At 61.7% G+C, this 84890-nt stretch carries 89 protein-coding genes and 1 riboswitch (1 of these 90 cut by a window edge); of the genes, 52 read left to right on the forward strand and 37 right to left on the reverse strand.

Annotation, left to right across the window (positions count from 1 at the left end):
- From HJB89_RS12635 to HJB89_RS12650, 4 genes are all read right to left on the reverse strand, one after another.
- On the reverse strand, positions 1 to 3 hold the beginning of the coding sequence (locus HJB89_RS12635) for an NAD(P)/FAD-dependent oxidoreductase (protein WP_221149960.1). It extends 1203 nt beyond the left edge of the window; only the first 3 of its 1206 coding nucleotides appear in the window; its start codon is at positions 1 to 3; its stop codon lies beyond the left edge, outside the window.
- Positions 4 to 154: 151 nt separating this feature from the next.
- Positions 155 to 466, reverse strand: a complete 312-nt coding sequence (locus HJB89_RS12640) for a MocE family 2Fe-2S type ferredoxin (protein WP_207580955.1) — start codon at positions 464 to 466, stop codon at positions 155 to 157.
- A complete protein-coding gene (locus HJB89_RS12645) occupies positions 463 to 1497 on the reverse strand; it encodes a sterol desaturase family protein (protein WP_207580954.1) in 1035 nt (344 codons plus the stop codon). Before HJB89_RS12645 ends, HJB89_RS12640 begins: the two co-directional genes overlap by 4 nt.
- 111 nt (positions 1498 to 1608) lie before the next feature.
- On the reverse strand, positions 1609 to 2610 hold the full coding sequence (locus HJB89_RS12650; protein ID WP_207580953.1) for a LacI family DNA-binding transcriptional regulator: 1002 nt from the start codon (positions 2608 to 2610) through the stop codon (positions 1609 to 1611).
- A gap of 223 nt (positions 2611 to 2833) precedes the next feature.
- On the opposite strand from HJB89_RS12650, the gene HJB89_RS12655 reads away from it, so the two are divergent.
- From HJB89_RS12655 to HJB89_RS12665, 3 genes are all read left to right on the forward strand, one after another.
- Positions 2834 to 3526 (forward strand): type 1 glutamine amidotransferase domain-containing protein, encoded by a 693-nt coding sequence (locus HJB89_RS12655; protein WP_207580952.1) that lies wholly within the window; start codon positions 2834 to 2836, stop codon positions 3524 to 3526.
- 50 nt (positions 3527 to 3576) lie between these two features.
- Positions 3577 to 3990 carry a GFA family protein gene (locus HJB89_RS12660; protein WP_221116752.1) on the forward strand — a complete coding sequence of 138 codons (414 nt, stop codon included), beginning with the start codon at positions 3577 to 3579 and terminating at the stop codon, positions 3988 to 3990.
- A gap of 116 nt (positions 3991 to 4106) precedes the next feature.
- The gene (locus tag HJB89_RS12665) at positions 4107 to 4550 is read left to right on the forward strand and encodes an SRPBCC family protein (protein WP_207580951.1); all 444 of its coding nucleotides are present in this window, start codon (positions 4107 to 4109) and stop codon (positions 4548 to 4550) included.
- A 99-nt stretch (positions 4551 to 4649) separates the two neighbouring features.
- Here the strand turns inward: HJB89_RS12665 and HJB89_RS12670 are convergent, their stop codons facing one another.
- The gene (locus tag HJB89_RS12670; RefSeq protein WP_221133142.1) at positions 4650 to 5540 is read right to left on the reverse strand and encodes an SDR family oxidoreductase; all 891 of its coding nucleotides are present in this window, start codon (positions 5538 to 5540) and stop codon (positions 4650 to 4652) included.
- Between the two features lie 91 nt (positions 5541 to 5631).
- On the opposite strand from HJB89_RS12670, the gene HJB89_RS12675 reads away from it, so the two are divergent.
- Both HJB89_RS12675 and HJB89_RS12680 read left to right on the forward strand, forming a co-directional pair.
- Positions 5632 to 6456: a helix-turn-helix transcriptional regulator gene (locus tag HJB89_RS12675; protein ID WP_207584335.1), complete on the forward strand. Its 825-nt coding sequence runs from the start codon at positions 5632 to 5634 to the stop codon at positions 6454 to 6456.
- Positions 6457 to 6706: 250 nt separating this feature from the next.
- On the forward strand, positions 6707 to 8233 hold the full coding sequence (locus HJB89_RS12680) for an Ig-like domain-containing protein (protein WP_221149961.1): 1527 nt from the start codon (positions 6707 to 6709) through the stop codon (positions 8231 to 8233).
- 75 nt (positions 8234 to 8308) lie between these two features.
- Here the strand turns inward: HJB89_RS12680 and ftsZ are convergent, their stop codons facing one another.
- From ftsZ to HJB89_RS12695, 3 genes are all read right to left on the reverse strand, one after another.
- Positions 8309 to 9331: a cell division protein FtsZ gene (gene ftsZ / locus HJB89_RS12685; RefSeq protein ID WP_207580948.1), complete on the reverse strand. Its 1023-nt coding sequence runs from the start codon at positions 9329 to 9331 to the stop codon at positions 8309 to 8311.
- Positions 9332 to 9548: 217 nt separating this feature from the next.
- The gene (locus HJB89_RS12690; RefSeq protein WP_221149962.1) at positions 9549 to 10916 is read right to left on the reverse strand and encodes a sensor histidine kinase; all 1368 of its coding nucleotides are present in this window, start codon (positions 10914 to 10916) and stop codon (positions 9549 to 9551) included.
- Positions 10913 to 11581, reverse strand: a complete 669-nt coding sequence (locus HJB89_RS12695; RefSeq protein WP_221149963.1) for a response regulator transcription factor — start codon at positions 11579 to 11581, stop codon at positions 10913 to 10915. The genes HJB89_RS12690 and HJB89_RS12695 overlap by 4 nt, the downstream gene beginning before the upstream one ends.
- A gap of 148 nt (positions 11582 to 11729) precedes the next feature.
- Between HJB89_RS12695 and HJB89_RS12700 the strand changes: the two genes are divergently transcribed.
- From HJB89_RS12700 to ilvB, 3 genes are all read left to right on the forward strand, one after another.
- The gene (locus HJB89_RS12700) at positions 11730 to 12218 is read left to right on the forward strand and encodes a hypothetical protein (protein WP_207580945.1); all 489 of its coding nucleotides are present in this window, start codon (positions 11730 to 11732) and stop codon (positions 12216 to 12218) included.
- Positions 12219 to 12290: 72 nt separating this feature from the next.
- Positions 12291 to 12713, forward strand: coding sequence for a hypothetical protein (locus HJB89_RS12705; protein WP_221149964.1), 423 nt, complete (start codon positions 12291 to 12293; stop codon positions 12711 to 12713).
- A 342-nt stretch (positions 12714 to 13055) separates the two neighbouring features.
- Positions 13056 to 14768, forward strand: a complete 1713-nt coding sequence (ilvB, locus tag HJB89_RS12710; RefSeq protein WP_259672043.1) for a biosynthetic-type acetolactate synthase large subunit — start codon at positions 13056 to 13058, stop codon at positions 14766 to 14768.
- A gap of 212 nt (positions 14769 to 14980) precedes the next feature.
- Here ilvB and HJB89_RS12715 read toward each other — a convergent pair whose 3' ends face one another.
- Positions 14981 to 15511: a 2'-5' RNA ligase family protein gene (locus HJB89_RS12715; protein WP_221149965.1), complete on the reverse strand. Its 531-nt coding sequence runs from the start codon at positions 15509 to 15511 to the stop codon at positions 14981 to 14983.
- Positions 15512 to 15711: 200 nt separating this feature from the next.
- Here HJB89_RS12715 and HJB89_RS12720 point away from each other — a divergent pair, with 200 nt between their 5' ends.
- The 6 genes from HJB89_RS12720 (at position 15712) to HJB89_RS12745 (ending at position 22167) form a co-directional block, all read left to right on the forward strand.
- Entirely contained in the window at positions 15712 to 16185 is a 474-nt protein-coding gene (locus HJB89_RS12720) for a cupin domain-containing protein (protein WP_207580941.1), read from the forward strand.
- Positions 16186 to 16720: 535 nt separating this feature from the next.
- Positions 16721 to 18001 (forward strand): bifunctional sulfur transferase/dioxygenase Blh, encoded by a 1281-nt coding sequence (gene blh, locus HJB89_RS12725; protein ID WP_221149966.1) that lies wholly within the window; start codon positions 16721 to 16723, stop codon positions 17999 to 18001.
- A 256-nt stretch (positions 18002 to 18257) separates the two neighbouring features.
- Positions 18258 to 18514, forward strand: a riboswitch (cobalamin riboswitch).
- Between the two features lie 173 nt (positions 18515 to 18687).
- Positions 18688 to 19704 (forward strand): ABC transporter substrate-binding protein, encoded by a 1017-nt coding sequence (locus tag HJB89_RS12730; RefSeq protein ID WP_221149968.1) that lies wholly within the window; start codon positions 18688 to 18690, stop codon positions 19702 to 19704.
- 5 nt (positions 19705 to 19709) lie between these two features.
- The gene (locus HJB89_RS12735; RefSeq protein ID WP_221149970.1) at positions 19710 to 20741 is read left to right on the forward strand and encodes an iron ABC transporter permease; all 1032 of its coding nucleotides are present in this window, start codon (positions 19710 to 19712) and stop codon (positions 20739 to 20741) included.
- Positions 20738 to 21502 (forward strand): ABC transporter ATP-binding protein, encoded by a 765-nt coding sequence (locus HJB89_RS12740; protein ID WP_221149971.1) that lies wholly within the window; start codon positions 20738 to 20740, stop codon positions 21500 to 21502. Before HJB89_RS12735 ends, HJB89_RS12740 begins: the two co-directional genes overlap by 4 nt.
- Positions 21503 to 21603: 101 nt before the next feature.
- Complete coding sequence (locus tag HJB89_RS12745) at positions 21604 to 22167, forward strand: hypothetical protein (protein WP_221149972.1); 564 nt, start codon at positions 21604 to 21606, stop codon at positions 22165 to 22167.
- Positions 22168 to 22234: 67 nt separating this feature from the next.
- Here HJB89_RS12745 and HJB89_RS12750 read toward each other — a convergent pair whose 3' ends face one another.
- The gene (locus HJB89_RS12750; RefSeq protein WP_221149973.1) at positions 22235 to 22726 is read right to left on the reverse strand and encodes an HIT family protein; all 492 of its coding nucleotides are present in this window, start codon (positions 22724 to 22726) and stop codon (positions 22235 to 22237) included.
- A 277-nt stretch (positions 22727 to 23003) separates the two neighbouring features.
- Here HJB89_RS12750 and HJB89_RS12755 point away from each other — a divergent pair, with 277 nt between their 5' ends.
- The 8 genes from HJB89_RS12755 to HJB89_RS12790 all read left to right on the forward strand — a co-directional run bounded on the left by HJB89_RS12755 (position 23004) and on the right by HJB89_RS12790 (position 29828).
- The gene (locus HJB89_RS12755; RefSeq protein ID WP_221149974.1) at positions 23004 to 23927 is read left to right on the forward strand and encodes an MYG1 family protein; all 924 of its coding nucleotides are present in this window, start codon (positions 23004 to 23006) and stop codon (positions 23925 to 23927) included.
- A gap of 200 nt (positions 23928 to 24127) precedes the next feature.
- A complete protein-coding gene (locus HJB89_RS12760; protein ID WP_221133138.1) occupies positions 24128 to 24517 on the forward strand; it encodes a cytochrome c family protein in 390 nt (129 codons plus the stop codon).
- Positions 24518 to 24662: 145 nt separating this feature from the next.
- Positions 24663 to 25481, forward strand: coding sequence for a cytochrome c oxidase subunit II (locus HJB89_RS12765; RefSeq protein WP_221149975.1), 819 nt, complete (start codon positions 24663 to 24665; stop codon positions 25479 to 25481).
- A 65-nt stretch (positions 25482 to 25546) separates the two neighbouring features.
- Positions 25547 to 27316: a cytochrome c oxidase subunit I gene (ctaD, locus tag HJB89_RS12770; RefSeq protein WP_221149976.1), complete on the forward strand. Its 1770-nt coding sequence runs from the start codon at positions 25547 to 25549 to the stop codon at positions 27314 to 27316.
- Positions 27313 to 28026, forward strand: a complete 714-nt coding sequence (locus tag HJB89_RS12775; RefSeq protein WP_221149978.1) for a cytochrome c oxidase subunit 3 — start codon at positions 27313 to 27315, stop codon at positions 28024 to 28026. Before ctaD ends, HJB89_RS12775 begins: the two co-directional genes overlap by 4 nt.
- 58 nt (positions 28027 to 28084) lie before the next feature.
- Positions 28085 to 28804 carry a heme-copper oxidase subunit III family protein gene (locus HJB89_RS12780; RefSeq protein ID WP_207580930.1) on the forward strand — a complete coding sequence of 240 codons (720 nt, stop codon included), beginning with the start codon at positions 28085 to 28087 and terminating at the stop codon, positions 28802 to 28804.
- A 7-nt stretch (positions 28805 to 28811) separates the two neighbouring features.
- Entirely contained in the window at positions 28812 to 29189 is a 378-nt protein-coding gene (locus HJB89_RS12785; RefSeq protein WP_207580929.1) for a cytochrome C oxidase subunit IV family protein, read from the forward strand.
- Between the two features lie 9 nt (positions 29190 to 29198).
- Complete coding sequence (locus HJB89_RS12790; RefSeq protein ID WP_311044372.1) at positions 29199 to 29828, forward strand: dienelactone hydrolase family protein; 630 nt, start codon at positions 29199 to 29201, stop codon at positions 29826 to 29828.
- Between the two features lie 131 nt (positions 29829 to 29959).
- Here HJB89_RS12790 and HJB89_RS12795 read toward each other — a convergent pair whose 3' ends face one another.
- Positions 29960 to 30877, reverse strand: coding sequence for a LysR family transcriptional regulator (locus tag HJB89_RS12795; protein WP_207580927.1), 918 nt, complete (start codon positions 30875 to 30877; stop codon positions 29960 to 29962).
- 98 nt (positions 30878 to 30975) lie between these two features.
- On the opposite strand from HJB89_RS12795, the gene HJB89_RS12800 reads away from it, so the two are divergent.
- The 8 genes from HJB89_RS12800 (at position 30976) to HJB89_RS12835 (ending at position 41534) form a co-directional block, all read left to right on the forward strand.
- Complete coding sequence (locus HJB89_RS12800; RefSeq protein ID WP_221133149.1) at positions 30976 to 31767, forward strand: SDR family NAD(P)-dependent oxidoreductase; 792 nt, start codon at positions 30976 to 30978, stop codon at positions 31765 to 31767.
- Positions 31768 to 31945: 178 nt separating this feature from the next.
- The gene (locus HJB89_RS12805) at positions 31946 to 32989 is read left to right on the forward strand and encodes an AraC family transcriptional regulator (protein WP_221116765.1); all 1044 of its coding nucleotides are present in this window, start codon (positions 31946 to 31948) and stop codon (positions 32987 to 32989) included.
- A 176-nt stretch (positions 32990 to 33165) separates the two neighbouring features.
- On the forward strand, positions 33166 to 34410 hold the full coding sequence (locus HJB89_RS12810; RefSeq protein ID WP_207580925.1) for an efflux RND transporter periplasmic adaptor subunit: 1245 nt from the start codon (positions 33166 to 33168) through the stop codon (positions 34408 to 34410).
- Positions 34411 to 34644: 234 nt separating this feature from the next.
- Positions 34645 to 35343: an ABC transporter ATP-binding protein gene (locus HJB89_RS12815; protein WP_221149982.1), complete on the forward strand. Its 699-nt coding sequence runs from the start codon at positions 34645 to 34647 to the stop codon at positions 35341 to 35343.
- Positions 35340 to 36479 carry an FtsX-like permease family protein gene (locus tag HJB89_RS12820; RefSeq protein WP_221116766.1) on the forward strand — a complete coding sequence of 380 codons (1140 nt, stop codon included), beginning with the start codon at positions 35340 to 35342 and terminating at the stop codon, positions 36477 to 36479. Before HJB89_RS12815 ends, HJB89_RS12820 begins: the two co-directional genes overlap by 4 nt.
- A 4-nt stretch (positions 36480 to 36483) precedes the next feature.
- A complete protein-coding gene (locus HJB89_RS12825) occupies positions 36484 to 37692 on the forward strand; it encodes an ABC transporter permease (RefSeq protein WP_221116767.1) in 1209 nt (402 codons plus the stop codon).
- A gap of 309 nt (positions 37693 to 38001) precedes the next feature.
- A complete protein-coding gene (locus HJB89_RS12830) occupies positions 38002 to 39489 on the forward strand; it encodes a right-handed parallel beta-helix repeat-containing protein (RefSeq protein WP_207580921.1) in 1488 nt (495 codons plus the stop codon).
- A 554-nt stretch (positions 39490 to 40043) separates the two neighbouring features.
- Positions 40044 to 41534, forward strand: coding sequence for a right-handed parallel beta-helix repeat-containing protein (locus tag HJB89_RS12835; protein ID WP_207580920.1), 1491 nt, complete (start codon positions 40044 to 40046; stop codon positions 41532 to 41534).
- 21 nt (positions 41535 to 41555) lie between these two features.
- Here the strand turns inward: HJB89_RS12835 and HJB89_RS12840 are convergent, their stop codons facing one another.
- Entirely contained in the window at positions 41556 to 41837 is a 282-nt protein-coding gene (locus HJB89_RS12840) for a nodulation protein (RefSeq protein ID WP_221150015.1), read from the reverse strand.
- Positions 41838 to 42028: 191 nt separating this feature from the next.
- Positions 42029 to 42805: a protocatechuate 3,4-dioxygenase gene (locus HJB89_RS12845; protein WP_207580919.1), complete on the reverse strand. Its 777-nt coding sequence runs from the start codon at positions 42803 to 42805 to the stop codon at positions 42029 to 42031.
- A gap of 75 nt (positions 42806 to 42880) precedes the next feature.
- Between HJB89_RS12845 and HJB89_RS12850 the strand changes: the two genes are divergently transcribed.
- Positions 42881 to 43117: a hypothetical protein gene (locus HJB89_RS12850; protein ID WP_207580918.1), complete on the forward strand. Its 237-nt coding sequence runs from the start codon at positions 42881 to 42883 to the stop codon at positions 43115 to 43117.
- A gap of 15 nt (positions 43118 to 43132) precedes the next feature.
- Complete coding sequence (locus HJB89_RS12855) at positions 43133 to 44713, forward strand: Na+/H+ antiporter (protein WP_221149984.1); 1581 nt, start codon at positions 43133 to 43135, stop codon at positions 44711 to 44713.
- A gap of 68 nt (positions 44714 to 44781) precedes the next feature.
- Here the strand turns inward: HJB89_RS12855 and HJB89_RS12860 are convergent, their stop codons facing one another.
- On the reverse strand, positions 44782 to 46683 hold the full coding sequence (locus HJB89_RS12860) for a potassium transporter Kup (protein ID WP_221116770.1): 1902 nt from the start codon (positions 46681 to 46683) through the stop codon (positions 44782 to 44784).
- A 638-nt stretch (positions 46684 to 47321) separates the two neighbouring features.
- Between HJB89_RS12860 and HJB89_RS12865 the strand changes: the two genes are divergently transcribed.
- On the forward strand, positions 47322 to 47744 hold the full coding sequence (locus tag HJB89_RS12865; RefSeq protein WP_207580916.1) for a TIGR02594 family protein: 423 nt from the start codon (positions 47322 to 47324) through the stop codon (positions 47742 to 47744).
- 174 nt (positions 47745 to 47918) lie between these two features.
- On the opposite strand, the gene HJB89_RS12870 is transcribed toward HJB89_RS12865, so the two are convergent.
- Positions 47919 to 49334: an aspartate aminotransferase family protein gene (locus tag HJB89_RS12870; protein ID WP_207580915.1), complete on the reverse strand. Its 1416-nt coding sequence runs from the start codon at positions 49332 to 49334 to the stop codon at positions 47919 to 47921.
- Between the two features lie 1228 nt (positions 49335 to 50562).
- On the opposite strand from HJB89_RS12870, the gene HJB89_RS12875 reads away from it, so the two are divergent.
- Positions 50563 to 51075: a GNAT family N-acetyltransferase gene (locus HJB89_RS12875; protein WP_221141426.1), complete on the forward strand. Its 513-nt coding sequence runs from the start codon at positions 50563 to 50565 to the stop codon at positions 51073 to 51075.
- A gap of 196 nt (positions 51076 to 51271) precedes the next feature.
- Entirely contained in the window at positions 51272 to 52204 is a 933-nt protein-coding gene (locus HJB89_RS12880) for an ornithine cyclodeaminase family protein (RefSeq protein ID WP_221149986.1), read from the forward strand.
- A gap of 202 nt (positions 52205 to 52406) precedes the next feature.
- On the opposite strand, the gene dapB is transcribed toward HJB89_RS12880, so the two are convergent.
- Both dapB and HJB89_RS12890 read right to left on the reverse strand, forming a co-directional pair.
- Positions 52407 to 53177 (reverse strand): 4-hydroxy-tetrahydrodipicolinate reductase, encoded by a 771-nt coding sequence (gene dapB, locus HJB89_RS12885; protein ID WP_207580912.1) that lies wholly within the window; start codon positions 53175 to 53177, stop codon positions 52407 to 52409.
- Between the two features lie 129 nt (positions 53178 to 53306).
- Positions 53307 to 53522 (reverse strand): hypothetical protein, encoded by a 216-nt coding sequence (locus tag HJB89_RS12890; RefSeq protein ID WP_207580911.1) that lies wholly within the window; start codon positions 53520 to 53522, stop codon positions 53307 to 53309.
- A gap of 196 nt (positions 53523 to 53718) precedes the next feature.
- Between HJB89_RS12890 and HJB89_RS12895 the strand changes: the two genes are divergently transcribed.
- Complete coding sequence (locus HJB89_RS12895) at positions 53719 to 54147, forward strand: VOC family protein (protein ID WP_207580910.1); 429 nt, start codon at positions 53719 to 53721, stop codon at positions 54145 to 54147.
- A gap of 180 nt (positions 54148 to 54327) precedes the next feature.
- Positions 54328 to 55332, forward strand: coding sequence for a carbon-nitrogen hydrolase family protein (locus tag HJB89_RS12900; RefSeq protein WP_207580909.1), 1005 nt, complete (start codon positions 54328 to 54330; stop codon positions 55330 to 55332).
- A gap of 169 nt (positions 55333 to 55501) precedes the next feature.
- On the opposite strand, the gene HJB89_RS12905 is transcribed toward HJB89_RS12900, so the two are convergent.
- Positions 55502 to 56104, reverse strand: coding sequence for a histidine phosphatase family protein (locus HJB89_RS12905; protein WP_207580908.1), 603 nt, complete (start codon positions 56102 to 56104; stop codon positions 55502 to 55504).
- Between the two features lie 265 nt (positions 56105 to 56369).
- On the opposite strand from HJB89_RS12905, the gene HJB89_RS12910 reads away from it, so the two are divergent.
- A complete protein-coding gene (locus HJB89_RS12910) occupies positions 56370 to 56843 on the forward strand; it encodes a VOC family protein (RefSeq protein WP_207580907.1) in 474 nt (157 codons plus the stop codon).
- Positions 56844 to 56928: 85 nt separating this feature from the next.
- On the opposite strand, the gene HJB89_RS12915 is transcribed toward HJB89_RS12910, so the two are convergent.
- The gene (locus HJB89_RS12915) at positions 56929 to 57330 is read right to left on the reverse strand and encodes a GFA family protein (RefSeq protein WP_207580906.1); all 402 of its coding nucleotides are present in this window, start codon (positions 57328 to 57330) and stop codon (positions 56929 to 56931) included.
- A 237-nt stretch (positions 57331 to 57567) separates the two neighbouring features.
- Here HJB89_RS12915 and HJB89_RS12920 point away from each other — a divergent pair, with 237 nt between their 5' ends.
- The 3 genes from HJB89_RS12920 to HJB89_RS12930 all read left to right on the forward strand — a co-directional run bounded on the left by HJB89_RS12920 (position 57568) and on the right by HJB89_RS12930 (position 60993).
- The gene (locus tag HJB89_RS12920) at positions 57568 to 59451 is read left to right on the forward strand and encodes an ABC transporter ATP-binding protein (protein WP_207580905.1); all 1884 of its coding nucleotides are present in this window, start codon (positions 57568 to 57570) and stop codon (positions 59449 to 59451) included.
- Between the two features lie 101 nt (positions 59452 to 59552).
- Positions 59553 to 60149, forward strand: a complete 597-nt coding sequence (locus HJB89_RS12925) for a demethoxyubiquinone hydroxylase family protein (RefSeq protein WP_221141439.1) — start codon at positions 59553 to 59555, stop codon at positions 60147 to 60149.
- A 28-nt stretch (positions 60150 to 60177) separates the two neighbouring features.
- Complete coding sequence (locus HJB89_RS12930) at positions 60178 to 60993, forward strand: alpha/beta hydrolase (protein ID WP_207580903.1); 816 nt, start codon at positions 60178 to 60180, stop codon at positions 60991 to 60993.
- 38 nt (positions 60994 to 61031) lie between these two features.
- Here HJB89_RS12930 and HJB89_RS12935 read toward each other — a convergent pair whose 3' ends face one another.
- From HJB89_RS12935 to HJB89_RS12945, 3 genes are all read right to left on the reverse strand, one after another.
- Positions 61032 to 61808 (reverse strand): phosphodiester glycosidase family protein, encoded by a 777-nt coding sequence (locus HJB89_RS12935; RefSeq protein WP_207580902.1) that lies wholly within the window; start codon positions 61806 to 61808, stop codon positions 61032 to 61034.
- A gap of 22 nt (positions 61809 to 61830) precedes the next feature.
- Positions 61831 to 62745, reverse strand: coding sequence for a 4-hydroxybenzoate octaprenyltransferase (gene ubiA, locus HJB89_RS12940; RefSeq protein WP_207580901.1), 915 nt, complete (start codon positions 62743 to 62745; stop codon positions 61831 to 61833).
- A gap of 335 nt (positions 62746 to 63080) precedes the next feature.
- Positions 63081 to 63911: an SAM-dependent methyltransferase gene (locus HJB89_RS12945; RefSeq protein ID WP_221149989.1), complete on the reverse strand. Its 831-nt coding sequence runs from the start codon at positions 63909 to 63911 to the stop codon at positions 63081 to 63083.
- A 111-nt stretch (positions 63912 to 64022) separates the two neighbouring features.
- Between HJB89_RS12945 and HJB89_RS12950 the strand changes: the two genes are divergently transcribed.
- Both HJB89_RS12950 and HJB89_RS12955 read left to right on the forward strand, forming a co-directional pair.
- Positions 64023 to 64613, forward strand: coding sequence for a TetR/AcrR family transcriptional regulator (locus HJB89_RS12950; RefSeq protein WP_207580899.1), 591 nt, complete (start codon positions 64023 to 64025; stop codon positions 64611 to 64613).
- Positions 64614 to 64983: 370 nt separating this feature from the next.
- The gene (locus HJB89_RS12955; RefSeq protein WP_246762671.1) at positions 64984 to 65487 is read left to right on the forward strand and encodes an Lrp/AsnC family transcriptional regulator; all 504 of its coding nucleotides are present in this window, start codon (positions 64984 to 64986) and stop codon (positions 65485 to 65487) included.
- 148 nt (positions 65488 to 65635) lie between these two features.
- Here HJB89_RS12955 and HJB89_RS12960 read toward each other — a convergent pair whose 3' ends face one another.
- The 3 genes from HJB89_RS12960 to HJB89_RS12970 form a co-directional block, all read right to left on the reverse strand.
- A complete protein-coding gene (locus tag HJB89_RS12960) occupies positions 65636 to 66001 on the reverse strand; it encodes a hypothetical protein (protein ID WP_207580898.1) in 366 nt (121 codons plus the stop codon).
- 28 nt (positions 66002 to 66029) lie between these two features.
- The gene (locus HJB89_RS12965; protein ID WP_221149991.1) at positions 66030 to 66644 is read right to left on the reverse strand and encodes an AAA family ATPase; all 615 of its coding nucleotides are present in this window, start codon (positions 66642 to 66644) and stop codon (positions 66030 to 66032) included.
- A 77-nt stretch (positions 66645 to 66721) separates the two neighbouring features.
- Positions 66722 to 67534: a hypothetical protein gene (locus HJB89_RS12970; protein ID WP_221116783.1), complete on the reverse strand. Its 813-nt coding sequence runs from the start codon at positions 67532 to 67534 to the stop codon at positions 66722 to 66724.
- 141 nt (positions 67535 to 67675) lie between these two features.
- Here HJB89_RS12970 and HJB89_RS12975 point away from each other — a divergent pair, with 141 nt between their 5' ends.
- A complete protein-coding gene (locus HJB89_RS12975) occupies positions 67676 to 68551 on the forward strand; it encodes a helix-turn-helix domain-containing GNAT family N-acetyltransferase (RefSeq protein ID WP_207580895.1) in 876 nt (291 codons plus the stop codon).
- A gap of 26 nt (positions 68552 to 68577) precedes the next feature.
- Here HJB89_RS12975 and HJB89_RS12980 read toward each other — a convergent pair whose 3' ends face one another.
- Both HJB89_RS12980 and HJB89_RS12985 read right to left on the reverse strand, forming a co-directional pair.
- On the reverse strand, positions 68578 to 68781 hold the full coding sequence (locus HJB89_RS12980; RefSeq protein ID WP_207580894.1) for a hypothetical protein: 204 nt from the start codon (positions 68779 to 68781) through the stop codon (positions 68578 to 68580).
- A gap of 301 nt (positions 68782 to 69082) precedes the next feature.
- Complete coding sequence (locus HJB89_RS12985; RefSeq protein WP_207580893.1) at positions 69083 to 69541, reverse strand: Lrp/AsnC family transcriptional regulator; 459 nt, start codon at positions 69539 to 69541, stop codon at positions 69083 to 69085.
- Positions 69542 to 69729: 188 nt separating this feature from the next.
- On the opposite strand from HJB89_RS12985, the gene HJB89_RS12990 reads away from it, so the two are divergent.
- Both HJB89_RS12990 and HJB89_RS12995 read left to right on the forward strand, forming a co-directional pair.
- Entirely contained in the window at positions 69730 to 70425 is a 696-nt protein-coding gene (locus HJB89_RS12990; RefSeq protein WP_221149992.1) for an AzlC family ABC transporter permease, read from the forward strand.
- Complete coding sequence (locus tag HJB89_RS12995; RefSeq protein ID WP_207580891.1) at positions 70418 to 70717, forward strand: AzlD family protein; 300 nt, start codon at positions 70418 to 70420, stop codon at positions 70715 to 70717. Before HJB89_RS12990 ends, HJB89_RS12995 begins: the two co-directional genes overlap by 8 nt.
- 29 nt (positions 70718 to 70746) lie before the next feature.
- Here HJB89_RS12995 and HJB89_RS13000 read toward each other — a convergent pair whose 3' ends face one another.
- Entirely contained in the window at positions 70747 to 71388 is a 642-nt protein-coding gene (locus tag HJB89_RS13000) for a dihydrofolate reductase family protein (RefSeq protein ID WP_207580890.1), read from the reverse strand.
- Between the two features lie 90 nt (positions 71389 to 71478).
- Between HJB89_RS13000 and HJB89_RS13005 the strand changes: the two genes are divergently transcribed.
- Entirely contained in the window at positions 71479 to 72000 is a 522-nt protein-coding gene (locus HJB89_RS13005; RefSeq protein WP_221132837.1) for a helix-turn-helix domain-containing protein, read from the forward strand.
- Positions 72001 to 72012: 12 nt separating this feature from the next.
- Here HJB89_RS13005 and HJB89_RS13010 read toward each other — a convergent pair whose 3' ends face one another.
- The 3 genes from HJB89_RS13010 to HJB89_RS13020 form a co-directional block, all read right to left on the reverse strand.
- The gene (locus HJB89_RS13010) at positions 72013 to 72816 is read right to left on the reverse strand and encodes an ABC transporter permease (RefSeq protein WP_221116787.1); all 804 of its coding nucleotides are present in this window, start codon (positions 72814 to 72816) and stop codon (positions 72013 to 72015) included.
- Between the two features lie 2 nt (positions 72817 to 72818).
- Positions 72819 to 73619, reverse strand: coding sequence for an ABC-2 family transporter protein (locus HJB89_RS13015; RefSeq protein WP_221116788.1), 801 nt, complete (start codon positions 73617 to 73619; stop codon positions 72819 to 72821).
- Positions 73620 to 73756: 137 nt separating this feature from the next.
- Positions 73757 to 74755 carry an ATP-binding cassette domain-containing protein gene (locus HJB89_RS13020; RefSeq protein WP_221149994.1) on the reverse strand — a complete coding sequence of 333 codons (999 nt, stop codon included), beginning with the start codon at positions 74753 to 74755 and terminating at the stop codon, positions 73757 to 73759.
- A 203-nt stretch (positions 74756 to 74958) separates the two neighbouring features.
- On the opposite strand from HJB89_RS13020, the gene HJB89_RS13025 reads away from it, so the two are divergent.
- Entirely contained in the window at positions 74959 to 75492 is a 534-nt protein-coding gene (locus HJB89_RS13025; protein WP_207580885.1) for an NADPH-dependent FMN reductase, read from the forward strand.
- Between the two features lie 20 nt (positions 75493 to 75512).
- On the opposite strand, the gene HJB89_RS13030 is transcribed toward HJB89_RS13025, so the two are convergent.
- Positions 75513 to 75659 carry a hypothetical protein gene (locus HJB89_RS13030; protein ID WP_207580884.1) on the reverse strand — a complete coding sequence of 49 codons (147 nt, stop codon included), beginning with the start codon at positions 75657 to 75659 and terminating at the stop codon, positions 75513 to 75515.
- A gap of 139 nt (positions 75660 to 75798) precedes the next feature.
- On the opposite strand from HJB89_RS13030, the gene HJB89_RS13035 reads away from it, so the two are divergent.
- The 3 genes from HJB89_RS13035 to HJB89_RS13045 all read left to right on the forward strand — a co-directional run bounded on the left by HJB89_RS13035 (position 75799) and on the right by HJB89_RS13045 (position 78907).
- The gene (locus tag HJB89_RS13035; protein WP_207580883.1) at positions 75799 to 76470 is read left to right on the forward strand and encodes a response regulator transcription factor; all 672 of its coding nucleotides are present in this window, start codon (positions 75799 to 75801) and stop codon (positions 76468 to 76470) included.
- Entirely contained in the window at positions 76470 to 77822 is a 1353-nt protein-coding gene (locus HJB89_RS13040; protein ID WP_221149996.1) for a HAMP domain-containing sensor histidine kinase, read from the forward strand. The genes HJB89_RS13035 and HJB89_RS13040 overlap by 1 nt, the downstream gene beginning before the upstream one ends.
- A 185-nt stretch (positions 77823 to 78007) precedes the next feature.
- A complete protein-coding gene (locus HJB89_RS13045) occupies positions 78008 to 78907 on the forward strand; it encodes a DUF3313 domain-containing protein (RefSeq protein WP_207580881.1) in 900 nt (299 codons plus the stop codon).
- Positions 78908 to 79002: 95 nt separating this feature from the next.
- On the opposite strand, the gene HJB89_RS13050 is transcribed toward HJB89_RS13045, so the two are convergent.
- From HJB89_RS13050 to HJB89_RS13060, 3 genes are all read right to left on the reverse strand, one after another.
- Entirely contained in the window at positions 79003 to 79476 is a 474-nt protein-coding gene (locus tag HJB89_RS13050; protein WP_221149997.1) for a BA14K family protein, read from the reverse strand.
- A gap of 210 nt (positions 79477 to 79686) precedes the next feature.
- On the reverse strand, positions 79687 to 79902 hold the full coding sequence (locus tag HJB89_RS13055) for a hypothetical protein (RefSeq protein ID WP_207584331.1): 216 nt from the start codon (positions 79900 to 79902) through the stop codon (positions 79687 to 79689).
- Between the two features lie 553 nt (positions 79903 to 80455).
- Entirely contained in the window at positions 80456 to 81292 is an 837-nt protein-coding gene (locus HJB89_RS13060) for an alpha/beta fold hydrolase (RefSeq protein ID WP_207580879.1), read from the reverse strand.
- Between the two features lie 498 nt (positions 81293 to 81790).
- On the opposite strand from HJB89_RS13060, the gene HJB89_RS13065 reads away from it, so the two are divergent.
- Positions 81791 to 82801: a S1C family serine protease gene (locus tag HJB89_RS13065; protein WP_221149999.1), complete on the forward strand. Its 1011-nt coding sequence runs from the start codon at positions 81791 to 81793 to the stop codon at positions 82799 to 82801.
- Here HJB89_RS13065 and dusA read toward each other — a convergent pair.
- Both dusA and HJB89_RS13075 read right to left on the reverse strand, forming a co-directional pair.
- Positions 82769 to 83770, reverse strand: a complete 1002-nt coding sequence (gene dusA, locus HJB89_RS13070; protein ID WP_207580877.1) for a tRNA dihydrouridine(20/20a) synthase DusA — start codon at positions 83768 to 83770, stop codon at positions 82769 to 82771. The genes HJB89_RS13065 and dusA overlap by 33 nt on opposite strands.
- A gap of 183 nt (positions 83771 to 83953) precedes the next feature.
- A complete protein-coding gene (locus HJB89_RS13075; protein ID WP_003540801.1) occupies positions 83954 to 84166 on the reverse strand; it encodes a cold-shock protein in 213 nt (70 codons plus the stop codon).
- Between the last annotated feature and the right edge of the window lie 724 nt (positions 84167 to 84890).

An 84890-nucleotide genomic window follows, 5' to 3' on the forward strand; every position in this document is an offset into this window, starting at 1 on the left:
CATGTTTTCTCCATAGAAAGAGCGGCTGCGCTCGTGAGGAGACGCCGGCCGCACAGGATTAGCCGCATCAGATTTTGATTCATGCGACACGCTTTAGGCCTTGGTTTCATGCATGTCTTTATCCCGGAACCACTGCGCACTTCCGGGCGACATGCTAGCCGAGGGCGACACGAACCTCTCCGTCGATCACCTCTGCCGGATAGGTTTTCAGGTTCTCGCAGGCCGGAAGCCTGATGGCCTCGCCGGTGCGATAGTCGAAGGCGCCGGAATGTTTTGGACATTCCACCTCGAAATCCATGACCAATCCTTCGGCGAGATGGATCGCCTCGTGGGTGCAGAGGCCGGCGGTGCAGTAGACGCTGTCATCCGGACCACGGTAGATCGCGTAGGTGCGCCCGCCATGGTCGAAGCGGATGGCCCCTTCCTGTTCGATCTCGTCGAGCTTGCCAGCTGAAACCCAGTTCATTCGGCGGCTCCCCCGACTTCCAGGCGGGCCTTGCGGGCTGCGAGTTTTTCCTTGCGCCTGCGGTAGCGTTCCTGCATCTGCGCCTCGCCTTCGGGCGAACCGTCGTGCCAGGTGCCGAACCACTTATCGAGCGGGATCAGCGCGTCGCCGTAGTTCACCTCGAAATATTTGTGATGGAGGTAATGCGCATAGGCGTGGCTATCGACCAGCCTCTCCTTGCCGATCTCGACCTTGTCGAAGCCGACATGGCCGGGAATGGCCCCGAAGCCCGCATAATGCAGCTGGTAGAGCATGATGATCGGGTTGGAGGGCAGGAACAGATGGTAGAACGCCGTTCCGAAATAGAGCAGGTGCTCGATCGGATGCATCGACAGCGACGACCAGGGCGAAGGGTTCACCGAATTGTGGTGGACCGAGTGCACCCATTTGTAGAGGAAGGGCGTGTGGATCAGCCGGTGTATGCAGAAAAAGTGGAACTCGTGAATGATCGGCACCACGAGCGCCACGAGTGCCAGCGTCCATGGATTTTCCGCAAAACTCAGCCACGGCGCATAGCCATTGGCGTAGGCCCAGAGCATGCCGACCTCGACGGCGGTCCAGATAGTCACGCCTGACAGGAAGGTGCGCAGAATATTGTCGAGGTTCTGGCGTTCGAACCAGAAGGCGTTGTTCCTGTGGTCGGCCGGGAACTTGCCATTGTACTTGAAGCGGTTTTCCTGCCGCTTCAACACGTAGAGATGCAGTTCGAAGGCACCGTAGAACAGGAAGACCGCGATGGCGTTCACCGCATAGAGCCAGGCGGTCCAGCCGAGGCTCAGCGATTTCATCGTGTCGACCGGGGGAATGATCCAGGCCCAGTAGGCGAGCGCAGAAACCGCAAAAATCAGGTTCCAGGGAAGGAAATAATGCGGCAGCCATTTCAGGACCACCATCAGCCGCGGCGGAAAGACGAAAAGCGGCGCGTTCTCCACATGCTGGTCCGGCGCCCAGTCGCCGCGCTTGTTGCGCTTGCCGAATTTCAGATCATCCATTGGCATCTCCTTAGGGCACGCCGGATGTTTCCGCGTCGCCCACATATCTGTGCTGACTGGAAAATAGCAGGGGCGCTGGTGAATGCCGAAGCCTTCCTTGATCTGATTAGATCAAAGCCCTTCCTTGGTGATGGTGATGAAACGGATCGGTGCCTGGTCCGGTTTGATATCGGTCAAGCCTATCCTATTCAGAACGAGATCGAGCGCGCGCCGCGCCTGCGCCTCCGGCGCCTGATCCAGCACCACATCCATGATGCCGTCCTGCAGCGCCGCTCGGGTGTAATCGGTCAATTCGTGCCCGACGAAGAACACGTCGCGGCCGCGCGGATGCCGGCGAAGCACTTCGATCAGGGCGGCGTTGGCGCCGCCGGCATTGTACAGTCCGGCAAGGCCGGGATACGTTTCCAGCGCCGACCACAGGAGATCGGCGCTGAGACGCTCCTCATCGCCGCCAAATCCCAGCCATTCGAAGCTGGAGGCGCCGGGATAATCACGAAAGTAATTGGAAAAGCCGCGGATCCGATCGCGATGCACTTGATAGATGGGGTGGCAGATTGCAACGACAGGTCCGGCCCGCGGAGCCATTCGGCTGATATAGAGTGCGGCCGTCCGGCCGGCAGCGTTATTGTCGATGCCGATGAATTCTCCGACGTGCTCGGACGCGCGGGTGACGACCTGGACGATCGGCAGGCCCTGCGCATTTACCTTTTCCACCGCAGCACCGATCACCGGGCTGCTCGGCACGGCAAGGATCAGCCCGGCCCGTGAAAGGTCGGTGGACAGGATGCGTCGCGCAATTCCCTCGGCGTTCATCTCGTCGGTGAAGCTGCGATGCACGACGACCAAAGGGTCGAGGGTGGCGGCAATTCTCTCGAAAGCAAGGGAAAGGCGCCGGTAGAAGCTGGTCTCCGGACGAACCATCAGCACTTCGATCCTAAGCAGGCCGCGATGGGTCTCGGGAAGCTTGCGCGGGTAATCCAGGCGACGTGCGGCGGATATGACCTTCTCGACAAGTTCGGGACGAACACCCCCACGCCCGTTCAGCACCCGCTCGACCGTTGCGGTTCCCACGCCGGCATGGCGGGCGATGTCCCGATAATTCGGCTTGCTCACATTCCAGGTCCCTTGCGCGCCCTCGTTGATCTCTGCGCGTCAGATCTTCTCTTCTTACATCTTCGCTTCAATTCTCACAGATGGTATTTGGAGGCTCTGACTTGTGTCGCAGGGGCGACCGATCTATGATTTCTCCAGTTCAACATGAGATTGCAGGCCGTATTTCACCGTAAACCGGACGCGGAAGGTTTTGTCCTCCGGCCGGACCGAAGGAGTTGGGCAAATGAAAATTCTCATGGTTCTCACATCGCATGATCAACTGGGAAACACCGGCAGGAAAACGGGCTTCTGGCTCGAGGAACTCGCTGCCCCATACTTCGTTTTCCGTGACGCCGGGGCCGAGATCACACTCGCTTCGCCGAAAGGGGGCCAGCCTCCGCTCGATCCGAAGAGCAACGAGCCGGCGTTTCAGACGGAAGATACGCGGCGATTTGAACGAGACCCGGCCGCGACGGCTGCGCTCGCCAACACTTTGATGCTGTCTGACATCGACCAGGCGGATTATGACACCGTGTTTTTCCCCGGCGGCCACGGCCCGCTCTGGGACCTGACGAACGACCGCAATGCGCACTCGCTGATCGAGGAGACGCTTGCAGCGGGAAAGCCGCTGGCGCTCGTCTGCCATGCGCCGGGGATATTGACCAATGTCAAGGCGCCGGACGGCGGACCGATCGCGAAGGGGCGGATAGTTACCGGCTTCACCAATTCCGAGGAGGCGGCCGTGCACCTCGTCGAGATCGTGCCTTATCTGCTCGAAGACGTGCTGAAAGAGCAGGGGGCGAAGTTTTCGGCGATGGAGGACTGGGCCGTGCATGTCGTCCAGGACGGGCTGCTGATTACCGGACAGAACCCAGCCTCGTCGAAACAGGCGGCCCGCCTTCTGCTCGATGCGCTCGGTAAGCACGCGGCAGCCTGACGCCCGCAGGCGGCCTTGAGCATTTCAACACCAGACGAAAGGTGCCTGGCATGAGCCGGAAATATACGGGGAAATGCGCCTGCGGCGCGGTGCAGTTCGCCTTCGATACCGATCCGACTTTCGTCGCCGACTGCCATTGCCTGGATTGCAAGAAGGCCTCGGGCGGCGAAGCCGCCACCTTTTTTGCCGTGCCGCAGGACGATTTCACCCTGACCGCCGGCAGCCCGAAGGCGTTTCACTATATCGCCGATTCCGGCAAGGGTCTCGATCGCAATTTCTGCCCGGATTGCGGCGCGAGGTTGTTCAGTAGCAATCTAGAGAGTTTCCCCGGCCTCGTCTTCGTCACCCTCGGCAGCCTGGATCGGCCCGAGCTGATACAGCCGGGGGTCGAGATGTTTACCAAACGGCGGCTTGCCTGGGCAACACCGCTCCACCTGCCACAGTTCGAAGGCATGCCGGGCTGAAGGGAGATTCGACTTCTATCGATCTTTCTTGAAGAAAAGATCAATCCCGTGTCGGATCGGCCAGATCTTATCCGTCCTTAGCTCGTCCATTCCGTCCATCTAAAAGGATCACGAACATGCCGAACACTATACGCCTGCATCGCGTTCTGGCGACCACCCCGGAGAAGATTTATCGCGCATTCATCGAAGCGGACGCGCTTGCCAAGTGGCTTCCGCCGAACGGCTTCCTCTGCACCGTACATCATCTGGAGCCGAGCGTCGGCGGCACGTTCAGAATGTCTTTCCGCAACTTCACGACCGGCAACAGCCATGCTTTCGGCGGCGAATTCCGCGAGCTCGTCCCAGGCCAACGCGTTCGCTACACCGACAAGTTCGACGACCCCAACCTGCCAGGCGAAATGGAGGTCACCGTGACGCTGAAGAAGGTGTCGGTTGGTACCGAGGTGGATATTACCCAGGCAGGCGTGCCCGACGTCATCCCGCCTGAGGCTTGCTATCTCGGCTGGCAGGAGTCGCTGAAAAACCTCGCGAGGGTGGTTGAACCCGATATCCAGGAATAGCTTGGTTCAGGCAGCCTGTCGGGAGCGGATCGCACAGGCTGGCGCCGACACACAAGAGCGCCTCACTCTGAGGCGCTCCGTTCGACGCCGCGGCGGACCTTACCCGCCGAAATAGGCCGGATGGTCGATATCGGCGATAAGGCCGGGCTGGGTCGGGTGCCAGTCCAGCAGCGCGCGGGTATGTTCGCTGGACGTGGGCACGTCGAAGCCGGCGAACATCACAAACCAGCCGAAATGTTCTGCCGCCTCTTCCCGCGACAGCGAGACGGCGGGCACGTCGAGCCGCCGGCTGATGACCTCGGCGATCTGCCTGAATGGCACACCCTCCTCAGCAACGGCCAGGAAGGGTCCGCCCACGGCGCCGCGCTCCAGCGCCAGGCGATAGAGGCGGGCGGCATCGAGCCTGTGCACCGCCGGCCAGCGGTTCTGGCCTTCGCCGATATAGGCCGAAACACCCGTTCGCCGGGCGAAATCGATCAGGATCGGCACGAAGCCGTGGTCGCCATGGCCGTGCACCGAAGGCGGAAGCCGGACGGTCGAGGCGCGCACGCCGCGCGCGACAAGCGATACCGCGGTGATTTCGGAGGCGCGGGGATAGGTCTCGGTGGTCGGCATGGGCGGGTCCTTTTCGGTGCCGACGCGGCCGGGCGCATGGCCGAGGCCTGCGGTGACCAGCAGCGGGCGGCTGGAGCCCTGGAGGGCTTCGCCGAGCGCCTCGATGGCGCGCCGGTCGAGGGCGCAGTTTGCGGCGAATTTCGAGAAATCATGGTTGAAGCCGGTGTGGATCACGCCGTCGGCCTCGGCCGCGCCGCGCTTCAGGCTTTCCAGATCCTCGAGCGTGCCGCGATGGACCTCGGCGCCCGCGGCCGACAATTCCTCAGCCCCCTTTTCTGAGCGGGTGAGGCCAAGCACCTGATGGCCGCCAGCGATCAATTCGCTGACGACGGCCGAGCCGACCCAGCCTGTGGCTCCGGTGACGAATACGCGCATGTCGATATCTCCGTTTTCGATGGAGACAGATATCGGGCAAGGCCCTATCATGGTAAAGTAGTGATCTTATCATGGTATAATGGCTAACAGCATGAGCGAATTCGTCACCTTCGAAAACCGGCTGGGCGCCTATCTCAAGGGCCGCCGCGCCAAGCTCGACCCCGCAGCCCTCGGCTTTGCCGGCGAACGCCGCCGCACGCCGGGCCTGCGCCGCGAGGAGGTGGCAAACCGAGCCAATATCAGCCCCACCTGGTACACCTGGCTGGAGCAAGGGCGCGGCGGGGCGCCGTCCGCCGATGTGCTCGACCGGATCTCGCGGGCGCTGATGCTGACCGATGTCGAGCGCGAGCATCTGTTCCTCATCGGCCTCGGCCGACCGCCCGAGGTGCGTTACCGCAGGCAAGCGGGCGTCACGCCCAGGCTGCAGGGCGTGCTCGATGCGCTGGACCCGAGCCCGGCGCTGATCCGCAACGCCATCTGGGACGTGATCGCCTGGAACCGGGCGGCAACCGTGCTGCTCACTGATTACGGCGCGCTGCCGCCCGAGGAGCGCAACGTGCTGCGCTTCATCTTCCTCGATCCACGCGTGCGCGCCGCCCAGTACGACTGGGAAAGCGTCGCCCGCTTCGTCGTCGCCGCCTTCCGCGTGGACGCGGCCCGCGCGGGTGCAGCGGCCGAGGTCGAGCCGCTGGTCGACGAACTCTGCCGCAAGAGCCCGGAATTCCTGGCGATGTGGCGCGACAATGACGTGCGCACCCATGGCGAGGGCGCCAAACACATCAAGCACCCGGTGCTTGGGCTGCTCTCTTTCGAGTATTCGGCCTTCCAGGTGGACGGGCGGCCGGATCTCAGCATGGTGGTTTATAACCCGGCGACGGCAGCGGATGCGGAGAAGATTAGGGCGGTGGTGGGGTGAGGATTCTAGTCGGGGTCTAAGTGCGGAACTGATACGACGCGCACCCGCCTCGTCCTTCGAGGCTCCAGCCTTCGGCTTCCACGCTTCAGGATGAGGCGCTCTTGAGCGTTGGCGCTCGGCAACCTCTTGCGGCATGACAAAATTGCAAAAAGCTAAAATGCCACTTTTACTAGAAAATAATTTGACCTTCCCCTGCAATGGCTGTTTCCTCCCAATCGACCAAGGCGAATGGATCTTGAAGGAGATATCCATGACAGTGTTTGCAAAACCCGTGGCGGTCGATGACTCGCACACCGTCTACGAGAGCGACGTTATTTCAGGCAATCTGCTGGACAACGATATATCAGCGGCCAACGGCAATATGTTTCTCAACTTCTTCGACGGCGAGAGGGTTCTCGCCAAGAAGGATGGGCAGGTCACCGATATCGGGGGCGAGCACGGGACGTTCCACGTCAAGGCTGACGGCTCATACACCTATACGCTAAACGAGGCCGCCAAAGCGGGCTTCCTTAACGGAATGACGCTGAGAGAGACGATCGGCTACAAGATTTCCGACGGCGCCGGCAATACGGATGTCGGACATTTCACGCTAGACATTCACGGGGTGACCAGTGCGCCGGTCGCGGTCGACGATGCCTTTACCTTCCGCGAAAGCGGCGCGATGGCGGGCAACGTGCTTGCCAACGACATTGCCGGGGAGGCGGGTCATATCTTTCTGCGCTCAGTCGAGGGCATCAGCGTAAGCGCCACGCGGAGCACCGACGTCGCCGGTGAATTCGGCACCTTCCATTTTTCGGCGGACGGAGGCTTCACCTACGATCTCGATCCCGCCGTGAAGGCGGGTCTCAACGATGGCGAGCATGTCACGGAGACGCTTCAATATTACAAGGTCTCCGACGGCGCCGGTCACGCGGATGCCGGCGTGATCTCGCTGACCGTCGACGGCGTGACGGACGGCAAGTCGTTGAACACCAATCATGTTGAGTCCCAGGCGGAGGTGGTGCGCCCCTTCCTGGACCATTACGAACTCCAGGGGGTCGCGGTCGATCCGCAAACGGGCAAGTTTTACGTCAGCTCCGGCCATGGTTTCCCGGATGATTCCATGGTGAGCATTTACGACAACGCCTCGGCCTTTGAAGCAGACAATGCCAGCGGCGCCATCTCTCTTGGCGAATATGACCTTGGCGAATATGACATCGGCGGAACCTATTTTTCGGTCCGCGGCGGCGAGATCATCGGAAGAACCAACGAGGTCAAAGGCGAAGGCCCTTTCCCCGATCAGACCTATCTCGCAAAGTGGGACGCCGCAGACGGATCGCTCGATCAGCAGGGCGACCCGATTCCCGGCCTTATCGGCGAGAATGGGGCGGGTACGTTCGACTGGGGTGGATTCACGGCCGTCAATACGTTGCAGGATTCGACCGGCATCTATGTCGTCGGCCGCATCGATGATGCGACCTGGCAGGTCTCCAAAATCGATCCCGACACGCTGAACCCGATCGAATCCAAGACTTTCGCCGCCGGCGGGCTGGGATACGGCTTTGCCGTCGACGGCACGTTCTTCTTCGGCGATTCCTTCGGAAGCGAGCATATCGGCACGGCATTCGATTTCGAAACCGGGGTCAAGACAACAATCGATGTCAACATCGCCATATCGGGAGATGACTCCACCACCAACGTGGTCTATGACGCGGCGGCGGACTCTATCTACATCACCAACACTGAGACCGACGAAATCTCCGTGGTGCACAACATCTCGGACATATTGTTTGTCTGACGGCCTTAACCGCGTGACGTCGCCCCGTCCGTTCGTTGTACTGGGCGACGTTTAGCCATGATATCAGCGGCGGCGCTATTGCAGCGTGCGCGTCTGGATCTGCTCTACGACTGGTTGAGAAGCGGAGGCGGGCATGGCACTGCCTTCCAGGCCGGTTGCCACGACCGAGACGCGGAACCTGCCGTCAAGGCTGCGGTCGAAGATGGCGCCGACGACGATGTCTGCGTCTTCCTGCACCTCGTCGCGAATGCGGCTTGCCGCTTCGTCGACTTCGAACAGTGTCATATCCGAACCACCGGAGATCGAGATCAGCACGCCCCTGGCGCCCTTCATCGAGATATCGTCGAGAAGCGGGTTGGCAATTGCCGCTTCCGCCGCCTTCATCGCGCGGCTTTCACCGGAGGCTTCGCCAGTGCCCATCATGGCGCGGCCCATGCCGCGCATGACCGATTTCACATCGGCGAAATCAAGGTTGATCAGGCCTTCCTTGACGATGAGATCGGTGATGCAGCCAACGCCGGCATAGAGCACGCGGTCGGCCGTCATGAAGGCATCGGCAAAAGTGGTTTTCGCATCGGCGATGCGGAAGAGGTTCTGGTTGGGGATGACGATGACCGTATCGGCTGCCTGGCGAAGCGCCTCGATGCCGATCTCCGCCATTCGCATGCGGCGGTTGCCTTCGAAGGTAAAGGGTTTGGTGACGACGCCGACTGTCAGGATGCCGGCTGCACGTGCGGCGCGGGCGATGACGGGTGCCGCGCCCGTGCCCGTTCCGCCGCCCATGCCGGCGGTGACGAAACACATGTGCGACCCGGCCAGGTGATCCATGATCTCATCGATCGATTCCTCAGCCGCCGCATGGCCGACCTCCGGCAGGGAACCGGCGCCGAGACCCTCGGTCACATTGGCGCCGAGCTGGATGCGGCGCGTCGCCTTGGAGGTGGCGAGGACCTGCGCGTCGGTATTTGCGGCGACGAATTCGACGCCTGCCAGGTTTTCCGCGATCATATTGTTGATCGCATTACCACCACCACCACCGACGCCGATCACAGTAATGTGCGGCCGCAGTCCCGAAATGCCGCCCTTGGCGTCCGTCATCGCGCTCTCCTTTGATGCTTCGTTCACGCCACGCCCTCGTCGCGGATAGCGAATCGTCGCTTAGGATAGCCGTCCAACAAGGCAGAGGCGAGGCGAAAGACGTCTCGTGGACAGCGGCGGCGATCGGTAAAGGGGCGGGTCGCGGCTTTGAGGGCGGGAGCATCATGTCGAGAACGGACAGTTATGCTTCTGAGGCGCTCAATTTTCCACCTCGACCTTACCCCGCCACTCCCACCGCCACCGGCAAACACAATACGCACACCAACCCCACCGCCCCAGCCTCGAGCGCCAGCGACCCGCCATAAAGCCCCGCCAACTCGTTCACGATGCTCAGCCCAAAACCATTGCCAGGGACGCGTTCGTCCTCCCGCACGCCCGGCAGCAGCACGGCGGCGAGGCGGTCGGCGGGGATGCCCGGGCCGTCGTCCTCGATGGTGATGCGGGCGATCGGGCCGTCGCGCCGGGCGCGGATGGTGACGCGCGAGGAAGCCCATTTGAAAGCGTTATCGATCAGGTTTCCGAGCATTTCCTCGACATCGCTTTCGTCGCAGGCGACCCGCAGGCCCGGGGGAATGTCGCTGTCGAAGGCAATCCTGCGCTCGGCATGGATCTGGCCGATCGCCCGGTAGAGATCGGCGAGCGATGCCGCCATGTCGGTGCTGGCAACATTATTCGACGAGGCCATCACCCGGCGGGCGGCGGCGAGGTGGTGCTTGATCCGGTTGTCGATCCGGGCGGCCAGACTACGCAATGCGCCTTTGGGGTCGTTTTTATCGTCGAGCGCCAGCAGCAGGCTCGCCACCGGGGTCTTGAGGCCATGGGCGAGGTTTGCGAACTGCATGCGCGTTGCCGCGAGCCTCTCCTCATTGGCCGCCAGAAGCGCATTGGTTTTCAGCGACAGCGGCGCAAGCTCGGCGCTCGCTTCCTCCGGCAGGCGGGCGCGTTCTCCCCGGTTGATGGCATCGATATTGGTCGCCATGGATGTCAGCGGCCGCAAGCCAAAGCGGATTTGCCAAAGGGTGCCCGTCATCAGCACCAACCCGAGCAGCAGCATGCAGGGAACCAGCCAGAAGAGAGCGCGAAGCGCCGGGCCGACGAGGGCGATCATCGGCGCCGTCGCGGTGATGGTCAGCGTCATGCCGTCGATGCTGCGCACGGCTTGGCGAAGGTAGAGCGGCCCTCTTCCGCGATCGTCGCCCCCGCCTGATGTCGGCATGCCCGTCAGCACATGGCGCAGGTCTTGCCGTGGCGGCGGCGCGTCTATCGTGCCGTTCATCAGGGCGCGGGAGGTCAGGCGCTGCTCTCCGGCGTCGATCTGCCAGTACCAGCCGGAGGAGGGACGATCGAAGGGCGGTGCATCGAGCGGCGCGGAGAGAGCAATCCTTCCCGCCGCGTCGCGCGTCACGGCGCCGGCAAGGGCGCCGATCTGGGTGTCGAGACGCTGATCGACCTGCTCGCGCACCACAGTCTTCAGCGCCAGCCAGAGCACGATCGCCGCCACAACGAGCGCCAGCGTCACGAAGATGCCCGAGAACATCAGCAGCCGGCCGGCGATCGATCTCGGCTTGAACAACGGAGCCTTCATGGCGCCGCTGCCGCCGTCAGCATATAGCCTCGGCCGCGCACCGTCTCGATGCGGTCGCCCCCGAGCTTCTTGCGCAGCCGGGCGATGATGACTTCAATGGAATTGGAGTCGACCTCGGCATCGCCGTCATAGACGCGCTCGGTCAGCTCCCGCCGGTCAACGATCATCTCCTTGCGCAGCATCAGGCAGGAGAGCACCCGCCATTCCAGCGCCGTCAACTTCAGCGGCAGGCCATCGAGCTCGAAGGTGCCGAGCTGGGCATCGAAGACCAGCGCGCCGCAGGTCAGCCGCGCGGCGGCGTGGCCGGCCGCACGGCGCACCAGGGCGCGCAGGCGCAACACCAGTTCTTCCACCTTGAAGGGTTTGGCGAGGAAATCGTCGGCGCCGGCCTTGAAGCTTGCGACCTTATCCGGCCAGCCGTCGCGCGCCGTCAGTACCAGAACCGGCAGGTTGCGGCTGCCCTCGCGCCAGCCCTTCAGCACGCTGACGCCATCGATCTTCGGCAAGCCGAGATCAAGCACAGCGACATCGAAGAGTTCGGTCAGCCCCGCATGGAGAGCGTCCTCGCCGTTGCGCGATATGTCGACGACGAAGTTTTCCGATCGCAGCACGGCAGCGATCCGGCCGCTCAGGTCTTCGTCATCTTCGACGAGCAGTACGCGCATGGGGCAGGGCTTTCATCGGGGCCGGGCATCTTTGGGGACGGACCAAAACTATCGGGCCGAGCTTAACTCAATCTGAACGGAGAGGTTCAGGCGGGCGACGGGGTGGAGCGGCTAGAGTGCGACCACGACTGACGCAAGGAGCAGATATATGCCGAATGAAGACCAGGACAACGTGCATACCGAGGGCGCAGCGACGCCCGTCCCGCCAGGACAGCGCCGGCGACGGCTGGCGATCCCCGTCATTGCTGCCGCCGTGGCGCTTGTCATCGGTGCTGTCGGGGGTGCGGGCGCGGTGAAAATGATGCGTCCTATGCCAGAGATGGCGCCGCTGGCGCCGGTGGCGATTTCGGCCATGCCGGCATCGAGCCTCGTCACGATCAAGGGCAAGGTCGCCGAGATCTACGGCAACAAGTTCGTGCTGCAGGACGATAGCGGCAAGGCGCTTGTTGAAACAGGCCGAGCCGGCGAGGGTGGCGCGCTCGTTACCCGAGACGAGGCCGTCACCGTGCAGGGGCGCTTCGACGATGGCTTCGTGCATGCGAGCTATCTCGTTCGCCAGGACGGACGAACCGAAGCGCTGCGCCCGCCGAAAGGTCCGCCGCATCGACCATTTGAGGATTTCGATCACAGGCCTTGACGGGCCGTGAACCAAAGCCGCGTTGCGGTGTTTACAAACGTGCTTCTCAATTCCCGCAAAGGAACAATTCCCATGCAAAGACTTCTCCTATCAGGCCTTGCTCTTGCCGCACTGGCCGGCACCGCCTTCGCCCAACAACCGCCCGCCCCGCCACCCGCCGGAGCTCCGCCCGTGGCGGCCGACCCGGCCTCACCACCACCACCACCGCCACCGCCTGCTTCCGGTGATAACGAGCCGATGACGGGTGGGCCGGATGCGCGGCCGGGCGATCGCCCCGATGACCGGTGGCATGGTTCGAGAGGCGACATGGGTTTTCGCGACGACAGGGGTTTCCGTGGTCATCGCCCGCCACCGCCGCCGCCGTCCAAGGCCGCGCATTTCCGGATCGAGGATGGCGACACCCGGATCGATCTGAAATGCGCCGAGGACGAACCGATGAAGGCCTGCGCCGACCTGCTGCTCCAGGTGATGGACCGCCTGCAGGGCCAGAACTGATCTTGAACATCCCGGCATAGCCAGGATGCCGGACGATGAACCGCCCGCCTTCTCGCGCGGGCGGTTTCGTCTCCTTCGGAAGCATTGACGACGAGCCGATTTGCCTTTAGCTGTGACGCTATGAAAATCGCATTGGTTCTGGCAGTGGTGATCGGGCGCATGGGCAGGATGGTGTAACCATCCAGCGAAAGCACCCATGCGCGGTAAGCAGGCTCCTGACGGGGCCTTTTTTTATGCCCTGAATTTGGGCGCGGGCCTCGTCGGACTTTCCACACATCATCACACTGATCAAGGAACGGAACCATGAGATCCCGTCATTCCATCGACACCCCGCGCGCGCAGATGACCGGCGCGGAAATCGTTCTCCAGGCGCTGAGAGACAATGGCGTCGAGCATATATTCGGCTATCCGGGTGCTGCGGTGCTGCCGATCTACGACGAGCTTTTCCAGCAGGAAGACATCAGACACATTCTGGTTCGCCATGAACAGGGAGCCGGCCATGCCGCCGAGGGATATGCCCGCTCGACGGGCAAGGTCGGCGTCATGCTGGTGACCTCAGGCCCCGGCGTCACCAACGCGATCACGCCCCTTCAGGATGCCTTGATGGATTCCGTGCCGCTCGTTTGCCTGTCCGGCCAGGTGCCGACGTCGCTGATCGGGTCCGATGCCTTTCAGGAATGCGATACCGTCGGCATTACCCGCGCCTGCACGAAACACAATCGGCTGGTCGGCGACGTCAATGATCTGGCGGCGGCCATCCACGAAGCCTTTCGCATCGCCGGATCGGGCCGGCCCGGCCCCGTTCTGGTCGACATGCCGAAGGATGTGCTGTTTGCGAGCGGAAATTATACACCGCCTGAGGCAGTCGCCCCGAGGACGAGCTATCAGCCGGACCGCCTAAGCGACATCAGGGAGATCGAGGCTGCGGCCGCTCTGATGGCGACGGCACGTAAGCCGATTATCTGCGCGGGCGGCGGTGTCATCAATTCCGGTCTTGAAGCGTCAAAACTGCTGAGTGAACTGGTCGATCTCACCGGCTTTCCCGTCACGTCGACGCTGATGGGGCTCGGCGCCTATCCGGCTTCCAGCCCGAACTGGCTGAAGATGGCCGGGCTTCACGGCTCCTACGAGGCCAACATGGCAATACATGACTGCGACCTCATGCTCTGCATCGGGGCGCGCTTCGATGGCGGGCTTGCCGCCAGCGTCGATGGTTTCTCACCGAATTCCCGGAAGATCCAGATCGATATCGATACTTCCTCGCTCAACAAGACTGTGCGCGCCGATATCGCCATCCGGGGCGATGCCGCGGGTGTGCTGGCCGAGCTCGTTCGCCTGTGGCGGGCGCTGCCGCAGGCGCCGGACCGGGCGCGGCTGACCGAGTGGTGGAGCGCGATTGCCGACTGGCGGGCGCGCCGATCGTTTTCCTATGCGAAGCGCGAGGACGTCATCATGCCGCAATATGCCATCGAGCGGCTTTATGAACTGACGAAGCATCGGGATACCTACATCACGACGGAGGTCGGCCGGCATCAGATATGGGCGGCGCAATCTTACGACTTCGAGCGACCGAACCGCTGGGTGACGTCAGGCGGCCTGGGGACGATGGGATACGGGCTGCCCGCCGCCCTCGGCGTGCAGATCGCCAATCCCAACAGCCTTGTCATCGACATCGCCGGCGATGCCTCCGTGCAGGTGACGATGAAGGAAATGTCGGCCGCCGTGCAGCACAACGCGCCGATCAAGATCTTCATTCTCAATGGCGGCGATCAGGGAACGCAGCGGCAGCACGGAAACCCGGATTTCGTGAAGCTTGCCGAAGCCTATGGCGGACATGGCATTCGCTGCGAGAGGCTGGCCGAACTCGACGATGCAATCCTGGAGATGATCGAGGTGGACATGCCTGTTCTGTTCGACTGCCGCGTCGCCGACAGTGCCCACTGGCATGGCACACCGTCAACCTACCCCAGCGGCACACCGATCAGCCCTCATCCTGAGGTGCGCAGGCCAAAGGCCGGAGCCTCGAAGGACGAGGGCGGGTGGCTCGGCGCTTAAGTCCACATCCACCGCCAGATGAACCGCCACTGGCCACCCTCGTCCTTCGAGGCCCCTACGGGGCTCCTCAGGATGAGGGTGGAGAGAGGGCGCGGCTTGTGTCACCGGAAGGTCCTGCGGTGTGCCAACGGCCAGACTCCGCCCGGCATTCATCCTCTGCATCGACCACTGAAAGCTGTCGTATCAAGCAGGTCGCCTTGCGCCGCCGGCCGTCATCGCTGCGTCAATGCGATCTCGCTCATTAGCTCCACAGGCGGAAATCGGACACAGTCTGCGGCATCGAAATTCACCGCGAACTGCATCCGGTTTTCGTTCGCCCAGTTGATCGCGATCTCTGATTTTGCCTTCGGCACTTTTGCGGCGACGGTGCAGTGAGGTACCCAGTTGCCGGGCCTATAGTGCTCGTGACAGCATGCGGGATCGATCTCTTGGTGCAGTGCCGCGTGCAACTGGAAAAGCGCGTCGTCCGCAATCGGACGCGCCCATAAGACGATGAACTCGTTCTCGAAATAACTGGCACCCGAAAAGTTCACGGTCACGGTCGAACGCGTGCGGAAAACACGCTCGAACGCCTCGGCCAACCGATCGGAAGCAAGCTCTTGATAGACGGCGAGGGTGAGGTGGCGAGGATAGTTCAAAGCCCGCATCGAAGCGATCTCTTCGAATACAGCGGCTTCCTCCCAGAGTTTGAAAACCGGCGACGCGGTCTCGTTCAGACATTTGAGGCTGACCCCGTAAGACATGCGCGAGCGTTATCAGTCTGTCCCGGCTGAACCATAGCTTTACATCGTTGCCGATGTCGAGCAGCCGCCGGCATTGCAGGATATCGGGCGGCTTTGTCTGTTTTTCCGCCGCGGGGATTCGACTATCATGGGATGCTTGAACGAGGCGCAGCAGGGGTGACGACGCGGCCGTTGGCAAAAGCTTGCCGAGGGAGGTAGAAATGTCGAGTTTCAGGAGCGCCGTGGTTTCTTTGCCCGGTAAGGAGCGGTTGGCGAGAACGCCCTTCGGCGCGAGGATCGTCATCCATGCCACGGCCAAGGAGACCGGCGGCGCGTTCGGGATGTGGGAAACCTTCACCCCGCCGGGTCATGGTCCGGCCCCGCACACGCATACGCGGGAGACGGAAGTCTTTCGAGTCATCCATGGGCTCTACCAATTTCAATGCGGCGACGAGGAGTTCGATGCGCCTGCGGGAAGCGTCGTCGTTCTGCCGCCGCATGTACAGCACAGCTGGCGAAACATAAGCGACGAACCCGGTCAGATGTTCGGCATGGTGACGCCGGGCGGATGTGAGCAATTGTTCATCGATATCGACGCCTTCGGTGCTGATACGCCCGCGAAAATCGCGGTGATCGAAGCGCGATTGGGGATCATCAACGACATGACGCTGGCGCTCGGATTGAAGAGCCCATGATGGCGCTGATCGACCATCGCGGCCTTGCGTAAGATTGACAACGGAGCTTATGGGGGCGGCGTCCTCCAACGCTGCTCATCCTTGAGGTGCGGAGCCCGCAGGGCGGAGCCTCGAAGGACACGCGGCGGCACTGCTCCGCATCAATATTGCCGCCACGCCGAGCGCCCGCCTCGTCCTTCGAGGCTCCTTCGGGGCACCTCAGGATGAGGCTCTCTTGGGGGGCGCCGGGGCTGGCGGCAAAGGGCAGGATGCGGAAGCTTTGCCGACCAGGTGAATGCCATCGACTCGATGTCTGACGCCCACTCTCGCTCTATTCCCGCGCCATCGCCCGCCAGGCGACCGGCGGGATGGCGAAGGCGCGGGAGAAGGCGCGGTTGAAGGCGGCTTCGATGGCGTAGCCGGCATCATTCAGGTTTGCGGACTGGCCGCAGGCGCGGGGAACGCCAGGCGGCTATTCTTGCGCTCGGCAATATACTTGTGAGATTGTATCGATATACATGCGATACTGCATGATGCACGTAGCATGGGGGCTTCGATGACATCCGTGAGGGTCAATGAGCTGATATCGGTGACGGGACAGCCCGATGCCGCGGGCTTTGCCGCTTTTGCGGCAAACGGCTTTGCCGGCGTCATCAATGCCCGGCCGGATGGCGAGGAGCCGGGGCAGCCCGGCAATGCCGCGGAAAAGGCTGCTGCTGCTGCCGCGGGGCTCGCCTACAGCTTCGTGCCGGTGAAAGGGGCCGAGATCACCGAGGCCGATATCCGCGCTTTCCAGATGGCGATGACGCAGGCGAAGGGGCCGGTCGTCGCTCATTGCAAGAGCGGCACACGGGCGCTGACGCTCTATGTGCTGGGAGAGGTGCTCGACGGGCGGATGCAGCCCGGAGAGGTCGAGGTCTTCGGCCAAAGACTCGGCTTCGATCTTGCCGGCGCACGCCGCTGGCTGGAAAAGCGGGCTGGGCAGGCGGCCGGTGTGAAGGCCTTCTTCGAGCCCCGCAGCTGCAGCGTGCAATATGTCGTTTCAGATCCGGTGACAAAACGCTGTGCCATCATCGACCCGGTGCTCGATTTCGACGAGATGTCGGGCGCGACGGGAACGGCGAATGCCGACGCCATCCTCGCTCATATTGACAGCGAGGGGCTGACGGTCGCGTGGATCCTCGACACGCATCCGCATGCCGATCATTTCTCCGCCGCGCATTACCTCAAGAGAAAGACCGGCGCGCCGACGGCGATCGGCGCCCATGTCACCGACGTCCAGGTGCTCTGGAAGGAGATCTACAACTTGCCGGCACTCGAAACCGACGGCTCGCAGTGGGACCGGCTGTTTGCCGATGGCGACACCTTCGAGATCGGTGGGCTTGAAGCCCGTGTGATGTTTTCGCCCGGCCATACGCTTGCTTCGGTGACCTATCTGATCGGCGACGCCGCCTTCGTGCACGACACCGTATTTACGCCGGATTCCGGCACGGCGCGCACGGATTTCCCCGGCGGCAGCGCCAGCGCCCTCTGGCACTCGATCCAGGTCATCCTGTCGCTGCCCGATGAGACCCGGCTCTTTTCCGGCCACGACTATCAGCCCGGCGGACGCCACGCGCGCTGGGAAAGCAGGGTGGCCGCCCAGAAAAACGGTAACCCGCATATATCAGGCATCGACGAGGCCGGCTTTGTGGCGCTGCGCCAGGCGCGCGACCGCACGCTGCCGAAGCCGAAACTGATGTTGCACGCGCTACAGGTGAATATTCGGGGAGGCAGATTGCCGGAGCCGGAGGGAAATGGGCGGCGGTATCTGAAGATACCGCTGGATGCGTTGTAGCAAGAAGTAGCGTTGCGGCGTGCTCCGAGGTTTCGCCCTCTCGGGCTGCGCACATCAGCATCAGGGACGTTGGCGGATGCCGCGCTCACGACAGCGGGAACGGGAGAAAGCGGCGCCAACGCTCAAGAGAGCCTCATACTGAGGAGGCGAGGATGCAGATATTACACCGGCCAACAAGGCCCCTACGTTCCGTCTCTATTTTTCACCCGCACGAACCCAATCCTCCGCAATAGGCATTGACGTCTTGCGGGCAGGCGACGTAACTGGGGGCGACGGTTCCCTGAAGATGACTCCAAGGGGATTAATAGGGAACACGGTAAGGACGACCCAGTAGGAACCGAGACCGTGGCTGCCCCCGCAACTGTATGCGGATTGTCGATCATCTCAGGTGTGGCCAGCGACTGGCCATCTCTGAAGGGCTTATAGCCCTGCCACTGCGAGATATCGCGGGAAGGCGGATGAACCGACGGATATCCGCAAGCCAGGAGACCTGCCGTCAATCACGATCCAATCAACCGGGCGGGGATGCCCGGACAAGGAACAGACATGATTGACCTTCTGAACCTTCGCCGAATTTCGGCATGCATCCGTCTCGATTGGGCCTCCTGCGGTTAGCGCACGTATCACCGTGCCTTCGGCCGCGCGTGCGGCATAACCATGCTTTTTCCCTTCAATCGAGGTTTTTCATGCGCCAGATTCTCGCCACCATGACATTTGCCTTCGGGCTGATCGGCCTTGCGGCACCGAGCCTTGCCGCCACCCAATATCCTTTGACCATCACCAATTGCGGTGAGCAGGTGACGTTCCAGAAGGCGCCGTCGAAGATCGTTTCGATTGGCCAGGGCATGACTGAAATTCTTTTCTCGCTCGACCTTGCCGAGAAGATTGCTGGTACGGCCGTCTGGGTCGGTCCCGTCCTGCCGCAATATGCCGAGGCTAACAGCAAGATAAAGCGTCTCGCCGACAATGATCCGAGCTTCGAATCCGTCGTTGGGCAGGAGCCGGATCTGGTGGCGGCCGAGTTCGCATGGCATGTCGGCGCGCAGGGCTCCGTCGGCAAGCGGGAGCAGTTCCAGGATCTCGGGATCAATACCTATCTCGCGCCGGCCGATTGCGTCGCCAAGGTCAACGCCGATGGCGGCGACGGTGTGCGCAAGGAGCTGTTCACGATGGAGCTGGTCTACCGTGAGATCGCCGAGCTCTCGGAGATCTTCGACGTGAAGGAGCGCGGCGATGGGCTGATTTCCAAGTTGAAGAAGCGCGAGGCGGATGCCGTCGCGTCGATATCAGGCGCATCGGGCAAGAACCTGCCCATCGTCTTCTGGTTCTCCAGCAAGCAAGTCAATGGCGATGCTTTCATCGCTGGCAAGAACAGCGCGCCTGCCTATATCCTGAAGGCGATCGGCGCCAGGAATGTCGTGACAACCGAAGAGGAATGGCCGCTGGTCGGCTGGGAAACCATTTCTCAGGCGAACCCGGCGGTTATCGTGTTGGCGACCATGGACCGGCGCCGCTACGCCGCCGACGATCCGAAGGTCAAGATCGATTTTCTCGAGAACGACCCGGTGACCAAGGAGCTTGACGCGGTCAAGAACGAGCACTTCGTGATGATGGACGCGCAATCGATGAACCCGACGATCCGTACGATCGACGGCATCGAGACCTTGGCGAACGGCATCAAGTCCTTCGGTCTCTCGCAGTGAAGGCAATGTCGGGCAGACAACACGGATGGTGGGCGCTTGGCGCGCTCACCATTTCTGCCTTTCTGCTTCTCGGGCTGATGATCAATCTCGCTGTTTCGATCGGGGAGATCGCGATCCCGCTAGCGACCACGGCGGAGGCGGTGTCGAACCGGCTGTTCGGCACGGATTTCGAGCTCAGCCGCATCCACCAGGGCATCGTCTGGGATTATCGGCTGAGCCGGGCGCTGGTTGCGGCCAGCGCCGGCGCGTCGCTCTCGCTCTGTGGCGCCGTGCTGCAGGCGCTGCTGCGCAATCCGCTGGCCGAACCCTACGTGCTCGGCATCTCCGCCGGCGCCTCGACGGGAGCGGTCTGCGTGATGATCCTCGGCTTCGGCTACGGTGTTTTCGGCCTGTCGAGCGGCGCCTTCATCGGCGCGGTCATCGCGTTTCTGCTGGTCGGCTTCCTTGCGACGGGTGCGGGGGGAACCGGCGAGCGCATCATCCTTTGCGGCGTCGCCGGCTCGCAGCTCTTCAATGCGCTGACCTCCTACATCGTGACGACATCGGCGAATGCCGAGCAGGCGCGCGGCATCCTGTTCTGGCTTCTGGGGTCGCTCAGCGGCGTGCGCTGGCCGGATGTCTATCTCTCGGTGCCGATCGCGCTTGCCGGCTTCGTCATCTGCATGGCCCATGTCAGGGCGCTCGACGCCTTCGCCTTCGGCACGGACGCGGCGGCCTCGCTCGGCATTGCCGTGCGCCGCGTCCAGATCCTGCTGTTCGGCCTGACGGCGGCGATGACGGCAAGCGTCGTCAGCGTGGTGGGCTCGATTGGCTTCGTCGGCCTCGTCATTCCGCATGCCGCCCGCTTTCTCGTCGGGCCGGGCCATCGGCGGCTGCTGCCGGCAACGGCGCTCGGCGGCGCAATCTACATGGTCGGCGCCGATATCGTCTCGCGCATCATCATCCCGCAGCAGGTCCTGCCGATCGGCGTCGTCACGGCGCTCTTCGGCGCGCCGGCCTTCGCCGTCATCCTCTATCGCGTCCGGAGGAGTGCATGAGCATTACCATCGATGCGGTGAGTTTCGCCGCCGGCGACACGGTCATCGTCAACGGCGTCAGCCTGACGGTGGCAAAGGGCAAGGTGCTCGGTCTGCTCGGGCCGAACGGCTCCGGCAAATCGAGCCTGCTCAGGCTGATCTGCCGGCTGCGGAAGGTCCGCAGTGGCGTCATCCGGCTGGGCGAAGACGATATCGCCTCGCTGTCACGCGCAGCCCTTGCGCGGCGCATCGCCTTCGTCGAGCAGCAGTCGACGACCGATACGCAGCTGACGGTGCGCGACGTGGTGCGGCTCGGCGGCACGCCACATCGCGGGCTGCTCTCGCCCTGGGGCGCGGAGGACGATGCCGCGGTCGATGAGGCCTTGTTACGGGTCGACATGGGGGAGCGGGCGGGCCAGCTCTGGCAGACGCTGTCGGGCGGCGAGCGCCAGCGTGTCCATATCGCGCGGTCGCTGGCGCAGGCGCCGAGCGAGTTGTTGCTCGACGAGCCGACCAATCATCTCGATATCCAGCATCAGCTCGACATTCTCCAACTGATCTCGAAACTCGGCATCACCTGCATCGTCGCGCTGCACGATCTCAACCTGGCGGCGATGTTCTGCGACAGCCTGGCGGTGCTTCAGAAGGGCGAGGTCGTCGCCTCGGGCGCACCGGAGCATGTGCTGACGGAGGATATGATCGCCCGTGTTTTCGGCGTTCGCGCCCATGTCCAGAAATCGGCCGTGCATGGCCGGCATCATATCCAATACGTCATGGATTGAGCGGCTGGGAATTCGTTCTCAGGGAGAGGCTTACTGGCATTTTTCCAGGACTGGCGTATGATTTCCTGGGGCGCGCGCGCCCGGTGGAACGGAGTTTCGCGATGCTCGAAAGAAATCAGTTTCCCCTGCGCCCGGTCGTTCCCGGTTTCGCGGTCGCCTGGGTCGTCATCATTTCAGGTGCTAGCGTCGCTCTCAGCCTGCTTTTTGCCTGCGTGACGCCCTTCGTGGCCTTGGCGGCGGTGTCAGCGGTCATTCTTCCTCGGCGGATGGCGGTGACGGCGGTTTTGCTGGCCTGGCTCGCCAACCAGATGGTCGGATATCTCCTGCTCGGTTATCCCCAGACTTGGGACAGTTATGCCTGGGGCTTGGCGATCGGTATCGCTGCAATCGCATCTCTGGCGGCAGCGCTCGGAGTGCTTCGTCTCGCGGCGGACCTTGCCGTCACCGCGGCTGGCGCCTTCATGGCCGGCTTCGTTGCCTATGAAGGCGTACTCTTTGCCGCAACGGCGGTGCTTCCGTCAGGCGAGAGCGCGTTTTCGGCGTCGGTCGTAGCGAGTATTCTGTTGATCAATTCCTTGGCCGCGATCGGCCTTATCTGCCTTCATGCCGGCGCGGCGGCTGGCCGTGCGCTGGTTGCAAGACAGCCGGGACCGGCGCTGCTTTAGGCGTCTGACTTCATGCACGTCGTTCTGCCAAAACTGCTGCGCAGTTCCGACTGCTTGAGCACAAGGACTAAGGCGCCTGAAACCGCATTGCCTCTCGCAACAACGCAATGACCTCTGAGACCGACGGCCCTCTGACCGGTGGCGGGACCGCGCGTTCACAAAACTCGCGCCAGACGAACAGCGTCAGTTCCGCGCCGTCCGTTGCGGTTTCTCCCGGTCCTTCTGCAAAATTATCAAGCAGGCGATATCGGCTGTCCTTCCAGAACAACTCCTCCACCCAGTCATATATCGGGATCACATGAAAATGGATCGGATAACCGGGCGTGTGCCCGTATCGGCCGATATAGATGCGGAGAGCATTCAATTCTTGTTTCAGCGCGCTCTGCGCTCTTGCGAGCAATGGGCCGAATTCGCCCAACGCCGTTTCGGGCAAATCCGACAGGTCGGTCGTGTCGGTCTTGGAACCGATCATGAGATAGCCGGGAAGGGCGGAGTTCATGCGGTGGTTCACAAGCCATCCCGCGGTCTCGGCGACATGAAAGTGCTGAGGAATCTCCAAGCGCTGCCTCTTTCGGTCTTCGCAAATGCATATTTGCGACGCCGGAGACTAAGCAGTTTTGCGAAGGCTGCAACGGCGATCCGGGAGATCGACCAGGATTTGTTTTTGGCTTCGCGGCGGTTGTTATCCGTATGCCAGGGTTCGGAGGCCGCCGGGCGGCGGTCGGCACTGTGCTGGCTGAAATGCGCCAAAGACGGGTTGAGATCGTCGCCAGCAACGGCTATCTGGTTCCGACCTGCAAGCGGACCCTCCGCGAACGACAAGGCGCATAGCTCCCATGATCCCCGATTTCCTCGTCACCCATTCCGGTGGCTTCCATGCCGATGAATTGCTGTCGAGCGCCATCCTGACCCGGCTTTTCCCGCAGGCGCGTATCGTCCGCAGCCGGGCGTCGGAATGGATCACGCCGGGCAAAGACCGGATCATCTACGATGTCGGCGGCGTCTATGACCCGGATGCCGGGATATTCGATCACCACCAGCGCGGCGCGCCGTTGCGCGACGATGGCCAGCCTTACAGCTCGTTCGGCTTGATCTGGAAGCATTACGGCCGTGATTATCTCGCAGCCTCCGGCCTTCCCGAAACACATGTCGATGTGGTGCATGGCTCTTTCGATGCCGGCTTCGTGCTGCCGATCGATCTGACCGACAACGGTGCGCTCAGCCCCTCGGGACCGCTGGCGGGGCTAACGCTGCCGGCGCTGCTGGAGACCCTGAAACCGGTTTTCGACGAAGCGGACCCCGAGGCAGACGATCGCGCCTTCCATGCGGCTCTTGCCATTGCCCGCAGTTTCGTCGAGGCGAGGATCGCCCAGAGTGCCGCAAAACTGCGGGCCGAAGCGATGGTGCATCGGGCGATCGAGGCTGCGGGGCAAGGGCGTGTTCTGGAATTGCCAAGAGGAATGCCCTTCCGTCCCGCCATCGTCAAGGCCGGCGCCGATCACCTGCTGTTCGTCGTCCACCCACGCGAAAAAGATTGGTGCGTGACCGGCATCCGCCGTGCCGAGCAGGGTTTCGAGCTCAGGGCCGATCTGCCGGCAGCCTGGGCCGGTCTTGCTAATGGAGAGTTGGAGGCGGTTTGCGGCATAGAGGGTGCGACCTTCTGCCACAACGGCCGCTTCATCGCCGCCGCCAGAACCCGCGAGGCGACGCTTGCCATGGCCGAGTTGGCGGTAACGGAAGCGCTCTCGATCGGGGAGTAGTCAAAAAGGGCGTCAGCTGACGTGGCAGTTATCCGCGTCGGGTCCACCTGGTATCAGAGGCGTTCAGGTGACCCAAATGTGGAAGCGATTGACTTGCATCCGCGAAGGACTAAGCTTTGGGCCATAACAACCACCACCCACACGCGAGAGATAATGGACGGTGTGAGTGGCTGGCGACCTTGAGGAGGATGAGGTTTGCCATGGATTACCGTGTTGTTCTGCTGATTGGTGCAGCTGTGACTGCTCTTTTCCCTGCTGTCGCCGGGGCGCAGGAGGGTGATGCGACGGCGGGCGCCACCGTTTTCAAAAAATGTGCGACCTGTCATATCGCCGAGTCCGATACGAACAAGGTCGGCCCGTCGCTGAACAAGCTGTTTGGCAGGAAGGCGGGAACGCATCCTGATTTCGCCTATTCGGCCGGCATGAAGGCGGCAGGCGAAGGCGGTCTCGTCTGGGACGAGACGGTGCTGCGTGACTATCTGCACAATCCGAGAGCGAAGGTGAAGGGCACGAAGATGGCGTTTGTCGGCCTGAAGGACGACCAGGAGATCACCGATCTCATCGCCTATCTCAAGCAATATTCCCAGTGAGGTTGAATACTCCAAATGACGGGTCGCGGCCGACGGCGCATGCCTAAATTGCCGTAATTGCCGATATTTTCTATCTGTGCGATAATAAACACGGACTTTCTGCGGAATGCGGTTTCACGGTCAACCTGCTCGAGGAGGAGCGGAAATGGCTGTCGTGCTGATCCTCGTCCTGATTGTCGTCGGCTCGGTGCTGTTCCATGTGCTGAGCCCGTGGTGGTGGACGCCGATCGCGTCCAACTGGACCTATATCGACAGTACCCTCGTCATCACCTTCTGGATCACCGGCACTGTTTTCGTAGCGGTGATTTCGTTCATGGCCTACTGCGTGTTCCGCTTCCGCCACAAGCCCGGCAACCGGGCGCATTATGAGCCTGAAAACCGTCGGCTGGAATTGCTGTTGGCAGGGGGAACGGCGGTCGGCGTCGCGGCGATGCTGGCGCCCGGCCTCATTGTGTGGAACCAGTTCATCACGGTGCCCGCCGATGCCGCATCGGTCGAGGTCGTCAGCCAGCAGTGGCTGTGGAGCTTCCGCCTGCCGGGCGCGGACGGAAAGCTTGGCCGTGCGGAGACGCGCGACGTCACTCCTGACAATCCGCTCGGCCTCGACAAGAACGACGCAAGCGGCCTCGACGACGTCATCATCGAGGGCGGTGAGCTGCATCTGCCGATCGGCAAGCCGGTGCACATATTGCTGCGCTCCGTCGATGTGCTCCACGATTTCTACGTGCCGGAATTCCGCGCCAAGATGGACATGATCCCCGGCATGATCACCTATTTCTGGCTGACGCCGACGCGGACTGGGACCTTCGAGATCCTCTGTGCCGAACTCTGCGGCGTCGGCCACCCGCAAATGCGCGGCACCGTCGTCGTCGACGACGACGCGGACTACCAGACCTGGCTCGGGCAGCAACAGACGTTCACCCAGCTTACGGCGTCATCGGGAGAGCCGCCGCAGGCAAACTGACTTCGGCGCAGCCGCCGGAGCCGCTTGATGGCTCAGTTAACCGGCGGGGAAAGGGAAGAGAGATCATGGTCGAGATTCCATCCGGCAGCATTCCATCCGCCGAAGTCGAGGATGTCGAGCTTTACCATCCGAGAAGCTGGTGGACGAAATATGTGTTCAGCCAGGATGCCAAGATCATCGCCGTGCAATATTCGATCACCGCCATCTCGATCGGCCTGGTGGCGTTGGTACTCTCCTGGCTGATGCGGCTGCAGCTTGCTTTCCCCGGCTATTTCGCCTTCATCGACGCCGATCACTATTACCAGTTCATCACGATGCACGGCATGATCATGGTGATCTATCTGCTGACCGCGCTGTTTCTCGGCGGCTTCGGCAACTACCTCATTCCGCTGATGGTCGGCGCGCGCGACATGGTATTCCCCTACGCGAACATGCTGAGCTATTGGATCTATCTGCTCGCGGTGCTGATCCTGGTTGCGGGCTTTTTCGCCCCCGGCGGTCCGACCGGGGCTGGATGGACGCTTTATCCGCCGCAATCCGTTCTCTCCGGCACGCCCGGCGGCAAGGACTGGGGCATCCTGCTGATGCTCTCCTCGCTGATCGTCTTCATCATCGGCTTCACCATGGGCGGCCTGAATTATGTGGTGACCGTGCTGCAGGGGCGGGCGCGGGGGATGACGCTGATGCGGATGCCGCTCACCGTCTGGGGCATCTTCACCGCCACCGTGATGGCGCTCTTGGCCTTTCCCGCGCTCTTCGTCGCCTGCGTCATGATGCTGTTCGACCGCGTGCTCGGCACCAGCTTCTTCATGCCCGCCATCGTCGAAATGGGCACGCAGCTGCAGCATAGCGGCGGCAGCCCGATCCTGTTCCAGCACCTGTTCTGGTTCTTCGGGCACCCCGAAGTCTATATCGTCGCGCTGCCTGCCTTCGGCATCGTCTCGGACCTGATCAGCACGCATGCGCGCAAGAACATCTTCGGCTATCGCATGATGGTCTGGGCGATCGTCATCATCGGCGCGCTCAGCTTCGTCGTCTGGGCGCACCATATGTATGTCAGCGGCATGAACCCGGCCTTCGGCTTTTTCTTCGCCACCACGACGCTGATTATCGCTGTCCCGACGGCGATCAAGGTCTACAACTGGGTGCTGACGCTGTGGCGCGGCGACATCCATCTGACGCTGCCGATGCTCTTTGCGCTCGCCTTCATCGTTACCTTCGTCAATGGCGGCCTGACCGGTCTGTTCCTCGGCAATGTCGTCGTCGACGTGCCGCTGTCGGATACGATGTTCGTCGTCGCGCATTTCCACATGGTCATGGGTGTGGCGCCGATCCTCGTCATCTTCGGGGCGATCTATCACTGGTATCCGAAGGTGACGGGACGCATGCTGAACGAGGCGCTCGGCCAGATCCACTTCTGGATCACCTTCCTCGGCACCTATGCGATCTTCTTTCCGATGCATTATCTCGGCCTGCTCGGCGTGCCGCGTCGCTACTACGAGCTCGGGGAGACGGCCTTCGTTCCACCTTCGGCCCATACGCTGAACATCTTCATCACGGTCATGGCGCTGATCGTCGGGGCCGGGCAGATGGTCTTCCTGTTCAATCTGGTCTGGAGCCTTTTCCGGGGCAGGGAGGCCGGCGGCAATCCATGGCGGGCAACGACGCTCGAATGGCAGACGCCGCAGACGCCGCCGGCGCACGGCAACTGGGGCAAGGACCTGCCTGTCGTCTACCGCTGGGCCTATGATTACAGCGTGCCAGGGGCGGCCGAGGATTTCATCCCGCAGAATGTGCCGGCAAGCGATGGCATCACCCGGGAGGTGCCGGCATGAACGTCATCCTGCTCTTCCTTGCCGCAGTCGGCGCCATCATCTTCTGGTGGCTTTCCGGGCAGCGGCTGACCTCGAAGCCCTGGCTGGAAGCCGGATCCATGCAACTGCCGGATCATCATAGCGCCGATCGGCCACCCGTGCCGGCGGTGAAAATCGGCCTGTTCGTGTTTCTCGGCGTCGTCGGCGCGCTCTTCAGCCTTGCTGTCAGCGCCTATTTCATGCGCATGGCGTCGGCGGACTGGTGGGGGATGCCGGTTCCGCGCCTGCTCTGGGTGAACACGGCAGCACTTGCCTTGAGCAGTGCCGCGCTGCAATGGGCCAAACGAGAAGCGCGGCACGGCCGCATGGAAGCCCTGCGGCCAGCGCTTGTGACGGGACTTGCGCTTGCGGTCTTCTTCCTCGTCGGACAAATCCAGGCTTGGCGGGAACTGACTGCAGCCGGCTACGTGCTTGCCGACAATCCCGCCAACAGCTTCTTCTACATGCTGACCGGCCTGCACGGACTGCATATCCTCGGTGGGCTTGCCGTGCTCTCGCACACGACCGTCAGGGCATACTCAACCGACGTCGCGCCGGACAGGTTACGCCTCAGCGTCGATCTTTCCGCCATCTATTCGCATTTCATGCTCGCCGTCTGGCTGTTGCTCTTTGCCCTCTTTGCCGGGTGGGCGAATGATTTCGTCGATCTCTGCCGCACATTGCTGAAATAGGGGCTGAAATAGGGGCTGAAATAGGGGCTGAACCAGGGGCCGAATTAGGAGGTTGCAGATGGCACAGACTATCGAGACGCACGGCGAGCCGGACCTCAGGCCGGTCGGTCTGCGCGGTATCGCCGCCGATTTCAGCTCGGATCAGCGCGCCTTCAAGACGGCGTCCTGGGGTAAGGCGATGATGTGGATCTTTCTCCTCAGCGACACCTTCGTCTTCGGCTGTTTTCTGATCGCCTATATGACCGCCCGTATGTCGACGCCGGTCGCATGGCCCAATCCGAGCGAGGTTTTCGCGCTCCATATCGGGGGCGAGGATGTTCCGCTGATTCTGATCGCAATCATGACCTTCGTGCTGATCTCAAGCAGCGGCACCATGGCGATGGCGGTCAATTTCGGCTATCGCCGCGACCGCCACAAGACGGCGATGCTGATGCTGCTGACCGCACTTCTCGGAGCATGTTTTGTCGGCATGCAGGCCTTCGAATGGACCAAGCTGATCACCGAAGGCGTGCGCCCCTGGGAGAACCCGTGGGGGGCAGCACAGTTCGGATCGACATTCTTCATGATCACCGGCTTTCACGGCACCCACGTCACGATCGGCGTCATCTTCCTCCTCATCGTCGCCCGCAAGGTCTGGCGGGGCGATTTCGACGAGGAGCGCCGCGGCTTCTTCACCAGCCGGAGAGGGCGCTACGAGGCCGTCGAGATCATGGGTCTCTACTGGCACTTCGTCGACCTGGTCTGGGTCTTCATCTTCGCGTTTTTTTATCTGTGGTGAGGTCGTCATGAACGAGACAACGGCGCATGCACACACCCAAACGGCGCATGCACAAACACCGCATTCACAAGCCCCGGGACAGCAGCACCCGATCCGGCTCTATCTCTTCGTCTGGGGCCTGCTCTTCGTGCTCAGCGCCTGTTCCTACATGGTCGATTATCTCGGCATCCAGAGCTATCTCAGGTGGACGCTGATCCTTGTGTTCATGATGCTGAAGGCCGGGCTGATCGTCGCCATCTTCATGCACATGGCCTGGGAACGGCTGGCGCTGGTCTACGCCATTCTGCTGCCGCCGGTGCTGGTGCTGGTTTTCGTCGCGCTGATGGTATCGGAGGCGGACTATACGATTTTCACCCGGCTCGCCTTCTTTGGGGCTGGGCCGTAGATATCGGTCATCGGTTCCGAATTTTTATCGAATAGACTATTTCAACCGGAAGCAATTATGGCCGAGATTTTGCTGTTCCACCACGCACAAGGGCTGACCCCTGGAGTGCGCGCCTTCGCCGACGAGATCAGGGCAGCCGGCCACATCGTGCACACGCCTGATCTGTTCGACGGACGCATATTCCACAGCATCGAGGAGGGGCTTGCCCATATTGGCGAGATCGGCTTCGACAACATCAGGGAGCGCGGCGTCCGGGTCGCCGACCAACTGCCTCCCGAACTGGTCTATGCCGGGTTCTCCTTCGGGGTGCTGCCGGCGCAGAAGCTGGCACAAACACGGCGGGGCGCCCGCGGGGCCCTGCTTTTTTACTCCTGCCTGCCGATCAGCGGCGAATGGGCTTTTGGACCTTGGCCGGACGGCGTTGCGGTGCAGATCCATGGTATGGACAACGATCCGATCTTTGTCGGCGAGGGTGACGTCGACGCCGCCCGCGAGATCGTGGCGAAGGTCGAGGACGCAGAGCTTTTCCTCTATCCCGGCGATCAGCACTATTTCGCCGACAGTTCGCTGCCATCCTATGACGCGGATGCGACTGCGCTCCTCACCACCCGCGTGCTTGAGTTCCTGCATCGCCTCTGATCCTGGCGTCGGCCCTGTCGTAGGTGTGACCTCCGGGAGGTCAGACATCTTCGTCGGCGCACGCATGGAGAGGCGATGCTCGGGCGATTGAACGGCCCCATCCCGGCGTCACCCTGTCGCTCATCGAGCAATCAATCCGCATGCAGCAGCGGCGAGGCCTTCAGCGTCCCGACGATGTGGTCGATGAAGGCGCGAACGCGATGGGGGATGGGGCCACCGGCAACGTGGACGGCGTGAATCAGTTCCAAGTCTCCCGGGTTGCAATCCTCCAGCAAGGCGACAAGGCTTCCCTCGGCAATTTCGGCCGCAACGTGGAACCGGCCGAGACGGGCGATGCCAGCGCCGGCAAGCGCCATCTGCTTCATCGTCTCGCCGTTGTTGACCACAAGGCTTCCCGACACCGGCTGTTCGATATCCTTGCCGTCGCAGCGGAAGGGCCATGACGGCCGGGCGCGGCGGAAGCTGAAGGTCAGGCAGTCGTGATGTTCGAGATCGGCCGGGATCTGCGGCCGCGTCTTCAGCGCAAGGTAGGATGGCGAGGCGCAGACGACGCGCCGGGACTGGCCGAGCTTGCGGGCGATCAGGCCGCTATCCGGAAGGTTTCCCATGCGAATGGCAACGTCGGTCTTCTCAGCGACCAGATCGACGATGCCGTCGGTGAGGCTCAGCTCGACGATGAGATCGGGGTTGCGGGCGACGAAATCAGGCATGGCGGGTGCGACGAACATAGTTCCGAGGGGCACGGTGACGCTGACGCGCAGCCGGCCGCGAACAGCGCCGCCCGCCGCTTCCTGATCGGCGTCGTTCAGATCCTGCAGGATTCTGAGTGCGGCGCGATGATAGGCTTCGCCTTCCTCCGTCAACGTCAGGGCGCGCGTGGTGCGCAGCAACAGGCGCGTTCCGAGCCGTGCTTCCAGGCGGGCGATCAGTTTGCTGACGGCGGACGGAGTGATTTCGAGGCTGCGGGCTGCGGCCGAAAAGCCGCCCTCCTGGACCACGCGGGCAAAGACTTCCATCTCGCCTGAACGCTCCATCAGAACGCGCATCATTGAGGAACCTCGTTCACAGGTGCATGTCCATTTCAGGCAATAGTTCTTTGTCTTCTCAGATCATAAATTGGTCCAGAACGCAATTTGGAGACCTCATGATGGACTTGAAACTGACTGACAGGACTGCACTCGTCACCGGCGGCACCGCCGGCATCGGGCTGGAAATCGCCCGCGCGCTGGCCGCCGAAGGCGCACGTGTTATCATCACCGGCCGCGACCGGAGCAAGCTCGACACTGCCATCGCCGATATCACGGCATCGGGCGCCAAGGGCGTCAGCGGGATTTTGGCCGATGCCGGTACCGGTGAGGGGGTTGCCGAGATCGCCAAGGCGGCACCCTCCATCGATGTCCTGGTCAACAATCTCGGCATCTATGAAAGCAAAGCATTCAACGACATCAGCGATGCCGACTGGAGCCATCTCTTCGAAGTCAATGTGATGAGCGGCGTGCGCCTGTCACGCATCTATTTGCCCGGCATGCTGGAGCGGAACTGGGGCCGGATCATCTTCATCTCGAGCGAATCCGCGCTCGCCATCCCGCAGGATATGATCCATTACGCCACCACCAAGACAGCGCAGCTTTCGATTTCACGTGGATTGGCACAGTTGACGCGCGGCACCAACGTCACCGTCAATTCGGTGCTGCCCGGGCCGACCCGATCCGACGGCATCGAAGCCTTCCTGCGCGGCCAGGCGAGCGATCCTTCCGCGCCCATCAAGCAGATCGAGGCCGAATTCTTCGCAACCGCACGCTCCGCCTCGATCCTGCAGCGCATGGTGGAGGCCGAGGAAGTGGCAAGCCTGGTCGCTTATCTCGCGAGCCCCCGTTCGTCTGCTACCAATGGCGCGGCGCTCCGGGCCGAAGGCGGCCTCGTCAACACCATCGCATAAGGGATGGTGTGACCGATACACTGCTGACGATCACCGCCGTCACCTTTGCCGAACGGAGCAAGGAGGCGGCCGTGGCCGCGGCCGGATTGCTGACGAGCACAGGATGAGCGCGGAGAGGCGGAGCCAAAAATCCCTACCTAAAACGTGATGGAGGTCGCTTCGGGCGAGGATCTCGGCAATGATGACCATCTATTCGCCACGATCCTATCAGGCCATGCTGTTTATTCCGCTTCCCTTCGCCGTTGCCCTTCTGCTGCTTGTCCTCTTCGTTACCGTCCTCAGGCAGGACGAGGAGGCTGCGCCGAACCGGCCGTTTCTGGCGCTTATCCTGCTCGCCGCGCTGCAATCCGTGCTCTCCGGCTTGCGCTGGGGCTATGGGGTGCAGACGGTGGGGATGGTCGCGCCGGTGATCGCGGCGATAGTGCCGCCGCTCGCCTATGCCGGGGTTTCCCGGCTGGTCCGGACGAGCCGGCGGCCGCTGCCGGTGCGGATTGCGCTGCATGCCGTGCCCGCCGTCGTTATCCTGCTTCTGACGGCTTTCTGGCGGGATGCGATCGATATCGCGCTGGTGCTTGTTTTCGTCGGTTATGCCCTGGTCATCCTGCTTCTGATGCGCCCTGGCGCAGATGCGCTGCGGCTGGCGCCCTTCGAAGGGGCGGTGCCGGCCTATCGGGCGATCATCTTTACGGCCGCCGCCCTGTGTCTCTCGGCCGCGGTCGATACCTTCGTCTTCCTCGACCTTACCTCGGCACACAGCGAGCGCGCGCTGACGCTGATCAGTATAGGAAATCTCGCCGTCCTCGTCATCCTCGGTATCGCGGCCGCCGTCGCCAGCCGAAGCCGGGCGCCTGCCGAGACGGTGGAGACAGCCCTGCGGCCGGAGACGAGCGAGGATAAGGAGACGATCGCTGCGGTCGATGCGCTGATGGAGGCAAGGAAACTCTATCGCGACGCCAATCTCAATCTCGACCGGCTGGCCCGCAAGGCCGGCATCCCGGCGCGGCAGATTTCGGCGGCGATCAACCGGGCAATGGACAAGAACGTCTCGCAATATGTCAACGACTACAGGATCGGCGAGGCCTGCCGGCTGCTCGCCGCCACCGAGAAACCGGTGACCGAGGTAATGTTCGAGGTCGGCTTCCAGACCAAATCCAATTTCAACCGCGAATTCCGCCGGGTGACTGATATGACGCCGCTGGCATGGCGGCAGCGGAAGGGGTGAGAGGATGTTCAGCCTGAGCCGACGAGTTCCAGGCCGCCTCTAGGGAAGCGATGGCGGCTGCCGGTGAGCCGACCGCGACCTCTCTCCGCCCTCATCCTGAGGCGCCCCGCAGGGGCCGCGAAGGACGAGGCCGGCCACTCCCACGTACACAATCGCGATCGAGGACTCCCTGGATCGTGTTCCAGGTCGCGATTTCTGCCGGGTCGGCGATGTTTGCCGGCATGAACACCACATCCGAACATGACCGAGACCTTGCCGCCAAGCTCAGATCGCTTTCGATCGAGCCCGCGGCCTTCGAGACAGAGCCGCCGAAGCCTCATGCCCGGCGGCGCACGACCCCTGGCGCAATGCTCGTCATTGCGGCGGCGGCATCGCTGGCGGCGGTTCTTTCCAATGGATCCGAGGCGCTGCAGCGAATCGAGACCGCGCTTGCGGGGTTTTCGGGCAGCGACCTTGGGATATCCGCCGATGGGGTGGAGGCGCCAGCCAGGCGCGGTGCCGCCGTTGAGGGGGTACGGACTCCGATCGAGGATGGAGCGAAGGGCACGACTGCTTCGACCCGGGAAATCACCGGCTCCGGTTATGTCACCGCACTCGTTATCACCACCGTTTTTTCCAAATATGAGGGCCGGATTGTCGCGGTCGGGGTGGAGGCGGGCGATAGCGTCGTCGCGGGGCAGGTGCTGGTGCGGCTCGACGATGCCGGCGCGGGCTTTTCGCTTCGGGGCGTGGAGATTGCCGGGCGGGCGGCGGCATTGGCACTTGATGCGAGGAATATCGAACTAGCGCAGGCGCGGTCGTCGCTTGCGCGCGCAGGGCGGCTCGCCCGACGTGATGCGATGTCGGCGCAGGCGCTGGAGGAGGCGGGGACAGCTGTCGACCGGGCCGAGAATGCAGCCCAGCAGGCAAGACAGGATGTCAAAAAAGCGGAACTCGAGATCGACAAGGCGCGTGAGCAGGTGGAGGCGCTGACTGTGCGTGCGCCGATCTCCGGCACTGTCACGCGGCTCGACGCGCATGTCGGCGACACGGTGCTGTCGCGCGAGGACAGCGTGCGGGAGGATGAAAGCCTGCTCGTCATTACCGATATGGCGAGCCTGGTCATCGATGCCGATGTGGCCGAAGCCAATATCGCGCTGATGCGGCCGGGCTTGTCAGGCGAGGCGGTGCTCGACGGCTTTCCCGGCCAGCCCTTTGAGGTCGAGGTGTCGAAGATCGCGCCTGTCATTTCGCGGGAGAAGGGGACGGTGACGCTGCGCCTGTCGCTGGCGTCTCCGCCGCCAGGCATGCGGCCTGCCATGGCTGCGCTCATCCGGCTGGTGGTGGGTGAGGGGGCGGATGTGGGTGCGTCGGCGGGTGGTGCCCATCACTCGCCCCCGTCCTTCGAGGCTCCGGCCTTTGGCCTGCGCACCTCAGGATGAGGGCTGATTGGGGTGCCGGCGGGGCTCCGCCTTCGGCCTCAGTGCCGCAGAATGAGGGCGGGTTGGCGTGCCGTCTGGCCGGGGATGATTGCTGTGCTGGGTAGCTGCGGCTTGCGGCGCGGCAAACCGCGACTTCTCTCCGACCTCATCCTGAGGTGCCCCACAGGGGCCTCAAAGGACGAGGGCGGCCACCGGTTACCGGCCACGGATCAACGAAGCACCAAGGAGCAGAGCATGACCGACATTCAAGACCCATATATCGCGCTTGCCGGCGTCAAGAAGGCGTTCAGGATCGGGGCGAAGACCATACCGATCTTCTCGGGGCTCGACCTTTCCATTCCGCGCGGCGATTTCGTTGCGGTGATGGGGCCGTCGGGTTCGGGGAAATCGACGCTGCTGAATTTGCTTGGCGGCATCGACAGCCCCGATGCCGGCGAGATCCGCATCGGGCGCAGCCATCTCGAGCAGATGGGCGAGGGTGCAAGAGCCGCCTGGCGGGCGCACAGCATGGGCATCGTCTTCCAATTCTACAATCTGCTGCCGATGCTGAATGCGGCGGAGAATATCGAGCTGCCGCTGCTGCTCAAGCCGCTGGGGCGCAAGGAGCGGCGGGCGCGCGTCGATACGGTCATGGATCTCGTCGGGCTTACCGGGCGGCAGCCGCAGTTTCCGTCGAGTATGTCGGGCGGGCAGCAGCAGCGCGTCGGCATTGCGCGCGCCATCGTCTCCGATCCCGATCTCATTCTCTGCGACGAGCCGACCGGCGATCTCGACCGGAAATCGGCGAATGATATCCTCGAGATGCTGGGCCTCCTCAATCGCGAGCTTCGGAAGACCATCATCATGGTCACGCATGATCCCGAGGCCGCCGCCTTTGCCCGGCGCACGCTGCATCTCAACAAGGGCGAATTCGTCGAGGGGGAAAGCCGATGACCTTCGTCGAGCTCATGCGGCGCAATGCCTGGCGCAAACGGCTACGCGCCGTTTTGCTGATGTTTTCGGTCGGCATCGCCTTCCTGATCTACGGGCTGACGGCGAGTTTCGTCACCGGCAGCCAGAGCGCGGCCGGCGCCAGCGACAATCTGCTCGGCGTCTTCAACAAATCAGGCCGGGGGCTGCCGCTGCCTTTTGCTTATCTCAACCGAATCGCCGCGGAGGGTGATGTCGCGGCCGTCGCCTATACGGCGCGCATGCGAGGCTTCGTCGAGGTCGAGAAGAATGTCGTGGCCGTCAGCGCGGTCGATCCGCAGGCGATTGCCGCCGCCAATGGCGCCGAACTCGGGTTGACGCCAGAGCTGATCGCGGCGCTGGAAGAGGGTCGCGACCGGGTGCTCGTCGGCAGGGCATTGGCTGAGGCGCAGGGCTGGTCGGTCGGCCAGCGCATCGGCGTCACCAGCCAGATCATGAAGGCCGACGGCAGCCGGAACTGGAGCTTCACCATATCAGGCATCTTCGAGGGTTCCGATGCCGGAACCGACACCTATTTCATGCTCGCCCGCTACGACATGGTCAATGCCGCCCGCGCGCGCGACAAGGATACGGTCGACGCCTTCGTGGTGCGCCCGCGCGAAGGTGTCGCCTCAGGCCCGCTGGCGGCGCGCATCGATGCGCTCTTTACCAATTCGGCGGCGCAGACCCGGACGCAATCGGAAAAGCAGTTCCTCGAGGCCTTTCTGCGGCAGTTTGCCGATGTCGGGCTGATCGTCAGCCTCGTCGTCGGCGCCGCCTTCGTGACGATCCTGATGATATCGGTCAACACCATGCTCTTCGCCATCAGGGAGCGCCGCTTCGAGATCGGCGTGATGAAGGTGCTCGGCTTTTCTCGCGGGGCGATCATGGCGCTCATTCTCGGCGAGACGCTGTTCATCTTCGCCGTCGGTGGCGCCGGTGGGCTCCTCCTCGCCAAGCTCGCAACTTTCTCCATCGGGCCGGAATTCGGCCTCGTCTTCAGCTTTGAGGTACTGCTCAAGTCCGCCGCGATCATTGTGGGGCTTGGCTTGCTGACCGGGCTGTTGCCGGCCCTGAACGCCATGCGCCTGCCAATCGTCAACGCCTTCAGAACGAGATAATCCAATGTCATCAGCGCTCAAGCAGACCTTTCTCATGATCAGAGTCAACCTCGGAAGCCTGCCGCGGCGGCTGTGGATTTCGCTGTCGATGGTGCTGTCGGTCGCCCTCGTGGTCGCTGTTTTGTCAGGCTTTCTGGCGATGGCGCGCGGCTTCGAGGCCGCTCTTGCCGGCGCCGGCTCGCCCGATATCGCCATCATCCTCGGCGGCGGCACCAATCAGGAGACCGGCTCGGACGTGCCGGCCGATGCGATCCGCAGCCTGACTGCCATGAGCGGCGATACCGGGATTGCGCGCGACGGCGCCGGCGGGCTGGCGCTGTCGCGCGAGACCATCGTGCCGATCGATGTAAAGGGGAGCGACGGTGCCGAGCAGACGCTGTCGCTGCGGGGCATGGACCGGGCCGGGATCGATCTCCGGGGCCGCGCCCGGCTTTCGCAAGGGCGGCTGTTTGTATCAGGCGCGCGCGAGATCGTCGTCGGCGCCGGCATCGCAGAGGCTTTCCCCGGCTTTGGCGTCGGCCAGACGGTACGGTTCGGCGCGGTCGACTGGACCGTCGCCGGCCAATTCACCGCCGGCGGCAGCGCCTTCGAATCCGAAATCTGGGCGGATCTGGACGCGGTGCAATCGGCCTTCGACCGACAGGGGCAGGTGCAGAGCCTGCGCGTGAAGCTTGCCGGCGTCGACTCCGCAACAGCGTTGGCGACGCTGCGCCAGCGCCTATCTGATATACCGGGCACGCCGCTCACCGCCATCCCGGAGGCCGATCTCTATGCCGCGCAGGCCGAGCGGACCGAGAGGCTGATCCGCTTGTTTGGCTGGCCAATCGCGCTGCTGATGGCGATCGGCGCGACGGCGGGCGCTTTGAACACGATGATGAACTCGGTCTCCGACCGCGGCGTCGAGATCGCCACGCTGCGCCTGCTCGGGTTTTCCAGCCTGCCGGCCTTCGCCGCCACCTGGTTCGAGGCGGGGCTGCTTTCCGTGGCTGGCGCGGGTTTCGGCATCCTCGCCTCCCGCCTCGCCTTTAACGGCTGGCAGGCGAGCACAATGGGCGCCAACAACACCAAAATGGCGTTCCAACTCGATGTGACGTTTGATGTGATCCTGACTGCCGGCGTGCTGGGGCTTGCGATCGGCATCCTCGGCGGCGCCTTGCCGGCGCTGGCGGCTGCCCGGCTGCCGCTGAGTTCGGCGTTGCGGGCGAGGGGGTAGGAGGCGCCGTGATTGTCACCCGCCCTCGGTCGGCGCGCTTTGCGGCCCAGTCATCACAGAACCGTGCGACGCCGTCGGTTCATGCAATTACCGCGCCGGATATTTTTCGGATAAGTTGCATCTTTCCAATATCTTAGTCGACTGGGGTGTTTGCCTGTGGAAGAAGGCCCGCGAACCTTCTCGCTGCCGCATTGACAACATCTTGTCGCCTTCTTGCCGTGGCCGGTTGCCCCCGCTGCGTCGGATCGACCGATACCGATTCGATTCTCGCGGCTCATAGCGATCCGACCAACAAGGCAACACGGCGATATGACAACCTATTATGTGAATTCAGCAATCGGCTCCAATCAGAACAGCGGAACGAGCGAGAAATCAGCTTTTGCGACTTTATCCAAAGTGGAATCTTTGACGCTGAAAGCCGGCGACAGCGTGCTTCTCGCCAAGGGCAGCGTGTTCAACGAGCAGTTCGATATCAAAAATTCCGGCAGCGCGAGCGCGCCGATCAAGATCGGCAGTTACGGGACGGGGGACGCACCTGTCATCCATAGCGGCGGTGACGGTATCCACAGTCTTTATGCGTCGAACATTGTCATCGAGAACCTTAAGATATCGAACACGGGCGGTGCGGCCATTTATGGCGGCGATGTCACGAACTGGACGGTCCGCAATGTCGAGATCGCCAAGTCGGGAATGTCGGAAAACGCCGGTGCCGTCACCTTCAGGAACAGCAAGAACGTCACGATCGAAGACAGCAAGATATCGGATGTCAAAGGCGACGGCTTCTGGATCGAAAAAGTCAGCGGCGTCAAACTTCTCAACAATACCGTCACCAGCGCCAATGGCTCGACGGCCGATGCCGTGCAGGTCAACGACAGCAGCAATATTCTGATCAAGGGCAATCATCTCGACCAGACTGATGCCAGCAGCCCGAAGGGGGTGATCGCGCTGGTGCGGGCCACGGATGCGGTGGTCGAGAATAATACGCTCACCGGGGGTGGCTTCGGCATCAGTGCGCCCGCGGGCAAGAATGTCGCCATCCGCGACAACGACATATCCGGATTTCACGGTTACAGCTGGTCTTTCGCCGTTGGTCTCGGCGATCAGGGTAGTGCGCGAGATTACGACATATCGGGCAACCATATTCACGACGGCGCCTGGGGAGTGGCCGTCAGCGGCGCCATCGGCACCAGCTATACCCTCACGAATATCAAGGTCCACGACAATGTCTTCGACGACCTCACGCAGTCAGCGCTGAAAGTAGACCGGCCGGCATCGGGCACGTTCTACAACAATACCATCGAGAGCGGGGTCAATGCCACCAGCCTGTCGCCCGCCGTCGTTGACGCGCACACCTTTTCCGTCAGTAACAACCATACGGTCGCAAATGTCGAGACGGCGCTTGCAAGCACGAATACCAAGGCTGCCGCAGTGACGGACGCGGCCGCGGATCCGGCGATTGCCGCTGTTCATGATAACCTGAAGATCCTGACCGATACGGGCGCCGCCCATCATGGCAATCTTCTCGAAAACGACAGTTCGGACAACGGCACCCTGGTGCTTCGCCGCTTCGGAGACGAAAGCGTGGGCAAGCACGGACTGACTCTGACCGGGGACTATGGTTCCATCCACGTGGACAGAGAGGGCAACTATGCCTACACGCTCGATGACACGAAGCTCCCCGACCATAGCGGACATGTGAGCGAGTCCTTCAGTTATGGTGTCGACGATGGAACCTCGCATCATAGCGACGCGGATACGCTGACTGTCTTCATCCATACGGATGGCTTGCTGAGCTGAGGGTAGGGGACGGCCTTTCGCCGCCCTCACCCTGACGTGCCCCGAAGGGGCCTCGCAGGGCGAGGGCGGCCACCCCCAGTGCTATCGAATATTTCAGATGGAGTTAGGGGCGCTCAGCCACCCCGCCCTCGTCCTTCGAAGCTTCGCCCCGCTGGCTACGTGCCTCAAGCATGAGAGCTGACCGGTGTGCCTTCTAAATGGTGCACCGATTGGTAAGCCACACCTTCTCTTCGGCCTCATCCTGATGGGGCCTGGGCTCCGAGGACGAGGGCGACCACCGAAGAGAACTGGTCTGCTGGGTACCTCGCCTGACCGTCAATAAAAGGTAGGTTACCGTTCATTCACCTTTCGGTCGTTATTTTATATATTGTTTACGTTTAAGTTGTATTATTGAGGATGCAGCCACCGCCAGGCTTCTCGGGAGCAAGGCAGGCCAAAGGCCTGTCTATCGCCGTATGGCATAGAAGGCCCTCCAACCTTTCGCCCCGACCGCATCCGATCCACTCGTCGCCGCTCATCCAGAGGGCTGCGCGACAATGCGAGAACAAGGCGATATGACAGTCTATTATGTGAACTCGGCAACAGGGGCCAATAGCAACAGCGGAACGAGCGAGGACACGCCTTTTGCGTCCTTCTGGGCGGTGGAAAATCTGAAGCTACAGCCCGGCGACAGTGTGCTGCTCGCTGCCGGTAGCGTGTACAACGACCAGCTCGACCTCAAATATTCCGGCACCGTCAGCGCCCCGATCACCATCGGCAGCTACGGGGTCGGCGATGCGCCCGTCATCCACAGTCCCGGCGACGGCATTCACAGCCTCTATGCCTCCAATATCGTCATCGAGAACATCAAGATTTCGGATACCGGCGGTGCAGCCATCTATGGCGGCAGTGTTTCGAACTGGACGGTGCGCAATGTCGAGGTCGATCACACCGGCTTGGCAGGCAAGGCCGGTTCCGTCACCTTCCGAACCGGCTCGAACATCACCATCGAAAACAGCACGATCAACGACGTGAACGGCGACGGCATCTGGATCGAGAAGATCAACGGCGTCACCCTCATCAACAATACCGTCACCAACGCCCATGGAACTGCGGCAGACGCCGTGCAGATGAACGACAGCAGCAACATCCTGATCAGCGGCAATGTTCTCGACCAGACGGGTGCCATCAGCACAAAGGGCGTGCTGGCGCTCATCAGGCCTGTGAATGCCCTAATCGAGGATAACACGCTGGTTGGCGGCGGCTTCGGGGTGAGCGCTCAGGCGGGCACGAATATTGCCATCCATGACAACGACATTTCAGGATATGGCGGTTACAGCTGGTCCTACGCCATCGGTCTCGGCGACCAGGGCGATACGCGGGATTATGATATCTCGGGCAATTATATCCATGACGGCGTATGGGGCGTGGCGGTCAGCGCTGCCGGCACCACCAGTTATATTCGTGAAGATATCGATATCCATAACAACGTCTTCGACGACCTGTCGCAGGCAGCGCTGAAGGTCGACAGACCTGCATCCGGCGCCTTCCACGATAATGTCATCGCAAGCGACGTTACGCCCTACAGCATATCGCCGGCAATCATCGCGGCGAACACCTTTCCGGTCAGCAACAACACGACGCTCGACGAGGCCCAGGCGACGCTTTTCGCTCACGATAGTCTCACTGCGGCAGATACGACGCACGTGGACGCGGCCCCGGCGATTGTCGCAACCCATGACAGCCTGAAAATCTCAGCCGACACGGATGGCGCCCATCATGGCAATCTCCTTGAAAACGACAGCTCGGCCAATGGGACCCTGCTGCTTCGCCGCTTCGGGGGCGAGGTCGTCGGCAAGGATGGCCTGACGCTGACCGGCCAATACGGCAGCATCCATGTCGACGATCACGGCGACTATAGCTACACGCTCGACACGACGAAGCTTGCCGGGCTTAGCGGAAACGTGAGCGAGACTTTCCTCTATAAGATCTCCGATGGGGTCGCGCATCATTTCGACACGGATACGCTGAGCATTTCCATCCATGTGGATGGCGTGCTGACGTGACGGGGGATGCCGGCGGCAAACTCATCTGTCGCCGAGCAGGATCCCGGTGACGTCGATTTCGATTTCCGCGCAGATGATCTCGTATTCGGTAATGATCGCCGGATCGGCCGACATATCCTTGCGCATGCGATCGAGGACGGCGCAGGCCTCGCCATAGGCTCCGCACAGTTCGTAAAGATGGGGCTGGCTCGCCGCGGCCGCTCGGATCGTTGCCCTCGTCGCGGGCAGCCTCATCATCAGCCTGGCCAGCCCCTGTTCGGCGACCTGCCGGGTGATGTGTGCTACACCTTCATTCCTGACCATGCCATCGACCCTCGCTGCCTGTATTCTGCTGTCGAGAGTTAGTACGAAGGAATGCTGCATCTGGTTTCATGCCGGATGCGGAATTAGATTAGCGCCGCGTGTCTTCCGCTGAGCCCGGCATTGCGCGCCAGAATTGGAAAGGCACTTGGTCAACCGCTGGCGATTGGCGGCTTTCTCCCTGGGTTGTCCGCTCAGGAGGAGAGGCCGATCGTGATGGTGGCGGAAAGCACGCCGCCGTCGAGCTTCTCGAAATCGAACATGTGATCGGCGGCATCCTCTGGGATAAGGCCGTCGGCTTCAGTGCGGGTATCGCGGGGAGGGCGTCCAAGATAGTCCGGATGTTCGCCATAAATGATGTCGCTCAGCGTATCGTCGAAATAGATTTGGCTGACGAGAAGCTCCTTGCCTTCGACCAGGATGCGGCAGTGAACATGCGGCGTGCGGCCCTTGTACCATCCGGGATAGGCCGTCAGGAAGCTTGCCTGCCCCTCAGCATCCGTCAGTTGGCGCCCGCGAAAGGCGAGCCCGCCGACCGCCTCGGCGTCGCCGAGCGTACACATGTCGGCCGCCTCGCGGCCGGAATAGACGCCGCGATGATCGGTATGCCAGATCTCGATATCGGCATTTTCGACCGGGCGGCAATCGGCGGCATGGACGATGCGCACGGCCAGCCGCAACGGCAGCCCCGCCTTTCCTTCCGAGACGTCCTGACGGGCCGGAATATTGTTGACATGGCAGGGGCCAAGGGTCTGGGCGGTGGTCACGATGCAATTCGGACGGCTGCGGAAGAGCGGCGCAGGCAACTTTTCCAATGCGACCGACTTTGTGCCGCCGCTCAGGAAATCCGTTCCCTTCCAGTCGAATGTCCTGGCGGCAACGGTGATATGCCGCCGTGGCCAGATGGCTGCCGCAGCCACGGTTGAAGCGACAATAGTCGCACCTCCAAGCACGAGGGTTCGCCTTTTCATATGTCTTCCTTTCTTGAAGACGCAGCGTGTAAGGAGGATGCGCAGGAAGTTCCAATTAAATCCAGACAATGATTGATGGCAACCTGGGCCGAAGTCTCCAATCTTGCCATCAACGAGCTCCCGCTGCGTCTTATAGGCTTGCCAGATATCCTCCTTGGTCGGCCGCTGATGGCAGAGGCGGAAATTATCTTCGGCCGCATCTGGACCAAAACAGCCATTTCCGATCTTGCAACCTTTACAGCGCGGCGCGTCTTTTCAGATGCGCAACGTCGCTGTAACTCTTTGGAGCAGGCATCCGACATTCGTTGCTGAGCCAGGGCAGGGCACATGGAACCAACCCACTTATTCGAGCTTGTTATCGCGATGTTTCTGGCGATCATCGCGCTGCACTATGCTGCCCACAGGCTCGGACTGCCGCCGTCCGTCGCGCTGCTGACCGGGGGCGCTTTGCTGGCCTTTGTGCCGGGGCTGCCGGCGATATCAGTCGATCCCGAGCTGGTGCTGGTCATCTTCCTGCCGCCGCTGCTGATGGATGGCGCCTGGTCAATTGCGTTGTCGCGGCTGCGGCGCCATATGATCGGGATCGCCTCGCTTGCCGTCGGCGCGGTACTCTTCACCTGCGCCGTCGTGGCTGTTGTCGTCCATCTTATCTTTCCATCACTTCCCTGGGCCGCCTGCGCGGCATTGGGCGCGATCGTTGCGCCGCCGGACGCGGTTTCAGCGCGCGCCGTGCTGGAGCGCGTAAGATTGCCAAGGCGCCTTCAGATTCTGCTGGAAGGCGAGAGCCTGCTCAACGATGCGAGCGGCTTGGTTCTCTTCCGTTTTGCCGTTGCCGCCGCCGCAACGGGAGCCTTCAGCGCGGGGGAGGCGGTTGGTAACTTCTTCGTGCTGGCGCTCGGCGGCGCCATCGTCGGCATCGTGATCGGAGCGGCGTGGGTCAAACTTATCCGGCATCTCGGCGACGACTATCTTATCATCGCCGCCACCGTGTTGCTCGGCTGGATTTCCTATCTGTTTGGCGAACTGCTGCATGTTTCCGGCGTCATCGCCACCGTTACCACGGGCCTGATCGCTTCCTGGCACCAGCACACTGTATTTTCAGCGGCGACGCGCATGCGAGGCACCTCGTTCTGGACGGTGATGATCTTCCTTATGGAGGCGGCGGTCTTCACACTGATCGGGCTGTCGCTCCGGGATGTCGTCGAACGCGGCGGCGGCTTTAACACTGTGATCGCGACGATGGGACTGCCGATGCTGGCGATCCTCGTGACACTCGTGGTCGCGCGTTTCGCCTGGGTCTTCGCCTCCGATCTCGTCATCAGGTCGTGTGCAGCGCTCGGGTTCACGCGTGCCCGGCCGCTCGGAGCAGGCGGGGCGACCGTTCTGAGCTGGGCAGGCGTGCGCGGGGTGGTCACGCTCGCTTTGGCGCTGAGCCTGCCCGAGGATTTCCCGGGCCGTGACTTCATCCTCGCCACGTCCTTCGCCGGCATTCTCGGAACCGTGCTGGTGCAGGGCACGACATTGGGGCGGGTGATTGCTTGGGCGCGGCTGGCGCCGGAGACGGAAAGAGCGCGCCTGACAATGAGCCAGGCCGAAGCCGCCATGGCACAGGTGCAGCTCGGGATCGTCCAAAACCTGGCATATGACGCAGAGGGAAAGCTCATCCACCCTCAATTGCTGGAGCGCTATCAGCGCAGGGCGACAGCCATCGTCGACTACGCCGAGAGAACCGAGCATTACGTGCCGCTGCTCCATGCTCATTTTGACGTCGTTCTCGAAGCGGTTGCGACAGGGCGACGGGAACTCATTCGTCTCCACCGCGCCGGCGACATCGATGACGAGACGCTGGACGAGCTGGAACGCGATCTCGATCTCGAGGAGCTGAGCGCGATCTCGGCCAAGGCCTGACGTTCAGTGTCTCACGCGTGGAGCTCGCGAAGCGGGCCAACTGTCGGAGCTCTCTTCGCTGCCACGCTCTAGATGGCAACCTGTTCACCGAGCTCGACGACACGGTTCGAGGGCAGGTTGAAATAGTCGGAGGGATCGATCGCCAAGCCTTCCAGCGCCATGAATATGCGCTCCTGCCAGCCGGGCAGTCCGGTGTTCGGCGTCCTGACGAGGTTCCGGCGGCCGAGATAGAAGGAGGTCTTCATGATCTCGAACTTGAACCCTCCCTCCCGGCAGAGGGCGAGCGCTCGGGTGACATCGGGGTCGTCCATGAAGCCGAAGGTGAGATCAAGCCGCACAAAGCGCGGCGAGAGCTGGCTGATCTTAATGCGGCGGCTGTCCGGAACATAAGGTTCGTCTTCGGTCCAGACGCTCAGGATGACGTTCTGTTGGTGGAGCACGTGGTTGTGCTTGAGATTGTGGAGCAGAACATTCGGCGTCCGATCCGGAACGCTGGTCAGGAAAATCGCCGTTCCCGGAACGGTGACCGGCGAATGGTCCGACTTTCGTTCGATCGACCTTATGAAGGAATCGAGCGGGATCTCGTTGTTGGCACGCAGCCGCTTCAGATAGGCCTGCCCTCGGGTCCACGTCCACATCAGGATCATGATCGCCAGCGCAAGGGCGACCGGAACCCAGCCGCCATCGTAGATTTTCAAGAGGTTGGCTGCCAGGAACAGGACTTCGATGAGGAAGAGCGGCAGCAGCACGACGGCGGCGAGCACGAGGGAGTAGCCCCAGACGGCCCGGAGGAACTGGAAGACCAGCATGGTCGAGATGACCATGGTTCCGGTCACCGAGATGCCGTAGGCCGTCGCCAGCGACTCGGAGTCGCGGAAGGAAAAGATCAGCATCAAGACGCCGATCAGCAGGAGAAGATTGACGCTCGGCACGTAGATCTGGCCGGTGTTGGTCTCCGATGTGAACTTGATCCGCAACCGCGGCAGGAAGCCGAGGTGAACCGCCGAGCGGGCCAGTGAAAATGCGCCGGTGATGACAGCCTGGCTGGCGATGATCGTCGCCATCGTCGCAAGCAGAACCACCGGCAGCAAGGCCCAATCGGGATACATTAGAAAGAACGGATTGGCCGCCGTTTCGGGATGGGCGAGAACCAGCGCGCCTTGGCCAAGATAGTTGAGGAGCAATGCCGGAAATACGAGCACGAACCATGCCGTCTGGATCGGGCGGCGGCCGAAATGCCCGAGATCGGCATAGAGCGCTTCGCAGCCGGTGACGGTCAGAAAGACGGCACCGAGCACGATGAGGCCGACGGTGCCGGCATGGGTGAGGAACAGGAATGCATTGATCGGATTGAGCGCCTCCAGGATTGTCCAGTCGTCACCGATATGGATCAGACCGCCCGCCGCCATGGCCAGAAACCACAACACCGTAATCGGCCCGAAAAACATCGAGACGGCAGCCGTTCCCCGCGACTGGACGCCAAACAGAACGATCATGATCGCGGCCGAGGCAAGCGGCACGTATTCGGCAAAGGCCGGTGTGACGAGCTTCAGGCCTTCGAGCGCCGACATGACCGACAGAGCAGGCGTGATCATCGCATCGCCGATGAACAGAGCCGCTCCAATCAGCCCGGCGAAAAAGAGCACCGGCACGTTTCGCCCCATCTTCTTCATCAGCAGGGCGAGAAGCGAAAGCGTGCCGCCTTCGCCATCATTGTCCGCTCTGAGAAGGAAGAGCACATATTTGAAGGTCACAATGATCGTCAGCGTCCAGACCATCAGCGAAATGAGGCCGACGACCTCGGCCTCGTGGACGCCATCGGCGGCAAAGGGCCTCAGCGCCTCACGAAGGGCATAGAGCGGGCTGGTGCCGATATCGCCATATACGACGCCGATCGCGCCGACGACCAACCCGACGAAGCCCTTTCGGCCGGTACCTTCACCCGTTCTGTCTGCATGTGTCGACGTCATGGTTCCCCGCTCATGCCACCTGGCCTTGAACACAAACATATGCCGCATTGCAGAACGGCAAGTAAATTGATGTGGCGTGCGATTTTTTTGTGAGCAGTCAGGACGCCCAAACCGGTGCAACCATACGGTTAACACGCGCGGCGGCTGTCGGTTGTCCTGGGGCATTCATGTCCGTAGCCGGCAGGGGTGATTACCGGCTTTTGCTGGGTGATTGGAGCCATGTGCACTGTATTACTTGGCGCATCTAAAGTATTATTCATAGTTATCTTGAATGTAGCTCGTATAGGTGACAACCAAAATCGCACACTATCGTCAACTCCCTGGCGAATGATCTTGGCGCTCAAGCACTTGCGGGGTGCGGTGCGTCGCCTCTGAATGAACCTCGTTCGGATAGCGGATGTCTAGCCAACTTGCCTGCAAAATATGCGTTCTGCCGGGTTTGCGATGGTCGTGTCCATCCGAGATCGATGGCTTGCACTGGGTGATTTTCGGTCTCGTTTCGGACAAATTCTTGCCGCCAAAATGCCAGTATTAGTTGTTTCTAAATCACGCCATAATTGGCACCTACGTTGCCGCTCCTGATTTATTCTTTGCCACATTTCTGAATTTCAACATTATACAAACAATGGTGGGTAACTATGAAAGTTATTCTCGTCATCGTCCTCACGGTGCTTGCCGTGCCCTGTGAGGCGGACATGCTGGGCACGGCATCCAAGTACAAGAGCATGCACGAACGCTCCATTTCCTTCCTCAGCATCAATCCCCGCAGGGTTTCGTGGTGCGGGGCGTTCCTGGCCTTTGTCGCCAAGCGATCTTTCCGGCAGCCGCCGCCCAATCCCAATATGGCGATATCCTGGAAAAATTTCGGCAGGCCGGTCTTCTTCCGCTCAGCCAGGCGGGGAGACGTGGTGGTGATCCGAAGCGGCCGACGCTTCCATGTCAGCCTGTTCGATCACATCGACCAGCGCCGACAGTACGTCTACCTGTTCGGAGGCAATCAATCCAACCGGGTGCAATTGTCCAGGTATCGCGCCAGTTCGGTCGTCGCAGTGCGACGATGATGCCGGCTTGCAGGCCGAGTGCGCGCGCGTGGCCGGTGGCCGACCTCGTCCTTCGAGGCCCTGCGGGCACCTCAGCAAGGATGAGGTGGGAGAGAGGGTGCGGCTTGTGTCGCCGCGCCGTGCCAGGGGCCAGACTCTGCAAGGCAATGGATTGGCGACGGACGCAATTGCAGGTTAGCGCGGATAGGAATTGCCGCTGACACTCCTGAACGCGGTGATGATGCTCTCCACCGCCAGTTCTGCATGATCCGATGTCGTTTGGAAATTGGTGACGGAGAGGCGCAACACGTCGCGGCCGCGCCATTTGGCGCCGCCGGCGAAGATCATGCCGTCGGCCTGGATCCTTTCGATCGTCTTTCGGGTCAGGGCGTCGCCTTCTTCGGAGGGCAGGTCGGCTCCGAAGCGGATGACGAGCTGGTTCAGCGTCACCTCGTTTAGAATGGCGATGCCGGGCTCGCGAGCAAGCAGATCGGCTGCCAGCCGCGCCGAGGCGCAGCACTGGTCGATGAGGGCGGCCACACCCTCGCGGCCGAGATGTTTCAGCATCGCCCAGGTGGCGAAGCCGCGCGCGCGCCTCGAAAGCTCCGGCACGTAATGGGAGGGATCGCGTTCGCCTTCGCCGGCGAGCGGCAGATAGCTTGCGGCGATCGTCATGGCGCGGCGATGGGCGAGCTCGTTGCGGACGATCGCATAGCCGCAATCATAGGGCGTCTGCAGCCATTTATGGCCGTCGGTCGCCCAGCTGTCGGCCGCTTCGATGCCGCGGCTGAGATGGCTGGTCTTCACTGACGCCTGCGCCCAGAGGCCGAAAGCACTGTCAACGTGCACCCAGGCGCCTTTCGCTTTCAAGAGGGGGATGATGGCGGCGAAGTCGTCGAAGGCGCCGGTATTGATCTGCCCGGCCTGGAGAATGGCGATGACGGGACCGGAGACCGTATCGAGCGTGCCTGTCAGCGCGGCCAGGTCGATCCGCCCCACTGGATCTGTGCGCACGCGCAGCACGCGATCGTGGCCGAGGCCCAGGAATTGCAGCGCCGAGAACACCGTCGTGTGGGCGTCGTCGCCGATCAGCACGGTGATCTCGGGCCCGCCGAACAGGCCATTGGCATCGGCATCCCAGCCGACTTGGCGCAGCACCTCGCCGCGTGCGGCGGCAAGGCAGGTGAAGTTCGCCACGGTCGCGCCCGTCACGAAGCCGACCGAGCTTTCGGCCGGCAGCTTCAGGAGATCGAGAAGCCATCTTGCAGCAACGGTCTCGACGGCGGCCGCGGCCGGAGCGACAGTATGATTTCCGGCATTCTGGCCCCAGGCGCTGGTAAGGAAATCAGCCGCGACACCGACCGGATGCGAGCCGCCGATGACCCAGCCGAAAAAACGCGGGCCGGTCGTCGCGTGCAGGCCGGGCTCGGCGCCATCCGAGAGCTGCCGGATGACATCGAGCATATCGGAACCGGCGGCCGACAGCGGCTCGTCGAAAGCGGCGAGGGAGGCGGCGTAGTCGTGAGTGGGCACATGGCGGGCGGGCGCTGCTTGCCGGAACGCGGCCGCAAGCCGAGCGGCTTCCTGAAACAGAGATGCGATTGCCGACATGCGGATCCCCTTCTGTCGTCGATCCTGAAGGGCCGCCGCTCAAAGCGAACTGCTCTATCAAGGCAGTTTAGCCGATATCGCCGGCGCTGTCGTTGCGCGCCTCGAGGACGCATATTGAGGTTGGCGCACAGTATGCCGAGCGCTCCTGCCCAGGGCACTGCCCGAAATCGTCGTTGCTACGAGTGCGAGAGCTGTAGCCCCGCGAAGTCCGGCACATACAGGAGGATTTGAGTGGCAGCCGCCTTCGGCGCACGTCTCGCCTTTACCGGGATGCTTAAGATAAATCGAGCATAGCGGGAGATGCTTTCTTATTCTCTCCAATAACCACCCTACCATCTGCTGTTCATTTCTGAAATTATTAAACGTATGCTTAAAATCTATTGCATTTTGCCAAGTATCATTCAATAATGTGGAAATATCATTCGCGCCGCTGTCAAGGCCGCTCTGCCAATCAGCGAGGGATATGCATTGAAGTATTTCGTTGTCTACGCGCTGGTGTGCTCTATGGTCGGGATAATTCTTCTCGTCTTCATCCATCAGATTGCACCCTTCAAAATGGACAGACTCAGCGATCAAGCGACCGCCTGGTCAGCCGCTACATCGGCGACCGGGTCAGCCGATACGCCGGCGACTGGGTCAGCCGATCAATCGCCGACCAGGTTAGCCGATCAATTGGCGACTGGGCCGAGCGAACAGCCGGATGAGCTGGTCGTTCGGTCGACGCGCGAACCGGCGACCGACCAACCAGCCGTCCAGCCGCCGGATCAATGGGACCTCCGGCCATCGAACCAACCGGTGGTCATGCCATTCAATCAATCGGGCGTCCGGAAGGGCGGCCGGGTCGGAACTTCGGCGGAGTAATCGCCAGCGGAGCATCGGCCTCGCCCTTGGAGGTTCTCGCGGGGCGCGACTCAGAGTGAGGTCTCCGTGGAGGCGCGTGCATCCTTCTGCGCCGGCTAGCATATGCGCGGCATCCTCCAACGCATCCTGAGGCGCGTAGCCCATAGGGCGGAGCCTCGATGGACATACCGCAGCGGCTTCTTGCATTCTTTCCACGTCAGTGCACCCGCCTCGTCCTTCGAGCCGTGCAGGCGCCTCAGGATGACGCTCTCTCTGGCGCTGGCGCGAGGGGTGGCGCAATAGGAGCAGGAATCGAAGTCATCGCGTCGGCTTGCATCGGCCGGAGCCCTCTGTAATGACGTAGCTGAGATATCCGAGGAGGTCTCCGATGGATGCGAGCGGCGTGACGATCAGGCTTATCCAGGCAGACGAAGTGGAGGCTTTCCGGCGTATTCGCCTGGAAGCGCTACGCGCCGAGCCGTCCTCCTTTGCCAGCCGCTACGAAGATTGGGAGATCTTGCCCGACGAGGAGTGGCGCAATCGCCTGAACGAGCCGGTTTTCATTGCGTTTCAGGATAATGAGCCCGTCGGTATAATGGGCCTGCTGCGGCAGCGCTCGAGCAAGATGGTCCATCGCGCGACGATCGTCATGGTCTATATCCGCGCCCACCTGCGCGGAACGGGTCTCGCTGGAAAGCTGCTGGAGGCGGTTTCCGATCACGCACGCGACTTCGGCATTCGGCAACTGGAACTGTTCGTCAGCGCGGAAAACCCCGCGGCAATCCGCTTTTACCAGCGGCAGGGCTTCTCCGAGATCGGCAGGATCCCCGGCGGGGTTCTGGAGGAGGGCAGGGAGATCGACGACGTTATAATGGCTCGCCGTCTGGTCGATTGGGCCTGACGGGGAAATTCAGCTCAAACCCCTTTACCTCATCTATTGACCTCAAGCGCGGTTGGGGTCGCAGGATGCCGGCATTAAAGCGCGTCGCGATCTTTCAGAATCGCTCCTTGCGCTTTAGCTCGTTGTTTTTGCGCATGTCGTTGCCGCAAAACCGCTGCACACTTTTGCGCGACATGCTTTGGGCTGGAGGTTTGCCGTGACGAAGATTCTGAGAGACGAGGATCTGGCCGGCAGTGCGTTGATGGGCGTGGCGATGGATGCGCTCGAGACCGCTTTTCTCGCGAGAGCCGGCAATCGGCTGGTCTCTCCGCCCCGGCATCATGTGTCCTTTCCCGATCAAGGCGATCTCGTCTTCACCGTCGGCGGTATCCTTGGCGACAAACCGCTCGCGGGCTTTCGGGTCTATGAAACATTCGGCGGGACGGAGCATTCGCAAATCGTCGCGGTGTGGTCGGCCGACGATGCCAGGCTCAAGGGCATCGTCCTCGGAGAACGCCTCGGCAACCTCAGGACCGGCGCCATCGGAGGTCTCGCCATCCGCCATCTCAGCGCGCCTGATGCCAGGATCGTTGGGATCCTCGGCAGCGGCGCGCAAGCGCGAACTCAGCTTGCCGCAGCCGCCGCCGTTCGAAAACTGGACCGTGCCCGCGTCTATAGCCGCGACGAGAAAAATCGCGCCGCCTTCGCGGCCGAAATGCAGCACGCCCTGGGGCTGGAGGTGGACCCTGTCGGTAACGCTTGCGAAGCCGTCGATGACGCCGACATCGTCATCTCCGCGACGACGAGCCAAACGCCCGTCGTCCATGCGCGGGATCTGAAGCCCGGCGTGCATGTCAACACCGTCGGCCCGAAAACGCTTCGGGGATACGAGCTCGGCCTGGATGTCGCTGATGCCGCAGCGGTAATCGCGACGGATTCTCCCGAACAGGCCCACGCCTACGCTTCGCCCTTTTTCCTCGCCGGTTCCGGCAACGAAGATCGTTTGGCCGACCTTGCCGACATCATTGCCGGGAGGACGGCGGGGCGAGGATCGCTTGGAGAGACGACGCTGTTTTGCTCGGTCGGCCTGGCCGGAACCGAAGTCGTCGTCGCCTCGGCAATCCTCGATAGGTTAGGGGTGTCGGTGTAGGCTTTGATTCGGGGGGCGCGGCTTTAAGCGTTTGTTTTTATTCATGTTATCGTTGAGTAAGAGGCGAGGCAGGGATATCTACGACGTCAAATAAGAGGGCACGACATCCTCCAACGTCTGGCCGTGCGGCAACCAGAGATGTGCTCAGAATCTGATTCAAGGACGCGCTTCAAGCCTCTGTTCACCCTGTCCATTCGCTCCTTCACTCCAGACCCAGGACATCCCGCATGCCGTATTCGCCGGGCGCGCGTCCTGCGACCCAGCGGGCGGCGGCAAGCGCGCCGCGGGCAAACATGCCGCGATCGAGAGCCGAATGCGAAAGTGTTATGACTTCCTCGGCGGCGGCAAACAGCACGCTGTGTTCTCCTACCAGCCCGCCGGCGCGCAAGACGGCGAAGCCGATCTCGCCGGGCGGCCGCTCGCCGGTGATGCCGTCGCGCCCGCGCCGCTCGACGGATGCCAGGGAAACGCCGCGGCCCTCGGCGGCCGCTTCGCCGAGCATCAGTGCCGTGCCGGACGGCGCGTCGATCTTCCTGTTGTGGTGGGCCTCGAGGATTTCGATATCCCAGCCATGCGCGGGAAGGGCGCGGGCTGCCTGAGCGACGAGACCGACCAGCATGTTCAAACCGATGGAGAAATTACCAGAGCGCAGGATCGGAATCGTCCGGGCAGCCACTGCGATCCGGTCGAGGTCATCCGGCTCGAAACCCGTCGCTCCGATCACCAGCGCCGGACCGCCGGCTGATGCACACAAGCCGGCAAGTTCGGCGGCAGCGCTTGCCGTCGTGAAATCCAGGATCACATCGGCCTCCGCGATCGCATCCGATCGGTCGATCAGCCCGGCGCCTGCAGAGCCCTCACGACCGATGCCGCCGACGAACGCAAAAGTCGGATCGGCTGCCAGCAGCGGCAGGATGGCACGACCCATGCGGCCGTTCGCACCAGCGACGGCTATTTTGATTGATGAGTTCACGGTCTTTCCTAGCTGGGATATTTCCGACGGGAGGGCTGTTTGCATCCGGCATTCGCGCCGGAGAAGGGGATTTGCAACTACCGCATTCGGCTGCCGGCGCAAAGCCGGGTCTCCTGTGGCTGCCTGACGTTACCAGTTGCCGGGGTCGGCGGTGTGATCAATGCTGGCGAATTCATCGGCCTTTTCCCGATCCAGCTTCACCTCCCTGGTCACCCTTGTCTCGTCGGTGACCGCATAGCGGTCAGGGACCGGTCCTCTTGATAGTTCCTGATATAGGAGCAGTGCAGCCTCCTCGGCAGTATCTGCCTCGATCTCCCGGGTGATTGATACGGTGAACTTGTGCATGGCTTCTGCCCTCTCGATCGGCGCGCAGGCTTACCCGTGGCTTGAGCAGTCTGACACGAGTTTTGTGTCGAGGACACAAAAAGCGTGTCGTCTAGAATATGATTCATGCGATGGTTTTAGGTCTCTGTTTTTATGAATTTCTTGGTGCCAGAAGCGGCGCATACTTTTGAGCGAACTCGACCGGTGAGGAAAGATCATGCGCTTGAACCAGGTGACCGTTACGATGCCTGACCTCGATGCGGGCTGGGACTTCTACTGCGTCCTCGGTCTCAGGCCCGTCGTCGACGCCCGTCCTCGGTATGCGCGCTTCGTCTGTCCCGACGGGGACAGCACCTTCTCCCTGCATCAGGGTGAAAGCGGCGGTGGGGGAACCACAGTCTATTTCGAGTGTGAGAACCTAGACGAGACGGTCGGCCGCCTTAGTGAGGCCGGCCTTCACTTTGTGAGCGGACCCGAGGACAAGAGCTGGCTCTGGCGCGAGGCGGAGCTGCTCGACCCCGGCAGCAATCGCATCATCCTTTATTTCGCCGGATCGAACCGCGTCGATCCGCCGTGGCGAGTGGATCAAGGCAGGCCCGAAGTAGGGGCTTCGGCGCCGAGGGATCCCCGCCGCTCCCCGAATTGACGAATCGCGGTCGCCTCGGCATCTTTAACTCGGCGTGGCCTAACGCCGAACCTCCCCAGACCTTCCCCAGCAGGGTCTTCAACCGGAGGCAAAGGGGTTTTCGTCTCGGGTCGTTACTTTGGTCCTGATGTTTCGGGCCTGTTGCTGGGGAACGATGTCCGGAACGTGAGAGGCCCTGATATGACTGAGAATGGAAATTTCAAGCGGCGGGTGCGTGCGCGCGCCGCCAAGACGGGTGAATCCTATACCACCGCCCGCATGCATCTGCTGCCCAGCTCGGCGGAAGACGTAGCGCCCGAGGTGAGGCGCCTGCGTCTCGCTGTGGCGCAGACCACTCATGCAGACGATCCCCGTGACATCGACAAGCTCCGCCGCAGTGGTCAGGAGATTCGCCTGCTGATGCGGCAGGCGCGGCAGGCGGGGGCACGGCTCGTGCACTTTCCCGAAGGTGCGACGTCAGCGCCGAACAAGCGCATCATGTCGGAAATCGGGCCGCGAGAGATCGGGCCATCCGATTGGCGGCGGTTCGAATGGGCCGTGCTGCGTGAGGAACTGGATGCAACGCGCAGGCTGGCGCGCGAACTCGAGCTCTGGACGGTCATCGGCTCAGTACATCCGCTGACGGAACCGCATCGACCGCACAACAGCCTCTATGTTGTCTCCGACCACGGCGAATTGGTGACGCGCTATGACGAACGCCTGCTGTCCAACACCAAAATTTCCTTCATGTACACGCCGGGGTCGATTCCTGTGACCTTCGAGGTCGACGGCATCCGCTTTGGCTGCGCGCTCGGCATGGAATGCCACTATCCAGAGATTTTTAGCGAATACGAGCGGCTAGACGTCCATTGCGTGCTGTTTTCGACGACAGGCGGTTCACCGGCTACTGAACCGTCTTTCGCCGCAGAGGCGCAAGGGCATGCGGCGAGCAATAGTTACTGGGTCAGTTTCTCGATCCCCGCCCATCCCGGTCAGGCTGATCCTGCTTCTTCAGCGATCGTCGCGCCTGGCGGCCGATGGGCGGCGCAATGCCCTACGGATGGCACGGCCGCGATATCGGTCGCCGATATCGACGACAATCCCGGCGATCTTTCCCGTCCTTGGCGGCGCAAGGCGCGGAGCGGGCTCTACGAACCGCATCGCGTTGCCGGCGACCCGCGCAGCGACGGCCGGGATATGTTTTAGAGCCACGTCGTGTCGAACCTCACCCCGAGGCGGCCAGCAAGGCCTCGAGGGGTGAGGCGTGCCCGAGACGCTGCTGCAAGTCGGAGGTGTCGATCTCCGACATTGAGCCGCGCTATAAATCCGCAATGAATTTTGGCGGGCCGCGGCGGTCACCAGGCATGAACCCTTGTTACGCAACGACGTCGGATATCGTTTCGGCCGAAGCGCCTACCAGACTGAACTCGCCGTCGCGAAGGCGATAGAATCCGTATTGGGGAACGGGCAGTTCCAGCATCTCTCGTTTTGAAAGGCCAGAATAGACACCGCGGACCAATCTGCCAAACAGCCCGTGAGAAATCGCGACTGTCGGTCCGCGTATGCCTGAGATCCAGTCCTTCGCCCGGGCACAGGCAGCATCAAAGCTTTCTCCGTCGGGAGATTTGAAATACCAATCAAAAGCGTCGGACCCGTCCAGCATTCCCGGAAACTCGTTGTCGATTTCGAACTTGGTCATGCCGTCCCAACAGCCGATGGTCACCTCCATCAGCCGCGGTTCCTGGTGGGATTCCAAAGGCAATATCCGTTTCACTCGAGCCGCAGTCTCTTTCGTTCGACCTAGCGGGCTAACTTGGAGTTGGAATGAACGCTCGGTGCCTGCGACTTCCTTTTTCAGAAGCTTCGCCGCCTGTTCGGCCTGTTCGATACCGCGCTCCGTAAGGGATGAATCTTTCTGGCCTTGGAAGCGGCCTAAGCTGTTCCAAATGGTCTCGCCATGGCGAAGCAGGAAAATCATCAGCGTTGTTCCAGGCAAATCAATGCAACAATGAGGGGTTTATTGAAGCGAAGAGGACGGTGCAGCAGCTCGCTCATGCTACAGATCAATGATGACTGCAATTGGCGCGATCCGGGAGAGCCAGGCCCTCTTTTATCGGCTCTTTGCGTCCGCTTGGCAGCGCTCGGCAGTCCTTCCCCAGAAATTGCTACCATGGGCTGGAGAAAGACGGTTTGCCTCATATCTAACGAAGGAAATGCGAAACGAAGAGCGAAAGGACCGCGCAATGGCGAAGAATACGATCTGCGTATGGTATGACAAAGACGCCGAGGAGGCTGCCCGCTTTTATGCCGCGACGTTTCCAGACAGTGCCGTAGGCGCCGTCATTCGTGCACCGGGAGATTATCCGGATGGCAAGCAGGGAAACGTCTTGGTCGTTGAATTCACCGTTGCGGGTATTCCTTGCATCGGCCTGAACGGCGGTCCCGCGTTAAAACACAACGAAGCCTTTTCATTTCAGATTGCAACCGACGACCAGGAGGAAACCGACCGCTACTGGAACGCCATCGTCGGCAATGGCGGCCAGGAGAGCGAGTGCGGCTGGTGCAAGGACAAATGGGGTGTGTCCTGGCAGATTACGCCACGTATCCTTTCCGAAGCGCTCGCGGCAGGTGGCGACCAGGCAAAGCGGGTTTTCGATGCGATGATGACCATGAGGAAAATCGACGTCGCGGCGCTCGAGGCGGCTCGGCGCGGCTGAACCTTCACGCAGTAGGTTTTCCGGAGTGTCGGGTCCGGTGAGATTGACCTACATTTCCAGGGTCCTTCGGAAACGGGACAGGCTGTCAAAACCAGAGATCGCGCACGCAGCGCTCTTTGGACGGAAGATCTTCGAACGTATCCAGGCCGTCGAAGTGATCGATTGGCAGATCGGCGACCAGATCCGGCGGCGCAAGCCGGATGTTGACCGCCATGCGCCGGCGGCCATCCTTTTGAAGCCGCAGGCCGCGCCAGCTCAAGACACAGGCGCAGGATGGGCAGAACAAGATTTCGAGGGACGAGGTCTCCCGGCCGGAGCGGGTATAGGAGGCGGTTTCTCCGCTGAGAGCGATACGCTCTCCTTCGTAATCATAGGCCCAGAGCGTGCCGTAGCGGCGGCAGAGAGTGCAGTTGCAGGCGGTGATCGAGCCGGGATCACCTCTAAGTGTCCAACTCGCCTTGCCGCAATGACATGAGCCCGTCAGCATGAGCGTCGGTTCAATCCTGCTTCTTGTTCAAGGACAGCATCCTGCCTCAATGGCGCGACGACCGCAATTGGGGCTTTCGGGCGCTCGCTTTCCCGCGCTCGCCAGGCTCTGTTTTGGCGATATTCCCGTTTGGTCAATTTATAAAAGTTCTAGTTGAGATGGCGGCCAAAAGATGATCCCATACGACTTGGCGTAGTCCGAGTCCACGCTTCCTCCCAATTTTGATCCGAGCGGCCCATGTCGATTTCCGATGCGATTTACCGTCCCTTCGAAACGTTGATCCGGCCGCTCGACATTCCCTACCGGCCGCTGCCTTCCAAAGGTCCGGTGACGGTGCTCCTGCACTTCATCTCGATGTTCCGTGGCGTGCTGATCGCGCTAGCGCTTTGCTCCATGGTGTTCGAGTTGATCAACCTGACGATCGTCTGGGGGCTTTCGGTCATCGTCGATGGCGTGACGCAACAGGGCGCCGCCGCCTTCTTGCACAATGAATGGCTGCTGTTGACCGTTCTCGGCTTCCTGATCTTTCCGGTCATGCCGATCGTGTCGTTCATGCTGAATACGCTGAACTCGCATACTTTAGGCATCGGCATGCCGGCTGCCATTCAATGGCAGGGACATAAGGCGGTGGAGCGGCAAGACCTTGCCTTCTTCCATGATCTCTATGCCGGCCAGGTTGCCTCACGCCTCTCGCAGGTATCCTCCGCCGTCCAGCAGCAGATCCTTGCCGGCTTCCAGTCCATCCCGCGCTTCCTGATGCAGCTGGTGGGCTCTGTGATCCTGCTGAGCGCACTCGCCTGGCAGCTTGCCCTGCCTGTCGTCGTCTGGATCGCGCTCAACATCGCATTCACCGCCAGGATCGTGCCAACCTTCGTCCAGCGCTCGCGCCGCACCGCCAAGCAGCGCAGCCTGGTCGCCGGCGCCATCACCGATCTTTATACCAACATGCAGATGATCAAGCAGTTTGCGGCCGAAGACAGCGAGGCCGGCGCCATCCGCCGCATCATCCAGAGGACCGTGCAGACGCAGCACAGCGAACAGCGTATCTATCGGTCGTCGGAAGTGACTGTCGTCATTCTCAACACGCTGCTGTGGCTGACCATGCTGTCGATCGGATTTTCCGGCCTTGTCAAAGGCTTCCTCACGGTCGGCGAGTTCGTCGGCGCGGTCTACATCCTCAACCGGCTGTCGTCGCAGATCTTCGTCTTCCTCCAGATGGGCCAGCAGATCTTCCAGGCTATCGGCACGATCAAGGACGCCATGCCCGTCATGACCACACCTCCGACGATCACCGACCGGCCGGATGCGACCGAGCTCAGTGTTCAGCGCGGCGAAATACGTTTCGAGAACCTCCACTTCGCCTACAAGTCAGGCAAGCCTGTCATCAACGACCTGTCGCTGACGGTCCGGCCCGGCGAGAAGGTGGGTCTGGTCGGCCTCTCCGGCGCCGGCAAGACCACGCTCGCAAATCTGCTCCTGCGCTTCTACGACATCGGCGACGGCTCGATCCTGATCGACGAGCAAGACATCCGGGCGGTCACGCAGTCAAGCCTTCGCCGCGCGATCGGGGTGATCGCGCAAGACGTCGCACTGCTGCACCGGTCGGTCGGCGACAATATCCGCTACGGCCGTCCAGAGGCGACGCAGAACGAAATCGAACGGGTGACGAAGATGGCGAGCGCCGATGCCTTCATCGCTGATCTGACTGACAGCGAGGGCCGCAGGGGCTATGACGCCTTCGTAGGCGACCGCGGCATCAAGCTCTCCGGCGGCCAGCGCCAGCGTGTCGCTATCGCCCGCGTTCTGCTGAAGGACGCGCCGATCCTGGTGCTCGACGAAGCGACCTCCGCGCTCGATAGCGAATCCGAAGCCGCCATCCAGGGGCGGTTGAACCTCGTCATGGAGGGAAAGACGGTGATCGCCATCGCCCACCGGCTGTCGACCATCGCCAGGATGGACCGGATCGTCGTGCTCGATCGCGGGCGGATCGTGGAGGAGGGCAGTCCGGACGAACTAGCCGAAGGCGACGGCCTGTTTGCCCGCCTGTGGAAACGCCAGACCGGCGGCTTCATTCCCGAAGACATCGTTGAAGCATTTCCGGCCTCACCCAGGGCTGACTGAGTCGTTGAATTTTTTGTCGCGGCAGACTGAGTCGACGCACCCTTGACGATCACGGCGGCACTCCTGCCTATTGCCTGCAAGGGAACCGGGGCAGGGTGGTCATGATCAATCCGTCGAGCAACTCGGGAATGCGCGACGCCGATGTCACCATCCGTCGCATTCTCAAGGTCAACCATGCGGGCGAGTTCGGTGCTATCAGGATCTATGGCGCCCAGATCCTGATGGCCCGGCGGCTGTTTCCCGACATCGTGCCGGCGCTTGAAGAGATGCGTGAGGACGAGATCGACCATTGCCGGCTGTTTCGCGAGGCAATGCCTGCAAGGCGCGCCAGGCCCTGCCGCGTCATGGCCTTCTGGAGCCTCGGCGGTTCCGTACTCGGCATCCTGACGGCGCTTGGCGGGCGCAACATGATCTGGATCTGCACAGAGGCCGTTGAAAGCACGGTCCACCGCCATCTCGAAGACCAACTGGCCTTCCTCGCCAAGCGCGATCCCGAGCTTCACGCCCTGATCGCCTCGATACAGGAACAGGAGCTGGCGCATCTGAGGAAGGCTGAGGACAGTCAAAGGAGACGGGGCCTGAACCACGCCTTGCTCCTGCCCATCATCGGCTCTCTGACCGATCTGATGATCTGGCTCTCCACCTGGGGTGACTCGAGCTGGATGCGCGCCGAAATGACACGTGCGGGGAAGGGATAGGCTTTGACGGGGAGGTTCGGAGGAAGCAATGGCGGCAGAGGCAACGGTAAACTTTGAGGTCGGTGGGGATCATGTTGTCGGAACATTGCGTCTGACGGCCTCGGCAAACGCACCGATTGTCGTGCTTCTCCATGGGTTCGGAGGAACGCGGCACGAACTCATGATTTCTCAGACCGGCACCGGTATCTTCACGCATACGGCGGAGAAGCTCGCGTCTCTCGGTTTTTCGAGCCTAAGGATTGACTTTCGAGGTGTCGGCGAAAGCGGCGGACGCTTTCAGGACACGACATATAATCGCCAAATCGAGGATTGCATCGCCGCCATGGACTTCGTCAGCGATCTGCCGTCGGGTGGTCCGAATGCCATCTTTCTGCTGGGATGGAGCCAGGGTGGCCTGGTTGCTGCCGTGGCGGCGGGCCGAACAAATCGACCAGCGGCGGTCGCGCTCTGGGCCCCTGTCGGCGAGCCGAAACTATCCTTTCCAGCCTTGATTGGGCGTGATGTGTATGAACGGGCGCTCGAAAACCGATCGCCCACCAAGCTTCAACTTCCGTGGGGCTCGTCCATGACTCTCGGCCATGACTTCTTTGCCGACGTCGAAAGCCTGGATCCGCTGGACGAGATTGCTAAGTATGATGGACCGGTTTTCCTTGCCGAAGGCAGCCTGGATACCGCCATTCCTGTGGGAACAGCGGCAAAGTTCGCTCGGGCGCATAAGGGGGCACACCAAGTTTGGGAGGCTCCCATGGATCACATTTTCAACACTTGTAAGAACGTCGATATGCTGGACCGGCTGATCACGGCCACGGCAAGGTTTTTTGGTGACCGGCCGGATGATAGATGAGGCACAAGGCTCAACGCCCGCCTCAATGAATACCGGTTCTATTCGACAAGCCCGAGGATCGGGCCGTAACCGCCGTGCCAGGAGCGGTCGTTGCGGCCCATTGCCGGATGGTAAAGCCCGACACCGTTTCCGCCATCGAGAAACAAGGCGTCGGGGCATTTCAGATTATCGCGGAAGAGCCGCGCGAAATCGTCGAAATTCACCCCGTCTTCGCTGATCGCCAAGCGAACCGTGCCGGCCGCGCAGACGCCGACACCGCTTCGGCGGGTTCGATCCGTCGAGCCTGGGATGAAGATCGGGTTCAGCGTGCCGGCGATGACAAGCATCGGGCCGGACTGTGTAGCGAACCGCACTTTGGGCGCAAGCTTCAGAAATTCATCTGTAGGGAGGATGCCTGCGCCGGTTTCACTCAGAAAGAACACGCCGTTCGGCTTCTTGTAGAAATTGGGTACCTGGCTGGCGGAGCTTTCGGCCTTTGCGGTATTGGCGGGTTTCAATTCCCTGCTGTTTTCGACATACAGTCCCATCGGCGAAAAATCGGCCCGGTACATGCCGGCGTTGACGGCCAACACCAGCGTCTTCCCCGCCGCGTGAACGGCTTCGGCAAGGCTTGAAAAGGTGCGGTACGGTGCGCCATCGGCGCCCTTCCAGAACAGGCGGAGGTCGGCTTTTTCAAGGTCCAACGTGCAGACGACGTATGCCGCATCTTCAAAGGTTTCCCGCTCGCATTGTCCGGCATGCGCTCGATGTGGGGACATCATCATTGCTGTCAGCATCATGGCCGCGGCGAGCATGCCCTGTTTCAGATAGGTCATTGGTCTCACGGTCTCGACCTCGTCAAAATGTGCCCGACAAAGCCGTGCAGGCGAGTAGCACGCCCGTCAGGATATTGGCGAGGAAGAGGCGGTAATTCAGGTCGGGGCGGGCAAGGTCGATCCGCCGGGTCTGCCAGGCGAGATGAGCGGCGATGACCAGCATTCCGATTGCATAAGGCGGCGACATGTCCAGCAGCCAGCCGCCGAGCGACCAGGCCCCGACGGCCAGAGCATAGAACAAGCCGATCCACATCTTGCCGTGCCTGCCGAACAGGATTGCCGTCGACTTCAGGCCGAGGCGGGTATCATCCTTCAGATCGACATAGGCGTAGACCGTATCATAACCGATCTGCCAGGCGATGGCCCCGCCCCACATCAAGACGGCGCCGGCCGGAATATGGCCTGCAAGCTCGGCCCATGCCATCAGCATCCCCCAATTGAACGCTGCACCCAGGACGGCCTGGGGCCAGTGGGTGAAGCGCTTGCAGAGCGGGTAGATGAAGACCAGCGGCAGAACCGAGATTGCCACCAGGCACGTATAGGGTGTCAGGAAGAGTAGAAGCGATGCCGCAGCCACGAGTTCCACGGCCAGAAAGACGAAGGCGTGCAGGGTGCGGAGCTCCCCACTTGCAAGGGGCCGGAAGCGAGTCCGTTCCACATGGCCGTCAAACTTCCGATCCGCGATGTCGTTGACCGTGGAACCGGCACTTCTCATCAGCACGGCGCCGAGAGAGAAGATCGCCAACTGCAAGAAGTTCGGCAGACCGTGCGATGCCTGGATGAGGGCGGCCCAGCATGGGAAAAGCGTCAACCAGATTCCGACCGGGCGATCGAGCCGCGCCAGTCGCGTGTATGGCCGCCATGCGGCCGGTAATCGGCGATCCACCCAGTCGCCATGGTTGATGTCGCTGAGATCAGGGCGGCTGAGTGTCGTCATGATGTGATCTAAAATTCCTATCGCAATAAACCGGATGCCTCAGCTTTTCATCGCCATCGGTGACGCCGAGAATAGGAATTTTTGCAAGCACTGCAACGGCAGTCTGCCGTGACTAAAGCGCGTCGCGATCTTTCAGATTCCCTCCTTGCGCTTTAGCTCTTTGTTTTTACGCATGTCGTTGCCGCAAAACCGCTGCAAACTTTTCCGCGACATGCTTTAACATCCCCGCCCGCATGACCTGCCGAATGGATACGCCGGTTATGCGTGAGCCGGCTGGATGCTGTCCTCTACAACGCTGAGGTCCAAGTGTCGCAATTCAATCGTTACGACTATTCCTATCTCCCCGCCCATATGACGTGCGGGCCAGCGCCGTGATCCGGTGCATCCCTTGGCAGGCCGAAGAAGCGCTTTGCCATTTCGGTGGGGCCGAGATCCTCCAGAGATACGAACCCCAGGCTCAGCAATCGCTCGGAGATTTCCTTCGGATCGAAGTGTGTCAGCCACGGTTCGCCGGCCGCAGCCGTGCGCGATCCCATTTCCGCCGCGCGGGCACGGCGTTCGGGTGAATAATTTTCGAGGGGTTCGCTGTAGTCGAAGACGACGGATGCGCTCGGCAGGCCGGCGACGAAGCGCAGCAGGGAAAAGACCGACGCCTCCTTGAGATAGGGCACGACGCCGAGCCAGATGAAGAAGGATGGCGTTTCCAGCTTGAAGCCGGACGCGACGAGGCACTCTTTGAGATCTTCCTGCTCGAAATCGACCGGAACGAATGTCGGCGGGGCGTGCGTCAGCTCGGTTTCGTTCAGCCGCGTCTGCTTCCAGCTTTGCGTGGCAGGATGATCGACTTCGAAGACCTTCAGGCCGGCATGGGGATTGCGCAGTGCAAAGGTGTCGAGCCCGGCGCCGAGGATAACTGCCTGCCGGACGTCTCTTGCTACGGACAGGGCAAGGCAGTCTTCGGCATATCGGCTGCGTGCCGCCATGAAGAGGCGAAAGGATCGCGTAGAGGGGTCCCGGGCTTTCAGGTCAGCCTCGGCGCTCGCCTCCTCACCGAGTATCCGGCGAGCGTAGGGGTCGAAGAAGATTGCGCCGCCATCGACGTTCTGGTGCGCCGCCCTGTAGGCTGCAGCGCCCAGCGCGGTGCGGCTTGGTTCCGATGCTCGCATGAAAGCCTCGTTGTCTGTAAACCTTGGTCCCGACGCCCGGACCGTAGCTGACCCTTGTCATCGCGGGCAGGTTAAAACACGATTTTAACGATGTAAAGATTAGATCAAGACATGACTAGGGATAAAACAGCGACCCGCTATCATCACGGCAATCTGCGCCCCACGTTACTGGCGATGGCAAGGGCGCTTATCGAGGAGGGAGGCCCGGCGGCGCTCAGCATGCGGGAAATCGGTCGCCGCGCCGGGGTCTCGGCTCCGGCGGCCTACCATTATTTCAACAGCCTTGACGCCATCGCGGCGTCACTTGCCGAACAAGGCTTTGCCGAACTCAGCGAAACCATTGATGCCGCCCTGGATGGTCCCCGGCGACACCTGCTTGCCGGCGGCATCGCATATGTCGCCTTTGCCCGCGCGAATCCGGGCCTCTATCGGCTGATGTTCGGGGAGAGTTTTCAGGCCTATTCCAAAGGAAATGAAGCGATCCGCGCCTCGCGGGCGCGGGTTTACCGGCAGATGAAGGACGATCTGGAAAAACGGCTGACGCCTGAGGATGTGCCGATTGCCGCGCTCTTTCTTTGGTCGTTGACGCACGGCCTTGCCTTGCTGATGATAGACGGCCAGGTCGAACCCGACGCGGATCTCGACACGAAGATCGAGGATATCCTGAAGTTCGCCGGCATGAGGCTGCCTGCAGCGAGATAGGCGGTCGACGCCTTGAGCAAAAGCGAAAGGCACGAACATTCGGCAAGGAGCCCAAGACATTCGATCATTACCAAGCGGTACGAGCGGTACCGAGTGCCGTGGTATGAGAGGAAGAAACGTGGGCGACGTACGCCTTGAGCGACACGACACAGTTTCCCGGACAGCTGAGTTTGTGCAACGTCAAGTGCTTCAGCAATAACTCTGCGTCGCGCTTCTCGGATAGCGGAAATGTCACAGTCATGCGAGTTTCTCCAACGAACAACCTGAGCGTCTACAGAAATAATGGTTAAATTTTTTTGCGCTGCAACAAGAAAATTTTAATAATAAAATTAAAATCGATTAGCTTTTCGGGTGGGATTTTTAAAATCGTTTGAAATTTGGTTCTGCGCTGGAAGCTTTCAATTCGCCGTCGGATGCACTCGATGCGATCGATCGCCACATTCTGCGCGTACTTCAGCGCGACGGGCGCATTTCGAATGTCGAGCTGGCAAAGGAGGTAGGCCTGTCACATTCGCCCTGCCTGCGCCGCGTGCGGCTGCTGGAAGAAGCCGGGATCATCGATCGCTATGTCGCCGTGCTGGATCCGGCAAAGGTTGGGGCGGGGCTGACGGTTTTTGCCCGCGTATGGTTCAAGACCCAGGATGCCGAGGTCGCCCTGCGCTTCGCCGAAGCCGTGAGACGGTTTCCCGAGGTGATGGAATGTTACCTGACGACGGGCGAGTGCGACGCCGTGCTTCGCATCGTCACCACCGATTTGCACAGCTATTGGCGTTTTCAGGCCGACCACCTGACCCACATTCCGAGCGTCCTCAGCGTCAAGACCGACGTGCCGATGGAAACGCTTAAGCGAAGCTACGAGCTGCCGCTGCGATAGGTCACGCGTGGCGCCTTGCCCGTCGTATGGGTGCCGTCGGGTGGCCAGCGCCGTCCTTCGAGGCCCTTGCGGGGCGTCTCAGGATGAGGCCGGAGAGAGGGTGCGCCTGGGATAGGGGCACCTCAGTGAGGCTGGCGAGAGAGCGGCACTAATCACGGGGAGGAGGGTTGCTGGTTCTCGTCAGCCAGATGATGCCCAAGACCAGGAGCAGGATCATCGCGCCATGGGTGATATAATCGAGCGTGGTCTGTGGCCCGACGCCGATGGCGATAGTGAAGGCGCCGACGAGGGTGCCGAGGAGGGCGAAGGCCTGGGCGCAAAGCGCCGCCGTTCGGCTCCATCGCCGGTTCAGGACAAGCGAGATCAGGCCGAGCAAAAGAGCGGCGGCTATCACCGCTTCGGCAATCATCGCCTGGTGATGCTCGTGTCCTTCGAGGATAAAGCCGGCATGGGTGAGCGAGGCAGTGGCATAGAGGCACGTTTCGATCAGCAAAAGGATCGAGAGGGCTTTCATGGCATGTCTCCCCTGGGCCGATGAGGGCCTATTGCTCCATCCCATCACCTGCGGCAGAGATGGTTGCGACATTCCGGCTAGATGCGGCGTTCAAAACATGGTTTCGAATAGCGTCCGCACTTTCCCCCGGTGATGCGAAAGTTACGTCCAGGACGAGCGTATTTTGATGTTGAGGATCGAGAACGCAAGCTCGTCGGCTGCGTTCTCTCGAGGCTTCTACATCTATTGATTTTAAGTGGACGCGGCGTGCGGGTGTAGAAATGCGGCGTGCCAACTCATCCTCGTCGCAGAGCAATCGGATCGGCACCAGCAAGGCTTGGCGCTGTTGAGCCGCGGCAGCAATTTGTTGAAAAGTGCGCATGCTACGCTGATCGCCGTCAATACCGGCATGCGTGAAGATGAAGTTTGCCGAGGAAGCGCTATAGGCGACGATCGCATCCAAGACGGCTTGCCGAACTCTTCCGGTGTATTCCCATATTCCGTTTGGGAGGGGAGATGTCCCGTCATCATCGATGAGGCGCAGTATCGGGTTATTGAACCAATGATTGTCGACAATCTTTGCGGAAAAAAGGGGGCTCAATTCTTTGGCGATCGCGAGTTTGCCGACGCCTGGAAAACCGATCAGCAGAATGAAAATATTCATACGGAGCAAACCTCCCCACTCTCGTCTGACATAGTCCGTGTGGCGCAATAGGGCTTTTCAATCCTTGCAGCTTACGCTCATTCAACTTGGATATGGATATGGTCGTCGTGGCGGGCGGCGCGGCAACCTTGGAAGCGGACATGGCTGTCGGTAATGCCAAGCGCGTTCTTCAGATGCGGCTCGATGAAGATCTTCTGCAGGCCGAAGCGCGCCACGCCTTCGCTCGTCAGCCAGGCGACCGCGGCCGATGTGCGCTGCTCCTCGATGCCATAGGCCGGAAACAACGGCTGCAGCGCGTCGAAATCCCAGCGTGTGGTAAGCCAGTCATTGCGCCCTTGGCATGGCAATTCGTCCCCCGGCGCGGGCTGCTCGAAAGCGAAATAACCGATCGGGGAGCGGGTGACGCCATCCAGGAAAGCGTCGTCCGCATCCTTGTAATAATAGGCGAAGTCGAGCTTTTTTCCGTCGGCATGCGAAAGGTGCGGCAGCAGCGGAAAGCCGTTGACGAAGGGGAAATTCGCATCCAGCGCGACGGTGACGGTACCGGGAAATTCCTCGTTCATGTGGGCGGCAAGCGCTTTTGCCAGATCGCGCAGGTGAGGGGTGACGTAGTTGCGGTTCAGCAGGCAATAGATCGGGGAGCGGACCACGAGCCTGTCTGTGGCGCTTGATATGCAGGAGAGGGGTACCCGCCCGACCATCGGGGCTGCGAGGCTCGCGGCAAATGTCGCACCGGCATAGCAAAACAGGAAGATGGCGAGCTTCGTCAGAAAGCGCCGGATGCCCCAGGCGCGCGACGCGGCCAAGGCGATGAGATAGGCGATGCCGCCGATCTGCGTGAGCAGCGTCAGAAGGAGAACGATCAGGACGTGGAGAGCAAAACGGAACACGGGGGAGGCCTTGCGGGACGTTACCATCCCTTAGGCGAGGGGATGGGGATCCGCAAGATGGCTGCAAACCGCCGACCGGCGAGACCTCTGCTTTTGATCTCAGAATTGACAGGATCAATTATCTGACTTAAGTCAGATAATATGGCTTGCGATCCTGTCTCCCGCGTCCGTCGCTTCAACCGTGCCGTCACTTCCGAAGTCGGCGCTCTCGACAGCTCTTTCCTCGGGCGCGGGCGTCCGCTCGGGGCTGCCCGCGTGCTCAATTCGATCGGACGGGGACAATCGGATGTTGCCGTGATCCGCGATTACCTCGGTCTGGACTCGGGCTTGATGAGCCGTCTGCTGCGCAGTCTGGAAGAGGAGGGGCTCATCGAGACGGTGCCGAACCCTCAGGACGCGCGTCGCCGCATCGCCAGATTGACCAAAATCGGTCAGTCCGAGTTCCAGGCTTATGAAGCGCTTTCCAATGCGCAGGCGGAGGGATTTCTGGCACGCCATCGCCGCCCGGAAGAACTCCTACGCGCCATGGACATCGTTGCTTCCTCGCTGAGGCGCGACCAGATCGTGATCGAGGAGACGGACCCTCGGCACGAGGACGCCAGCTATTGCCTGAGCGAATATTACGGCGAACTTTCACGCCGGTTTGAGAAGGGCTTCGATGTATCGCTGTCCCGCGATCCCGACGCCAAGGATATGACCCGTCCGCGCGGTGCGTTCCTGGTGGCTTTGTCCGATGGCCTGCCGATCGGCTGCGTCGGGTTGAAGGGTAGCGGTGGCGAGGTCGCGGAGATCAAAAGGCTCTGGGTCGCCCCCTCCGCGCGTGGCCTCGGGCTCGCAACACGCCTCATGTTTGCCGCCGAGACCATCGCCCGCGAGCTATCCGTCAAGCTCCTCCGTCTGGATACGAACAGTGCGCTTTCCGAGGCGCAACAGCTCTATCGCGGAACCGGCTGGCATGAGATCGACCGGTTCAATGACGACCCATATCCCGACACGTTTTTTGAAAAGCGACTTTAAGCCTCTCGAGCCACCGCCGTCGGGTCCTACTGGTGGTCCAACTGCTTCGACAGCTCGGTAAAAAGCCTGTCGCGGTCAGTGTTCATCTGGATGAGATCGACGGCAATGGTGATGGCGCGGCGCCCTTCGATGCTGTCGATGTCGAGCTTCCTCTCGCAGCACCATAGCCGAACTGCATCGGTGACGATTGTTATTTCATCATCATTGAGTGAGATGAGCGATAGGAGCATCGTCGTGCCATCCGAAAAGCGGCAAGAGCACCTATGGTCTCTCAAGCGGAAGTGCCGATGCCGATGGGCCGATGGCGCTCACTCTACGCTCATTCCCCAGCTACACCACCGCTATTTCTCTGACACGGTTTGGTGCCTGCCCGGCCGGACGCCCGTATCCTCTGGCAATTTGAGCTTGTCGATCGGCATCATGCTCAAGACAGAACGTTTCGAGGAATGCGTCCTCGGAGCGTTCGTAGATCTCGACGGACATGCGCGCGAATTGAAGAATGCCGGCGCCTTGTTCTTTTTCTCACGGCCGTCAGACCGGAACCTGCCATGACTGCTTGATCTTCTGCATCGGGATTTCCGTCTTGATGTTGCGGACGCCTTCGATGCGGCCGAGGTGTTCCATCTGGAAGCGCCTGTAGCCGTCCAGATCTGGAGCCACGACCCGGAGGATGAAATCACAGTCGCCGGCCATCAGATGGCATTCGACGATCTGGGGCAGCTTCTCCGCCGCACGGCAGAAGGCCGCCGTCGTCTCTTCGTCCTGAGCCAACAACCAGATGCGGACAAATACGCTGAAGCCCATGTCGAGCTTCACCGGGTCCAGCAATGCGACGTAATGTCTGATGATCCCGGCTTCTTCGAGCATCCTGACGCGCCTCAGACACGGTGACGGAGACAGTCCGACCTTGGCGGCCAGTTCGGTGTTCTGGATTCTGCCGTCCTGCTGCAGGACGCGGAGTATGGCGCGATCTATGGAATCCAGCTTCATTGGCGTCCTCTGCTCGTGATTGGCTAGTCATTGGCACGGGATGCCAATAAAATGGCAATACATATTTGAGAACGCAACCAATCGCTCTCGGGATTGCGATAATAATTCAGGCGACGCACCGCTGTTCGCGGCACGCTTTCGATAACAAGGGTTACCGAGGTGACGGACTCATCTCTGAAGACATCAGCATGCCCGCAAAAGGGCGATCCGAGGCATGGCGCGGCCTGAAGGCGGCGATCCCGATCATGCTGGGCTTCGTGCCGTTTGCGCTGGTGCTCGGCGCGCAGGCCGCCGGCAAGGGATTTACGGCCGTTGAGGTGCCGCCGATGACGGGGCTGAATTTCGGCGGCGGATCGGAGTTTGCCGCTGTGGAGCTTTGGTCCTCGCCGCCGCACGTGCTTCTCATCGCCGCCATCACCTTTCTCGTCAACAGCCGGCATCTGCTGATGGGAGCAGCACTTGCCCCCTTCATTCGCCATCTGTCGAAAAGACAGGCGCTGATGGCGCTGTTCTTCATGTGCGACGAGAGCTGGGCGATGGGACTGGCGGATGCGAGGAAGGCCCGGGCCAATCTCAGCCTGGGTTATTTCTTCGGCGTGGCGCTCGGCCTCTATTTTTGCTGGGTCATCTTCACGACCATCGGCGTCTTGGTCGGACCGATCCTCGGCGACGTCACCGAATACGGTTTCGACATGGCGTTTCCGGCCGTGTTCCTGGTGATGCTCGCCGGCATGTGGAAGGGCGCGAAAGCAGCACTTCCCTGGCTCGTCAGCCTGTTCTTCGCGGCTGCAACCTACCTGGCGCTACCGGGGGCCTGGTATGTTCCGGCAGGCGCGCTATCCGGCGTTGCCGCGGCATTCCTGATGGCGCGCGCCGATGGCTGATCCGCTTTACCTCACCGCGATCGTGCTGATGGCGACGGTCACCTATCTCACCCGCATCGGCGGCTATCTCTTCCTGCGCAACCGCGCGCTCGGCCCGCGCCTGCGCATCGTCATGGAGAGTGCTCCGGGCTGCGTATTGATCACTGTCATCGCACCCGACTTCGTCACCGGCCGGCCGGCGGATCTGATTGCTCTTGCGGTGACGATGCTGGCGGCAGCCCGGCTGCCCGTGCTGCCGACCGTCATCATCGCCATTGCCGCCGCAGGCATCCTGCGGCACGCGCTGGTGTGAACGAATGCCGATTCCGATCGGCGGCTCGTTTATTTTGCGAGCACGATGTGCGTGGCGTGTTCGGTGGCGACATGCTCGGCGACGCGGAAGCCGAGAGCGGGCAGGTCGATGCCGGTGAACATTGCTTCGCCCTTGCCGAGCACGACGGGCGAGAGGGCGAAATGCAATTCATCGATCAGGCCGGCCTGAAGATATTGGCGCACGGTGCTGACCCCGCCGCCGATCTTCACATCCTTGCCGCCGGCCGCGGCCTTCGCCTTTTCAAGGGCGTCCTCGATGCCGCCGGTGACGAAGTGAAAGGTCGTGCCGCCCTCCATGACGAGGGGTTCGCGGGGATAGTGCGTCAGGATGAAGGTTGGCGCATGGTAGGGCGGGTTTGGCCCCCACCAGCCCTTCCAGGCCTTATCAGGCCAATCGCCGCGGATGGGGCCGAACATGTTGCGGCCGAGGATGAAGGCGCCGAAATTGGCCATGCCACGGGCGGCATAATCCTCGTCAATTCCTTGCGAGCCGTCGTCCTTTCCCTGCATCGCGCGAAACGTGCGGGTATGGAAAAACCATTGAAACATCTCAGTTCCGCGCTTGCCGAGTGGATCTTGCATGCTTTGCTCCGGCCCGGCGCCGAAACCATCCACGGAAAGGGAAAATGCTGCGACACGAACCTTGGACATGGTTTCCTCCATCTGATTGCAAATTAAAACTGGTTGTTTTGTCGCATAAGTGATCCTATAATGCAACCAGTTTTTTGAAGGAGATGCCTGGTGGATATCGAACTGCGCTCGGGCTGCCCGATCAACCTGACGATGGAAGTGCTGGGCGACAGGTGGACCCTCATCATCATCCGGGACATCATGTTTGGCAACCGCCGCCATTTCCGCGATCTGCTGACCCATTCGGAGGAGGGGATCGCCTCCAACATTCTAGCAGCCAGGCTGAAGCGCCTGCTCTCGCTCGGGTTTATCAGCAAGCGGGACGATCCGAGCCACAGCCAGAAAGCAATCTACAGCCTCGAGGAGCCGGCCATCCAGCTTGTTCCCGTCTTCGCCATGATCGGCGCCTGGGGGCGGCGCCATCTGCCTGTCAGCGAGGAACTGAGCATCCGCGCGCAGCTTCTCGAAGAAGGCGGGCCGCCGCTCTGGGACGAATTCATGGAGGATCTCCGGCAGATCCATATCGTCGATCCGATCGGTGGAGCCAACGGCACGTGCACTTCGGCGGTGCTGGCGAAGCTGACGGCGGCGTTCCTCGAGGTCCGCGCAAAATCGTCGGCGCCGGTCTCCTGATTTCGAGAAAGGTCAACCGCCGGCGCCCTGGTATTTGCCGGTGGCGTATCGCCAGTGAGCGATCGATATCAACACCCAAACGGGGCCGGCGGCGAGCGCCACTGGCCCGGCCCAGTCCCCAAGGAGCGGGATAGATTTGCCGAGCAGGGCGCCGACCGGGACCGAACTGGTCAGGGCCAACGGAACCGCGGTGATGAGGGTGATCTGGATGCCGCCGGGAAAGATGTTAAGGGGGTAACGGGTCAGTTCCCAAAAGCCGAAGAAGATCGAAAACAAATGGTTGGACCGCACCCACATCAGCGCCGTCGCGCCGATCATGGTGATCAGCGCACCGGTCAAAAGCGTCGCGCTGATGAGCGTGGCAATGAGGAACGACACGGACCAAACCGACCAGGTGAAGTCGACCGACAGAATGGCCCAGCCCATCAGCGCCGCCGCGAGGATGACATGGCCGGCATAGCCGATATTGAGGCCGGAAAAGACCAGATAGGCCCAGGGGCTGAATGGCTTGACCAGCAGCGTATCGTAAGTGCCGAGTCGCACCAGTTCTTCAAGGTCGCGCAATTGCACGAAGCTCATCGCGGCGCCGAGAGAATAGGCGAGCAGCTGGAAGCTGAACAACAGCGCCAGCTCCGGCAAGGTCCAGCCGCCCAGCGTGTGAAAGCGGGCGAGCAGGATGCCAATGGTGGCGAAGACGCTGCCATAGGACAGGATCTGCGCGAAACGATCGAGCCAGAAAGCGCCGCGATATTCCATCTTTGAGCGGACATGCATCCGCACCAGCAGCGGAATGACGCGGAGGTAATGAATGAGCACGATCAGCCTCCTTGCACGGTGATGCGGCGGGAGGCTGAGCGCCACAGCCAGAGGACGCCCAAGAGGAACATTCCGGCCCAGCCGAGACCAAGGCCGAGATGAAACCAGGTGTCGGCAGCCGAAAGCCTGCCGAGATAGACGGCATTCGGATAATAGACGACCCAGGCGAAGGGCAGGTGGCGGGCAATCGTCGCCAGCGGTTCGGGGAAAAACCAGAAGGGCACCAGCAGGCCCGAGAAGAGATGCAGCAAGGCGCCGAGGATCCAGTCCAGCGAGAAACTCGTCATCAGCCAGAAGGCGACGAGCCCGAAGACCGCCGACATCAAAAATACGAGCACGAAGGACAGCGCCCAGAAGGCAATGAACATCAGGCCATCAAACAGGCTTGCCGGCGGCAGCATGCCGTAAAACAATGCGGTGAAGGCGACGGTCGGGATGACCTGCGTAGCCAGGCGATAGAAAAAGCTGCCGGATTCATTGGCGAACAGATAGAGCGGATAGGACAGCGGCTTGAGCAACCAGACAGCGATATCACCGGTCTTGAGCGACCGGCCGATCTCGCCGATGATCCTCTCAGGCCGGGTGGCGCCCATCACTGCGCCGCCGAGCAGCGCATAGGTCACCATCTGCTGCAGCGAGACGCCGTCGACCACGGTTGCACCGACGCCGGCATAAACGGCCAGCCAGATGGCGACCCGCGCGACGACCTGCACCAGTTTGCCGAAGATGTTGGCCCAGACCTCGTTGCGATAGGCAAGCTGCGCGTGGAAGGCGCTTCGGGTGAAGGCGAAATAAGCGCTCATGGTGCCCGCGCCCGGGCGTTTCGGGTGAAGGCGAGATATGCGCTCATGGTGTCCGCGCCCGGGCGTTGCGGGTGAAGGCGAGATAGGCGCTCATGGTGTCCGTGCCCGGGCACTGCGGGTGAAGGCGAAATAAGCGCTCATGATGCTCGCGCCCGGGCGTCGCGGCCCTGGTAGAAGGTGCGGATGACCTCTTCGATGTCGGGCTCGTGCAGCGCCACATCCTTGAGGTCGCGCTCGCTTCCCACCTCCGAAAGGATTTTGACCAGCGATATGTCTTCGCGCTCGATCAGATAATTCTTGCGCAGGCCCTCGTCGCTGACCAGCGACGCCGTTTTGAGCGGCAAAGGTCCCGGATCGCTGGCAAAGAGTGTCAGTCGCCGGGCCGAGCCCAATGCCCCGCGCAGGCTCCTCAATTCGCCGTCGAAGATCAGCCTCGAGTGATCGACCATGATCAGCCGCGGGCAGATGGTTTCGATGTCCTGCAGGTCATGGGTGGTGAGGATGATGGTGACGCCGCGCTCGCGGTTGATCTCCGCAAGAAAGCGCCGCACCGCATCCTTGGCGACCACGTCGAGCCCGATGGTCGGTTCGTCCAGAAAGAGGATCTTCGGATCGTGCAGCAGCGACATGACGATCTCGGCGCGCATGCGCTGGCCGAGGCTGAGCTGGCGCACCGCGCGGTCGAGAAAGGGCGTGAGGTCGAGCAGCTCGCTGAAGCGCCGGAGGTTATCGGCATAGCGGGCGGCTGATATATCGTAGATGCGCTGGTGCAAGGTGAAACTGTCGACCAGCGGCAGGTCCCACCACAGCTGACTGCGCTGGCCGAAGACAACGCCGATCTCGCGCGCATTGTCCATTCGCTTGAGATGCGGTGTGCGGCCAAGCACGGTAAGCGTGCCGGCGCTCGGTACCAGGATGCCGGTCATCATCTTGATCATGGTGGATTTGCCGGCGCCATTGGGGCCGAGATACCCCACAGCTTCGCCGGCCGCGACGTCGAAATCGATGTCGGAAACGGCCAGAACCTCTGTATATTCGCTCGTCACCAGCGTCTTTAGCGCGCCCAGAAAGCCCGGAAATCTCTTGTGCTGCCGGAAGCGTTTGCTGACGCCCCGGGCTTCGATCAAAGCCGTCATATGTATTTCCCGCCGACTCGGCAGCTGTGAGGATTGGAACCCAGGCTAACGCCGGGCTCGGCCAGTGCAAGCAAAAGTCGCTTTTGGCTGTCACTCAATCGCCCAATTCAAAGTGCTGCGGCATCCTTCGCGCATCCGAAAAGACGCGCGGCGCCGCAGCCTTTTGCGTTGACAGCGGTGATCAATCGATCGCTGTTGGGGTCATGAAGATTCTCGCAATATCCGGCAGCGCTCGGCGCGATTCCACCAATACGGCCATGCTGCGGGCCATCAGCGTCGTCGCACCAAGTGAGATCGAGATTGCGATCTTCGATGGCGTGGGATACCTGCCGGTATTCTCGCCTGATCTCGAGGGGGAATCCCTGCCGGCCGCGGTGCGGGATTTCATCGACGTGATCGCTCGGAGCGACGGGGTGATCATCGCCAGCCCGGAATATGTGCGATCCATTCCCGGCGGCCTCAAGAATGCGATCGACTGGCTGGTGTCAGGAGAGCAGATCGTCCACAGGCCCGTTGCACTGCTGCACGCATCACATCGGGGCGATGACATGCTGGCAGGTCTGCGCACGATCCTTGCGACCATCACCGACCGCTTCGCGGACGATATCTTTCTGCGGCTTCCTTTGATGAAGCTGGAACCGGCCGAGGTGTTTCGGGCTGTCGCGACGGTGGAGAACCGTTTGAGGGTGCAGGCCTATCTTCAGGCCTTCTCGGCCTATTGCAAGGCAGCCGGCTAAATCGCCTGAGGTCCGCCCGGTCATCGGATCTCCATCAGCAGGCCGCTCTCGAACGCTGTTTTTTCCTGGAGCGTGTGCAGTATCACGAGCGGGGCTGCGAGCAGCGCGGCGAGGATGAAGGCGGAGAGGAAATGCCTCTTGAGGAAACGGAGGATAGGTCGGATCATCTTGATCTCCAGATGCCGCGGATGTCCTTTGTACTGGACCTCAACAATTGCGGCAGCATGACCGGCTGCCTTGCAAGCTCCGCAATGCTGCCGCAACCCTTGTGGCGGACAGAGGGAAGGTCAAGAGAACAGGCGGGCGATGCGGATATTGTTGATAGAAGACGAGCGGGAGCTGGCCGAGGCGCTGTCGGCAGCGCTTGGCAAACATGCGATCGTCACCGACCACACGATGCACCTGGCCGATGCCGTCGAGCTGACGCGGCAGAACCTCTACGACGCGATCCTGCTCGACCGGCGCCTGCCCGATGGAGAGGGGCTGAGCTTCATTCCAGAGCTGAGGCGGACGGGGAAGGATACGCCGATCATTGTGCTGACGGCGCGCAACGAGCCGAAGGAACGGGTTGAAGGGCTGGACCTGGGCGCCGACGACTATCTTGGCAAGCCGTTCCTGGTCGAAGAGCTGATGGCGCGGCTGCGGGCCGTGCTGCGGCGGGCGCCGGGTCTTGCCGAATTGCAGATTACCGCCGGGCGGATGGTGATCGATCCGCTGCATCTCAGCGTCACTGTCGCAACGGTGCCGCTCGACCTGCCGCGACGCGAACTTCTGGTGCTGGCCGCCCTTGCAAGGAGGAAGGAGAAGACCGTGCTCCGCTCGACACTGGAGGCGGCGGTTTATAATTACGAAGAGGAAATCCAGTCGAATGCGCTCGATGCGCATATTTCGCGGCTGCGCAAGCGGCTGATCGATGCCGGCGCCGGTGTCGCGATCCATAATATCCGCGGCGTCGGCTATCTCATGAAGGAAGAATGATGGCCAAGGTGCAATACGCCAATCCGTCGCTTTGGTGGCGGCTCAGCTGGCAGCTCAGCATCGTTTTCGTCGCCGTGGTGGCGGCTGTCATCGTCGGCCTTTGCGTTTACGGGGCGATGATCCTCTCGCCGAACGTCGCCATGGAATACAGGCTGACCGCAGCGCTCGATGAGGCGCTGATCCGCGATACGCAGGGCAAGCTCGTCATCGTCGACAGCCCGCGCCTTAGCGCCTTCAAGGCCGAGAGCGACAGGCTCTGGTTCGTCGTAGCTGCGCCGGACGGGCAGACTGTTTCCTATGGCGCCGTGCCGGAGGCCTATCAGGTGCTTGGCCCCTATGTGCACCTGATCAAGGAGGCCGATATACGCGGTGCCGCCTTTACCGGCGAGAGCGCCTCGATCGACAGTGTCGAGACGGGGATCGGGCCTTTCCGGGTGATGTATGGCGGCAACCCGAGCCGGAGCGCCACCTTCCTGACCATGCTCACAGAGACCTATCCGATCTATGTGCCGCTGCTGGCGGTCGCTCTGCCGGCGGTCTTTTTTGCTGTGCCCCGGATTGTCGGGCGGGCGCTGAGGGGGATCAGCGACGTGGCGCGTGCCGCAGCGGCAATCGAGCCGCGCCGGCAGGGCGCACGCCTTCCCGTGAGCGGCATTCCCCGGGAAGTGTCGCCGCTCGTGACCGCCTTCAACAGTACGCTGGAGCGGCTGGAGAATGAATTCCGCAAACGCCAGCGCTTCCTGATCGATGCGGCGCATGAGCTGCGGACGCCGATCGCCATCATGCAGACGCGTATCGACGGCATGCCCGATGGCCGCGAGCGGCAGCGGCTGCTCGACGACGTGGCGCGGCTGGCCGAGGCGGCCGAACAGCTGCTCGATTTCGAGCGAAACGACCAGGCGGCCGATCTTGACGAAACGGTCGATCTCGTCGGCATCGCCCGCACTGTGGTTGCCGACCTCGCGCCACTGGCAATCGCGGGCGGCTACCAGATCTGCTTTCAAAGCGAGGTGGAGAGCCTTGAACGCCGCGGCAGCCCTTCCGCCTTACCGCGGGCGGTCAGCAACCTGGTGCGCAATGCCATCGACCACGGCGGCAATGGGGGCATGATCACGGTCGCGGTATCGCGCTCGGCTTCCGGCGGCGGCAGGATCAGCGTCGCCGACGAGGGGCCAGGCATTCCGGCCGAACATCGCGAACTGGTGTTCGAGCCCTTCTATCGCGTCACTCCAAGAAGCAAGGGCGCCGGTCTCGGCCTCAGCCTCGTCAAGCAGGTCGCCGCAAACCATGGCGGCGCGGTCAGCATCGAGAGCAGTGCAGCCGGGACACGAGTGATGATCGAACTCGCATAGGTAGGTCAGGCTGGCTTGAGCCGCAACCGCCCGCCGGAAGCGACCTGTAATGTTGCGGCAATTCTCGACCGCCACTTTCGCCTGAGACTAGAGCGCGGCGCGTCTTACAAGACGCGCCAAGGACGCTCTAGCGCTTTAAACCTGCGCATAATCCTTTCCGGAAATCGATTTCGATTTTCGGGGTTATGCGCTATCGGCGACGGAGGCCAGACAGCGTGCGCAGCAATCCATTTTCATTTTCTTTCCTACAGGCTCCGAGGGGCTTGTCTCTCGCCTTGCCGGTGGCGCTTGCCATGACAGCGGCAGGGTGCAGCTCGGTGCCCCTCAAGGGGGCCGGCACGCTTTCCTTCTACGGCAATCTCGGCCCGCCGAAGGGCAAGTTGTCGAAATCGCGCGTCTATGTCGATGGGACGCGCCTTAGCCCGGCAAAGACGGTGAATATCGTGCCGACAACCTTCGCTTTCAGCGCCGCGACCCGCGTCAAATCGGACGCCGACCGGGTGATGGTGGCGAACGCGCTGGACCGGGCGCTCTGCATTTCGCTCAGCGACAAATATCAGCTGGTCTCTTCAGGCCAACCGGCGGACCTGACGATCCGCTCCGTTGTCACCGACATTGTACCGACCAATAAGGCGATGGCGGGTGTTTCCACCGTTGTGACGGTTGGCACCGGTTTCGTGCTGCCCGTCGGCGTGCCGCGGCTGCCGGCCGGCCTCGGTGGACTGGCGGTCGAGGCTGAGGCCGTCGACCGCGATGGTGTGCAGCGGGCGGCGATCGTCTGGTCGCGCGGGGCAAACTCGCTGCAGAACACTCCCCGCGTTTCCGAAGTCGGCGACGCCTATGGCCTGGCGTCGAAATTCAGCAGCGAATTTTCCCGCATGCTGATCAAAGGCAAGGAACCGAAGGGATTGGATATCTCGCTGCCGTCGGGGCAGCGAATGAAATCCTGGCTCGGCGGAAAACCGAAATACGCCGCCTGCGACGCCTTTGGCCGGTCGCCCGGACTGATGGGAGCTGTGGCCGCCAAATACGGCGCGCCGCCGCAATGGACCGAGAAGAAGCCGAAACCGGCGGCGACCTACTGAGAGATACACGCTCAGTCTTGCCCCAGGCGTTGCCCGTGCGGCATCAAAAAGCCCCGCATTTTCATGCGAGGCTCGCTGTTGACGGGTGGATCGGTTTATTGGCACTCGCGGCGCGGGCCGTAGCTCGGCTGGAAGGTATTGTCGTAGGCGCGGTAAGACCGGTAGCGGCTGTAGCAATAGTCGGCATGCGAGCTGTAGGCGCGTGAAGAATAGGCGCGCGGCTGCGAGGCGATGATGCCGCCGATGAGCGCGCCGGCAGCGAGGCCGCCGATGATGGCGCCGCTATTGTCATGGTGGTGATAGTGACGATTATAGCCACGATCCCATCCATAGCGGTCGTCGCGGTAGTAGCTGCCATCGCGATAGTGGTGGCGGTTTCGGTACCACCTGTGATCATTACCGAACTGCCCAGGGCAATTGGTGAAGTTGTTGCAGCCGACGGTCATGATATGGGCGGCACTTTGAGACGCCGGTTGCGCCGGACTCGGCACGAAGGCAGGGCCTGCCGAGGCCGGCATTCCGGAGAAAGCCGTCGCTATCGACAGGGCAATGATGGCGAATCTGTTCATTTCTCTCACCTTGGGTAACGGATGTTCGAGGGGGTAACGCAGGGGAAGGGGTTTGGTTTCATTTTGGGATGAAAGGCGCGATGTATGTGCGCATCTGCTAACGCAGCGGGGTAAAATGGGACTCGGCCAACGGCGGTCGATGCGGTGGGTCGCGGCCTGCCGGAGACCGGAAAGAATGCTGCGTTCGAGCGTATAGCGGGTTGCGCGTTATCAGGTTCGCTTCCCGCCGGCCAGCAATCGAAGCTGGTTCTCGTCATGCACGCCTTGCCGGTAGAGCTCGATGATAAGTGCGCCTAGACGGGCGGCTTCCTCGCCTGATCGGTCAATCTGGAGCTCTCTACACAGCGCTTCATGGACACGCCTGCACACATCGAGATCTTCGGATGCGAGCGGTTCGTCACGCGTACTGAACAGCTTGTCTGACATCGCAATCTGCCCTCTTTCGATGCCGTGAATCGCTATCGGTGAAAAAAAGATAATTTCGTGATCCTTGCTCTGCAAGATGGGCGAACGTCCGATATTCAAAAACAATTCGGGGCGCGCACGCCCGGAAGGATACGGACGAGGGCAGTGCGCATGGGTATGAGACCGATGGTCGTGTCGGCCTGACAGGCAGCGCGAGCATGGAAATCTACCTGGTTGCGGGGTCCTTGCCGCTTTGCTGCGACAGACGCAGTTCTTTCAGCCTTTTGGTTTTCTCGCGGCGAGCCCGCTGCTCTGCTTCGATGGTTTCCTTGGCGGCTCGCTCGGTGTTTTCGAAGCGATCCTGCCGGTAAGCCTTTGATGAGGGTTCACGTTCTCTTGTCATGGCCGCTAAACGCAAATCGGCGAAAACGGTTTCATGAGAAAACGAGGGAGCCGCTCTCAAAAAATCGAGGTGGTCGGCGTCGCCCGTCTATTGCAGCCGACGGGTGCTCAAATCTGTCGTGGCGGTCAAGTCATGCCGCGGGCGCCTCACCGGCGCCCGCGGCATGACGGATCATTCCTTAATGAAAGCGAGGATGTCCGGATTGATGATGTCGGCATGGGTCGTGCACATGCCGTGCGGAAATTTCTCGTAGACCTTCAGCGTGGCGTTCTGCAGCAGCTTGGACGAGAGCAACGCAGAGTCGGCGATCGGCACGATCTGGTCGTCGTCGCCGTGCATGACGAAGGTCGGCACGGTGATGATCTTCAGGTCTTCGGTGAAGTCGGTTTCCGAGAAGGCCTTGATGCCGTCGTAGTGCGCCTTGGCGCCGCCGATCATGCCCTGGCGCCACCAATTGTTGATGACCGGTTCCGATACTTTCGCACCCGGTCGGTTGAAGCTGTAGAACGGGCCGGCCGGCAGGTCACGGTAGAACTGCGAGCGATTGGCGGCGAGCTGCCTGCGCAGGTCATCGAAGACCTCGATCGGCAGGCCGCCGGGATTGGCATCGGTTTTTACCATGATGGGCGGCACGGCGCCGATGATGACGAGCTTGGCGACGCGGCCCTGCGGCTGGCCATGGCGGGCGACGTAATGGGTCGCTTCGCCGCCGCCGGTGGAGTGGCCGATATGGACGGTATTCCTGAGATCGAGATGCTCGACGACGGCTGCGGCATCGGCGGCGTAATGATCCATGTCGTGACCGTCGCCCACCTGGGTAGAGCGGCCGTGGCCGCGCCGGTCATGGGCGACGACCCGGTAGCCCTTCTCGAGGAAGAACAGCATCTGGGCGTCCCAGTCGTCGGAGCATAGCGGCCAGCCATGATGGAACATGATCGGCTGGGCAGTCTTCGGCCCCCAATCCTTGTAGAAGATCTCGACGCCGTCCTTAGTCGTGACTGTGCTCATGTCATGGCTCCTTGGTTGATTGGATTGATGCGGTCGGAAGTTTGCGCCGTCGCCGGCGGAATTGGCAAGACTACGAGCGCCGTTGCCCCGAAGGCTTGAGCAAGAAGCTGGGGCGTGAGGTAACACCGGCGGAATGTGCTGATGTTGTTATTGAATACCCTTTTCTATTATGTTGATATGACAGAAGTTTGTATGGCCCGGTGCGATGGTCGCCGCAACAGGCTTGATGGCGTCGCGACGGCAGCTGATTTCACGGGCGAACGTCTGCAATGAGCCAGTTTTTTTCCGTTCGTTCAAGATATCTGTCCGGGTAGTTCGATATATCTGTCCGGCTAGTTATGTTCGCGTGCTCCCGCAATTTCAGGCAGCCGCCCACGCTCACTTGAACGCCGGTCGACGCCCAACCATCTAATCCTCAACAACAGTATGATGGCGAACCGTCGCAACCGAGACCGCTTTGGCCGCGGACGACCGTTACTCCCGCCTGAGGATTAAATCATGGGTTACATGGACAAGGCGATAGCGCCTCAGAATGACGGGGCGCTGATCGATGTCTATTCGCAATCGATCGCGGCAGCAGTCGACACGGTCGGGCCGGCCGTCAGCCGGATCGAGAGGGTCGGTGGCCGGCAGGGGCACGGGTCGGGCTTTGCCATCTCGCCTGATGGATTGATCATCACCAACAGCCATGTCGTCGACGACGCCAAGGTCGTTCGCATTACCACGCCCGATGGCTTCGTCACCGAGGGCCGTGTGCTCGGCCGCGATGTCGATACCGATATCGCCCTCATTCGCGCCAATACAAGCACCGGCGCCTGGGCGAAGCTCGGAGATTCCCAACGCCTGCGCCGAGGCCATATCGCCATCGCGATCGGAAATCCTCTCGGTTTCGAGTGGACTGTCACCGCCGGTATCGTCTCAGCGCTCGGCCGGTCGATGCGGGCAGCCAGCGGCCGGCTGATGGAGGATGTCATCCAGACCGATGCGGCGCTCAATCCCGGCAACTCAGGCGGACCGCTGGTGTCTTCCAGCGGGGAGGTGATCGGCGTCAACACCGCCGTCATCCAGGGCGCGCAGAGCATCGCCTTTGCCGTGGCGTCGAATACGGCCAATTTCGTTGTTTCGGAAATTCTCCGCTACGGCCAGGTGAGGCGCGCCTTCATCGGTATTTCAGGCGATACGATCGTGCTGCCGCGCCGGGTGGCACTGGCGGCGGGCACGGTGCAGACGACCTCCGTCCGCATCCGCCGCGTCGAGCCGGAAGGGCCGGCGGCAAAGGGAGGGCTGCAGGAGGGCGATTATATCCTCGCTATCGACGGCAGTCCGGTCGGCGGCGTCGATGATATCGTCCGATTGATGGATGGCAGCAGAATCGAGAGGGATACCGAGATCCTGGTGTTTTCAGTAGCAGGCCGGATCGTGAAGAAGACCCTGCTGCCGACGGCGCGGACGCCCCGACAAAGACATCACCTCACGTCAGGCGCTGACCGCCTCCTGCTCCGTCCCTGAAAAATCGACAGCCGCAAAGGCCGCCGCCAGCACCTCCGGCCCGGCGCCGCTCTTGGCTGCATCGGTCGACAGGATCTGGCGGTAGCGCCTGGCGCCGGGCAGGCCGGTGAAGAGGCCGACCATATGGCGGGCCACGTGCTGCAGCCGGCCGCCGGCCGCGATGTGGCGTTCGGCATAGGCCATCATCCGATCACGCAGCGCTTCCCAATCCGGTTCGCCCGCCGGCGCGCCGAAGAAGCGCTGGTCGATTTCGGAAAGGATCGCGGCGTTCTGGTAGGCGGCCCGGCCCAGCATGACGCCGTCGACATGTTCGAGATGGGCGGCGGCTTCATCAAGCGTGCGGATGCCGCCGTTGATGCCGATGAAGATGTCGGGCCAGCGCTGCTTCATCCGATAGACAATGTCGTAGTCGAGCGGCGGGATCTCGCGGTTCTCCTTCGGGCTCAGGCCCTTCAGCCAGGCCTTGCGGGCATGGATCCAGATTGCGTCGGCGCCGGCATCTAGAACGCGGGTGATCAGCGCCGGCAGCGCCTGTTCCGGCTCCTGCTCGTCGACGCCGATCCGGCATTTCACTGTCACCGGCACGGTCGCTGCCGCCTTCATCGCCCCGACGCATTCGGCCACCGTCTCCGGCGTCAGCATCAGGCAGGCGCCGAAGGTGCCCGACTGCACGCGGTCGGAGGGGCAGCCGACATTGAGATTGATCTCGTCGTAGCCGTAGGGTTCGGCGATCTTCACCGCCTCGGCAAGCTTGGCCGGGTCCGATCCGCCGAGTTGCAGCGCCAGCGGATGTTCCGCGGCGTCATGGCCGAGCAGCCGGTCGCGCGGACCGTGGATGATCGCATCGGCCACCACCATCTCGGTATAGAGCAGCGCCTGCCGGCTGATCTGGCGATGGAAATAGCGGCAATGCCGATCCGTCCAATCGATCATCGGGGCGACCGCAAAAATCGGGCTCTTCTGCGTCATCGACGTTCCATAATTCGTTGTTCTCTGGGTGCCGCAAGGGCCCCGCACCGCCGCGGGGGCGGGACCATCTCTTCAGCGCGCATATAACATCTGGCGGTGCGATCGACAAATGACGGTGACGCTGCAAACAGAAACGGCGCCCCTTGCGGAGCGCCGTTCATGCCGCCGAAGCGGAAGTCTGACTTACGAAGCCGAGATGTTGACGGCCTTCGGGCCCTTGCCCATGCGGTCCGGCTCGGTGTCGAAGGTAACCTGCTGGCCTTCGCGCAGCGACTGGATGCCAGAAGCCTGCAGCGCAGAGATATGGACGAAAACGTCCTTTGCGCCGCCGTCCGGCGTGATGAAACCAAAACCCTTGTCCTGGTTGAAGAATTTTACGGTGCCCTTGGTGGCCATTGGGATCGTCCTTTTCCCTTAGTCTGTGTAGTATCCGCGCCCCCGAGAGGAAGCGGACGGCTTTAGCTTTCGCCCCGATCGATGGGGACGAAGGGTCAGTCGGAGAAGTCACGTACGGGGAAAGAACGTCTACGTAGGCGGGTAGTCCCGCGCCGCCTTCCAAACGGAAGGGATTACCACATCTGTCCAGTCACCGGCATGCAAATGCCCGAGTATCAAATTGGTGGCAGCTTTTCGGGCAAAAAGCAAGTGGGATTATTTTGGCATGCCCGCATCGATGGCAGGAAATGTCTAAGATTCAGATACTTGACGGAGAGTTAGCGGTTCCTTGCATGGCTGTGCCACAGCGGGATTCCGTGCCGAAACGGGATGAGGGGCGGATTCGGTGGCCGGTGTGGATTTTGTCGTGAGTGGTTCTGGGCCGGGGGGCGGCGGTGAAAGAGTTGTGCGGCGCTTGCGCTCTCTTCTCCCCAGCGGGAGAAGGTGGCCCGAAGGGTCGGATGAGGGGGCTGCACGGCACGCCCTTCCTTGCCCTTCACTTGCGCTCAGCACATTCGCGGCTCTGCCGCTCACCCCCTCAACCGCCTGCCGGCACCTTTGTAACTTCCCTTTACCCGCTATTGGCGTAGTACTGCCTGTTGCGGTGGCGGATGGAAGACCGTTGCACCTTTGGGACACCAAGCCCGTGGGAGAGCCTGGGTCTCCGTCCGCCGTTCCATTGAAC

It is taken from the genome of Rhizobium sp. NZLR8 (assembly GCF_019685025.1).
Classification (GTDB): Bacteria; Pseudomonadota; Alphaproteobacteria; order Rhizobiales; family Rhizobiaceae; genus Rhizobium.

What these genes read in the sequence shown, in the direction of transcription:
- HJB89_RS12640 (WP_207580955.1), bottom strand. Translation starts at nt 466, where the DNA reads ATGAACTGGGTTTCAGCTGGCAAGCTCGACGAGATCGAACAGGAAGGG.
- HJB89_RS12645 (WP_207580954.1), bottom strand. Translation starts at nt 1,497, where the DNA reads ATGGATGATCTGAAATTCGGCAAGCGCAACAAGCGCGGCGACTGGGCG.
- HJB89_RS12655 (WP_207580952.1), top strand. Translation starts at nt 2,834, where the DNA reads ATGAAAATTCTCATGGTTCTCACATCGCATGATCAACTGGGAAACACC.
- HJB89_RS12660 (WP_221116752.1), top strand. Translation starts at nt 3,577, where the DNA reads ATGAGCCGGAAATATACGGGGAAATGCGCCTGCGGCGCGGTGCAGTTC.
- HJB89_RS12665 (WP_207580951.1), top strand. Translation starts at nt 4,107, where the DNA reads ATGCCGAACACTATACGCCTGCATCGCGTTCTGGCGACCACCCCGGAG.
- HJB89_RS12670 (WP_221133142.1), bottom strand. Translation starts at nt 5,540, where the DNA reads ATGCGCGTATTCGTCACCGGAGCCACAGGCTGGGTCGGCTCGGCCGTC.
- HJB89_RS12675 (WP_207584335.1), top strand. Translation starts at nt 5,632, where the DNA reads ATGAGCGAATTCGTCACCTTCGAAAACCGGCTGGGCGCCTATCTCAAG.
- HJB89_RS12680 (WP_221149961.1), top strand. Translation starts at nt 6,707, where the DNA reads ATGACAGTGTTTGCAAAACCCGTGGCGGTCGATGACTCGCACACCGTC.
- ftsZ (WP_207580948.1), bottom strand. Translation starts at nt 9,331, where the DNA reads ATGACGGACGCCAAGGGCGGCATTTCGGGACTGCGGCCGCACATTACT.
- HJB89_RS12690 (WP_221149962.1), bottom strand. Translation starts at nt 10,916, where the DNA reads ATGAAGGCTCCGTTGTTCAAGCCGAGATCGATCGCCGGCCGGCTGCTG.
- HJB89_RS12695 (WP_221149963.1), bottom strand. Translation starts at nt 11,581, where the DNA reads ATGCGCGTACTGCTCGTCGAAGATGACGAAGACCTGAGCGGCCGGATC.
- HJB89_RS12700 (WP_207580945.1), top strand. Translation starts at nt 11,730, where the DNA reads ATGCCGAATGAAGACCAGGACAACGTGCATACCGAGGGCGCAGCGACG.
- HJB89_RS12705 (WP_221149964.1), top strand. Translation starts at nt 12,291, where the DNA reads ATGCAAAGACTTCTCCTATCAGGCCTTGCTCTTGCCGCACTGGCCGGC.
- ilvB (WP_259672043.1), top strand. Translation starts at nt 13,056, where the DNA reads ATGACCGGCGCGGAAATCGTTCTCCAGGCGCTGAGAGACAATGGCGTC.
- HJB89_RS12715 (WP_221149965.1), bottom strand. Translation starts at nt 15,511, where the DNA reads ATGTCTTACGGGGTCAGCCTCAAATGTCTGAACGAGACCGCGTCGCCG.
- HJB89_RS12720 (WP_207580941.1), top strand. Translation starts at nt 15,712, where the DNA reads ATGTCGAGTTTCAGGAGCGCCGTGGTTTCTTTGCCCGGTAAGGAGCGG.
- blh (WP_221149966.1), top strand. Translation starts at nt 16,721, where the DNA reads ATGACATCCGTGAGGGTCAATGAGCTGATATCGGTGACGGGACAGCCC.
- HJB89_RS12730 (WP_221149968.1), top strand. Translation starts at nt 18,688, where the DNA reads ATGCGCCAGATTCTCGCCACCATGACATTTGCCTTCGGGCTGATCGGC.
- HJB89_RS12735 (WP_221149970.1), top strand. Translation starts at nt 19,710, where the DNA reads ATGTCGGGCAGACAACACGGATGGTGGGCGCTTGGCGCGCTCACCATT.
- HJB89_RS12740 (WP_221149971.1), top strand. Translation starts at nt 20,738, where the DNA reads ATGAGCATTACCATCGATGCGGTGAGTTTCGCCGCCGGCGACACGGTC.
- HJB89_RS12745 (WP_221149972.1), top strand. Translation starts at nt 21,604, where the DNA reads ATGCTCGAAAGAAATCAGTTTCCCCTGCGCCCGGTCGTTCCCGGTTTC.
- HJB89_RS12755 (WP_221149974.1), top strand. Translation starts at nt 23,004, where the DNA reads ATGATCCCCGATTTCCTCGTCACCCATTCCGGTGGCTTCCATGCCGAT.
- HJB89_RS12760 (WP_221133138.1), top strand. Translation starts at nt 24,128, where the DNA reads ATGGATTACCGTGTTGTTCTGCTGATTGGTGCAGCTGTGACTGCTCTT.
- HJB89_RS12765 (WP_221149975.1), top strand. Translation starts at nt 24,663, where the DNA reads ATGGCTGTCGTGCTGATCCTCGTCCTGATTGTCGTCGGCTCGGTGCTG.
- ctaD (WP_221149976.1), top strand. Translation starts at nt 25,547, where the DNA reads ATGGTCGAGATTCCATCCGGCAGCATTCCATCCGCCGAAGTCGAGGAT.
- HJB89_RS12775 (WP_221149978.1), top strand. Translation starts at nt 27,313, where the DNA reads ATGAACGTCATCCTGCTCTTCCTTGCCGCAGTCGGCGCCATCATCTTC.
- HJB89_RS12780 (WP_207580930.1), top strand. Translation starts at nt 28,085, where the DNA reads ATGGCACAGACTATCGAGACGCACGGCGAGCCGGACCTCAGGCCGGTC.
- HJB89_RS12785 (WP_207580929.1), top strand. Translation starts at nt 28,812, where the DNA reads ATGAACGAGACAACGGCGCATGCACACACCCAAACGGCGCATGCACAA.
- HJB89_RS12795 (WP_207580927.1), bottom strand. Translation starts at nt 30,877, where the DNA reads ATGATGCGCGTTCTGATGGAGCGTTCAGGCGAGATGGAAGTCTTTGCC.
- HJB89_RS12800 (WP_221133149.1), top strand. Translation starts at nt 30,976, where the DNA reads ATGGACTTGAAACTGACTGACAGGACTGCACTCGTCACCGGCGGCACC.
- HJB89_RS12805 (WP_221116765.1), top strand. Translation starts at nt 31,946, where the DNA reads ATGATGACCATCTATTCGCCACGATCCTATCAGGCCATGCTGTTTATT.
- HJB89_RS12815 (WP_221149982.1), top strand. Translation starts at nt 34,645, where the DNA reads ATGACCGACATTCAAGACCCATATATCGCGCTTGCCGGCGTCAAGAAG.
- HJB89_RS12820 (WP_221116766.1), top strand. Translation starts at nt 35,340, where the DNA reads ATGACCTTCGTCGAGCTCATGCGGCGCAATGCCTGGCGCAAACGGCTA.
- HJB89_RS12825 (WP_221116767.1), top strand. Translation starts at nt 36,484, where the DNA reads ATGTCATCAGCGCTCAAGCAGACCTTTCTCATGATCAGAGTCAACCTC.
- HJB89_RS12830 (WP_207580921.1), top strand. Translation starts at nt 38,002, where the DNA reads ATGACAACCTATTATGTGAATTCAGCAATCGGCTCCAATCAGAACAGC.
- HJB89_RS12835 (WP_207580920.1), top strand. Translation starts at nt 40,044, where the DNA reads ATGACAGTCTATTATGTGAACTCGGCAACAGGGGCCAATAGCAACAGC.
- HJB89_RS12840 (WP_221150015.1), bottom strand. Translation starts at nt 41,837, where the DNA reads ATGGTCAGGAATGAAGGTGTAGCACACATCACCCGGCAGGTCGCCGAA.
- HJB89_RS12845 (WP_207580919.1), bottom strand. Translation starts at nt 42,805, where the DNA reads ATGAAAAGGCGAACCCTCGTGCTTGGAGGTGCGACTATTGTCGCTTCA.
- HJB89_RS12850 (WP_207580918.1), top strand. Translation starts at nt 42,881, where the DNA reads ATGGCAACCTGGGCCGAAGTCTCCAATCTTGCCATCAACGAGCTCCCG.
- HJB89_RS12855 (WP_221149984.1), top strand. Translation starts at nt 43,133, where the DNA reads ATGGAACCAACCCACTTATTCGAGCTTGTTATCGCGATGTTTCTGGCG.
- HJB89_RS12860 (WP_221116770.1), bottom strand. Translation starts at nt 46,683, where the DNA reads ATGACGTCGACACATGCAGACAGAACGGGTGAAGGTACCGGCCGAAAG.
- HJB89_RS12865 (WP_207580916.1), top strand. Translation starts at nt 47,322, where the DNA reads ATGAAAGTTATTCTCGTCATCGTCCTCACGGTGCTTGCCGTGCCCTGT.
- HJB89_RS12870 (WP_207580915.1), bottom strand. Translation starts at nt 49,334, where the DNA reads ATGTCGGCAATCGCATCTCTGTTTCAGGAAGCCGCTCGGCTTGCGGCC.
- HJB89_RS12875 (WP_221141426.1), top strand. Translation starts at nt 50,563, where the DNA reads ATGGATGCGAGCGGCGTGACGATCAGGCTTATCCAGGCAGACGAAGTG.
- HJB89_RS12890 (WP_207580911.1), bottom strand. Translation starts at nt 53,522, where the DNA reads ATGCACAAGTTCACCGTATCAATCACCCGGGAGATCGAGGCAGATACT.
- HJB89_RS12895 (WP_207580910.1), top strand. Translation starts at nt 53,719, where the DNA reads ATGCGCTTGAACCAGGTGACCGTTACGATGCCTGACCTCGATGCGGGC.
- HJB89_RS12900 (WP_207580909.1), top strand. Translation starts at nt 54,328, where the DNA reads ATGACTGAGAATGGAAATTTCAAGCGGCGGGTGCGTGCGCGCGCCGCC.
- HJB89_RS12905 (WP_207580908.1), bottom strand. Translation starts at nt 56,104, where the DNA reads ATGATTTTCCTGCTTCGCCATGGCGAGACCATTTGGAACAGCTTAGGC.
- HJB89_RS12910 (WP_207580907.1), top strand. Translation starts at nt 56,370, where the DNA reads ATGGCGAAGAATACGATCTGCGTATGGTATGACAAAGACGCCGAGGAG.
- HJB89_RS12915 (WP_207580906.1), bottom strand. Translation starts at nt 57,330, where the DNA reads ATGCTGACGGGCTCATGTCATTGCGGCAAGGCGAGTTGGACACTTAGA.
- HJB89_RS12920 (WP_207580905.1), top strand. Translation starts at nt 57,568, where the DNA reads ATGTCGATTTCCGATGCGATTTACCGTCCCTTCGAAACGTTGATCCGG.
- HJB89_RS12925 (WP_221141439.1), top strand. Translation starts at nt 59,553, where the DNA reads ATGATCAATCCGTCGAGCAACTCGGGAATGCGCGACGCCGATGTCACC.
- HJB89_RS12930 (WP_207580903.1), top strand. Translation starts at nt 60,178, where the DNA reads ATGGCGGCAGAGGCAACGGTAAACTTTGAGGTCGGTGGGGATCATGTT.
- HJB89_RS12935 (WP_207580902.1), bottom strand. Translation starts at nt 61,808, where the DNA reads ATGACCTATCTGAAACAGGGCATGCTCGCCGCGGCCATGATGCTGACA.
- ubiA (WP_207580901.1), bottom strand. Translation starts at nt 62,745, where the DNA reads ATGACGACACTCAGCCGCCCTGATCTCAGCGACATCAACCATGGCGAC.
- HJB89_RS12945 (WP_221149989.1), bottom strand. Translation starts at nt 63,911, where the DNA reads ATGCGAGCATCGGAACCAAGCCGCACCGCGCTGGGCGCTGCAGCCTAC.
- HJB89_RS12950 (WP_207580899.1), top strand. Translation starts at nt 64,023, where the DNA reads ATGACTAGGGATAAAACAGCGACCCGCTATCATCACGGCAATCTGCGC.
- HJB89_RS12960 (WP_207580898.1), bottom strand. Translation starts at nt 66,001, where the DNA reads ATGAAAGCCCTCTCGATCCTTTTGCTGATCGAAACGTGCCTCTATGCC.
- HJB89_RS12965 (WP_221149991.1), bottom strand. Translation starts at nt 66,644, where the DNA reads ATGAATATTTTCATTCTGCTGATCGGTTTTCCAGGCGTCGGCAAACTC.
- HJB89_RS12975 (WP_207580895.1), top strand. Translation starts at nt 67,676, where the DNA reads ATGGCTTGCGATCCTGTCTCCCGCGTCCGTCGCTTCAACCGTGCCGTC.
- HJB89_RS12980 (WP_207580894.1), bottom strand. Translation starts at nt 68,781, where the DNA reads ATGCTCCTATCGCTCATCTCACTCAATGATGATGAAATAACAATCGTC.
- HJB89_RS12985 (WP_207580893.1), bottom strand. Translation starts at nt 69,541, where the DNA reads ATGAAGCTGGATTCCATAGATCGCGCCATACTCCGCGTCCTGCAGCAG.
- HJB89_RS12990 (WP_221149992.1), top strand. Translation starts at nt 69,730, where the DNA reads ATGCCCGCAAAAGGGCGATCCGAGGCATGGCGCGGCCTGAAGGCGGCG.
- HJB89_RS12995 (WP_207580891.1), top strand. Translation starts at nt 70,418, where the DNA reads ATGGCTGATCCGCTTTACCTCACCGCGATCGTGCTGATGGCGACGGTC.
- HJB89_RS13000 (WP_207580890.1), bottom strand. Translation starts at nt 71,388, where the DNA reads ATGTCCAAGGTTCGTGTCGCAGCATTTTCCCTTTCCGTGGATGGTTTC.
- HJB89_RS13015 (WP_221116788.1), bottom strand. Translation starts at nt 73,619, where the DNA reads ATGAGCGCTTATTTCGCCTTCACCCGAAGCGCCTTCCACGCGCAGCTT.
- HJB89_RS13020 (WP_221149994.1), bottom strand. Translation starts at nt 74,755, where the DNA reads ATGACGGCTTTGATCGAAGCCCGGGGCGTCAGCAAACGCTTCCGGCAG.
- HJB89_RS13025 (WP_207580885.1), top strand. Translation starts at nt 74,959, where the DNA reads ATGAAGATTCTCGCAATATCCGGCAGCGCTCGGCGCGATTCCACCAAT.
- HJB89_RS13030 (WP_207580884.1), bottom strand. Translation starts at nt 75,659, where the DNA reads ATGATCCGACCTATCCTCCGTTTCCTCAAGAGGCATTTCCTCTCCGCC.
- HJB89_RS13035 (WP_207580883.1), top strand. Translation starts at nt 75,799, where the DNA reads ATGCGGATATTGTTGATAGAAGACGAGCGGGAGCTGGCCGAGGCGCTG.
- HJB89_RS13040 (WP_221149996.1), top strand. Translation starts at nt 76,470, where the DNA reads ATGGCCAAGGTGCAATACGCCAATCCGTCGCTTTGGTGGCGGCTCAGC.
- HJB89_RS13045 (WP_207580881.1), top strand. Translation starts at nt 78,008, where the DNA reads ATGCGCTATCGGCGACGGAGGCCAGACAGCGTGCGCAGCAATCCATTT.
- HJB89_RS13050 (WP_221149997.1), bottom strand. Translation starts at nt 79,476, where the DNA reads ATGAACAGATTCGCCATCATTGCCCTGTCGATAGCGACGGCTTTCTCC.
- HJB89_RS13055 (WP_207584331.1), bottom strand. Translation starts at nt 79,902, where the DNA reads ATGTCAGACAAGCTGTTCAGTACGCGTGACGAACCGCTCGCATCCGAA.
- HJB89_RS13060 (WP_207580879.1), bottom strand. Translation starts at nt 81,292, where the DNA reads ATGAGCACAGTCACGACTAAGGACGGCGTCGAGATCTTCTACAAGGAT.
- HJB89_RS13065 (WP_221149999.1), top strand. Translation starts at nt 81,791, where the DNA reads ATGGGTTACATGGACAAGGCGATAGCGCCTCAGAATGACGGGGCGCTG.
- dusA (WP_207580877.1), bottom strand. Translation starts at nt 83,770, where the DNA reads ATGACGCAGAAGAGCCCGATTTTTGCGGTCGCCCCGATGATCGATTGG.
- HJB89_RS13075 (WP_003540801.1), bottom strand. Translation starts at nt 84,166, where the DNA reads ATGGCCACCAAGGGCACCGTAAAATTCTTCAACCAGGACAAGGGTTTT.